General features: G+C 72.2%; 106 protein-coding genes and 2 tRNA genes (2 of these 108 running past the window's edge). 71 read left to right on the top strand and 37 right to left on the bottom strand.

Translation table 11 applies throughout. The annotated features are described in order from the left end of the window. The 5 genes in view from hrpA to KY498_RS16590 are tightly spaced (at most 21 nt apart) and all read right to left on the bottom strand, a layout consistent with a single transcriptional unit that may run on beyond the window. Positions 1-679, bottom strand: partial view of an ATP-dependent RNA helicase HrpA gene (gene hrpA / locus KY498_RS05580; protein ID WP_191008308.1) — the 5' end (the start) only. 3,389 nt of this gene lie to the left of the window's left edge; 679 of the gene's 4,068 nt are visible here — the first part of the coding sequence; its start codon is at positions 677-679; the stop codon falls past the left edge of the window. 21 nt (positions 680-700) lie between these two features. Beyond that, entirely contained in the window at positions 701-1,363 is a 663-nt protein-coding gene (locus KY498_RS05575; RefSeq protein ID WP_060959317.1) for a hypothetical protein, read from the bottom strand. Beyond that, positions 1,360-1,827, bottom strand: a complete 468-nt coding sequence (locus KY498_RS05570; protein ID WP_191008309.1) for a hypothetical protein — start codon at positions 1,825-1,827, stop codon at positions 1,360-1,362. Before KY498_RS05570 ends, KY498_RS05575 begins: the two co-directional genes overlap by 4 nt. Next, positions 1,827-3,440 (bottom strand): EI24 domain-containing protein, encoded by a 1,614-nt coding sequence (locus tag KY498_RS05565; protein ID WP_191008310.1) that lies wholly within the window; start codon positions 3,438-3,440, stop codon positions 1,827-1,829. Before KY498_RS05565 ends, KY498_RS05570 begins: the two co-directional genes overlap by 1 nt. Next, positions 3,440-3,859, bottom strand: coding sequence for a hypothetical protein (locus tag KY498_RS16590; RefSeq protein ID WP_191008311.1), 420 nt, complete (start codon positions 3,857-3,859; stop codon positions 3,440-3,442). The genes KY498_RS05565 and KY498_RS16590 overlap by 1 nt, the downstream gene beginning before the upstream one ends. A 124-nt stretch (positions 3,860-3,983) precedes the next feature. On the opposite strand from KY498_RS16590, the gene KY498_RS05555 reads away from it, so the two are divergent. Continuing rightward, positions 3,984-4,811, top strand: a complete 828-nt coding sequence (locus tag KY498_RS05555) for an aldo/keto reductase (RefSeq protein ID WP_101305985.1) — start codon at positions 3,984-3,986, stop codon at positions 4,809-4,811. Positions 4,812-4,866: 55 nt separating this feature from the next. On the opposite strand, the gene KY498_RS05550 is transcribed toward KY498_RS05555, so the two are convergent. Beyond that, on the bottom strand, positions 4,867-6,465 hold the full coding sequence (locus tag KY498_RS05550) for a dolichyl-phosphate-mannose--protein mannosyltransferase (RefSeq protein ID WP_191008312.1): 1,599 nt from the start codon (positions 6,463-6,465) through the stop codon (positions 4,867-4,869). Between the two features lie 23 nt (positions 6,466-6,488). Here KY498_RS05550 and rsmI point away from each other — a divergent pair, with 23 nt between their 5' ends. Next, positions 6,489-7,304 (top strand): 16S rRNA (cytidine(1402)-2'-O)-methyltransferase, encoded by an 816-nt coding sequence (gene rsmI, locus KY498_RS05545; protein ID WP_191008313.1) that lies wholly within the window; start codon positions 6,489-6,491, stop codon positions 7,302-7,304. Between the two features lie 13 nt (positions 7,305-7,317). Here the strand turns inward: rsmI and KY498_RS05540 are convergent, their stop codons facing one another. From KY498_RS05540 to KY498_RS05525, 4 genes are all read right to left on the bottom strand, one after another. Continuing rightward, entirely contained in the window at positions 7,318-9,267 is a 1,950-nt protein-coding gene (locus tag KY498_RS05540; protein ID WP_191008314.1) for a glycoside hydrolase family 13 protein, read from the bottom strand. 132 nt (positions 9,268-9,399) lie between these two features. Further along, complete coding sequence (locus tag KY498_RS05535) at positions 9,400-10,332, bottom strand: sugar ABC transporter permease (RefSeq protein WP_060959322.1); 933 nt, start codon at positions 10,330-10,332, stop codon at positions 9,400-9,402. Between the two features lies 1 nt (position 10,333). Next, positions 10,334-11,965 carry an ABC transporter permease subunit gene (locus KY498_RS05530; protein ID WP_191008315.1) on the bottom strand — a complete coding sequence of 544 codons (1,632 nt, stop codon included), beginning with the start codon at positions 11,963-11,965 and terminating at the stop codon, positions 10,334-10,336. 73 nt (positions 11,966-12,038) lie between these two features. Further along, positions 12,039-13,292: an extracellular solute-binding protein gene (locus KY498_RS05525; RefSeq protein WP_191008316.1), complete on the bottom strand. Its 1,254-nt coding sequence runs from the start codon at positions 13,290-13,292 to the stop codon at positions 12,039-12,041. A 233-nt stretch (positions 13,293-13,525) separates the two neighbouring features. On the opposite strand from KY498_RS05525, the gene KY498_RS05520 reads away from it, so the two are divergent. From KY498_RS05520 to KY498_RS05505, 4 genes are all read left to right on the top strand, one after another. Continuing rightward, complete coding sequence (locus KY498_RS05520) at positions 13,526-14,539, top strand: LacI family DNA-binding transcriptional regulator (RefSeq protein ID WP_060959325.1); 1,014 nt, start codon at positions 13,526-13,528, stop codon at positions 14,537-14,539. 69 nt (positions 14,540-14,608) lie between these two features. Next, the gene (metG, locus tag KY498_RS05515; RefSeq protein ID WP_191008317.1) at positions 14,609-16,171 is read left to right on the top strand and encodes a methionine--tRNA ligase; all 1,563 of its coding nucleotides are present in this window, start codon (positions 14,609-14,611) and stop codon (positions 16,169-16,171) included. 134 nt (positions 16,172-16,305) lie between these two features. Next, positions 16,306-17,199 (top strand): TatD family hydrolase, encoded by an 894-nt coding sequence (locus tag KY498_RS05510; protein ID WP_191008318.1) that lies wholly within the window; start codon positions 16,306-16,308, stop codon positions 17,197-17,199. A gap of 67 nt (positions 17,200-17,266) precedes the next feature. Further along, on the top strand, positions 17,267-17,965 hold the full coding sequence (locus KY498_RS05505) for a hypothetical protein (protein ID WP_191008319.1): 699 nt from the start codon (positions 17,267-17,269) through the stop codon (positions 17,963-17,965). 29 nt (positions 17,966-17,994) lie between these two features. Here KY498_RS05505 and KY498_RS05500 read toward each other — a convergent pair whose 3' ends face one another. The 3 genes from KY498_RS05500 to KY498_RS05490 all read right to left on the bottom strand — a co-directional run bounded on the left by KY498_RS05500 (position 17,995) and on the right by KY498_RS05490 (position 21,702). After that, complete coding sequence (locus KY498_RS05500; protein ID WP_191008320.1) at positions 17,995-19,281, bottom strand: MFS transporter; 1,287 nt, start codon at positions 19,279-19,281, stop codon at positions 17,995-17,997. A gap of 160 nt (positions 19,282-19,441) precedes the next feature. Next, positions 19,442-20,398, bottom strand: coding sequence for a LacI family DNA-binding transcriptional regulator (locus KY498_RS05495; protein WP_101305995.1), 957 nt, complete (start codon positions 20,396-20,398; stop codon positions 19,442-19,444). Continuing rightward, entirely contained in the window at positions 20,395-21,702 is a 1,308-nt protein-coding gene (locus KY498_RS05490) for a glutamyl-tRNA reductase (RefSeq protein ID WP_223848892.1), read from the bottom strand. Before KY498_RS05490 ends, KY498_RS05495 begins: the two co-directional genes overlap by 4 nt. 151 nt (positions 21,703-21,853) lie before the next feature. On the opposite strand from KY498_RS05490, the gene hemE reads away from it, so the two are divergent. From hemE to KY498_RS05435, 11 genes are all read left to right on the top strand, one after another. Further along, on the top strand, positions 21,854-22,930 hold the full coding sequence (gene hemE, locus KY498_RS05485) for a uroporphyrinogen decarboxylase (protein ID WP_223849024.1): 1,077 nt from the start codon (positions 21,854-21,856) through the stop codon (positions 22,928-22,930). Continuing rightward, positions 22,927-24,438 (top strand): NAD(P)/FAD-dependent oxidoreductase, encoded by a 1,512-nt coding sequence (locus tag KY498_RS05480; protein ID WP_223849519.1) that lies wholly within the window; start codon positions 22,927-22,929, stop codon positions 24,436-24,438. Before hemE ends, KY498_RS05480 begins: the two co-directional genes overlap by 4 nt. Before the next feature lie 9 nt (positions 24,439-24,447). Then, positions 24,448-25,137, top strand: coding sequence for a hydrogen peroxide-dependent heme synthase (gene hemQ, locus KY498_RS05475; protein WP_191008321.1), 690 nt, complete (start codon positions 24,448-24,450; stop codon positions 25,135-25,137). Then, the gene (locus tag KY498_RS05470) at positions 25,137-26,378 is read left to right on the top strand and encodes a ferrochelatase (RefSeq protein WP_219879549.1); all 1,242 of its coding nucleotides are present in this window, start codon (positions 25,137-25,139) and stop codon (positions 26,376-26,378) included. Before hemQ ends, KY498_RS05470 begins: the two co-directional genes overlap by 1 nt. Then, on the top strand, positions 26,375-27,553 hold the full coding sequence (hemC, locus tag KY498_RS05465; protein WP_223848893.1) for a hydroxymethylbilane synthase: 1,179 nt from the start codon (positions 26,375-26,377) through the stop codon (positions 27,551-27,553). The genes KY498_RS05470 and hemC overlap by 4 nt, the downstream gene beginning before the upstream one ends. Continuing rightward, a complete protein-coding gene (locus KY498_RS05460; protein WP_191008323.1) occupies positions 27,550-28,332 on the top strand; it encodes a uroporphyrinogen-III synthase in 783 nt (260 codons plus the stop codon). Before hemC ends, KY498_RS05460 begins: the two co-directional genes overlap by 4 nt. Then, positions 28,329-29,324: a porphobilinogen synthase gene (gene hemB / locus KY498_RS05455; RefSeq protein WP_061782172.1), complete on the top strand. Its 996-nt coding sequence runs from the start codon at positions 28,329-28,331 to the stop codon at positions 29,322-29,324. The genes KY498_RS05460 and hemB overlap by 4 nt, the downstream gene beginning before the upstream one ends. Then, positions 29,321-30,631, top strand: coding sequence for a glutamate-1-semialdehyde 2,1-aminomutase (gene hemL / locus KY498_RS05450; protein WP_191008324.1), 1,311 nt, complete (start codon positions 29,321-29,323; stop codon positions 30,629-30,631). The genes hemB and hemL overlap by 4 nt, the downstream gene beginning before the upstream one ends. A gap of 20 nt (positions 30,632-30,651) precedes the next feature. Beyond that, on the top strand, positions 30,652-31,368 hold the full coding sequence (locus KY498_RS05445) for a hypothetical protein (protein WP_223848894.1): 717 nt from the start codon (positions 30,652-30,654) through the stop codon (positions 31,366-31,368). 55 nt (positions 31,369-31,423) lie between these two features. Continuing rightward, positions 31,424-32,269, top strand: coding sequence for a 16S rRNA (adenine(1518)-N(6)/adenine(1519)-N(6))-dimethyltransferase RsmA (gene rsmA, locus KY498_RS05440; RefSeq protein ID WP_101307195.1), 846 nt, complete (start codon positions 31,424-31,426; stop codon positions 32,267-32,269). Positions 32,270-32,347: 78 nt separating this feature from the next. Then, positions 32,348-33,271 (top strand): phosphodiesterase, encoded by a 924-nt coding sequence (locus KY498_RS05435; RefSeq protein WP_060959851.1) that lies wholly within the window; start codon positions 32,348-32,350, stop codon positions 33,269-33,271. Here the strand turns inward: KY498_RS05435 and KY498_RS05430 are convergent. Next, positions 33,207-34,805, bottom strand: a complete 1,599-nt coding sequence (locus tag KY498_RS05430) for a stealth conserved region 3 domain-containing protein (RefSeq protein ID WP_191008325.1) — start codon at positions 34,803-34,805, stop codon at positions 33,207-33,209. The two genes, KY498_RS05435 and KY498_RS05430, sit on opposite strands and share 65 nt — an antisense overlap. A 108-nt stretch (positions 34,806-34,913) precedes the next feature. Between KY498_RS05430 and KY498_RS05425 the strand changes: the two genes are divergently transcribed. From KY498_RS05425 to KY498_RS05410, 4 genes are read left to right on the top strand one after another with little or no spacing between them, the layout of a single operon-like run. Next, a complete protein-coding gene (locus KY498_RS05425) occupies positions 34,914-35,978 on the top strand; it encodes an aldo/keto reductase (RefSeq protein WP_060959839.1) in 1,065 nt (354 codons plus the stop codon). Next, entirely contained in the window at positions 35,975-36,916 is a 942-nt protein-coding gene (locus tag KY498_RS05420; RefSeq protein WP_191008326.1) for a 4-(cytidine 5'-diphospho)-2-C-methyl-D-erythritol kinase, read from the top strand. Before KY498_RS05425 ends, KY498_RS05420 begins: the two co-directional genes overlap by 4 nt. Positions 36,917-36,954: 38 nt before the next feature. Continuing rightward, positions 36,955-38,268 (top strand): GNAT family N-acetyltransferase, encoded by a 1,314-nt coding sequence (locus KY498_RS05415; protein ID WP_191008327.1) that lies wholly within the window; start codon positions 36,955-36,957, stop codon positions 38,266-38,268. A 33-nt stretch (positions 38,269-38,301) separates the two neighbouring features. Then, the gene (locus KY498_RS05410; protein WP_191008328.1) at positions 38,302-40,098 is read left to right on the top strand and encodes an ABC-F family ATP-binding cassette domain-containing protein; all 1,797 of its coding nucleotides are present in this window, start codon (positions 38,302-38,304) and stop codon (positions 40,096-40,098) included. A gap of 95 nt (positions 40,099-40,193) precedes the next feature. On the opposite strand, the gene KY498_RS05405 is transcribed toward KY498_RS05410, so the two are convergent. Continuing rightward, entirely contained in the window at positions 40,194-40,691 is a 498-nt protein-coding gene (locus KY498_RS05405) for a MarR family winged helix-turn-helix transcriptional regulator (protein WP_060959835.1), read from the bottom strand. Positions 40,692-40,786: 95 nt separating this feature from the next. Here KY498_RS05405 and KY498_RS05400 point away from each other — a divergent pair, with 95 nt between their 5' ends. The 10 genes from KY498_RS05400 to KY498_RS05355 all read left to right on the top strand — a co-directional run bounded on the left by KY498_RS05400 (position 40,787) and on the right by KY498_RS05355 (position 51,461). Then, on the top strand, positions 40,787-42,472 hold the full coding sequence (locus KY498_RS05400) for an FAD-dependent oxidoreductase (protein WP_191008329.1): 1,686 nt from the start codon (positions 40,787-40,789) through the stop codon (positions 42,470-42,472). A 40-nt stretch (positions 42,473-42,512) separates the two neighbouring features. Then, entirely contained in the window at positions 42,513-42,674 is a 162-nt protein-coding gene (locus KY498_RS05395) for a hypothetical protein (protein WP_167626524.1), read from the top strand. After that, positions 42,674-42,955 carry a metal-sensitive transcriptional regulator gene (locus KY498_RS05390; protein WP_191008330.1) on the top strand — a complete coding sequence of 94 codons (282 nt, stop codon included), beginning with the start codon at positions 42,674-42,676 and terminating at the stop codon, positions 42,953-42,955. Before KY498_RS05395 ends, KY498_RS05390 begins: the two co-directional genes overlap by 1 nt. 75 nt (positions 42,956-43,030) lie before the next feature. Further along, positions 43,031-43,102: transfer RNA gene (locus tag KY498_RS05385), tRNA-Gln, on the top strand. 1 nt (position 43,103) lies between these two features. Further along, positions 43,104-44,576: a bifunctional UDP-N-acetylglucosamine diphosphorylase/glucosamine-1-phosphate N-acetyltransferase GlmU gene (glmU, locus tag KY498_RS05380; protein WP_191008331.1), complete on the top strand. Its 1,473-nt coding sequence runs from the start codon at positions 43,104-43,106 to the stop codon at positions 44,574-44,576. Continuing rightward, the gene (locus KY498_RS05375) at positions 44,551-45,585 is read left to right on the top strand and encodes a ribose-phosphate diphosphokinase (protein WP_060959831.1); all 1,035 of its coding nucleotides are present in this window, start codon (positions 44,551-44,553) and stop codon (positions 45,583-45,585) included. Before glmU ends, KY498_RS05375 begins: the two co-directional genes overlap by 26 nt. A gap of 70 nt (positions 45,586-45,655) precedes the next feature. Then, positions 45,656-48,376, top strand: a complete 2,721-nt coding sequence (locus tag KY498_RS05370; RefSeq protein WP_191008332.1) for an HAD-IC family P-type ATPase — start codon at positions 45,656-45,658, stop codon at positions 48,374-48,376. Positions 48,377-48,511: 135 nt separating this feature from the next. Next, the gene (locus tag KY498_RS05365; protein ID WP_060959829.1) at positions 48,512-49,012 is read left to right on the top strand and encodes a hypothetical protein; all 501 of its coding nucleotides are present in this window, start codon (positions 48,512-48,514) and stop codon (positions 49,010-49,012) included. Between the two features lie 26 nt (positions 49,013-49,038). Next, positions 49,039-49,911 (top strand): FAD:protein FMN transferase, encoded by an 873-nt coding sequence (locus tag KY498_RS05360; protein WP_191008333.1) that lies wholly within the window; start codon positions 49,039-49,041, stop codon positions 49,909-49,911. Beyond that, positions 49,911-51,461 (top strand): FAD-dependent oxidoreductase, encoded by a 1,551-nt coding sequence (locus KY498_RS05355; protein WP_060959828.1) that lies wholly within the window; start codon positions 49,911-49,913, stop codon positions 51,459-51,461. The genes KY498_RS05360 and KY498_RS05355 overlap by 1 nt, the downstream gene beginning before the upstream one ends. A 60-nt stretch (positions 51,462-51,521) precedes the next feature. Here the strand turns inward: KY498_RS05355 and KY498_RS05350 are convergent, their stop codons facing one another. From KY498_RS05350 to KY498_RS05340, 3 genes are all read right to left on the bottom strand, one after another. Then, positions 51,522-51,980: a GNAT family N-acetyltransferase gene (locus KY498_RS05350; protein WP_191008334.1), complete on the bottom strand. Its 459-nt coding sequence runs from the start codon at positions 51,978-51,980 to the stop codon at positions 51,522-51,524. 71 nt (positions 51,981-52,051) lie between these two features. Continuing rightward, entirely contained in the window at positions 52,052-53,530 is a 1,479-nt protein-coding gene (locus KY498_RS05345) for a cell wall metabolism sensor histidine kinase WalK (RefSeq protein ID WP_191009669.1), read from the bottom strand. Between the two features lie 83 nt (positions 53,531-53,613). After that, positions 53,614-54,348, bottom strand: a complete 735-nt coding sequence (locus KY498_RS05340; RefSeq protein ID WP_060959825.1) for a response regulator transcription factor — start codon at positions 54,346-54,348, stop codon at positions 53,614-53,616. Positions 54,349-54,531: 183 nt separating this feature from the next. Here KY498_RS05340 and KY498_RS05335 point away from each other — a divergent pair, with 183 nt between their 5' ends. The 3 genes from KY498_RS05335 to KY498_RS05325 are packed head-to-tail and all read left to right on the top strand — an operon-like array spanning position 54,532 to position 57,864. Further along, complete coding sequence (locus tag KY498_RS05335) at positions 54,532-56,037, top strand: ABC transporter permease (RefSeq protein WP_191008335.1); 1,506 nt, start codon at positions 54,532-54,534, stop codon at positions 56,035-56,037. A gap of 50 nt (positions 56,038-56,087) precedes the next feature. After that, complete coding sequence (locus tag KY498_RS05330) at positions 56,088-56,813, top strand: ABC transporter ATP-binding protein (RefSeq protein ID WP_191008336.1); 726 nt, start codon at positions 56,088-56,090, stop codon at positions 56,811-56,813. Positions 56,814-56,850: 37 nt separating this feature from the next. After that, on the top strand, positions 56,851-57,864 hold the full coding sequence (locus KY498_RS05325; RefSeq protein ID WP_101306010.1) for a magnesium and cobalt transport protein CorA: 1,014 nt from the start codon (positions 56,851-56,853) through the stop codon (positions 57,862-57,864). Positions 57,865-57,972: 108 nt separating this feature from the next. On the opposite strand, the gene gndA is transcribed toward KY498_RS05325, so the two are convergent. Beyond that, a complete protein-coding gene (gene gndA / locus KY498_RS05320; RefSeq protein WP_060959848.1) occupies positions 57,973-59,466 on the bottom strand; it encodes an NADP-dependent phosphogluconate dehydrogenase in 1,494 nt (497 codons plus the stop codon). 29 nt (positions 59,467-59,495) lie between these two features. Next, positions 59,496-60,425, bottom strand: a complete 930-nt coding sequence (locus KY498_RS05315) for an NAD(P)-dependent oxidoreductase (RefSeq protein ID WP_191008337.1) — start codon at positions 60,423-60,425, stop codon at positions 59,496-59,498. 99 nt (positions 60,426-60,524) lie between these two features. Here KY498_RS05315 and KY498_RS05310 point away from each other — a divergent pair, with 99 nt between their 5' ends. From KY498_RS05310 to KY498_RS05295, 4 genes are all read left to right on the top strand, one after another. Beyond that, complete coding sequence (locus tag KY498_RS05310) at positions 60,525-61,628, top strand: D-2-hydroxyacid dehydrogenase (RefSeq protein ID WP_375140951.1); 1,104 nt, start codon at positions 60,525-60,527, stop codon at positions 61,626-61,628. Positions 61,629-61,667: 39 nt separating this feature from the next. Next, entirely contained in the window at positions 61,668-62,465 is a 798-nt protein-coding gene (locus tag KY498_RS05305) for an IclR family transcriptional regulator (RefSeq protein ID WP_061782180.1), read from the top strand. A gap of 121 nt (positions 62,466-62,586) precedes the next feature. Then, a complete protein-coding gene (locus KY498_RS05300; protein WP_191008338.1) occupies positions 62,587-64,008 on the top strand; it encodes an MFS transporter in 1,422 nt (473 codons plus the stop codon). Positions 64,009-64,072: 64 nt separating this feature from the next. After that, on the top strand, positions 64,073-64,807 hold the full coding sequence (locus tag KY498_RS05295; RefSeq protein ID WP_101306012.1) for a fumarylacetoacetate hydrolase family protein: 735 nt from the start codon (positions 64,073-64,075) through the stop codon (positions 64,805-64,807). A gap of 14 nt (positions 64,808-64,821) precedes the next feature. On the opposite strand, the gene KY498_RS05290 is transcribed toward KY498_RS05295, so the two are convergent. Next, complete coding sequence (locus KY498_RS05290) at positions 64,822-65,526, bottom strand: FadR/GntR family transcriptional regulator (protein WP_060959818.1); 705 nt, start codon at positions 65,524-65,526, stop codon at positions 64,822-64,824. Between the two features lie 167 nt (positions 65,527-65,693). Between KY498_RS05290 and KY498_RS05285 the strand changes: the two genes are divergently transcribed. From KY498_RS05285 to KY498_RS05265, 5 genes are all read left to right on the top strand, one after another. Beyond that, positions 65,694-67,079 carry a GntP family permease gene (locus KY498_RS05285; RefSeq protein ID WP_060959817.1) on the top strand — a complete coding sequence of 462 codons (1,386 nt, stop codon included), beginning with the start codon at positions 65,694-65,696 and terminating at the stop codon, positions 67,077-67,079. Further along, a complete protein-coding gene (locus KY498_RS05280) occupies positions 67,072-67,839 on the top strand; it encodes an SDR family oxidoreductase (RefSeq protein WP_191008339.1) in 768 nt (255 codons plus the stop codon). The genes KY498_RS05285 and KY498_RS05280 overlap by 8 nt, the downstream gene beginning before the upstream one ends. 16 nt (positions 67,840-67,855) lie before the next feature. Continuing rightward, the gene (locus KY498_RS05275) at positions 67,856-68,884 is read left to right on the top strand and encodes a zinc-binding dehydrogenase (protein ID WP_191008340.1); all 1,029 of its coding nucleotides are present in this window, start codon (positions 67,856-67,858) and stop codon (positions 68,882-68,884) included. A gap of 2 nt (positions 68,885-68,886) precedes the next feature. After that, on the top strand, positions 68,887-69,393 hold the full coding sequence (locus tag KY498_RS05270; protein ID WP_101306014.1) for a gluconokinase: 507 nt from the start codon (positions 68,887-68,889) through the stop codon (positions 69,391-69,393). Between the two features lie 115 nt (positions 69,394-69,508). Further along, positions 69,509-69,925 (top strand): shikimate kinase, encoded by a 417-nt coding sequence (locus KY498_RS05265; RefSeq protein WP_191008341.1) that lies wholly within the window; start codon positions 69,509-69,511, stop codon positions 69,923-69,925. A gap of 42 nt (positions 69,926-69,967) precedes the next feature. Here the strand turns inward: KY498_RS05265 and KY498_RS16505 are convergent, their stop codons facing one another. Next, entirely contained in the window at positions 69,968-70,090 is a 123-nt protein-coding gene (locus tag KY498_RS16505; protein WP_255266077.1) for a hypothetical protein, read from the bottom strand. 276 nt (positions 70,091-70,366) lie between these two features. Here KY498_RS16505 and KY498_RS05260 point away from each other — a divergent pair, with 276 nt between their 5' ends. Then, on the top strand, positions 70,367-70,990 hold the full coding sequence (locus KY498_RS05260; protein WP_060959812.1) for a 50S ribosomal protein L25/general stress protein Ctc: 624 nt from the start codon (positions 70,367-70,369) through the stop codon (positions 70,988-70,990). 82 nt (positions 70,991-71,072) lie between these two features. Next, positions 71,073-71,657 carry an aminoacyl-tRNA hydrolase gene (gene pth, locus KY498_RS05255; protein WP_060959811.1) on the top strand — a complete coding sequence of 195 codons (585 nt, stop codon included), beginning with the start codon at positions 71,073-71,075 and terminating at the stop codon, positions 71,655-71,657. 43 nt (positions 71,658-71,700) lie between these two features. Here pth and KY498_RS05250 read toward each other — a convergent pair whose 3' ends face one another. Beyond that, entirely contained in the window at positions 71,701-72,426 is a 726-nt protein-coding gene (locus KY498_RS05250; RefSeq protein WP_191008342.1) for a hypothetical protein, read from the bottom strand. Between the two features lie 102 nt (positions 72,427-72,528). Here KY498_RS05250 and mfd point away from each other — a divergent pair, with 102 nt between their 5' ends. Further along, on the top strand, positions 72,529-76,155 hold the full coding sequence (gene mfd, locus KY498_RS05245; protein WP_191008343.1) for a transcription-repair coupling factor: 3,627 nt from the start codon (positions 72,529-72,531) through the stop codon (positions 76,153-76,155). An 11-nt stretch (positions 76,156-76,166) separates the two neighbouring features. On the opposite strand, the gene KY498_RS05240 is transcribed toward mfd, so the two are convergent. Further along, complete coding sequence (locus tag KY498_RS05240; RefSeq protein ID WP_258186451.1) at positions 76,167-77,522, bottom strand: basic amino acid/polyamine antiporter; 1,356 nt, start codon at positions 77,520-77,522, stop codon at positions 76,167-76,169. A gap of 80 nt (positions 77,523-77,602) precedes the next feature. Continuing rightward, on the bottom strand, positions 77,603-78,961 hold the full coding sequence (gene gdhA, locus KY498_RS05235) for an NADP-specific glutamate dehydrogenase (RefSeq protein ID WP_060959809.1): 1,359 nt from the start codon (positions 78,959-78,961) through the stop codon (positions 77,603-77,605). Positions 78,962-79,077: 116 nt separating this feature from the next. Between gdhA and KY498_RS05230 the strand changes: the two genes are divergently transcribed. Then, a complete protein-coding gene (locus KY498_RS05230; protein WP_191008345.1) occupies positions 79,078-79,677 on the top strand; it encodes a gamma carbonic anhydrase family protein in 600 nt (199 codons plus the stop codon). A gap of 30 nt (positions 79,678-79,707) precedes the next feature. On the opposite strand, the gene KY498_RS05225 is transcribed toward KY498_RS05230, so the two are convergent. Next, the gene (locus KY498_RS05225; protein WP_061782183.1) at positions 79,708-82,380 is read right to left on the bottom strand and encodes a phosphoenolpyruvate carboxylase; all 2,673 of its coding nucleotides are present in this window, start codon (positions 82,378-82,380) and stop codon (positions 79,708-79,710) included. A gap of 163 nt (positions 82,381-82,543) precedes the next feature. Here KY498_RS05225 and KY498_RS05220 point away from each other — a divergent pair, with 163 nt between their 5' ends. The 13 genes from KY498_RS05220 to KY498_RS05160 all read left to right on the top strand — a co-directional run bounded on the left by KY498_RS05220 (position 82,544) and on the right by KY498_RS05160 (position 94,262). After that, positions 82,544-83,695: a Na+/H+ antiporter NhaA gene (locus KY498_RS05220; RefSeq protein ID WP_191008346.1), complete on the top strand. Its 1,152-nt coding sequence runs from the start codon at positions 82,544-82,546 to the stop codon at positions 83,693-83,695. After that, a complete protein-coding gene (locus KY498_RS05215; protein WP_191008347.1) occupies positions 83,659-84,402 on the top strand; it encodes a MazG family protein in 744 nt (247 codons plus the stop codon). Before KY498_RS05220 ends, KY498_RS05215 begins: the two co-directional genes overlap by 37 nt. Before the next feature lie 31 nt (positions 84,403-84,433). After that, a complete protein-coding gene (gene hisS / locus KY498_RS05210) occupies positions 84,434-85,705 on the top strand; it encodes a histidine--tRNA ligase (RefSeq protein ID WP_219879610.1) in 1,272 nt (423 codons plus the stop codon). A 101-nt stretch (positions 85,706-85,806) separates the two neighbouring features. Beyond that, positions 85,807-86,592, top strand: a complete 786-nt coding sequence (locus KY498_RS05205; protein WP_191009671.1) for an SGNH/GDSL hydrolase family protein — start codon at positions 85,807-85,809, stop codon at positions 86,590-86,592. Positions 86,593-86,659: 67 nt separating this feature from the next. Further along, positions 86,660-87,025 (top strand): GntR family transcriptional regulator, encoded by a 366-nt coding sequence (locus tag KY498_RS05200; RefSeq protein ID WP_061782185.1) that lies wholly within the window; start codon positions 86,660-86,662, stop codon positions 87,023-87,025. Continuing rightward, positions 87,022-88,026 (top strand): DUF1648 domain-containing protein, encoded by a 1,005-nt coding sequence (locus KY498_RS05195; RefSeq protein ID WP_191008349.1) that lies wholly within the window; start codon positions 87,022-87,024, stop codon positions 88,024-88,026. Before KY498_RS05200 ends, KY498_RS05195 begins: the two co-directional genes overlap by 4 nt. A gap of 31 nt (positions 88,027-88,057) precedes the next feature. Next, positions 88,058-88,726: an O-methyltransferase gene (locus KY498_RS05190; protein ID WP_191008350.1), complete on the top strand. Its 669-nt coding sequence runs from the start codon at positions 88,058-88,060 to the stop codon at positions 88,724-88,726. A gap of 109 nt (positions 88,727-88,835) precedes the next feature. Further along, complete coding sequence (gene eno, locus KY498_RS05185) at positions 88,836-90,116, top strand: phosphopyruvate hydratase (protein WP_060959801.1); 1,281 nt, start codon at positions 88,836-88,838, stop codon at positions 90,114-90,116. A gap of 64 nt (positions 90,117-90,180) precedes the next feature. Next, positions 90,181-90,714: a septum formation initiator family protein gene (locus KY498_RS05180; RefSeq protein ID WP_060959800.1), complete on the top strand. Its 534-nt coding sequence runs from the start codon at positions 90,181-90,183 to the stop codon at positions 90,712-90,714. An 85-nt stretch (positions 90,715-90,799) separates the two neighbouring features. Then, positions 90,800-91,270 carry a DUF501 domain-containing protein gene (locus KY498_RS05175; protein WP_082734169.1) on the top strand — a complete coding sequence of 157 codons (471 nt, stop codon included), beginning with the start codon at positions 90,800-90,802 and terminating at the stop codon, positions 91,268-91,270. Beyond that, entirely contained in the window at positions 91,267-92,604 is a 1,338-nt protein-coding gene (locus KY498_RS05170; protein ID WP_191008351.1) for a S8 family serine peptidase, read from the top strand. Before KY498_RS05175 ends, KY498_RS05170 begins: the two co-directional genes overlap by 4 nt. A 19-nt stretch (positions 92,605-92,623) precedes the next feature. Beyond that, positions 92,624-94,105 (top strand): NAD(P)/FAD-dependent oxidoreductase, encoded by a 1,482-nt coding sequence (locus tag KY498_RS05165; protein ID WP_101306025.1) that lies wholly within the window; start codon positions 92,624-92,626, stop codon positions 94,103-94,105. Positions 94,106-94,189: 84 nt separating this feature from the next. Beyond that, positions 94,190-94,262, top strand: a tRNA-Leu gene (locus tag KY498_RS05160). 14 nt (positions 94,263-94,276) lie between these two features. On the opposite strand, the gene KY498_RS05155 is transcribed toward KY498_RS05160, so the two are convergent. Next, positions 94,277-95,185, bottom strand: coding sequence for an alpha/beta hydrolase (locus KY498_RS05155; protein ID WP_191008352.1), 909 nt, complete (start codon positions 95,183-95,185; stop codon positions 94,277-94,279). A gap of 88 nt (positions 95,186-95,273) precedes the next feature. Here KY498_RS05155 and KY498_RS05150 point away from each other — a divergent pair, with 88 nt between their 5' ends. The 7 genes from KY498_RS05150 (at position 95,274) to KY498_RS05120 (ending at position 102,872) form a co-directional block, all read left to right on the top strand. Then, positions 95,274-96,506 carry an alanine racemase gene (locus KY498_RS05150; protein ID WP_191008353.1) on the top strand — a complete coding sequence of 411 codons (1,233 nt, stop codon included), beginning with the start codon at positions 95,274-95,276 and terminating at the stop codon, positions 96,504-96,506. Further along, positions 96,503-97,816 carry a D-arabinono-1,4-lactone oxidase gene (locus KY498_RS05145; RefSeq protein WP_101306028.1) on the top strand — a complete coding sequence of 438 codons (1,314 nt, stop codon included), beginning with the start codon at positions 96,503-96,505 and terminating at the stop codon, positions 97,814-97,816. The genes KY498_RS05150 and KY498_RS05145 overlap by 4 nt, the downstream gene beginning before the upstream one ends. Positions 97,817-97,936: 120 nt before the next feature. Next, a complete protein-coding gene (locus tag KY498_RS05140; RefSeq protein WP_005052555.1) occupies positions 97,937-98,503 on the top strand; it encodes a LemA family protein in 567 nt (188 codons plus the stop codon). Between the two features lie 13 nt (positions 98,504-98,516). Beyond that, a complete protein-coding gene (locus KY498_RS05135; protein WP_060959793.1) occupies positions 98,517-99,404 on the top strand; it encodes a M48 family metalloprotease in 888 nt (295 codons plus the stop codon). 16 nt (positions 99,405-99,420) lie between these two features. Next, positions 99,421-100,620: an AI-2E family transporter gene (locus KY498_RS05130; protein ID WP_191008354.1), complete on the top strand. Its 1,200-nt coding sequence runs from the start codon at positions 99,421-99,423 to the stop codon at positions 100,618-100,620. Continuing rightward, the gene (gene ilvA, locus KY498_RS05125) at positions 100,617-101,843 is read left to right on the top strand and encodes a threonine ammonia-lyase (protein ID WP_191008355.1); all 1,227 of its coding nucleotides are present in this window, start codon (positions 100,617-100,619) and stop codon (positions 101,841-101,843) included. Before KY498_RS05130 ends, ilvA begins: the two co-directional genes overlap by 4 nt. 147 nt (positions 101,844-101,990) lie before the next feature. Then, entirely contained in the window at positions 101,991-102,872 is an 882-nt protein-coding gene (locus tag KY498_RS05120) for a hypothetical protein (protein ID WP_191008356.1), read from the top strand. Between the two features lie 90 nt (positions 102,873-102,962). Here the strand turns inward: KY498_RS05120 and greA are convergent, their stop codons facing one another. Together greA and KY498_RS05110 are read right to left on the bottom strand one after the other, a co-directional pair. Next, positions 102,963-103,487 (bottom strand): transcription elongation factor GreA, encoded by a 525-nt coding sequence (gene greA / locus KY498_RS05115; RefSeq protein ID WP_191008357.1) that lies wholly within the window; start codon positions 103,485-103,487, stop codon positions 102,963-102,965. Positions 103,488-103,594: 107 nt separating this feature from the next. Continuing rightward, on the bottom strand, positions 103,595-103,999 hold the full coding sequence (locus KY498_RS05110) for a DUF4307 domain-containing protein (protein ID WP_082734118.1): 405 nt from the start codon (positions 103,997-103,999) through the stop codon (positions 103,595-103,597). A 63-nt stretch (positions 104,000-104,062) separates the two neighbouring features. Here KY498_RS05110 and KY498_RS05105 point away from each other — a divergent pair, with 63 nt between their 5' ends. Continuing rightward, positions 104,063-104,377, top strand: a complete 315-nt coding sequence (locus KY498_RS05105) for a hypothetical protein (RefSeq protein WP_061782553.1) — start codon at positions 104,063-104,065, stop codon at positions 104,375-104,377. Positions 104,378-104,402: 25 nt separating this feature from the next. Here KY498_RS05105 and KY498_RS05100 read toward each other — a convergent pair whose 3' ends face one another. After that, entirely contained in the window at positions 104,403-105,107 is a 705-nt protein-coding gene (locus tag KY498_RS05100) for a hemolysin III family protein (protein WP_060959231.1), read from the bottom strand. Between the two features lie 121 nt (positions 105,108-105,228). Here KY498_RS05100 and KY498_RS05095 point away from each other — a divergent pair, with 121 nt between their 5' ends. The 3 genes from KY498_RS05095 (at position 105,229) to KY498_RS05085 (ending at position 108,786) form a co-directional block, all read left to right on the top strand. Next, a complete protein-coding gene (locus tag KY498_RS05095; RefSeq protein ID WP_060959232.1) occupies positions 105,229-106,014 on the top strand; it encodes an isoprenyl transferase in 786 nt (261 codons plus the stop codon). 31 nt (positions 106,015-106,045) lie between these two features. Continuing rightward, positions 106,046-107,266, top strand: a complete 1,221-nt coding sequence (locus tag KY498_RS05090) for an aminotransferase class V-fold PLP-dependent enzyme (protein ID WP_191008358.1) — start codon at positions 106,046-106,048, stop codon at positions 107,264-107,266. Positions 107,267-107,430: 164 nt separating this feature from the next. Next, positions 107,431-108,786 (top strand): PhoH family protein, encoded by a 1,356-nt coding sequence (locus KY498_RS05085; RefSeq protein ID WP_061782551.1) that lies wholly within the window; start codon positions 107,431-107,433, stop codon positions 108,784-108,786. Between the two features lie 21 nt (positions 108,787-108,807). Here the strand turns inward: KY498_RS05085 and KY498_RS05080 are convergent, their stop codons facing one another. The 7 genes from KY498_RS05080 to xseA all read right to left on the bottom strand — a co-directional run. Then, positions 108,808-109,464, bottom strand: coding sequence for a response regulator transcription factor (locus KY498_RS05080; RefSeq protein ID WP_060959235.1), 657 nt, complete (start codon positions 109,462-109,464; stop codon positions 108,808-108,810). Further along, positions 109,461-110,465 (bottom strand): cell wall metabolism sensor histidine kinase WalK, encoded by a 1,005-nt coding sequence (locus tag KY498_RS05075; protein WP_223848897.1) that lies wholly within the window; start codon positions 110,463-110,465, stop codon positions 109,461-109,463. The genes KY498_RS05080 and KY498_RS05075 overlap by 4 nt, the downstream gene beginning before the upstream one ends. Positions 110,466-110,501: 36 nt before the next feature. Beyond that, positions 110,502-111,899 (bottom strand): aspartate ammonia-lyase, encoded by a 1,398-nt coding sequence (locus KY498_RS05070; protein WP_191008359.1) that lies wholly within the window; start codon positions 111,897-111,899, stop codon positions 110,502-110,504. Between the two features lie 70 nt (positions 111,900-111,969). Beyond that, positions 111,970-112,620, bottom strand: a complete 651-nt coding sequence (locus KY498_RS05065) for a carbonic anhydrase (RefSeq protein WP_101306035.1) — start codon at positions 112,618-112,620, stop codon at positions 111,970-111,972. After that, positions 112,617-113,243 (bottom strand): DUF4245 family protein, encoded by a 627-nt coding sequence (locus tag KY498_RS05060; protein ID WP_060959239.1) that lies wholly within the window; start codon positions 113,241-113,243, stop codon positions 112,617-112,619. The genes KY498_RS05065 and KY498_RS05060 overlap by 4 nt, the downstream gene beginning before the upstream one ends. Beyond that, complete coding sequence (locus KY498_RS05055; protein ID WP_082734119.1) at positions 113,243-113,473, bottom strand: exodeoxyribonuclease VII small subunit; 231 nt, start codon at positions 113,471-113,473, stop codon at positions 113,243-113,245. Before KY498_RS05055 ends, KY498_RS05060 begins: the two co-directional genes overlap by 1 nt. Position 113,474: 1 nt before the next feature. After that, positions 113,475-113,785, bottom strand: partial view of an exodeoxyribonuclease VII large subunit gene (xseA, locus tag KY498_RS05050; protein ID WP_191008360.1) — the final stretch only. 973 nt of this gene lie beyond the right edge of the window; only the last 311 of its 1,284 coding nucleotides appear in the window; the start codon falls outside the window, past its right edge; it ends in the stop codon at positions 113,475-113,477.

Raw genomic sequence — 113,785 nt, 5'->3', positions numbered from 1 at the left:
GGGTGGCGTTCGGGCCTCGCTCAACGGCCGGGGTGGCGCGGGGGCCGCGGTCGGCGACCGGGGCCTCGGGGACGTGCGGACGGTAGCGGATCTCGACCGGGTACGTGCGGCCGGAGACCTCGACGATCGGCGCGGGGGTGCCCTCGGCATCCGCGAAGTGCCGTGCGAAGCTCTCCGGGTCGATCGTCGCCGACGTGATCACGACCTTGAGGTCGGGACGCTCCGGGAGGATCCGGGCGAGGTAGCCCAGGAGGAAGTCGATGTTCAACGACCGCTCGTGCGCCTCGTCGATGATGATCGTGTCGTAGCGGCGCAGCAACCGGTCGCGGTGGATCTCGTTGAGCAGGATGCCGTCGGTGACCAGAGCGACCTGCGTCTCATCGGAGACGTGATCGGTGAAGCGCACCTTGTAGCCGACGGCGCCGCCGAGGGGCACCTGCAGCTCGTGCGCGATGCGTTCCGCGATCGTGCGTGCGGCGATGCGGCGCGGCTGGGTGTGGGCGATGCGGGTGCGGCCGAGCTCCAGGCAGATCTTCGGCAGCTGCGTCGTCTTGCCCGAGCCGGTCGCGCCGGCGACGATGACCACCTGATGCGTCGCGATGGCGCGCGAGATCTCCTCCCGCGCGGCGCTGACGGGCAGCTCCGGGGGGTAGGAGATCACGGGGACGACGGGAGGCATAGCCCTCCATCGTATTGCGCGTCAGCGCGCCACGGTGCCCGCGTGGTCCACGACGGGCGCGGATGCCGGGCGAAACCCCGAGACCTCGACGATCGCGTCGAAGTAGGCGAGGAGCGCGTTCGGGATGTCGCCGAGCGGGGTCGACAGCACGACGAGGCTCAGCTTCTTCGAGTCCGGCACGGGATACCAGTACTGGGCGACGAGCCGCCGCTGGGTGAACGGGGCACCGTCCTCGAACTCGACCGACTCGTCCACGCGATGCGCGCGCACGACCTCTCCGTCGGAGAACGGGCGTCGCACGGCGGTCGCGGCCATGTCGGGCGCGATGGTGGGCAGGGCCTCTTCGAGCACCGCCAGCACGTGCTGCGGGTTCGTGCCGATCGACGGGCTCATGCGGAGGCGATCGTCGTCGAACAGCGTCAGCATGGCCGACATCGGCTCGCCGGGACCGAGCTCCGTCTGCAGCAGCAGCAGTCGTCCGTGCGCCTCGCGCGCGGCCCGCGCCGCCTCCACGAGGTCGTCGCGCATCCGACGGCGGGCCGTCGCGTGCTGATCGGCGGTGCCGAGCGTGCCACGGGCGACGTCGGTCGCCGAGGCGCGCGCCTCCTCGTCGCTGTCCAGCGCCACGGGCCACCAGGTGCCGACGAGGCGGAACACGAGCTCCGGGACGGCGTCGTCGCTCACAGCTTCTCGAGGTCGACGCGACTGAGCGTGACGCCGCCGTCGTGCAGCGCCGTCACATCGTCGGGGAGTCCCGCGACCGCCGCGGACAGATCGACGATCTTCTCCTCGTCCGCGGCATCGCGGGCGATCACGGTGACCGTCTCGATGCTCGCGGGCGTGGTGTCGCGGATCGCGACGAAGATCGCCACGAGGCGCTCGGCGGTGACCGGCTCGTCGGCGGGCACCAGCACGCTCACCGACAGGGTCTTCGCCATGCCGGAGGTGCTCACGGTGCCCAGCGGATCCTCGACCCCCGGATCGGCCGCCGAGACGGCGGCGTAGACGCTCTGCAGATCCACGTCGGTTCCTTCCTGTGCTGCGCTGGACGCGGCGGGCGCGCCGCCTCCGCCGGTGCATGCGGTGAGCGCCGCCACCGCGAGGACCGCGGCGGCCGCGGCGACGGCGAGTCGAGTCGTTCCGGGCATCATTTCTCCTGCCAGGAGTAGTAGGTCGTGTCATAACCGTACGTGCTGCCGTCGCCGATGAAGTACGCGTTGAGGTCGTCCTGCGTGGCGGGCGGCACCCGATCGATCTGGCTCTGCAGCGTCGAGTTGTAGGCGGAGGCGTTGTGGATGCCGCCGACGCCCTGAGCCGCCAGAGGCGACGGCGTGTTGATCGTCGTCCAGTTCGGCCGCTGCTGGGCGTATCCGCCGGTGCCGAGGGAGATCACCGAGTCGAGGCGCGGCACCGGGTCGCCGTCGTGCTGCACCGAGACCACGGTCGTCGAGGACGGGATGGGCATGCTGTCGATCGGTGCGCCGGCGACCACGACCGCATCCCAGTTGTAGTCGGAGTTGTAGGCCGCGAGGTGGCCCGCCATGATCCCGCCCTGGCTGAAGCCGACGAGCATCACCGGGTCGTCCGGCCCGACCCCGGCCTGCTGCATCGCCTGCAGGACCGCGCGCTCGTACTGCGAGCGCAGGGAGGGCGTGAGCATGAGGGCGAGGTTGCTGTCGAGGTCGTTGACCGCGCCCTGGTCGCCGTTGAACCGCGAGAGCCACTCCTGCGTGCTCGGCAGTGCGACACGCCACCGCACGACCCCGTCGGCGTCGACCACCTTCGTGACCTTGATGACGGTCTCGTCGGCGCTGTCGGCGGTGTAGTGGCCGAGGGAGTCGACGTAACCGGCATCCTTGATGGCGTGCGCGAGATCGGTGGGCTCGCCCTGCGAATCGCGCTTCTCCCGCCGGGTGCGGTCGTACTCGCTCACCTGCGGGGTGGGCTTGAGGACGTCCGAGAGGATGCTCGAGAGGAGGAACCCCGCGAGCAGTCCGACCACCAGGGCCGCGATGAGCGGACCGATCACGGGGATGAGCGAGAGCAGCGCATAGACCAGCGCGAGGATCAGGACGGTCCCCACCAGGGCGAGCACGGTCGAGACGAGTCGCTGGAGCTCGTCCCACAGATCCTGAAGGAAGTCGCCGACCCACTTCGCCAGATCGGCGAAGAACGAGCCGAGACCCTCGAAGAAGTTGCCGACGCGATCGAGCCACCCCTCGTTGGTCGCGTCGATGGCGCTGTCGATCAGCGCCATCGCGCGCTGCGCTGCCTCCTCCATGTCGCGTCGCGCCTGTTCGTGGGCCTCGCGGGCCGCCGAGGCGGCGTCGTCGTACCGTCGGGCCGCGGCGCGCGCGTCGGCGAGCTGACGCTCCGCGGTCTCGATGTTCGCGGCGGGCGCGGCCGACTGCTCCAGGCTGCGCACGTGCCGGTCGAGCGCGGAGACCTGCGTGCCCGCGCTGCCGGCGTGGCGCTCGGCGTACGCCTCGCTCGCGTCGGCCTCGTCGGCTTTGCGGTGGGCGTCGCGAAGCGCCGCCGCATACTCGACCAGCGCATGCGCCGTGCCCGCGTAACGGCCGTGGGCGGCGCTCAGGTCTCCGGCCACCTGGCCGCTGCGCTCGCGGATCGCGTCCAGCGAGCGGGCGGTGCTCGCATACGCGAGCGCCCGGAGGTCGTCGGCGGCGCGTTCGATGCGGCTGGCGGACGAGACGTAGGTCGCCGCGCGCTCGGCCAGCGCGTCGGGGTTGCCGGGAAGGGTCATCAGCGGTCTCCGTCCGTCGGGGGCGTCGGTGCCGGGCCCGGTGTCGGCGTCGGGACGGGGGCGGGCGCGGGCGCGGGCGTGGGGGTCGCGGAGGCCGCGTCGCGCACGTCGGCGGCGGCCGCGGCGTCGCCCGACCGGCTCTGCTGCACCGCGGCGGCCAGGTCGGTGTCGAGGTCCTCGAAGGTGTCGACGACCGCGCGCAGGTAGTCCGCGATGAACGTGAGGTTGTCCTCCAGCTTCCCGCGCGCGATGTCCCACTTGCCGCCGAAGTCGCGGACCTTGCCGGCCAGCCCGTCGTGACCCGTGTAGCCCGCCGTCTCGTCGGCGATGCGCTCGGCCGTCGAGAAGTCGCCCGCGATCCTCTCGGCGCGCGACGCGCTCGACAGGACCTCGCTCACATCGATCTTCAGATCGCTCATCTGTCCGCCTCCCTCCTGACAACCTAGGGGAGCCCTCGACGCGTCGCGATGGGGAGAACAACCCATGCCCCGGATGCCGCGGCATCCGCCCGCAGGGCGATCGGGCGCACCTACGCTGGAGGACATGACGATTCCCCTCCTGACACTCAACGACGGTCACACCATCCCCCAGCTCGGCTTCGGCGTCTTCAAGGTCGACCCGGCGCAGACCGAGAGGATCGTCTCCGACGCGCTCGAGGCGGGCTACCGCCACATCGACACGGCCGCCATCTACGGCAACGAGGAGGGCGTGGGCCGTGCCATCGCCGCGAGCGGTCTGTCGCGGGACGAACTGTTCGTGACCACCAAGCTGTGGAACGACCGCCAGCGGGGCGACGAGCCGCTCGCCGCGATCGACGAGAGCCTCGAGAAGCTCGGCCTCGAGGCCGTCGACCTGTACCTCGTGCACTGGCCGGCGCCGGCCAACGGCGCCTACGTCAACGCGTGGGAGAAGATGGTGCAGATCCGCGACGCCGGCAAGGCGCGCAGCATCGGCGTCTCGAACCACCTGCCCGCGCACCTGTCCGAGATCATCGCGGCGACGGGCGTCACCCCCGCCGTCGACCAGATCGAGCTGCACCCGGCCTACCAGCAGCGCGATGTCACGTCGTTCGCGAAGGAGCACGGCATCCTCATCGAGGCGTGGGGCCCGCTCGGTCAGGGCAAGTACCCGCTGTTCGACGAGGAGCCCGTCGCCGCCGCGGCCGCGGCCCACGGCAAGACGCCCGCCCAGGTCGTGCTGCGCTGGCACATCGAGCAGGGCCACATCATCTTCCCGAAGTCGAACAACCCCGAGCGCATCCGCGAGAACCTCGACCTGTTCGATTTCGCGCTGACCGCGGACGAGGCGGCGGCCATCACGGCGCTCGAGCGCGGCGGTCGCGTCTCGGCCCACCCGGACGAGGTCAACTGACGCCCGGCTTCGCCGGGGCGGCATCCCGTCGCCCCGGTGGAGCTCGCGCGCGGGGTCAGACCCAGCCCTGCATCCAGTTGTGCAGCCGGTAGAAGTCGTACGGCACCTGCATCGCCGACCAGAGCGGATACCAGAACGCCGACAGGACGACGGCGACGACGAGGAACACGATCACCACGCGCTGTCCGGCCGTGCGGCGCGCGGGTTCGGCATGGGCCGCACCGGCGATCTCGCGGAGCGCGAACGCGAGCGCCAGCAGCAGGAACGGCCAGATCGCGATCGTGTAGAACTGGAACACGGTCCGCTCGGGGTACAGCAGCCACGGCACCCACGTGGCCGCGATGCCCACGAGCACGACCGCGTGGCGCCAGTTGCGATCGACCGCGAAACGGTAGACGAGGTAGAGGGCCGCGATCACCGAGGCGTACCACAGCAGCGGGTTCGGCATGCTGTAGAGGATCTGCAGACAGCCGTTGTCGCCGGTGCACCCGTTCTGCCCGTCGGCGCTGGAGAAGGCGTACATCGAGGTGGGCCGCCACAGGAACGGCCACGCCCAGGCGGCGCTGGAATAGCTGTGGGGAGATGTCATCCCGACCATCGATCCGTAGATCGTCTGGTGATAGGTCCACAGGCTCTGGATGGGCAGCGGCACCCAGGAGAACAGTCCCGTGGCGGGGCTGATCTCGGCGGCGTTGCGGTCGTAACCGCCGTCGCTGAGCAGCCATCCGCTCCATGAGCCCAGGTAGACGACGGCCGCGGCGGGCACCAGCAGCACGAACGAGACGAGCCCCTGCCGCACGGCATCCATCGGCCAGAAGGTCACCCCGAGCCGGCGGCGTTCGAGGGCGTCGGTGACGACGAGGTAGATCCCGATCCCGGCGAGCACCCACACGCCCGACCATTTGACGGCCGTCGCCGCTCCCGCCGCGGCGCCGGCCGCGATGATCCACGGGCGGTTCCACAGCACGGCGCCCCACGCCGGCGGGGCGTCGTCGGACCGGAGCGCGACCGTCGCGGCGGCGAGGCGATCGAGATGGCGGCGGCGGTCGAGGAGCGCGAACCAGAAGGCGAGGAGCACGAAGAACGCGAGGAACACGTCGAGCAGGGCCACCCGGCTCATCACGATCCCCAGACCGTCGATCGCCAGCAGGAACGACGTCACGGTTGCGAACACGGTCGAGCCGGTGAGGGTCTTGGCGACCAGGAACAGCAGCAGCACCAACGCCGTGCCGAACAGAGCGGTCATGAACCGCCACCCGAACGAGCTGTCCGGGCCGAACAGCCACATCCCGATGCCGATGAGGTACTTGCCCAGCGGCGGGTGCACGACGAAGCTCGGATCCGTCGTGAAGATGCCGGTCTCGCCCGCCGCGAAGCGTGCGTCGGCGCCGTCCGGCCAGGTCGCGGCGTAGCCCAGGTTCCACTGACTCCACGCGTCTTTCACGTAGTACGTCTCGTCGAAGACGAGGGCGTGCGGATGCCCCAGGTTCCCGAAGCGCAGGATGCCGGCGAGCAGCGTGACCAGCAGCGGCGCCAGCCAGGCGTACAGCCGCTGGAGGCGGGGCTCGGCGGCGACGCGCTCGCGCCAGCGGTCGTAGGCGGACGTGCGCGCGGGCGGCAGCAGCGGCGGAAGCGACTCGGCGGTGGTCGACACGGCCACAAGCCTAAGCTGAAGCGGTGATCATCCTCGGCGCGACTCCCATCGGCAACCTGGGCGACGCCTCGCCGCGGCTGGTCGCGGCCCTGGAGCAGGCGACGGTGATCGCGGCGGAGGACACCCGCACGACGGTGCGGCTGCTGCAGGCGCTCGGCATCGCCAATCGGCCCCGCCTCGTGGCGCTCCACGACCACAACGAGAAGCAGCGCGCGGCCGAGCTCGTCGCCCGTGCCCGCGACGAGGACCTGCTCGTCCTCAGCGACGCCGGCATGCCCACCGTCAGCGACCCCGGATTCGGCCTGGTCGCGGAGGCGGTCGCGCAAGGCGTGACCGTGACCGCGCTGCCCGGTCCGAGCGCGGTGGTGACCGCGCTCGCCGTGGCAGGGCTGCCGACCGACCGGTTCACCTTCGAGGGTTTCCTTCCGCGCAAGGCGGGGGAGCGGGCGCGTGCACTGGGTCTGCTCGCCGCGGAGCCGCGCACGATGGTCTTCTTCGAGGCGCCCTCACGGGTCGCGGAGACGCTGGAGGCCATGGCCGCCGCGTTCGGCGCCGAACGCCCCGCGGCGCTGTGCCGTGAGCTCACGAAGCTCCACGAGGAGGTCGTGCGCGACGGCGTCGGGGCGCTGGCGGCGTGGGCGTCCGGCGGCGTCCGCGGCGAGATCGTCCTCGTGGTGGGCGGCGCGCCCGCCCGGGAGGTGTCCGCCGCGGACGCCGTCGCACACGTGCAGGCGCTCGTGGCCGACGGTGTGCGGCTGAAGGATGCGGCGGCCGAGGTCGCGGCCGCGACGGGGCTGTCGAGCCGCGACCTCTACCAGGCGGTGCTCGCCGCCCGATGACCGGGGAACCCGGTCAGAGCTCCGGTCCGCCGAGCTGGGCGAACGCCTCCGGCGTGGATTCGGCGGACGTCGCGCGGGCGGCGGGCGCGTCGACGCCGGGAAGCGCCCACGCGGCGAACGACGCGCCCGTGCCGCGCAGCCGCACCGCGCCGCTCGGGTCGGCGTCGAGGCGGACCGCGCCGTACAGCGGCCGTGCCGCGTCGGCGCCGATGAGCGCGCCGCTGGGCAGGATCACGTCGAGGTCGGTGGAGGCGGCGACCACGAGCACCGCCTCTTCGGCGCTCTCGCGCACGAAGGCGACGGAGCCGGCGTCGGCGTGCAGCCAGCGCAGGCCGCCGGTCGAGAGTGCGCGGTGGCCTCGGCGCAGCCCGATGAGCTCGCGGTAGAGCGCGATGCGGGCGGCGATCGCGGGCTCGTCGGCCCGGTCCCAGGGGATCGGCGTCCGGCTCATCTCGCCGTCGACCGCCTCGAGGCCGAACTCGTCGCCCGCGTAGACGACCGGAATGCCGGGGAGGGTCATCGACAGCCCCACCGCCGGCACGATCGACTCCTCCGTCGCGTACGTCGCGAAACGGGCCGTGTCGTGGGTGTCGAGCGCGTTCATGGTGCCCAGCTGCACGCGCCACGGGATCTGGCTCGTGAAGCGCTGCAGCTGTCGGACGAACTGCTCCGCGGTGTAGTGCGGCATCCCCGTCGGCAGACCGAAGAACCACATCTCGTCGGTGACGCGTCCGTCGAACCCGCGGTGCGGGAGGGAGCGCGGTTCGGCCAGCCAGGCCCAGACGCCCCGCGTGAACGCCGGATACGTCATCCCGCCGTGCCAGGCGTCGCCCTGCAGGTCGCTGGCCGCGTCGTTGGTGGACTCCGCGAGCAGCAGGGTGTCGTGCGCGACCTCGACCATGGTGCGTCGCAGTGTCTGGCGTACCTGCGCGTTGCGGTCCTCGGCGCCGAGACGGCCCGTCATGTTGGCGACATCGATGCGCCACCCGTCGATGCCGTAGGGGGCCGTCAGCCAGCGGGCGACGACCGACTCGGGGCCTTCGATGAAGCGGCGGCGCAGCTCCGCCGAGCTCCAGTCGAACTTGGGCAGCGTCGCGGCATCCAGCCAGGTCTCGTAGACGGTGTGGGCCTCGTCGCGGAAGTAGTAGAACGCGGCTTCGGGGGCCTCCGGAGACCCGTAGGCGGCGCGGAACCACTCGTGCGCCACTCCGGAGTGGTTGGTCGTCAGGTCGCCGATCACGCGGATGCCGCGGCCGTGCGCGGCCGTGATGAGCCGGCGATACGCGTCGTCGCCGCCGAGCAGCGGATCGACGAGGTCGAAACGGGATGCGTCGTAGCGGTGGTTGGACTCGGCCGGGAAGACGGGCGTGTGGTAGAGCGCCGTGACGCCGAGGTCGACGAGGTGGTCGAGCTTCTCGACGGCACCGTCCAGGTCGCCGCCGTAGAGCTGGCGGCTGCGACCGGGGTGGGTCGGATCCAGCGGTTCGTCCCACGCCGCCGGCAGCGCCCACGGCGGGGCGGGGCGATCGTCCGCCGCGGCGGAGCGCGCGAAGCGGTCCGGGAAGATCTGGTACAGCACGGTGTCGGTCATCCAGGTGGGCGGCGGGTTCCCGGCGACGAGGGCGAAGTCCTGCGCATCGAGGGCGTCGATGTCGGACAGTCCCGTCTGGCTGAGCACCTCGACCCGGCCGTCCGCCGCGACGAGGTGGAAGCGGTAGCCGTGGCGGGGGTTGGCGACCACGATGCGCGCCGACCACCACTCCCATCCCTCGGCGGTCCCGTCGTGCACGGCCTCGACCCAGGCCGGCTCGTGGTCCGGGTTGCTGCGCACGACGACGCGGACGACCGGTCCGTAGTGCGCGGGGACGCGCAGGCGGACGGTGACCTCGTCGCCCAGCGCGGGGTCGGCGTGCGAGACGTGCAACGGCGAGCCGTCGTGGTGCGGGCGTGCGGGATCGATCATGAGAACCTCCGGAAGGATGCCGACGCGCACGTCGGCGATGGATGCGACGTGGTTGCACGGAGGTCCGTGACAGAGCCCTCTGATTGTGTACTGGTGGCGTGTGGTCTGGTGGCGCCGCCGAGCGGCGGAGCCCTACTTCACCGAGCCGGCCGTGAGGCCGCCGACGATGAAGCGCTGCAGCGACAGGAAGAGCGCCATCGGCAGGATGGCGGCGAGCACGGCACCGGCGGCGAAGACGCTCCAGTTGCGCGCGGTCTCCTGCGACACGAACTGATACAGCCCCACGGCCAGCGTCTGCTTGTCGGGATCGACGAGGATGACCGAGGCGATCAGGAAGTCGTTCATCGTGCCGATGAACGAGAGCAGCCCGATCACGGCGAGCACCGGCGCCACCAGGCGCAGGATGATCGTGAAGAAGATGCGGGCGTGCCCCGCCCCGTCGATCTTCGCGGCCTCGTCGATCGAGGCCGGGACGGTGTTGAAGAACCCGTACATCAGGAACGTGTTCACCCCGAGCGCCCCGCCCAGGTAGACCATGATCAGTCCGATCTGGGAGTTGAGTCCCAGCGCCGGGAAGATGTCGCCGATCGCGCTCATCAGCAGGAAGATCGCGACGACGGCGAGCAGCTGCGGGAACATCTGCACCAGCAGGAGCGTGAGCAGGCCGAACCGGCGCCCCGAGAACCGCAGCCGCGAGAACGCATACGCGGCGAGCGCGCACAGCACGACCGTGAAGAAGGAGGTCGTGAGCCCGATGAACACGGAGTTCACGAACCAGTTGCCGTAGGGCCGCAGCGGATCCTGGAAGAGGGCGATGTAGCTGCCGATGTCGACCTTGGCGAACAGGCTGTTGGCCGTCAGCAGCGTTCCGCCGGGGTTCAGCGACGCCGACAGCACGTAGACGAGCGGGAACGCCGCGAACACGAGCATGACGATGCCGACGAGGTGGCGCCAGCCGGTCTCGCGGAACCAGCGGCCGAAGGGGCGCCGCGGGTGCGTCGCGGCCGTCGCGGCCGGTGCCGCGGGTGCCGCGGCGGTGCGGGGGAGGGTGTCCGGGACGGTCATGTCAGTTCAGCTCCTCGAGAACCTTGGTCTGGCGGAAGCTGAGGTAGGAGATGACCGCCACCAGCACGAAGATGATGATCGAGAACGCGCTGGCCAGTCCGTAGTCGCGCTCCGCGCCGACGAAGGCCACCTTGTAGACCATCGAGATGAGGATGTCGCTCGCGCCCACGTTGATGGAGGCGTCCGCGAACCGCGGCCCGCCGCCGGTCAGCATGTAGATCAGGTTGAAGTTGTTGAAATTGAAGGCGAACGACGAGATCAACAGCGGCGCGACCGAGACCAGCAGCAGCGGGAACTTGATGTGGCGGAAGATCTGCCACACACCCGCGCCGTCGACGCGGCCGGCCTCCTGGATGTCGTCGGGGATGGCCTGGATCGCCCCCGTGGTGACGAGGAACATGTAGGGGAAGCCGAGCCAGAGGTTCACGACCAGGATGGAGATCTTGGACAGCAGAGGGTCCTGCAGCCACGGGATCGACGCCCCGCCCAGGATCGTCTGGTTGATGAAGCCGAAGTCCTGGTTGAACATGCCCTGCCAGACCAGGGCGGACAGGAAGGCGGGGAAGGCGTAGGGCAGGATCATGATGACCCGGTAGTACTTCTTGCTCTTCATCCGCGGATCGTTGAACACGATCGCCAGGAACAGGCCGAGGGCGAACGTGGTCGCCACCGACAGGATCGCGAACACGAACGTCCAGACGAGCACCGCGAGGAACGGGCCCCGGATGGACTCGGTCGTGAACGCCCGTACGAAGTTGTCGCCGCCGACCCAGACCTGCCAGCCGGTGGCGAGGGTCTGCCCGTCGGCGGACGCGAACGAGCCGTTGCCGTTGTCGGTGTAGACGACACCGGTGTCGGTGTTCGTCATCGTGCCGGCATCCGCGTCCCACACGAGCGTCGAGACGTACTGGTAGGCCGTCGAGCCGTCGCGGGTCTGCAGAGTGCCGTCGTTCGGATCGTCCGAGAAGGGGACGGCCATCGCGGACACGGCCTGCTGGTCGGCGACGAGACGGGCGAAGTCCAGCGTCGTGTAGCCGGGCAGCGAGACGGCGCGGTCGCCGGAGAACTCGGCATCCGGCGCCGCGGCGAGAGGCCGGTCGGCGCCGCCGATCTCGGCCTGTCCGTCCGGCGTGGTGACCAGGAAGAAGAGGGCGCCGTCCTTCTCGAGTACCGACACGGGGTAGGCGGCGGAGTCCTCGACGCGCTGCTGGTTCTGGATGAGGAGCGCGTTGACCGCATCGTCCTTGCTGGACACGTGGCCCGAGCCGTAGTTGGTGAAGGCGATGTAGATGCAGTACAGGACGACGAAGATCTGGAAGACGAAGAGGAAGACGAGCCCGGGGGTCAGGTACTTCGCGGGAAGCAGGCCCGGCTTCAGGTACACGACGTTGATCGCGAGGATGCCGAGGGCGACGACGGCGGCGACGAGGAGGCTGTCCTTGGTCAGCAGCACCAGGATCGCGTAGACCGCCATCGCGTCGATGATGCCGAGGCAGACGATCTTGACCAGCCACACCTTCCAGCCGGCACCGGCGGCTTCCGCCCAGGCCTCGGCGCGTCTGCGGCGCCGAGCGGCGGCGCGGTCTTCGGGCGCACGCGTCGGGGGCGGCGCGGCGATGGTGGGGCCAGTCATCTTCGACTCCTGTCGGAAAGGGTGGGGGAGCGGTCGAGGAGGGGCGGCGGTGCGGCCGCCCCTCCTCGCGGGATCAGCCGAGCTTGCTCGTGATCGAGTCGGCCATCGTGGTCCACTCCGCCGCCGGGTCGGAGACACCCTTGATGAGGGCGGCCTCCGTCTTGCCCCAGTCGTCCCAGACCGAGCCCATCTGCGGGATCGAGGGCATCGGCACGGCGTTCGCGCCGACCTTCGCGAAGCCCTCGACGATCGGGTCGGACTGCGCGGCCTCGAAGGCGGCGGTCAGTGCCGGCGGACGTCCGCCGGCCTGGAAGAGCGCCGTCTGGACGTCGGCGGTGGCGATGTAGTTGACCAGGAACTCGTTGGCGATGAGGGCGTTGCTGCTCTTGGCGCTGAGGAAGAACGTCTGCACGCCGGCGAACGGCTGGGCGTCGCCGCCGCCCGCGGTGGGGATGGCGTCGACGGCGACGTCGATGCCGGCCTTCTGGGCATCCGCGACGTTCCACGGGCCGGTCAGGAAGTACGGCGACTTGCCGGCGTTGAAGGCCTCCTTGGCGAGGTCGCCGGAGAGGTTCAGGTTCAGCACCTTGGTGCCGGTGTCGCCCTGCGCGGCGAGCCAGGCGGCGAACTTCTGTCCGCCCTCGTCGCCGATGGTGAGCTTGCCGGCGTCGTAGGAGCCGTCGGCGTTGCGGGCGAAGACCGAGGTGCCGAACGACGTCTGGAACGGGTAGAGGTGGTACGGGTCGGACGCCTGCGGGTCGAGTCCGACGACGAACGGGTACTCCGTGCCGGCGGCGCGGCCCTTGGCGATCATCTCGTCGTAGGTGGCCGGAGTCGAGTCGGCCAGCGCGGTGTTGCGCAGCACCGCGATGTTCTCGATCGCGTAGGGCAGTCCGTAGGTCTTGCCTTCGTAGGTGACGGCTTCGACGGCGACCTTCTCGAAGTCGGCGGCCTTGTCGCCGAGCTCGACCGGGGCGACGATGCCGTCCTTGACGAACGCGCCGATCCAGTCGTGGCCGCCGATGGTGATGTCCGGGCCCTTCCCGGTCGGAACCTGCGCGGTGAACTCGTCGCGGATCTTGCCGTAGTCCTTGACGACGAGGTTGACCTTCACGCCCTTGTCCTGCTCGAACTTCTTCGCGACGTCCTCCAGGGCGCGTGCGCGGTCGGCGTCGACCCAGACGGTCAGCTGGCCGCTGGTCGCGGCCCCCGCGTCTGCGCTGCCGGTGGGCTGTGCACTCGAGCCGCCGGAGCAGCCGGCCAGTGCCAGGATGCCGGACGCGACGAGCAGTCCGAGGGCGACGGCGCCCTTCTTCTTCACCTTCATCGGTGTGCCTCTCTCTGGGATCACAGGGGGAGAGGGGCCGTAGCTCGGCTGCTCCGCCGCCCTGGGGTGATGTCGCACCGGGTGCGAACGCCCTCAATTGTGCGGTCGGAAATCGAAAGATAACGGCTTCGTTATCGAACTGTGACCGGTTACAGTCTTCCGACTGTGATCGGTTACAGTGAGGGGTGCTCTTCGAGCGGGAATCGTTGTAGACACCGGTAGAGTCGGCTCTCGTGACACCGAGTGACGTGCCGAGGAAGCCGACCATCCGCGACGTGGCCGCGGCGGCCGGCGTCTCGTACGGAACGGTGTCGCGTGTGCTCAACGGCGGACACTGGGTGTCGCCCGAGGCTCGGGCCGCCGTCGACGCCGCGATCGTCTCCACGGGCTACACCACCAACCAGGCGGCGCGGAGCCTTGCGACCGGGAAGACCGGCTCCCTCGCCTTCCTGCTGACCGAGTCGCAGCACGTCCTCCTGTCCGACCCGAACATGGCGCTGCTGCTGCGCGGCGCGACCGACGCGGTCTCCGAGCGGGGGATGACGCTCGTGCTCCTCATCGCCGACACCGAGCGCGAGCAGGCCAACGCCGAACGCTACGTCCGCGCCGGTCACGTGGACGGCGTGCTGCTCGTCTCCTCGCACGACTCCGACGATCTGCTCGGCTCGCTCGTGAACGCCGGCGTGCCGACGGTGTGCTCCGGCATCCCCCTGTGGGAGGGTCTCGCCGTGCCGCACGTCGCGATCGACGAGGTGGGCTCGGCACGCACGATGACGCGGCACCTCATGGATGCCGGACACCGCCGCATCGCCCTGATCACCGGGCCGCTGGACACCCCCAGCGGACGCTTCCGCCTCGACGGCTTCCGCGAGGAGCTCGGTGAGCGCTTCGACGAGGACCTCGTCGAGGTCGTGGCGTTCACGCGCGACGCCGGCGCCGCGGCGATGTCCCGCCTCCTGGAGCGGGCCCCCGACGTGGATGCCGTGTTCGCCGCCAGCGACCTGCTCGCCGTCGGCGCGGCGCAGACGCTCGCCGCGCAGGGGCGCCGCATCCCGCAGGACATCGCGCTCGCCGGCTTCGACGACTCGGGTCTCGCCGAGGCGCACACGCCGCCTCTGACCACGATCCGCCAGCCCTGGGCGCAGATCAGCGCGACCATGGTCGAGATGGTCATGGACGCCATCGCCGGCCGCCAGCGCGACGCCGTCGTCCTTCCCACGACGCTGATCGTCCGCGAGAGCGCCTGACGGCGCGTAAGGGCTCCGCGGCGTCGTCACACGGGGGAGGCGACGGTCGCCCCGAACTAGAATCGACGGGTGACATCTGGTCAGTCCTTCTACATCACGACGCCGATCTACTACCCGAGCGATCTGCCGCACATCGGCCACGGGTACACGACGGTCGCCGTCGACACCCTCGCGCGCTGGCATCGCCAGGCGGGAGACGACACCTGGATGCTCACCGGCACCGATGAGCACGGGCAGAAGATGCTCCGCGCGGCGGCCGCGAACGGTGTGACGCCGCAGGAGTGGGTCGACAAGCTCGTCACCGAGTCGTGGTTCCCGCTGCTGAAGACGCTCGACGTCGCCAACGACGACTTCATCCGCACGACGCAGCCGCGCCACGAGGAGCGCGTGCAGCAGTTCGTGAAGGCGCTCTACGACCGCGGCTACATCTACGCGGGCGAGTACGAGGCGCTGTACTGCGTCGGCTGCGAGGAGTTCAAGCCGGAGGCGGAGATCGTCGACGGCACCGGGGCGTTCGAGGGCCTCAAGGTCTGCGCGATCCACTCCAAGCCGTTGGAGCTGCTGCAGGAGAAGAACTACTTCTTCAAGCTGAGCGAGTTCCAGGACCGCCTGCTGGAGCTCTACAAGACCGAGCCCGACTTCGTGCGGCCCGAGTCGGCGCGCAACGAGGTGGTCTCGTTCGTGCGGTCAGGGCTCAAGGACCTGTCGATCTCCCGCTCGGCGTTCGACTGGGGCATCACCGTGCCGTGGGACCCGTCACACGTCATCTACGTGTGGGTCGACGCGCTGCTCAACTACGCGACCGCGGTCGGGTACGGCACCGATCCCGACCAGTTCGCGCGGCGCTGGCCGGCCTACCACGTGGTCGGCAAGGACATCCTCCGCTTCCACGCCGTCATCTGGCCCGCCATGCTGATGGCGGCCGGGCTCGACGTGCCCCGCGGCGTGTTCGCCCACGGGTGGCTGCTCGTCGGCGGCGAGAAGATGTCGAAGTCCAAGCTGACCGGCATCGCCCCGACCGAGATCACCGACGTGTTCGGTTCGGACGCGTACCGGTTCTACTTCCTCTCGGCGATCGCGTTCGGCCAGGATGGCTCGTTCTCGTGGGAGGACCTGTCGGCGCGCTACCAGGCCGAGCTCGCGAACGGTTTCGGCAACCTCGCCTCGCGCACGACCGCGATGATCGAGAAGTACTTCGAGGGCATCGTGCCGCCGCCGGCCGCGTACACGGAGGGCGACCTCGGCATCCAGAAGATCGTGGCGGATGCCGCGTCGGCCGCCGATGCGGCGATGGAGCGGTTCCGTCCCGACGAGGCCATCGCCGCGATCTGGACGATCGTGGATGCGCTGAACGGCTACATCACCGAGAACGCGCCGTGGGCGCTGGCGAAGGATGACGCCCAGCGCGCGCGCCTCGCAACGGTGCTGTACACGGCGGCGGAGGGTCTGCGCGCCCTCGCGGTGCTGCTCAGCCCGGTGATGCCGGTGGCGACGCAGAAGCTGTGGGTGGCGCTCGGGCATGCGGGGCGTCTGCAGGACCAGCCGCTGCGTGAGGCCGGGAACTGGGGCGTGCTCGTCCCCGGTACGAGCGTGAACGGGCTCGAGCCGCTGTTCCCGCGCATCGACCAGTAGGAATTCCCGCCCGTCTGTGTCCCACTTGCGGCGCGGCATGTCCCCAAAGATGCTCCCTGGGGGTGCGCTATCCGACAGAGAGTGGGACACGGACACGCGGCGGGGCCAGTGCGCCGGAGCGAAGCAGAGAGGGGATGCCGGTGAGTGACGCCGTTGATCCGTCGACGTACGTCCGCGTGCGTGAGAAGAGCGCGCGCGACGTCTCGTACCCGCCGGCGCCGGAACCCCTGCCCGTGCCGGTGTACGACAACCACACGCACCTGGAGATCGAGGACGGCGAGGGGCTGCCGCTCGACGAGCAGCTGCGTCGCGCGGTCGAGGTGAACGTGATCGGGGCCGTGCAGGCCGGCGGCGACATCGAATCGAGCCGGTGGTCGGCGTGGGCCGCGGCATCCCACCCCCGCGTGCTCGCGGCGGTGGCGATCCATCCCAACGAGGCACCCGCGTATGCCGAGCGGGGCATGCTCGCCGAGGCGATCGCCGTGATCGACGAGCTCGCCGCGCAGCCGCGCGTGCGCGCGATCGGCGAGACGGGGCTGGACTTCTTCCGCACCGACGAGACGGGACGTCCCGCGCAGTTCGAGAGCTTCGAGGCGCACATCGCGCTGGCGAAGAAGCACGCCATCGCGATGCAGATCCACGACCGCGACGCGCACGAGGCCGTGCTGGAGACGCTGGAGCGGGTCGGTGCCCCCGAGCGGACGGTGTTCCACTGCTTCTCCGGCGACGCCGACATGGCGCGCATCGCCGCCGACCGCGGCTACTGGCTGAGCTTCGCGGGCAACATCACCTTCAAGAACGCGCAGAGCCTGCGCGACGCGCTGGCGGTGACGCCGCGCGAGCGGATCCTCGTCGAGACCGACGCGCCGTTCCTCACGCCCACGCCGCTGCGCGGTCGGCCGAACGCGCCGTACCTGATCCCGGTGACGGTGCGCTTCATGGCCGAGGAGCTCGGGATGCCGCTCGATGAGCTGTGCGCGCAGTTGGCGGCCAACACGCTCGCGGTCTACGGCGCGTTCGAGGACTGAGCGGCGCCGATCGGCCGACTCGTCCCACTCGCTCCCGGCATCGCCCCCCGTCCGTCACACTGGGGATATGGAGTTCGGCGGGGTCCTCCCGGAAGACGCGCCCGATCCGAGAGTCGCCTCGGAGGCGCGGCTGCGCGCCGTCGCCTTCCCGGTCTTCCAGTTGCGCCCGCAACCGGGCATCACACGTCTGCCGATCACGGGCTTCACGGAGAGTTCGGGGTGGGCAGGTCACGAAGAGCTGACGGTGGAGTTCTCCTACACACTGTGGCGGTACCCCGAGGACCGCTCCGATCCGAGGAATGAGATCGAACTCGACGAGCAGACACGGCGTTCCATCGAGGAGGAACCGCCGTGGGGGCGACCAGCCTGGCTCGTCGAACAGGCCCAGTTCTTCCGATACCCGATGCTGTGGAGCGCCGTCCGTACGGCGTGGCAGGCGTCGCCCGACCCGGAGAGGCATGCGCTCGCCCCGCTGCTCGTCGACCACACCAATGACGTGCTGCGCAACGTCTACCGCGAGGAGCTGGGGCTGCCGGCGATTCCCACAGGTTTCCCGGATGACGGCGACTGGCGCGCGACGCCGACGTCGGTGGCCCCGGCCTCGCTCACCGTCGACGGCCGCGACTGCTCCGGCCTGCACATCGACACCGACCCGTTCGTCTACGCGTTCGGGTTCCGTGCAGACGACAGTGTCGTCTGCACGATCGTGCTGCCGCGGGACAGTCTGCCGTTTCTCGACCTGGGGATCACGACCCTGCCACGATGAGACGCGCACGCGCGGACGTTCGTGCCTCGTCACCGGGGCTCGTCGGCACCGCTGTCCGTCTCTGCCAGCACCGGCTTCGCCGCGGCGATCGATGAGATCGAGCGCCAGACGAGGATGAGCGTCAACGCCGATCCGCCGAACGCGAACCACCAGGGCGCCGTCAGGCCCCAGGTCTGAGCGATCACGCCGCCGAGCGCCTGACCGATCACGAGCCCGGCGAAGACGCCGACCATGTTCACCGACGCGATGCGGCCCTGGAGCGCCAACGGCACGAGGCGCTGGCGGACGGTGGTCGAGATCGTGGCCCACACGAACGCGTACACGCCGAAGCCGAACATGATCACGAACGCGATCGCCGGCACCGTCGTCAGCGCGAAGGCGAGATGCATGACCACTTCGAGCGTCAGACACACCCGCATGAGCGTCGCGAACGAGACCCGCCTCTCCAGCGCGCCGAAGATCGCGATCCCGACGAGCCCACCCAGCGCGGATGCCGTCGTCAGCGCTCCGTAGCCGACCGGCCCCATGCCGAGGTGGTCGGTGGCGTACAGGACGAGGATGCCCCAGGGAGCGGCCCAGGTGATGTTGAAGACCAGGATGATCATCACGAGCGTGCGCACCGGCGGGTTCGCGCGCAGCCAGCGAAGGCCCTCGCGGATCGGCTGGGCGGGCCGCTCGGCATCCGCCTTTTCGCGCTCGGGGATCGGCGTACGGGCGATCCGTGCGATGAGCACGATGGCCAGTGTCACGCAGACGATCTGGGTCAGGAACGGCCAGAACGATCCCATCGCGAACAGGAAGGCGCCGAGCGGCGGACCGGCGAGCTGGTTCGCGACCAGGTAGCCGGCCTGCAGCCGGGCGTTGCCGAGACCGAGATCCGCGGGGCGTACGAGCATCGGCAGCAGCGTGCTGCCGGCGGTGTCGGCGAACACCTCCGCCGTGCCGTACAGGAACGCGGCCACCAGCACGATCCACACGGTCACGGCGCCGGTCACGAGGAAGGCGACCAGGCCCGCGACGACGAGCGCGCGCAGCGCGTTCGCGACGATCACCAGGCGACGGCGGTCGTGATGGTCGGCGACCGAGCCCGCGAACAGTCCGAACAGCAGCCACGGCAGATACTGCATCATCGCGCCGGCGGCGACGAGGATCGGCGAGCTCGTCAGCGAGGCGATGAGCAACGGGGATGCCGACAGTGCGATGCCGTCGCCGAGGTTGCTCGTCCACGACGAGGCCAGCAGCCAGCGGAAGTCGCGGCCGAGGCGGCGCGGCGCGACGATCTCGCCGAGGGGGCGGCGGGTTCCGAGCGTGGGCATCCTGACATCGTAGGTGCGGCCGCCGACGTGCCGAACTCCTCCAGAATCATGACCGCCGCGCGGCGGACGCCGCGAAACCGGGGCTCCGCGGCCGCGGGCCGGCGGCGTTGGAGGAGTTCGGGACGAGTCGGCGGGCCGCAGGCCGCGCCGGCCGTCGGGCTCAGCGGGTGGTCGAGCCGCGGACGAGCTCGTACGGCAGCTCGATCGAGCGCGGCGCCTCGCCGGCGTCGAGCGCGGCGAACATGACCTCGGGGGCCTTCTCGGGGTGCAGGCACAGGTGGGTGACGCCCAGCCGGGTGTTCATCTCGCAGTCGATCGTGCACAGGACGAGCAGCTGCACGTCGCGCGGCATGACCGTGTCGATCTCCTCCAGGTGCAGGTAGATCTCCGGCCCCTCCTCGCAGTACGCGAAGACGGCGTCGACGTCGGCATCCAGGAGCTCGTGCAGCGCGGGCACGAGGCGTCGGCGCCCGGCGTCCACCCGGGCCACCAACGGTGTGCGCCCGTTGAGGGCGCTCCAGGCGAGGTAGGCGCTCTCGCCGAGCTGGTCGCGCGGGACCTCGCTCTCGTCCACGAGGAACCCGATGCGCTGCGCTCCGGCGTCGGCCAGATGCGCGAGGCCCGCGCGCACGGCCGCGGCGTAGCCGGTGCGGATCGTCAGCACTCCGCCGGGGACGGTGAGGTCGTTCGCGGCGACGGGGATGCCGGCGGCCACGGCGTCGCGCAGGATCGTGCGGTCATCGGCGGGGTCGGGGAAGTAGAGCGCGTCGATCTGCGCGCCCGACAGGAGGTCGGGGCGGCTGTCGGGCAGCACCGTCACGGTGAAGCCCCGCGTCGCCCCCGCCTCGACGAGCGCGTCGAGCTGGCGTGCGCGCTGCAGCGCCCGGCGCCCGTCCTGCAGCGAGTTGGCGGCCATGACGAAGCCGATCGACATCGTGCGGCCGCTGCGCAGCGCGCTCGCGTGCTTGTTGGGCGCGTAGCCCAGTTCGGCCGCGACGGCCTTGATGCGCTCCCGCGTCTCCGCGCTGAGGTTGCCGCGGCCGTTGAGCGCCTGGCTGATCGCCGCCGTCGACACCCCCGCCCGCGCGGCGACGTCGCGGAGCGTGACGCGTGTCATCCGCGTCCGCCGTCGCCGTCGCCGTGGTCGCGCGCGTCGCCGTCATCCGTGCGGGTGCGGGGATCGCCGGCGGCGGGGAAGACGGTGTCCACCGCGTGGGTCCAGGCCGTTCCGGAGCCCGCGGCGGCCAGCGTGTGCCCCTGGGAGATCAGCCCGTGCAGCAGCGCGCCGGAGAAGTGCCGCAGGGCGGCCTCGGTCTCCGCGCTCCCGCCGCGGGTGCGCGCCCGCTCGAGCTCGCGGTCGAGCACCGCCTGAACGTGGGTGCGCATGTGGACCACCGCCGGTGCCACCTCGTGCACGCGCCGCGCCATCGCGTGACGCTGCGCCGCGGTCTGCACGATGAGGCGGGCCTCGCCGATGGTGGCGAACTCGTCGATCGGTGCGTGCACGCGGATGGTGTCGAGGTCGAGCAGCTCGATCTCCGGAAGCGATCGGAGCCCCGGATCGACGTTGCGCGGCATCCCGAGATCGATGATCAGCTGCGGCGTGGCCAGTCCGGCGCGCGCGGCGCCGTGGTTCTCCACGTCGAGGGCGTAGGTGTCGGTCGTGGTCGTGCAGGTGACGATGACGTCGGCGCGGGCGGCCTCGGCGGCGAAGTCCTCGGCCGACACCGCCGTCAGGTGCTCCCGCTTCGCGAAGCGGTCGCGGCCGGAGCGCGAGTGCACGCGGATGTCGACGGCGCCGACGTCGCGCAGGGCCGCGAGGGATGCCGCCGCGTAGCGCCCCGTGCCGATCAGGAGCACGCGGGCCTGTTCCCAGGAGCCGAGGCGGGAGCCGGCGAGCTCGACGGCCAGTCGCACGAGCGATCGGCCCGACTCGCCGAGCCTGGTCGAGTTCTTGACGGCGCGCGAGGTCTCCGTCGCGCGCTGGAAGAGATGCTCGAGGGGCGCGGTCGTGACCCCCTCCCGCCGGGCGGCGTCGAGGGCGCGGCGCACCTGTCCGGCGATCTCGTCCTCGCCGACGGCGACCGAGTCCAGGCCCGACGCCACCGAGAAGAGATGCTGCGCGACGTGGTTGCCGTGCGCGAAGTCGACCGTCTCGCGCACGTCGCGGAAGGGGAGCGCCGACAGCTCGGCGAGGCGTTCCATCGCGGCATCCATCGCCGGCAGCGGCGAGGCCTCGTCGGGCCCGTCGGCCAGGTCGAAGTAGGCCTCGAACCGGTTGCAGGTGGCCAGCACGACCGCTCCGCGGATGCTCTCGTGCGCCGCCGTCAGGTCGGTCGCGACGGTGTCTCCGACGACCGACAGCCGCTCCAACGCCTCGAGGGGAGTGGTGCGCTGATGGGCGGAGAGGCAGACGAGCACGCGGGTCCAGTCGGATTCGGATCGGAAGGGAACGTGATTAGTATAACGATTAACGCCCACTCGAGTCCGTCCCGTCGGGAGCATCATCATCACCTCCTCCATCGCCGCCGCCGCTCACCCCCTGACCGCGCACGGCACCTCCGCCTCACGTCTGGTCCGTGCCCTCCGCGGCGAGCGTCCCGAGACGACGCCGGTCTGGTTCATGCGCCAGGCCGGGCGCTCCCTGCCCGAGTACCGGGCGCTGCGCGCCACCGGCACGATGCTCGACGCGTGCCTCACCCCCGAGCTCGCCAGCGAGATCACGATGCAGCCGGTGCGGCGGCACGGCGTGGATGCCGCGGTCTTCTTCAGCGACATCATCGTGCCGCTGCACCTCGTCGGAGTGGAGGTCGAGATCGCGGCCGGTCGCGGTCCCGTCTTCCGCCACCCGGTGCGGACGGCGGCCGAGATCTCCGACCTCGTGCGGATCGACCCCGCTCTCGTGGAGGAGCGCGGCGACGCCGTCGTGGAGGCGGTGCAGCGCACCGTGGCGATGCTCGCGGAGGAGGGCGACCGCCGCGGCGAGGCGCTTCCCCTCATCGGTTTCGCCGGAGCGCCGTTCACGCTCGCGGCCTACCTCGTCGAGGGCGGTCCGTCCAAGGATCACCTCGCCGCCCGCAGCCTCATCCACTCCGAGCCGGCTGCCTGGGCCGACCTCACCGCCTGGCTCGCCGAGGTCACCGGCCGCTTCCTCGCCCTCCAGGTGCGTGCCGGGGCGAGTGCGGCGCAGCTGTTCGACTCGTGGGCCGGCGCGCTCGCCCCGGCCGACTACCGGCGTGCCGTGCTCCCGGCATCCGCGGCCGCGCTGGAGCCCGCCCGCGCCCTGCGCGGGGAGGGCATCGACGTGCCCCTGATCCACTTCGGCGTCGGCACGGGCGAGATCCTCGCCGACATGGCCTCGATCGGCGTGGATGCGCTCGGCGTCGACTACCGCGTCGACCTCGACGACGCGGTGGCCCGGATCGGCCGCGACGTCACGGTGCAGGGAAACCTCGACCCGGCGCTGCTGTTCGCTCCGGAGGACGTGCGCCGCCGCGCCGCGCACGCCGCCCTCGGTGCCGGGCTCGCCGCGCGGGCGCACGTGTTCAACCTCGGCCACGGCGTGCCGATGAACACCGATCCCGCCGTGCTCACCGACCTCGTGCGCACCGTGCACGACTGGCGCGCCCCCGCGGAGTCCGTGCGGTGAGTGCCGTCTCCACGGCGCCGCCCGCGACGGATGCCGACGTCATCGTCGTCGGCGCCGGCATGGGCGGGCTCGTCGTCGCCCATGACCTCGCCCGCGCCGGGTACGACGTGATCGTCGTCGACGCGGCGTCCGAGGTCGGCGGGCTGCTGCGGCGGGGAACGATCGCCGGCGTGGACATCGACCTCGGCGCGGAGTCGTTCGCCACGCGCACCGACGCCGTCGCCACCCTCGTGGCCGATGCCGGGCTCGACCTGGAGCTGGTCGCGCCGCGCCCGCAGGGCGCGTGGCTCGCGGTGGCCACCGAGGACGGCGTCACCCGCGCCCGCCTGCCGCGACGGACCGTTCTCGGCATCCCCGCCGACCCCGAGGCCGACGACGTCGTCGCGATCATCGGTGCCGACGGCGCCGCGCGGGCCCGGGCCGAGCGGCGCCTGCCGGTCGAGGCGGATGCGGAGCCGTCGTTGTACGACCTCGTCGCCGATCGTCTCGGCGCTCGCGTGGCCGACCGTCTCGTCGACACGCTGTGCCGCAGCGTCTACTCGCGGCCCGCCGCCGACGCGCGGCTGTCCGCGCTGCACCCCGGCCTCTGGCGCGAGTTCGTCGCGCGGGGCTCGCTCCTCGAGGCCGCGGATGCCGTGGCGACCGGTCAACGCGCCGGCGCCGCCGTCGGCGGTGTCCGCGGGGGCATGTGGCGGCTTCCGGCGGAGCTCGCGGATGCCGCGGCGGCGCACGGCGCGAAGATCCGCACCGGCGTCGCGGTGCGTGCCGTGCGGTCGGATGCCGAGACGGTCACGGTCGACACGGCCGGCGGATCGCTGTCGGCGCGTCACGTCGTGATCGCGACGGGCCCCGCGGAGGCGGCGCGTCTGCTGGCGGGTGCGGGCGTTTCGACTCGCTCCGCTCGCTCAACGACCGGCCGCGCCCCCCGGTCGTTGAGCGAGGAGCGTGTCCGCGCCCCCCGGTCGTTGAGCGAGGAGCGCAGCGACGAGTCGAAACGCGCCCCCGCGCCGACGGCGGCGGGTGTCCGCCTCGTCGCCGCCGCCATCGCGCACCCCGGCCTCGCCGTCGAGCCGGTCGGATCGGGCGTCATCGCCGACCCGGCGCTGCCGACGGCGGCCAAGGCGCTCACCCACATCTCCGCCAAATGGGACTGGGCGCGCGCGGCGGTCCCCGACGGCATCCACCTCGTGCGGCTGTCCGCCCGCGACGCCGCCGCCGGCACCCTCGCCTCGGCCGACGACGTCGCGCGCGAGGTCTCGATCCTCACCGGCGTCGAGGTGGCCGCCGCCGACGTCGTCGACCTGGTCGTCCAGGAGTGGCCGGATGCCGTCGCCGCGGCCGCCGCTCCCGACGGGCTTCCGGCGCACGTCCATGCGGCCGGGGCCGTCGCGGCAGGGACGGGCCTGGCCTCCGTCATCCCGCACGCCCGCGCGCTCGCCGCCCGCATCGACGGTGCGCTGGCCGCATCCCCATCGCCGACCTCTCTTCCCACCCACCCGGTTTCCTAGGAGCACCGCATGACCGCACAGACCCCGCTCGGATACACCCTCTTCGCCGTCCTCGCCGGGCCCCGCCCGCGCGTCGCCGCGACGGACGCGGCGGCGATCGCCGAGCTCTCCGAGGCCGTCGCCGCGGTGACGGCCGGCGGCGTCACCGTCCGCGGCCTGTACGACGTCACCGGCATGCGCGCCGAGGCCGACCTCATGATCTGGCTGCACACCACGCCCGGCGAGGTCGACGACCCGGCCATCCTGCAGAAGGCGCTGCGCACCCTCCGGCGCACCGCGGCGCTGGAAGCGCACACGGCGGTCTGGACGGCGATGGGCGTGCACCGGGAGGCGGAGTTCAACAAGCGGCACGTGCCCGGCTACCTCCGCGGCGAGAGCGCCCGCGGCTGGCTGTGCCTGTACCCGTTCGTGCGCAGCTACGAGTGGTACCTGCTGCCCGACGAGGAGCGCGCCGCGATGCTCGCCGAGCACGGCCGCAAGGGTGCCCGCTTCACCGACGTCGTCGCGAACACCGTCTCCACGTTCGGCCTGAGCGACTACGAGTGGCTGCTGCCGCTGGAGAGCGACGACCCGATCCACCTCGTCGACATGATGCGCGACCTGCGCGCCACCGACGCGCGCCGCCACGTGCGCGAAGAGGTGCCGTTCTACACCGGCCGACGGCTCGAGCTGGACGAGCTCGCGGAGGTGCTGAGCTGATGGCCGAGAACATCGCCCCCCGCGCCGCAGCTGCGGCGCCGTTCCGCCCCAAGCCGGCGCGCGCGAGTGCCGCTCCCGTCTGCGGCGACGGATGCCGGGTGCCGGCCGCGACCGCGGCGACGTGCGCCGGCGAGCCGCACGTCAGCGTCCCGACGGCGTATGACGGCGTGCTGCTGCTGGGTTTCGGCGGCCCCGAGGGTCAGAACGACGTGATCCCGTTCCTGCGCAACGTCACGGCGGGCCGCGGCATCCCCGACGAGCGCCTGGAGGAGGTCGCGCATCATTACCGCCACTTCGGCGGCGTCTCGCCGATCAACGAGCACAATCGCGAGCTGAAGGCGGCCCTGGACGCCGAGCTCGCCGCGCGCGGGCTCGACCTGCCGGTCTACTGGGGCAACCGCAACTGGATGCCGTACGTCGCCGACGCGCTGCAGGATGCTCACGATGCCGGTCATCGGCGCCTGCTCGCGATCGCGACGAGCGCGTACAGCTCGTACTCGTCGTGCCGGCAGTATCGCGAAGACCTGGCGGATGCCGTGGAGGCGACCGGCCTGTCCGGCGAGGTCGAGATCGACAAGGTGCGCCAGTTCTTCGACCACCCGGGCTTCGTCACGCCGTTCGCCGAGGGCGTCGCCGAGGGACTCGCCGCCCTCCACGCGCAGGGCTTCGCCGACGATCAGATCGAGATCCTCTTCTCCACCCACTCGATCCCGAACAGCGACGCCGACCGCTCCGGTCCGCCCGAGCGCGGGTTCGGCGCCGGCGGGGCCTACGTCGCGCAGCACACCGCGGTCGCCGAGGCGATCATGGCGCGCCTCGCCTCGTCGTGCGCCTGGCAGCTCGTCTTCCAGAGCCGGTCGGGCCCGCCGCAGGTGCCGTGGCTCGAGCCCGACATCAACGACGCGATGGCCGAGCTCCCGGCCCGCGGGCGCCGGGCCGTGCTGATCGTGCCGCTCGGCTTCGTCAGCGACCACATGGAGGTGCTCTGGGACCTCGACACCGAGGCGATGGAGACCGCCGAGGAGCTCGGCCTGATCGCCCTGCGCACGCCCACCCCCGGCACGCATCCGGCGTACGTGTCGGGTCTCGTCGATCTGATGGTCGAGCGCCTGGACGGCACCCCGGCCGTGGACCGTCCCCACGAGACCGACCTCGGCCCCTGGTACGACGTGTGCCGTCCCGGATGCTGCGAGAACAAGCGCCTGGGCTTCCAGCCCGCGCTCGCCGGGATCGCGCCGTGACCGTGACCGACGCGTCCGGCGCCGCGCCGCTGCGCCTCGGCACCCGTGCGAGCCTGCTCGCCACCACGCAGTCGGGCCACGTCGCCGCGGCGCTCCGGGCGGCGACCGGCCGCGAGGTGGAGCTCGTGCCGATCACGACGGCGGGCGACGTGCTCACGGGGCCCCTTGCACAGCTCGGCGGCACCGGTGTCTTCGTCGCGGCGCTTCGCGAAGCCCTCCTCCGCGGGGAGTGCGACCTCGTGGTGCACTCGATGAAGGATCTGCCGACCGCCGAGGTCGACGGCCTCGCGATCGCCGCCGTGCCGCCGCGCGCACCCGTGGGCGATGTGCTGTGCGCCCGCGACGGCCTCACGCTCGACACCCTGCCGCACGGCGCGGTCGTCGGCAGCGGCTCGCCCCGCCGGGTCGCACAGCTGCTCCGGCGCCGGCCCGATCTGCAGGTCCGCGGCATCCGCGGCAACGTCGACACACGGCTGCGGAAGGTCGACGAGGGGGAGTACGACGCGATCGTGCTCGCCGAGGCCGGCCTCACCCGCATCGGCCGCACCGACCGGATCACCGACCGCTTCGCCGCGGACGGCTGGCCGACATCGGCCGGGCAGGGTGCGCTGGCGGTCGAGGTGCGATCGGACTCCGCGGTCGCCGCGCAGATCGCCGCGATCAGCGATGCGGATGCCGAGGTCACCGCGCTCTGGGAGCGCGCCGTGCTGCGGCTGCTGGAGGCCGGCTGCGCCGCGCCGGTCGGCATCTCGGCCCGGCTCGCGGAGGCCGCGGGTGCGGACGTTTCGACGCGCTCCGCTCGCTCAACGACCGGTGGCCTCCTCCCGGTCGTTGAGCGAGGGCCGCAGGCCCGAGTCGAAACGCTCGGCGCGGCGGCGGGTGCGGACGTTTCGACTCGCTCCGCTCGCTCAACGACCGGTGGCCTCCTCCCGGTCGTTGAGCGAGGGCCGCAGGCCCGAGTCGAAACGCCCGTCACGCTGGTCGCCGAGGTCTACGCCCTCGACGGCGCCCGCGCCGTCCGCGTCGCGCACACCGCCACCCGCGAGGAGCTGGCCGACGCCGCCGGGCGCGATCTCGCCGCGGCATCCGTCGTCGCGGCGCTCATGGATGCCGGCGCCGGCGATCTCGCCGACCTCGGCCCGCGCGCCACCGGCGCGGAGGGAGCCGGACGGTGACCGCCCTGGAGGGGGCGCGGGTGCTCGTGCCGCGCGGCGGCGCCTGGGGTGAGCGGGTCGCGCAGGAGCTCGCGGCGCGCGGCGCCCGGCCCGTGATCGCACCCGTGATCCGCACCGCGCCGCCCCGCGACGCCGCCGCGCGCGACGCGACGTTCACCGCGCTCGCCGACGGGCGCTACGCGTGGCTCTTCGTCACCAGCGCCGCGAGCGTCGAGCAGCTCGCCGGCTTCCTCTCCGCGCAGCGGCGGACCCTGCCGGACACCCTCGAGATCGCCGCCGTCGGTCCGTCCACGGCCCGCGCGGTGGGTGCCCTCGGTGCGCGCGTCGCGTTCGTCCCCGGAGGACGCTCGTCGGCGCAGACGATGATCGTGCAGTGGACCGCGGCGCACGACGCGGCATCCACCGGGCGCTGCCTCGTCGTCCGCTCGGACCTCGCCGCCGCGGTCGTCAGCGACGAGCTCGAGCTGCGCGGGTTCGCGGTGGACGTCTGCATCGGCTACCGCACCGTCGGCGTCGACCTCGACCCGGAGGTCGCGGGGGAGCTGCACGACGGGCGGTTCGACATCGTCCTGCTCACCTCGCTGAGCGTCGGCCGCGAGCTGCGCCGCCAGGTCGGCACCCTCCCGGCATCCACCCTCGTCGCCTCGATCGGCCCGGGCACGACGCGCGACGCCGAGCGTCTCGGCTTCACCGTCGGCCACACCGCCCGCACGCAGAGCATCGACGCCCTCATCGCCGAGCTCGACTCCTCATCCCGACGTCTGGAGGTCACCCCATGACCACGTTCCCCGTCCGCCGCCTGCGGCGCCTCCGGCAGACGCCGGCGCTGCGCCGGCTCGTGTCCGAGACCGACCTGAGCGCGCGTCGTCTCGTGCTGCCGGTGTTCGTCAAGGAGGGCATCGCCCAGGCGCAGCCCATCGCCAGCATGCCCGGCGTCCAGCAGTACCCGATCGAGCAGCTCGCCGCGCTCGTCGACGACGCCGCGGAGGCCGGCATCGGCGGCATCATGCTCTTCGGCGTTCCCGCGGTGCGCGACGCCGTCGGCAGCGGCGCGACCGACCCCGACGGCATCCTCAACCGGGCGATCGCCGTCGCGGCGCGCGCGGCGGCCGGGCGCCTCACGGTGCAGGCCGACCTCTGCCTCGACGAGTTCACCGACCACGGCCACTGCGGCGTGCTCGCCGCCGACGGGAGCGTCGACAACGACGCGACCCTCGAGGTGTACGCGCGGATGGCCGTCGCCCAGGCGGAGGCCGGCGCCGACGTCCTGGGCCTGTCCGGCATGATGGACGGCCAGGTCGCCGCGTGCCGTGCCGCCCTGGATGCGGGGGGACGCAGCGACGTCGTGATCCTCGCCTACTCCGCCAAGTACGCCTCCGCCTTCTACGGCCCCTTCCGCGACGCCGTCGAGTCGACGCTCACCGGCGACCGCCGCACCTACCAGCTCGACCCGGCCAACGGCCGCGAGGGCGTGCAGGAGGCGCTCGCCGACATCGACGAGGGCGCCGACATCGTCATGGTCAAGCCCGCCGGGCCCTACCTCGACGTGCTGGCCGAGGTCGCCGCCGTCTCGTCGGTGCCGGTCTGGGCCTACCAGGTGTCGGGCGAGTACGCGATGATCGAGCACGCCGCCGCGGCCGGGGTCATCGACCGCGAGCGTGCGATCGGGGAGACCCTCCTCGGCATCCGCCGCGCCGGCGCCGAGGCGATTCTGACGTACTGGGCGATCGAGGTCGCCGGCTGGATCCGAGAGGGACGCGCACTCGCATGACCGACACCAACGACGCCCTGTTCACCCGGGCCCGCGCCGTCATCCCGGGCGGTGTGGACTCGCCCGTGCGCGCCTACGGGTCCGTCGGCGGCACGCCGCGCTTCCTCGTCGAGGCCGCGGGTCCGTACGTGACGGATGCCGAGGGCCGCCGCTACGTCGACCTCGTCGCCAGCTGGGGTCCGGCGCTGCTCGGCCACGCCCACGCCGAGGTCGTCGCCGCCGTGCAGGAGGCCGCGGCACGCGGCCTGTCCTTCGGGGCGCCCACGCCCGCCGAGGCGGAACTGGTCGAGCTCATCGTCGAGCGGGTGCCCGCCGTGCAGAAGGCGCGGCTGGTCTCCACCGGCACCGAGGCGACCATGACGGCGATCCGTCTGGCGCGCGGCGCCACCGGCCGCGACCTGCTCGTGAAGTTCGCCGGTCACTACCACGGGCACTCCGATGGCCTGCTCGCGGCAGCAGGGTCGGGGCTCGCGACCTTCGCGCTGCCCGGGTCGGCCGGCGTGCCCGAGGCGGTCGCGGCGCAGACGCTCGTCGTGCCGTACAACGACCGGGTCGCGCTGCAGGAGGCCTTCGCCGCCCACCCCGGTCGCATCGCCGCGGTCATCACCGAGGCCGCGGCCGCGAACATGGGTGTCGTGGCCCCGGCATCCGGGTTCTCGGCCTTCCTCGCCGACCTCTGCCGGCGTGAGGGCGCCCTGCTGATCAGCGACGAGGTGCTCACGGGTTTCCGCGCCGCGCCGGGCGGCTACGCGCAGGTGCTCGCGGAGGCGGGGGAGACGGTCGTCCCCGACCTCGTCACGTTCGGCAAGGTGATCGGCGGGGGTCTGCCGGTCGCGGCCGTCGGCGGTCGCGCCGACGTCATGGATCTGCTGGCCCCGCTCGGTCCCGTGTATCAGGCGGGGACGCTGAGCGGGAACCCGGTCGCCGTGGCCGCTGGACTGGCGACCCTCCGTCTCGCCGACGACGCCGTCTACCTCCGGCTGGGACAGGCCGCCGACGCGGTCGCCGACGCGACCGCGCGCGCGCTGGCCGAGGCCGGAGTGCCCCACGTGCTGCAGCGGGCGGGAACCCTCTTCAGCGTGTTCTTCGGTGCGGACGTCGTCGGCGGGGTGCCCGACTACGGGGCGGCGCAGCGACAGGACACCGCCGCCTACGGCCGGTTCTTCCACGCGATGCTGGATGCCGGGATCTCGCTGCCGCCGTCCGCCTTCGAGGCCTGGTTCCTCACCGCCGCCCACGACGACGCGGCCGTCGCGCAGATCGTCGACGCCCTGCCCGCGGCCGCCCGCGCCGCGGCCGCCGCGTAGGTTCCCGCGGAGAGGACGGGATGCCGCGGGCCGAGCCGCGGCATCCCGTCCTCGATTTGCGACATCTCCTCGGCACCGGCCCCGGCAACGGCACCAACAACGGCACCGACCCGGCCGCGGAGGACGCCGTGTCGGAGGCTCCCTCTAGCGTGTCGACCATGGACACCGACGAGCTGTTTCTGCGTTCCGACGCCGCCCTGCGCGACGTGATCGACCGGATCGACCCGGCCGATCTCACCCGTCCGGCACCGTCCGAATGGACCTCCACGGCGGATCCCACCTTCCGCGACATCCTTCAGGCGCACACCTACGACGAGGCCTGGGTCCCCGACGTCCTGCGCGGGCGCGCATCGGCCGACGGCGACGACCTGCGGGGAGTCGACCTGCTCGGCGACGATCCGATCGGCGCGTACGACGCCCGCAACGACGCCGCGACGGCGGCGGTCCGCGCCGGCGGTTACGCCGACACCTTCCGGTTCAGCTACGGCGACTACCCGGCCGCCGAGGGTCTCGCCCACCTCGCCACCTACCGGGCGTTCCAGGCGTGGCTCATCGCGAAGCACCTCGGCATCCCGTTCCACTTCACCCCCGAGCTGATCGCCGGTCTCGAGGAGCACGTCGTCTCGTTCGCCGAGGAGTGGCGCGCGTGGGGTGTTTTCCCGCCGGCGGTCGATCCGCCCGAGGGGGCCGACGACGAGACGCGCCTGCTGTGCGCCGTCGGCTACTGGATCCCCTAGGCCGCGGATCCCGCCGGCTCGGGCGGCCGCACGCATCACGGATAGGCTGGTGCGCATGCCCGTGACCCTGCTCGGAGCCGCCGAGATCCGCGCGCTCGCCGCCGACCTCGACGTCACTCCGACCAAGAAGCTGGGGCAGAACTTCGTCGTCGACGCCAACACGGTGCGAAAGATCGTCCACGTCGCGGAGGTGACCGCCGCCGACCGCGTCGTCGAGGTCGGGCCGGGACTCGGCTCGCTCACCCTCGCCATCCTCGAGACGGGCGCGCCCGTCACCGCCGTCGAGATCGACCACCGCCTCGCGGAGCGGCTGCCGGCCACCGCCGCGGCCCACGGCGTCGCCGACGGTGCGCTGACGGTCGTGGATGCCGACGCCCTCCGTGTCACGGCGCTGCCGGGCGATCCGAACGTGCTCGTCGCGAACCTGCCCTACAACGTCAGCGTGCCGGTGCTCCTGCACTTCATGGAGACCTTTCCCGGTCTCGAGCGCGGCGTCGTGATGGTGCAGGCCGAGGTGGGGGAGCGCCTCGCGGCGCCTCCCGGATCGAAGGTCTACGGCGCCCCGAGCGTCAAGGCGGCCTGGTACGGCGCGTGGCGGCTGGCGGGCACGGTGTCGCGGCAGGTCTTCTGGCCGGTGCCGAACGTCGACAGCGTGCTGGTCGGATTCCGCCGAGATCCGCAGCCCCGCGGCGACGAGACCCTCCGCCGCGCCACCTTCCGGGTCGTGGATGCCGCCTTCCAGCAGCGCCGCAAGATGCTGCGCCAGGCGCTTGCCCCGCTCCTCGGCGGCTCATCGGCGGCGGCGACCGCGGTGCTGGAGGCGGCCGGAGTGGACCCCACGGCCCGGGGCGAGCAGCTGACGATCGACCACTTCGTGGCCGTCGCCCGCGCCTCCCGCTGACCGCGCGCCGGCGGCGACCTCGACACGACGCGCAACGTTCACCGCGCGGTCACGAAACATGTCTGTAACATGACGCGCATGCGAATGGCCGAGCATCCTGCTCCCGAGCGGATCGTGCTTCATCTCAGCGACACCCACCTTCGGGCCGGGGGCTCGCGCATCTGGGACGCCGTCTCGGGCGAGGAGCACCTCGCCCGCGCGCTCGACGGCATCGAGTCCTCGGGCGTGCGGCCCGACGCCATCGTCGTCACCGGCGACCTCGTCGACCTCGGCGAGCGTGCCGCGTACGCGACGCTGCGGGCGATGGTGGAGCCCGTCGCCGCGCGCCTGGAGGCGCCGGTGGTGTGGGTGATGGGAAACCACGACGATCGCGCCGCGTTCCGCGCCGAGCTGTGGGACGATCCGGCCGCCGATCTGCGCCCCGTCGACCGGGTGGACGAGTTCGACGGTCTGCGCATCGTCACCCTCGACACCTCGGTTCCGGGCCACCACTACGGCGAGCTCTCCGACGCCCAGCTCGCGTGGCTGTCCGCCGTGCTGGAGACGCCCGCGCCGCTCGGCACGATCCTGGCGATGCACCACCCGCCCGTTCCCAGCGTGCTCGCGTTGGCGGCGAGCGTCGAGCTGCGCGGTCAGGCGCGTCTGGCCGCCGTCGTCCGCGGCACCGACATCCGTGCCATCATCGCGGGGCACCTGCACTACTCGACGTTCGCGACGTTCGCGGGCATCCCCGTGTCGGTCGCGTCATCCACCTGCTACGCGCAGGATCTCACCGTCCCCGTCGGCGGCACCCGCCCGCAGGACGGGGCCCAGTCGTACAACCTGGTGCACGTCTACGACGACACGGTCGTCCACTCCGTGGTCCCCGTCGACGTCCCCCGCGTGATGGAGTACACCGACCCGGAGGCCGCCCGCCGGCGGCTCGCCGAGGCGGGCATCACGGGCGTCGGCGTGCAGAGGCCGAGCGCCCCGCCGACGCGGCCGTTGTCCGTGCTGCGCTGACCGGCACCTCCCACGGCGCCCGCACCGGGAACATGCGCTCGAGCGTGTCGCGCAGCAGGCGCACGCGCATCTCCTCCGGCACCTCGGTCTCACCGCCGTCGTTGAGGCAGAACATGTCCGCGTCGCGGCGCTCCTCCAGCCGGCGCATCTTGCGCAGCGCGGAGACCATGGTGGTCTGCACGTAGGTCACCCGCGGTGCGGTCGTCGCCACGGCCCGCCCGGTCATGAGGGCGTAGTAGTGGTAGAGGCTGTTGGTGACCGACACGTCGCTCGCCGAGCGGAACCGGGATGCCGCGGTGCGCGCGATGTCCTCGGCGAACTCCCGTTCGAGCTCGGCGGCGATGCTGCGCCTCATCGGCGCGGCGCAGTGCTCGAGGTCGCGCACGATCGAGCGGCCGAAGCGTTCGAGCAGGAGGGCGCGGTTCACGCGCAGGGCGTTGTCGTGCCCGGACCGCTCGCTGCGCGCCGCCCCGGCCCCGATGCGCACGTCGCACTCGACGAACGTCGTGAGCCCGCCCGCGGTGAAGAACATCTCCGGGGCGACGGGACGGCCGAAGAACATGTCGTCGTTCGAGTACAGGAAGTGCTCGGCGAGGCCGTCGATGCGATGCAGCTGCGCCTCGACGGCGTGCGAGTTGTGGGTGGGCAGAACCGACGGGTCGGCGAAGAACTCCTCGCTGCGCACGATCGTGACGCGCGGGTGCTCGGCCAGCCAGGCGGGCTTGGGCGAGTCGGTGGCGATGAAGATCCGTCGCACCCAGGGGGCGTACATGTGCACGCTGCGCAGTGCGTAGCGCAGCTCGTCGACGTGGCGGTAGCGCGCCGGCCCGTCGTCGCCCTCGCCGACCACGTACTCCTCGAGCTGCGCGGCGCGCTGGCGCTGGAACTCGCTGGCCGAGCCGTCGACCCACGAGAAGACCATGTCGATGTCGGCGGTGACCTGATGCGGGCGCGCGTCGAACATGCCCACGACCGTCCTCCAGGAGCGGCCGTGGCGCCACACCGTCGTGGGGGTGAGATCGGATGCCGGGATCACCCGCCGCGTGAGGGCGTTGGCGCGCGGCGCGTGCACGAGCCCGTCCGCTCGGCGCCACGCCTCGAGGCGCACCGACTCCGCCGTCCCGTAGCGCAGCGAGCCGTTGGCGCTGACGCGCGGGCGGTACAGACGCATCCCCCAGACGCCGTCCGGGTCGGGGAGGGGCAGATCCACCGCGAGGCGCGCGGCGGCGCCGGCGGGCTTGGCGTAGAGCGGTTCGTCCGCGCCGGCCGCGGCCAGGGCGCGGACGGCGGCCGGGCCTTCGGCGGCATCCACGACGATCACCGCGCCGCCGTGGTCGTCCTGCGCGAGCATCGGGTCGAGGCCGGCGGCCGCGAGGGCGTCGGCGACGAGGCCGATGTCGGCCGTCCGGGCCATCTCGGGGGTGAGGTCGTCGTGCACGAGGTGGAGGACACCGTCGACCCATCGGAGGTCGTCGCGGGCGAGCAGACCTGACCAGGGGTGCGGATGCGGTGAGAGTGCCTCCAGTGGTGTCACGCAGACCTTCTTTCGTCGCCGGGGAGCCTTCAGCGTACGCGCATGTCGTTTCCTCCGCGTTTCGGCCCCCGGCCGCCGCCGGCGCCCTGCGCTCGATAGCCTGGACGGGTGACCGACACCCCCGAGCGTTTCGCCGCGTCGCGCGGCGGCGACCTGCACCGTCCCTACACCGCGGCCCCCGACCGCTACACCTCCGCCGGCTACCGACAGGTGGGCGCCAGCGGCCTCTACCTCCCCGCGATCTCGCTGGGGCTGTGGTGGAACTTCGGCGACAACGTGCCGTTCGACAATCAGCGCGCGCTGCTGCGCCACGCCTTCGACCGCGGCATCACCCACTTCGACCTCGCCAACAACTACGGCCCGCCGTACGGCAGCGCGGAGACGAACTTCGGCCGCATGATGCGCGAGGACTTCCGGCCCTACCGCGACGAGCTCATCATCTCGTCGAAGGCCGGCTACGACATGTGGGACGGACCCTACGGGCAGTGGGGCTCGCGCAAGTATCTGCTGGCCAGCGCGGAGCAGTCCCTCACGCGGATGTCGCTCGACTACGTCGACATCTTCTACTCGCACCGCTTCGACCCGGTGACGCCCATCGAGGAGACGGTCGCCGCGCTCGACACCCTCGTGCGACAGGGCAAGGCGCTCTACGTCGGCATCTCGTCGTATGAGCCCGAGCAGACCGCGCGGGCCGCCGCCGTCGCGCGTGCGCTCGGCACGCCCCTGATCATCCACCAGCCCGCCTACTCGATCCTCAACCGGTGGATCGAAGACGGTCTGACCGGCGTGCTGCAGCAGGAGGGCATGGGCGCCATCGCGTTCGTCCCCCTGGCACAGGGGCTGCTGACCGATCGCTACCTCGGCGACGGCACCGCGACCCGCTCCCAGGACCGCTCGTCGCTGCCCGGGCGTCGCCTGACCGACTCCGCCCTGGAGGGCCTGCGCGCTCTCGACGTGATCGCTCGTGAGCGCGGGCAGAGCCTCGCGCAGCTGGCTCTGCAGTGGGTGCTGCGCGACGGTGTCGTGGCCTCGGCGCTCATCGGGGCCTCGCGGACCGCGCAGCTCGACGAGAACCTCGCCGCGCTGGACGGGCCCGCCTTCGACGCCGAGGAGCTCGCGCGCATCGACGTGATCGCCGCCGGCATCGGAGAGATCTGGGTGGACGCTTCGTGACCATCGCCGGGCTGGCCGGTCGCCGGGTGCACGCGCGCGCGCCCGGCAAGATCAACATCGCCTTCGACGTCGGCGACGTCCAGCCCGACGGCTACCACGACGTCGCCTCGGTGTACCAGGCCGTGTCGGTGTACGAGGACGTGTGGGCGCGGGTGGCCGACGACTTCACCATCGCCGTCACGGGCGACCTCGATGTGTCCGGCGTCCCCCTCGACGCCACGAACCTCGCCGTCCGCGCGGCGCGCCGCGCCGCCGAGCGGCTGGGCTGGCAGGGCGGCATCCACCTCGACGTCCACAAGGGCGTGCCCGTCGCCGGCGGCATGGGGGGCGGGTCGGCGGATGCCGCGGCCGCCCTCGTCGCCGTCAACGAGCTGCTGGGCGGCGGGCTGACGACGCTCGAGCTGCAGGAGCTCGGTGCGCCCCTCGGCGCGGACGTGCCGTTCGCGGTCCTCGGCGGCACGGCGATCGGAACCGGCCGCGGCGACGAGCTGGCGCCGGCGCTCGCCCGCGGGCGGTTCGACTGGGTGCTCGTGACCAGTGCGGACGGGCTGTCGACGCCGGCGGTCTACGGCGAGCTCGACCGCCTGCGCGACCTGCCCGACATCGCCCCCGATCACGGCGTGCCGTCCGCCGATCCCGTGGTGCTGCAGGCGCTGCGGGCGGGCGACCCCGCGGCGCTCGCCGTCGCCGTCCGCAACGACCTCCAGGATGCCGCGCTGTCGCTGCGGCCCGCACTCGCCGACACCCTGCGCGCCGGACGACGGGCGGGCGCCCTGGCCGGTATCGTCTCGGGGTCGGGGCCCACGGTCGCCTTCCTCGCGGCCGACGAGCGCGCCGCCGTCGAGCTCGCCGCCGACCTCTCGGCCGTCGCGCCGGCCCGTTCGCGTGTGCTGCACGCGCACGGTCCCGTGCCCGGCGCCCGCGTCGTCACGGCCTGAGCGCCGCCATCTCGCACACCCCTCGAACGGAGAGCACCATGACCGATCGTCACCGCCCGCACCACGACGCCTCGCTCGACAGCACCCTGGTCGATGAGCTCGCCGCGCGCGACCTCGTCGTGCGGCGGGTCGACGACGCGCTGCGCACCGAGACCGACCCGTGGCTGGAGGCCGTCTCGCGCGGGTTCCTCGACGGCGAACGCACCGAGACGCAGCGCGAGGCGTTCTTCGCCGGCTCGGCGTACCGTCGCAAGCTCGGCGTCTTCGACGAGACGGCGCCGCAGCCCGAGGTGCCGGTCGCGACCTTCGCGTCGTGGGCCGCAGAGCTCAGTCTCCCCGGCGGGGCGGTGCCCGCCTGCGCGATCAGCTCCGTGACCGTCGCCCCGACCCATCGCCGCCGCGGCATCCTGCGCTCGGTGATGGCGGGCGAGCTGCGCACCGCCGTCGAGCGGGGCCTTCCGGTGGCGATCCTCACCGTCAGCGAGTCGACCATCTACGGCCGCTTCGGCTTCGCCCCCGCGGCGCTGGCCGCGCAGTGGCGGATCGACGCGCGCCGTGCACGGTGGATCGGACCCGACGCCCCCGGACGCATCGACTTCGTCACGCGTGCGCAGGGACGGGAGATCGCCGCGGAGCTGCACGAGCGGGTCCGCGTGCACGCGCCCGGTGAGATCGACATGCCCGGCGGACACTGGGATCGCTTCTTCGGCACGAGAGCGGACGTCGAGAAGGCCGAGCAGCTGCGGGCGGTGCAGTACCGCTCGCCGTCCGGCGACGTCGAGGGCGTCGCCGTGTACCGCGTCACCGAGAACGAGCACGACTTCGCGGCATCCACCGTCGAGATCGGCCTGCTGCTCGCCGCCGGCGACGAGGCGTACGCCGCCCTCTGGCGCTTCTTCCTCACGATGGACCTCATCGGCACGGTGGAGGCCAGCGAGCTGTCGGTCGACGAGCCGCTGTGGTGGATGATCGCCGACCAGCGCGCCGTGACGGTGACGCTGCGCGACCACCACTACACGCGCATCCTGGACGTGCCGGCGGCGCTGTCGGCGCGGGCCTACGACGTCGTCGACACGGTCGTGCTCGACGTCGCCGATCCGCTGGGCATCGCCTCCGGGGTGTTCCTGCTGACGACGGATGCCGACGGCACCGCCGCGGTGGAGCTCGTCGACGAGCCGCCGGTCGGCGTGCCGACGGTCACGCTCGGGGTGGCCGAGCTGTCTGCGCTGCTGCTGGGCGGCGTCTCGCCCGTGACGCTGGCGCGCGCGGGCCGTCTGGTCGCCGACGACGCCCCCGCGCTCGCACGGCTGTTCGCCTCCACGGTGCCGCCGCGGCTGAGCTTCTGGTACTGACCGCCGGGACCTCTCGCGTAGCCTGGAGCGGATATGGCGCATCTGCTCGGGGCTGAGGGCCTCCACCTGGAATTCCCCACGAAGGTCGTCTTCGACGGCGTCTCTCTCGGCGTCGACGAGGGGGATCGCATCGGCATCGTCGGCCGCAACGGCGACGGCAAGTCCAGTCTGATGGCGATGCTCGCGGGGCGTCTGGAGCCGGATGCCGGTCGCGTCACCGTGCGCGGCGGGGTGCGCGTGGGCGTGCTCGATCAGGGCGACACGCTCGACGACGCCCTCACGATCGCCCAGAGCGTCGTCGGCGACCGCGCCGAGCACGACTGGGCGGGCGATGCCGGCGTCCGCGACGTGGTCTCCGGCCTGGTCGGCGACCTCGACTGGGACGGCCCGGTGGTCGGTCTCTCGGGCGGGCAGCGCCGGCGCGTGGCGCTCGCGCGACTGCTCGTCGGCGACTGGGACGTCCTCGCCCTCGACGAGCCCACGAACCACCTCGACGTCGAGGCGGTCGCCTGGCTCGCCGCGCACCTCAAGCGCCGCTGGTCCGCCTCGACGGGGGCGCTGCTGGTCGTCACCCACGACCGGTGGTTCCTCGACGAGGTCTGCACCCGCACGTGGGAGGTGCACGACCGCATCGTCGAGCCGTTCGAGGGCGGCTACGCCGCGTACGTGCTGCAGCGCGTCGAGCGCGACCGCCAGTCGGCGGTCATCGAGCAGCGGCGGCAGAACCTCGCCCGCAAGGAGCTCGCGTGGCTGCGCCGCGGCGCGCCCGCGCGCACGAGCAAGCCCCGCTTCCGCATCGACGCGGCCAACGCCTTGATCGCCGACGTCCCCGAGATCCGCGACGCCGTCCAGCTGCAGTCCCTCGCCGTCTCCCGCCTGGGCAAGGACGTCGTCGACCTGCTGGATGCCGGCGTCGCGTACGACGGGCATCCGGTGCTCACCGACGTCGAGTGGCGCATCGCGCCGGGCGAGCGCACCGGCATCCTCGGCGTCAACGGCGCCGGCAAGTCGACGCTCCTCGGCCTGGTGGCCGGGACGGTCGAGCCCACGAGCGGCCGGGTCAAGCGCGGCAAGACCGTGAAGGTCGCAACGCTCACGCAGCGGATGGACGAGCTGGACCAGTACCGGGACGACCCGGTGCGGGTCGTGATCTCGGGCCTGCGCACGAGCTACACGATCGGCACGGGCTCGAAGGCCGCCGAGCTGACGCCCGGGCAGCTGCTGGAGCGGATGGGTTTCAGCTCCGCCCAACTGTCGACGCCGGTCAAGGATCTCTCCGGCGGGCAGCAGCGTCGGCTGCAGCTGCTGCTGATCCTGCTCGACCAGCCGAACGTGCTCATCCTCGACGAGCCGACGAACGACCTCGACACCGACATGCTCGCCGCCATCGAGGATCTCCTGGACTCGTGGGCGGGGACCCTGCTGGTCGTCAGCCACGATCGCTACTTCCTCGAGCGCGTCACGGACCAGCAGTACGCCGTGCTGGACGGGCGCCTCCGGCACCTGCCCGGCGGCATCGACGAGTACCTGCGCCTGCGCGCCGCGCAGCTGTCCGCACCGGCCGCCGCTCCCGCGGCATCCGGCGCCGCCGCGTCCGGTCCCGCCCTCGCCGGCGCCGACCTGCGCGCAGCCCAGAAAGAGGTGGCCGCCGCGGAGCGGCGCATCCAGAAGCTCACGTCCCAGGTCGATGCCGCGCGCGCGGCACTCGCCGACCACGACCAGGCGGACTACGTCGGCCTGGGGGAGCGGATGCGGGCGATCGGCGAGCTGGAGGCGGAGATCGCCGCGCTGGAGGAGCGCTGGTTCGAGCTGTCCGAGCTTCTCGGCTGACGCCCCGCGACGGCGGAGTTTCGGTCGCTCGTGGCGTCCGAAACTCGCTGGGGCGCCGTTTCGGGCGCTCGAGGCGACCGAAACGCGAGCCTGGGTCAGGCGTCGAAGCCGAGGGAGAGCTTGCGCAGCAGGGCCGCGAGGCGTTCCCGGTCGCCGCGGGAGAGCACGCCGAGCAGCAGGGCCTCCGCGTCGACGAGACGCGTGATGGCGGCATCCACGCGGGTCTTCCCGTCGTCGGTGATCGTGACGAGCACGCTGCGGCCGTCGGCCGGGTCGGCTTCGCGGCGCACGAGACGGCGGCCCACGAGCCGATCGATGCGGTTGGTCATCGTCCCGCTGGAGACGAGGGTCTGCTGCAGCAGCTGCTTCGGGCTCAGCTGATAGGGCTCGCCCGCGCGGCGCAGGGCAGACAGCACGTCCCACTCCCACGGCTCGAGGTCGCTGCGGCGGAACGCCTCACGCCGCGCCCGGTCGAGGTGGCGCGACAGACGGTCGACGCGGGAGAGCACCTCGAGGGGCGAGAAGTCGAGGTCGGGACGCTGGGCACCCCACGCGCCGACGATCCGGTCGACTTCGTCGTGTTCGGTGGCCATGGCTCCATTATCGCGGGAGGCGATCCGCCCGATTTGGCGCGCAATACCCCCGGGGGTATATTCGGGCGAGAACTGAACCTGAAGGGGGAGCACGGATGCGCATCGTGATCGTCGGAGGCGTGGCGGGAGGGATGAGCTGCGCCGCACGCGCGCGCAGGCTCGACGAGTCCGCCGAGATCGTCGTCCTCGAGCGCGGGGAGCACGTCTCCTTCGCCAACTGCGGTCTGCCCTACCTCGTGGGCGGCGAGATCGCCGACCCGTCTGCACTGCTCGTGCAGACGCCCGCGTCGCTGAAGGCCGCGCTGGCCCTGGACGTACGCACCGGACACGACGTGACCCACCTGGATGCCGCGGCCAAGACCGTGACGGTCGTCACCGCGGACGGGGTCGACACGCTCGCCTACGACGCCCTCGTGCTCGCACCGGGCGCGCAGTCGGCGCGCCCGCCGATCGCCGGACTCGACTCCCCTCGCGTGCGGACGCTGCGCACCGTGGAGGATGCCGTGGCGCTGCGCGACCGCGTCGCCGCCGGTGCGCGCCGGGCGGTCGTGCTCGGTGCCGGCTTCATCGGCGTCGAGGCCGCGGAGGCGCTCGCCCAGCGCGGCCTGCACACCACGGTCGTGGAGCTCGCGCCCCACGTCCTCCCTCCGCTGGAGGAGGAGCTCGCGACCCTCGTGAGCGCCGAGCTGCACGCGCTCGGCATCGAGGTGCGCGCCGGTGCGGCCGCGACGGCGATCGAGTCGGGCGTCGACGCCGACGTCGTCGTCCTCGACGACGGATCGCGGCTCGACGCCGATCTGGTGGTGCTCTCGGTCGGGGTCCGGCCCGACACCGCCGTGTTCGAAGAGGCTGGCGTCGCCTGCGGCCGCGGGGCGATGATCGTCGACGACCACGGCCGCACCTCGCTGCCCGACGTCTATGCGGTCGGCGATGCGACCGCGGTGGCCGACGCCGTGACGGGAGCCGTGCGCCCCGTCGCCCTCGCCGGCCCCGCCAACCGGGCGGGCCGCCTCGTGGCCGATGCGATCCTCCGCCCGCACACGGCCCGCGCGATCCCACGACCGGTCGGCACCGCCATCGTGCGCGTCGGCGCGCAGACGGTCGCGCTGACGGGCGCCAACCGTGCCGCACTGGCGGCCGCGGACGTCGAGGTCGACACCGTGCACCTGCACCCGGGCCAGCACGCGGGCTATTTCCCCGGTGCCTCGCAGATCCACCTCGTCGCGCACGTCCGGCGCGACGACGGTCGTCTGATGGGTGCGCAGGCCGTCGGCGCCGACGGCGTCGACAAGCGGATCGACGTGCTCGCCACCGCCATCCGTGCCGGGTGGAGCGTCGAGGACCTCATCGATCTCGATCTGGCCTATGCGCCGCCGTACGGTTCGGCGAAGGATCCCGTGAACCTGCTGGGCATGGTGGGGGAGAACGTGCGCTCCGGCACGCTCCGCCTCTGGTACGCGCAGGAGCTCGAGGAGGTGCTCTCGTCGGCGCTCGTCCTCGACGTCCGGACGCCCGCGGAGCTCGCCGCCGGCCGGCTGCCGGACGTCCTGGCGATCCCGCACACGCAGCTGCGGGCCCGCCTCGACGAGGTCCGCGACGCCGCCGCCGGCCGCCCCGTGCGCGTGATGTGCCAGTCGGGCGTGCGCTCCGCGATCGCGCATCGGGTGCTCGCGCAGGCCGGGTTCGACTCGGCATCCCTCTCCGGCGGCATGCTGACGCTCCGCGCCGTCCTCGGCGACCGCGCGGGCACCCTGCTCGTGACCGATCGCACCGCCGTCTGAACCCCCCCCACACCGACACCGAAAGACGAGGAGACCTCACATGTGCTCTGCCGTGACGTGCACCACCTGCGGAAAGACGACCTGGGCCGGCTGCGGCCAGCACGTGGACCAGGTGATGCGCAACGTCCCCGCCGCGCAGCGCTGCGCCGGACACGAGACCGACAGCGGATCGGGCTTCTTCTCCCGACTGTTCTCGCGCTGATGGCGACCTCGACGCACGACCCCGCCGCCCAGCGCAAGATCGCCAACCGGCTGCGCCGCGCCCGCGGGCAGCTGGACGCCGTGATCGCGGCCGTGGAGGAGGGGCGGCCGTGTCGCGACGTCGTCATGCAGCTGGCGGCCGTCTCCCACGCCCTGGACCGCGCGGGCTTCGCGATCGTGTCGACCGCGCTGCGCGAATGCCTCGCCGATCCGGCCGCCGCCGAGATCGAGGACGGCCTCACGACGGAGGAGCTGGAGAAGCTCTTCCTCATGCTCGCCTGACGGCCGATCGATGCGGTCTTCGGCGCCGGAGACTGGCAGACTGGACCGGCATACCCGCCGACTCGCGGGGTGCGGTCCGCCGTGGTGTAACGGCAGCACGACAGCCTTTGGAGCTGTGAGGTTCAGGTTCGAATCCTGGCGGCGGAGCATGACAGAGAACACGTGGGATGCGTCCCTGGCCGTCGTGATCCTCGCCGCCGGGCAGGGGACGCGCATGCGATCCGCGCTTCCGAAGGTGCTGCATCGCATCGGCGGGCGCCCGCTCGTGGGCCATGTCCTCGACACGGCGCGCGACCTCTCCGCCGCGCACGTGCTGGTCGTCGTCCGGCACGAGCGCGACCTGGTCGCCGACGCCGTCACCGGCATCTCACCCGAGGTCGTCGTCGTCGATCAGGACGACGTCCCCGGGACGGGCCGCGCGGTCGAGGTCGCGCTGGCCGCGGTGCCGGCCTTCGACGGCGACGTCCTGGTGCTCTCGGGCGACGTCCCGCTGCTGGACGCGCCGACTCTCAGCGCCCTCGTCCGCGATCACCGCGACTCGGGGGCCAGCGCGACGCTGCTGTCGGCGGTGCTCGACGACGCGACCGGCTACGGCCGCGTCATCCGCGCGACCGACGGCACCGTCGAGCGCATCGTCGAGCAGAAGGACGCGACGGCGGCCGAGGCGGCCGTGACCGAGATCAACGCCGGCGTCTACGTCTTCCGCTCCGCCGCCCTCCGCAGGCATCTGGCGCGCGTGGGCACCGACAACGCGCAGGGCGAGAAGTACCTCACCGACGTCATCGGGCTCGCCCGTGCCGCCGGGGAGCCGGTGGTCGCCTCGATCGTGGCGGACGTCGCCCTCACGCTCGGCGTCAACGATCGCGCCCAGCTCGCCGAGGCGGGGCGGCTGCTCAACGCCCGCACCGTGCGCCGCTGGCAGCTCGAGGGGGCGACCATCCAGGACCCGGCGACGACGTGGATCGACGTGACGGCGACCCTCGCACCCGACGTCACCGTGCTGCCGAACACCCACATCCTGCGGGCGACGGCGGTGGCCGCGGGCGCCACGATCGGCCCGGACACGACGCTGGAGGACTGCGAGGTCGGCGAGAACGCGGTCGTGCGCCGCGCCGACGCGACGCTCGCCGTGATCGGCGCGGGCGCCACGGTCGGCCCCTTCGCCTACCTCCGACCCGGCACCGTGCTGGCCGCCGGCGGTAAGATCGGCACCTTCGTCGAGACCAAGAACTCCATCATCGGCGAGGGCAGCAAGGTGCCGCACCTGTCCTACATCGGCGACACGACCATCGGTCGCGGGGTGAACCTCGGCGCCGGCGCGATCACGGCCAACTACGACGACATCGCCAAGCACCGCACCGAGATCGGTGACGAGGTGCACTCCGGCTCGCACAACGTGTTCGTCGCGCCCGTTAGGATCGGAGACGGCGCCAAGACCGGAGCCGGCGCGGTGATCCGCAAGGATGTCCCGCCCGGAGCCCTCGCCTTGAGCGTTGCCCCTCAGCGCAACGTCGAGGGGTGGGTTGAGAACCACCGACCGGGAACGGCCGCGGCGGCAGCTGCCGCGCAGTCCCGGTCTGCACAGGAAGCGGACGATGGCGCGCAAGAAGCACACGGTTGATCTGGACGTCGAGCGCGGGATCGCCCCGGGACTCGTCGCCAAGACCAAGAAGCGTCTGGTCGTCGCGAGCGGAAGCTCCCACCCGACCCTGTCCCACGACGTCGCCGCGGCCCTCGGCACCGAGCTCGTCCCGACCGAGCACCGCACGTTCGCGTCGGGGGAGATCCTGACGCGGTTCGAGGTGTCGATCCGCGGATGCGACGCGTTCATCATCCAGTCCTTCGGGCCTCCCGTGAACGAGTGGCTCATGGAGCTGCTGATCATGCTGGATGCCGCCAAGCGGGCATCCGCCAAGCGCATCACGGTCGTCGCGCCCTACTACCCGTACTCGCGCCAGGACAAGAAGGGACGCGGCCGCGAGCCGATCAGCGCCCGTCTCGTCGCCGACCTGCTGAAGACGGCGGGCGCCGACCGGGTCATGAGCGTCGACCTGCACGCCGCGCAGATCCAGGGGTTCTTCGACGGCCCCGTCGACCACCTGTTCGCCAAGCCCGTGCTGCTCGACTACTTCCAGAAGAGCCTGTCGCCGGAGGACCGCGAGAAGCTGACCGTCGTCTCGCCCGACACCGGACGTGTGCGCGTCGCCGACCAGTGGTCGGACTCGCTGGGGGCGCCGCTGGCGATCATCCACAAGCGGCGCGATCCGAACGTGGCCAACCAGGTGACGGTCAACGAGATCGTCGGACATGTCGAGGGTCGCGTCTGCCTGCTGGTGGACGACATGATCGACACCGGCGGGACGATCGTGAAGGCCGCCCAGGCGCTCAAGGCGAACGGCGCCGAGCGCGTCATCGTCGCCGCCACGCACGCCGTGTTCAGCGACCCCGCCACGCAGCGCCTGCAGGATGCCGCCATCGACGAGGTCGTCGTCACCGACACGATCCCGCTGCCCCCCGAGAAGCGTTTCCCGGGACTGACGATCCTGCCGATCGCCCCGCTGCTCGCGCGCGCGATCAAGGAGGTCTTCGAGGACGGCTCCGTCACGAGCATGTTCGACGGCGCCGCCTGAGTCGGCATCCGCCGTGTTTTCCCCCGCCGCGCGGACGGCGAGTCGGGCGCGCACCTTCTAGGATCGCGCTATGACCCTTCCCACCGTCGACGCCGAGTTCACCGTCGCAGGCCCGCACGCACGTGAGGTCGACGAGGTGCGGCGCGCGCTGCGCGTCGACGACGCCGGCCTGACCACGTCCGAAGCGACGTCGCGACTCGACGTCGTCGGGCCGAACCTCCTGCCCGAGCCCCAGCGGACCCCCGCGTGGCTCCGTTTCCTGTCGCATTTCAACGACACGCTCATCTACATCCTGCTCGCCGCCGCCGCCATCAAGGCGGTGATGGGCGACTGGCTGGACTTCTGGGTGATCATGGCGGTCGCGATCATCAACGCCGTCATCGGCTACGTGCAGGAGGGGCGCGCCGAGAAGGCCTTGGCGGGCATCCGCGGCATGCTCTCGTCCGATGCGACCGTGCGTCGCGACGGCCGGTGGGCGACGGTGCCGGCGGCCGATCTCGTGCCGGGCGATCTCGTGCGACTCATGCCGGGCGACAAGGTCCCCGCCGACGTGCGGCTGGCGGAGGCGACCCAGCTGCGGATCGACGAGGCGGCGCTGACCGGGGAGTCGGTGTCGTCGTCGAAGGACCGCGCCCCCGTCGCCGGCGACGCCGGCGTGGGCGACCGCTCGTCGATGGCCTTCTCCGGGACCATCGTGACGGCCGGACAGGGCCTCGGCATCGTGACGGGCACGGGCTCGTCCACCGAGATCGGCAAGATCCAGGCGCTCGTCGGCGACGCCGGATCGCTCGACACGCCGCTCACCACCCAGCTGAACGCCTTCGGCCGCAAGCTCACGCTGGTGATCCTCGGCATGGCGCTGACGATGATGGTCATCGGCCGCTACCTCCACCAGATGCCGCTGCCCGAGCTGGTGTCGGCGACCATCGGCTTCGCCGTCGCCGCGATCCCCGAGGGCCTGCCCGCCCTCGTCACCATCACGCTGGCGATCGGCGTGCAGCAGATGGCGCGGCGCCACGCGATCACGCGCAAGCTCCCCGCGGTGGAGGCCCTCGGGTCGGTGACCACCGTGTGCTCCGACAAGACCGGCACGCTCACCAAGAACGAGATGACCGTCCGCACGATCGTCACGCCCGTCGCACGTTACGAGGTGTCCGGCCTCGGCTACGACCCCGCCGGCGACATCGCGCCGGCCGGCGGCGCCGATCTCGCGGCCCTCCTCGCCGTCGCCGACCTGTGCAACGACGCGTCCCTCGAGCGCGTCTCCGCGGGAGCGGATGCCGAGCGGGCCGGCGCCGCCGGCTGGGCGCTGGTCGGAGAGCCCACCGAGGGCGCGCTGAAGGTCGTCGCGATGAAGGGGGGAGCGGACACCGCCGGCACGCGCCGTATCGGCGTCGTGCCCTTCGACTCGGCCCACAAGTTCATGGCGACCCTCAACGAGAGCGCCGACGGCTCGCGCGCGATCCTGGTCAAGGGCGCGCCCGACCGCCTCCTGGACCGCGCGCTGACCCAGCGCGGGGCCGACGGCTCGGAGCCGCTCGACCGCGGCTTCTGGGAGCGGGCGGTCGACGAGCTCAGCGGGCAGGGCCTGCGCGTGCTCGCCGCCGCACGCAAGCCCACCCGCGCCACCACCCTCGAGGTCGACGACCTCCAGGACCTGGAGCTCCTCGGGTTGTGGGGCATCGTCGACCCGCCGCGTCCCGAGGCCATCGCCGCCATCGCCGACTGCCATGCCGCCGGCATCCGCGTGAAGATGATCACCGGTGACCACGCCGGCACCGCCCGTGCGATCAGCCGCGAGATGGGTCTGGTCGCCGACGAGGACGCCCCGGTGCTGACCGGCGCCGAGCTGGAGGCGCTCAGCCAGGAGCAGCTGAAGGCCGTCGTGCGCGGGGTCGACGTGTTCGCCCGCACGAGTCCCGAGCACAAGATCCGTATCGTCCGCGCCCTGCAGTCGCACGGCGAGGTCGTCGCGATGACCGGCGACGGCGTCAACGACGCTCCCGCGCTCACCCGTGCCGACGTCGGCATCGCGATGGGCATCAAGGGCACCGAGGCGACGAAGGAGGCCGCCGAGATCGTCCTGGCCGACGACAACTTCGCGACGATCCGCAGCGCCATCGCCGAGGGACGGCGCATCTACGACAACCTCCGCAAGTCGGTCGTCTTCCTGCTGCCGACCAACGGCGCGCAGTCGCTGGTGATCCTCGTCGCCGTGCTGTTCGGCCTGACCCTCCCGCTGACACCCGTCCAGGTGCTGTGGGTGAACATGGTGACCGCCGTCACCCTGTCGCTCGCGCTCGCCTACGAGCCGGCCGAGCGCGGGATCATGACCCGTCCGCCGCGCGCCACGGGCGGATCCATCGTGTCGGCCCGAGAGCTCGGTTTCGTGCTCTCGGTGTCGCTGCTGATCGGCGGCGCGACGCTCGCGGTCTTCGCCCTCTCGCTCGCGCGCGGCTCGGACGTCGACGTCGCGCGCACGGAGGCCGTCGCGATGCTCGCGTTCGGTCAGCTGGCGTTCCTGCTCAACTGCCGCTTCCTCGGGCGATCGAGCCTCACGGTGGACGTCCTGCGCGGCAACCCGGTCATCTGGTGGTCGGCGCTCGCTCTCATCGTGCTCCAGGTGCTGTACACCTACCTGCCGTTCCTCAATGGGCTGTTCGGCTCCGAACCCCTGGATGCGGTGGGCTGGATCCTCCCGGTCGGCATGTCGGTCGCGGTGTTCTTCGCGGTGGAAGGGCTCAAGGCGCTGCGGCGTCGGTCGGGCCCGGGCGTCGCGGCGGTGCGCTGAGTGCGCGCGTCTTTCAATGCGAATGCATAGGCAACGCCTGGCAGACGCCAACCCGGCCCCCGCTACCGTGGAACTGCCACCGCGATGCGCCCCCGTGCATCTGAAGCGGCAGGGCACGACAGAAGGAGGACCATCATGATCCGCACCACCGCCGTACCCCGTTCCGTCCGCGCCGGCGCCGCCGCCGCGTCCGTCCTCGGCATGGTCGCCCTCGCGGGCTGCTCGGCCACGACGACGGCCGACGCGACGGCCAGCTCCACGCCGGAGAAGACGACCGCCGCCACGGCATCCGCGACGCCCTCGTCGACCGCCGCGGCGGAGTCGACCGCGTCCACCAGCGTCTACAAGGACGGCACGTACACCGCGGACGGCTCCTACTCGACCCCCGAGTCCGTCGAGACCATCTCGGTCACCGTCACCCTGGCCGACGACGTCATCACGAGCGTCGAGGTGTCGGGCAACCCCACCAAGCGCGAGTCGGAGCAGTACCAGAGCCAGTTCATCGGCGGGATCAGCAGCGAGGTCGTCGGCAAGAACATCGACGAGATCTCGGTGTCGCGCGTCGCGGGATCGTCGCTCACGAGCGGCGGGTTCAACACGGCCATCGCGGAGATCAAGTCCGAAGCGAAGGCGTGACGGCGACGCCGCCGCGCGGAGGCGACATGCTCGAGCGGGCCCGGTGGGAGTTCGAGGCGATCGGCACGCGGTGGCGGATCGACACGTCGGCGCCGCTCGCACCGGCTCTCCGCACCGCGGTGAGCGCGCTCGTCGACGACTTCGACCGGACCTGGTCCCGGTTCCGTCCGGATGCGCGGATCGCGCCCCTCGCATCGGAGCCCGGCGCGATCCCGGCTCCCGCCGACGCCGCCGCGATGCTCGAGCTGTACGGCGCGCTCAGCGAGTCCACCGAAGGGGCGGTCAACCCCCTCGTGGGCGACGCGCTCGCGCGCCGCGGCTACGACGCCCGCTACGGCCTCGTCGATCGCGGCGCGCAGTCGGCGCCGGCACGCTGGCGGGAACTGCTGACGTGGACCGACGGGACCCTGACGCTGCGGGAGGCCGCCACGATCGACGTCGGGGCGCTCGGGAAGGGACGCCTGGTCGATCTGGTGCTCGCGACCCTCGCCCCCCGCACCGACGGAGACGTCACGGTCGACGCGGGCGGCGACATCGCCCTCCGCGGCAGCGAGACCATCGCCCTGGAGCATCCCTTCGACGCGGCGCGTGCGATCGGCGTGTGGCAGGTGACGGATGCGGCCCTGTGCGCGTCGGCGACGCAGCGCCGCGCGTGGCCGGGCGCGGACGGCGGCGGCCTGCACCACGTCCTGGACGCCCGCACGGGGGAGCCGGTGCGGACGATCGCCGCCACGTGGGCGGTGGCGCCCGACGCGATGACCGCGGATGCCGCGGCGACCGCGCTCTTCTTCGACGGCGGACCGCGTTTCGCCCATGCCCACGGCGTCGCGTGGGTCCGCATGACCACCGACGGCCGCGTGGAGTGGTCGCCCGACAGTAAGGCAGAGTTGTTCCTGTGATGACCTCGCTGACCGCCGCCTGGAACCGCACCCTCGCGGTGCTCGGCCGCGTCTCCATGTACCGACTGGTCGTGCTCGCCCTCGCGGTGCTCGCGGCGATCTCGTTCGTGCTGTCGTTGTTCGGCGCGGTGGGGCCGTCGCCGTGGGAGCTGCTCGCTACCGTCGCCGTCCTCGCGCTGGCGTGTGCGGGCACGGATGCCGTCGCGCACCGCTTCCTCGGCAAGGACTGGCGCTGGGAGTCCTCCCTCATCACCGCGCTCATCCTGCTGTTCGTGCTCCGGCCCACGGTCGAGCCGCTGGGACTCGTGGGCGTCGTCGTGGCGGGCGTGGTGGCCTCGGCATCCAAGTACCTGCTGGTGTGGCAGGGGCGACACATCTTCAACCCGGCCGCCGTCGGCGCCACCGTCCTCACGATCCTCAGCGTCTGGCTTCCGGACCTCGGCGCCTCGGCCTGGTGGGTGGGATCCCCGTTCCTCGCCGGCCCGGTGATCCTGCTCGGGCTGGTGGTGCTCGTGCGCACCGAGAAGGTGCGCATCATCACGCTGTTCCTGCTGATCGCGGTCGCGGTCGCGTTCGTGCGCACATCGGTGCAGTATCAGCAGGCGGGACTCGCCCTCGACACCGGCACCGTCTTCTGGAACATCCTGTGGTCGTCGCCGTTCCTGTTCCTCGGCGCCTTCATGCTGTCCGAGCCGCTCACCCTCCCGCCCCGTCGCTGGCAGCAGTTCGCCGTGGCGGCGCTCGTGGGCGTGCTGGCCGGCTGGCCCATCGACATCGGCGACGTCAGCCTCGGCCAGGAGCGCGCGCTGCTCATCGGCAACCTCCTCGCGTTCGCCTTCGCCGCCCGCACGGCCGTCCGCCTCACGTTCCAGGACCGCGTGGCGCTGACCCCGACGGTGCGCGAGCTCTCGTTCCGTGCCGAGCGGCGCTTCCGCTTCGTGTCGGGGCAGTACCTCGAGCTCGAGGTGCCGCACCCGCGCCCCGACGCGCGCGGCACCCGGCGGGAGTTCAGCATCGTCTCCGCCCCCGAAGAGCTCCCGGAGGTGCGCATCGCACTGCGGGAGGGATCGCAGTCCAGCTACAAGAAGGCGCTCGCCCTCGTCGAGCCCGGCCAGAGGCTCGCCGTCACCGGCGTCTGGGGCGATTTCGTCCTGCCGGCGCGGCCGTCCGCCCCCGTCCTGATGGTCGCCGCGGGCATCGGCGTGACGCCGTTCGTGTCCCAGCTGCGTCACCTGCGCCTGTCCGGCGAGGACCGCGACGTCGTCTTCGTCTACGTCGCCTCGGATGCCGAGGAGCTCGCGTTCCGCAGCGACCTGGAGGATGCCGGCATCCCCGTGATCGTCTTCACGCGCAACGAGCCCTCCACCCTGCCGCCGCACTGGCGCTGGGCACGCGGCGTCCGACTCGACGCCGACGGCCTGCTCGAGGTGGTTCCCGACCTCGCTGCGCGCCATGCCTACATCTCGGGGCCGCCGCGTCTCATCGCCGATCTCGCGCCCGCGCTCGAGAAGGCGCGCTCCCTGACGACGGACGCCTTCTCCGGCTACTGAGCCCCGGCCGCGACCCGGCCGCCCCGTCTCGGGCGGGTACGTGAGCCGCCCGCGCGCGGGTCAGCCCGCGGCGAGCGGGCGCGACCAGGCGACCTCTCGGCTCAGCCGTCCGGTCTGCTGGAACATACGCACCTGATGGGTGTCCGCAAACGTCGCGACGAGCTCGTCGCGGTCGGCCGGCTCGAAGCCCAGGCTCTGCCAGAACGGGCCCGACCGGCGGCTGAAGAGCCACGCCCTCCGGGCGCCCTCCGCGACGGCACGCTCGAGCGCGAAGCGCGCCAGCGCGGTGCCGCGACCACGGGAACGCCGCGTCGGGCCGACGGCGACGCTGCGGATCAGCGCATGACGGCCGTCGCCGCTGATCTCGTAGCCGACGCTGCCGACGATCGCACCCGTCCCGTCGCGTTCGAGCCACAATCGCACGCTCGGTGCGTCCAGTCCGCTCAGCGTGAGGTCCACCGCTGTGAGGAAGGCCGTCAGCGCCTCGACATCAGCCGCGCGGCACCGCTCGAGATCCACGCACTAAGTCAACCAGTCGTGACCGTGAGGAGGCGAACCGGGATGCCGGCCGCCGCTCGCGGATGTCGCCGTCAGGCGGCGTCGACGGCGGTCGAGGCGCCCTCCGCCCCGGGGGTGGCGGGCCGCGCCGGCAGGCGCACCTCGAACACCGTCCGGCCCGGCACGCTGTCGACCGTGATCGTGCCGTGATGGGCCGTCACGATCGCCTGCGCGATCGAGAGTCCCAGCCCCGTCCCGCCCGTCTGCCGGGCGCGTGAGGTGTCGGCGCGCGAGAACCTCTCGAACAGCTCTCCCGCGATCTCCGGGGCGATGCCGGGGCCGTCGTCGGCGACCTGCACGACGGCCTCGCCGTCGACGAGCGCGATGGATGCGGTGACGGTGGTGCCGGCGGGGGTGTGGACGCGCGCGTTGGTCAGGAGGTTCGCGATCACCTGGTGCAGGCGCATGGCGTCGCCGGCGACGACCACGGGTTCCTCCGTGGCATCGAGCTGCCACTGGTGCTCGGGACCGGCCACCTGCGCGTCGGCGACGCCGTCCAGCACGACACGTGTCAGATCGACCGCGCCGTAGACGAGCTCCTTGCCCTCGTCCAGGCGCGCGAGCAGCAGGAGATCCTCGACCAGGGCCGTCATCCGCAGAGACGCCGACTGGATGCGCTCCAGGCTGTGCTCCGACTGTTCGGCGCTGACGGCGACCTGCGTCGCGGTCGCGGCGTCGCCGGCCGCCTGGACCGTCCGCAGGGAGCGCAGCGACAGCTCGGAGTACCCGCGGATGGCGGCGAGCGGGGTGCGCAGCTCATGGCTCGCGTCGGCGACGAAGGCGCGCATGCGCTCCTCGTTGCGCTGGCGCGCGGTCAGCGAGACGTCGACGTGATCGAGCAGCGAGTTCAACGCCGCGCCGACCCGACCGATCTCGTCGCTCGCATCGGCCTCGGTCGCCGGGACGCGCTCGGTGATGGTCACGTCGCCCGAGTCCAGTCGCTGGGCCGCCACCCGGGTGGCGGTCGCCGCGACGGCGCGCAGCGGTCGCAGCGAGTGTCGGATCACGATCGCGATGACCGCCGCCAGCAGGAGCAGGCCGCCCGTCGTGACCAGGGCGACGGTCGTGAGGATCTGGGCGATCGTCGAGCTGATGGACGACAGCGGCAGCCCGACGGCGATGACGTAGTTGTTGCCGGCGCGGGTCGTGAACAGCCGGTAGGCGCCGAGGTCGTCGACGGTGGCGGTCGTCGCGGGAGAGGTGTCGAAGGCGGTCACGATCTGCTGCACCTGGGCGTCGGTGAGCTGGTTGACGGTGTTGCCGTCGAGGTAGGCCCCGTCGAGGGCAGTGGGGGAGCGCACGACCAGCAGGACGCCGGGGGTGCGCACGCGGGCGTCCTGGAGGACGCTCAGCGCCGTCTCGACCGAGCCGTAGTCGGAGTGCGGGCCGACCAGCTGCGCACTCACGCTGCCGGCGGCGTCGCGCACCTGGGTGTCGAGCTGACCGGACAGGATGTTGCCGAGCAGCGCGCTCGTGGCCAGGCCGATCATCGCGAGGATGAGGGTCACCATGCCGACGACGGCCGTGATCAGGCGGGTCTGCAGGCTCCAGCGCCGGCGCACGTGACGCCCGGGGGATGAGGGGGTCGTGGCGCTCACTGAGGGGCTTTGATCATGTAGCCGACGCCGCGGACCGTGTGGATGAGCGGCTCGCGTCCGGCGTCGATCTTCTTGCGGAGGTAGGAGATGTAGAGCTCGACGACCGACGAGCGACCGCCGAAGTCGTAGTTCCAGACGCGGTCGAGGATCTGCGCCTTCGACACGACGCGACGCTGGTTGCGCATGAGGAAGCGCAGGAGCTCGAACTCCGTGGCGGTCAGCTCGATCTCCGCGTCGCCGCGCATGACCTCGTGCGAGTCCTCGTTGAGCGTCAGCTCGCCCACCCGGAGGATCGGGTCGGCCGTGCCGGCGGTCGCCGTGCCGGCCCGCCGCATGAGGCCGCGCAGACGTGCGACCACCTCTTCGAGGCTGAAGGGCTTGGTCACGTAGTCGTCGCCGCCCGCGGTGAGGCCCGCGACGCGGTCCGCCACGGCATCCTTCGCGGTGAGGAAGAGCACGGGCACGTCGTTGCCCGCGTGCCGCAGCCGCTGCAGCACCGACATGCCGTCCAGGTCGGGCATCATGATGTCGAGCACCATCGCGTCGGGGTCGAACTCGCGTGCCTGGGAGAGCGCGTCGTAGCCGGAACCGGCGGTACGGACGTCCCAGCCCTCCATCCGCAGCGCCATCGACAGCAGGTCGGTGAGCATCTGCTCGTCGTCGACGACGAGCACGCGGAGGGCCGAACCGTCGGGACGGTGGAGGGTGGGAGCGGCGGCGAGAGCGGTCATGGGTTTATTCTCGTGCCCCTCCTGTGAGGAACCTATGCCGAGCACTATGAGCCTGCTGTGTATCGCCGGCCCGCACTCATAGCTCCTGCCTAACCCGGACCGAGACGGCACATCGACGCCCCTCTTACCGTCGAGGCGTCGGCGTGGCCGCGCACACCGCAGCGGGCGCCAGAAGGGGACTCGATGTATTGGACATATCTGCGCCGCGAGCTGTCCGGCCGGAAGAAGCAGACGACGATCGTGGCCATCGGTCTCGCCGTCGCCGTCGCACTGGTGATCATGGTCAACGCGCTGTCGGCCGGGATCCGGGACGCGCAGGCCGAGGCGCTGCAGTCGGTGTACGGCGTCGGCACCGACCTCACCGTCACGGGCGCCCAGGCCGAGCCGGGCTCGGGCGGCCCCGGCAGCGGCGGCCGCTTCGACTTCGGCGAGGGCGGCGGTCAGACCGGGACCGACGGCACGACGACCCTCAGCCAGTCGCGACTGGTCACCGACTTCGGACGCAGCACGCTGGACGCCTCGGTGCTGGAGACGGTGGCGGATGTCGACGGGGTGTCGGCCGCCACGGGTGCGCTCAGCCTGACGAACATGACCTTCAGCGGCGAGCTGCCGCAGGCGCCCTCCGACGCCGGCACCGGTGACGGCACCGGGACGATGCCCGAGCAGGGGCAGGGCGGCCAGGGCGGCCAGGGTGGCCAGGGCGGCGGCGGCTTCGGCGGCGGGTCGTTCGGCGTCGATTCCTTCACGGTGCTCGGCATCGACCCGTCCTCGACGGCGGTCGGACCGCTCTCGGCGGTCTCGCTGAGCGACGGGCGTGCCCTCGACTCCAGCGACGCCGGCTCCGACGTCGCGGTGCTGGATGCCACCTACGCCGCGACCGCGGACGTCGCCGTCGGCGGCACGATCGACATCGGCGGCACGAGCTTCGAGGTCGTCGGCATCGTGGCGTCCGCCTCCTCGTCGGCCGACACGGCGGCGAACGTCTACATCCCCCTCGACGTGGCCCAGACGCTGTCCGGCGCGGGCGACGTGGTGTCGACGGTGTACGTCCAGGCGACCTCCAGCGATCGCATCGCCGACGTGCAGACGGCGCTGGCCGCCGTGCTGCCGGACGCGACCGTGAGCTCGCAGTCCGAGCTCGCCTCGACCGTCTCCGGCTCCCTCTCGAGCGCGAGCTCGCTCATCACGAGCCTCGGGACGTGGCTGTCGATCATCGTGCTCGCCGTCGCCGTCGCCCTGGCCGTGCTGTTCACGATCTCCGGCATCTCGCGTCGTACGCGTGAGCTGGGAACGCTCAAGGCGATCGGCTGGTCCAACTCGCGCGTCGTCGGCCAGGTCGCGGGGGAGTCGATGGTGCAGGCGCTGATCGGCGGTATCGCCGGTGTCGTGCTCGGCTTGATCGGCGTGGTCATCATCAACGTCATCGCGCCCACGATCTCCTCCACGCCCGCGACGACGACGGGCGGGCGAGGCCCCGGCGGCATGGGACAGGCCCCGGGAGGAGGCCAGGGCGGGTTCGGTCAGCTCGCACAGACCGCCACCGACATCGTCCTGCACGCGCCCCTCTCGGTCTGGATCATCGCGCTCGCACTCGGCCTCGCCGTGGCCGGCGGCCTCGTCGCCGGTGCCTTCGGCGGATGGCGCGCGGCCCGCCTGAGCCCCGCCGAGGCACTGCGAGCCGTCTCGTGAACGCCACCGCCTCCCACCCCACCGACCCCCCTAACGAAGAGAGCTCCGACATGACCCTCATCGACCCGACCGTCGGGAGCGCCGCCGACCCCGCCGGCGCGCCCGCCTACCGGCTGACCGCCGTCACGAAGACCTTCCGACAGAAGGGGCGCGAGGTCCAGGCGCTCCGGGGCGTCGACCTCGAGATCCCCACCGGCGAGTTCGTGACCATCCAGGGCCCGACCGGGGGCGGGAAGTCGACGCTCCTGCAGCTGCTGGGGGCGCTCGACACGCCGACCACCGGGAGCGTCGTCATCGGCGAGACCGACCTGGCCTCGGCATCCGGCGCGGACCTCGAGCGCCTGCGCGCGCACGAGATCGGCTTCGTGTTCCAGGCGTTCAACCTCATCCCGACGCTGACCGCGGCGGAAAACGTCGCGATGGGCCTCGAACCGCTCGGACTCGACCGGGCCGAGCGCGACGTGCGGGTCGCCGAGGCGCTCGATCACGTGGGGCTGTCCGACCGCGGCGCCCACCGCCCGGGTGAGCTGTCCGGCGGTCAGCAGCAGCGCGTTGCGATCGCGCGCGCCATCGCGAAGCGCCCCCGCGTGCTGCTCGCGGACGAGCCCACGGGCAATCTCGACGAGCACATGCGCGACGAGATCCTCGTGGTGCTCGAGCAGCTCAATGCGGAGGGGCTGACGCTGGTCATGGTGACGCACGACTCCGCGGTCGCGAAGCGCGCACGCCGTCGGCTGCGCCTGGAGAAGGGGACCGTCCGCGACATCAGCCGCTGACGCGCGACGCACCGGGGCGGGGCCTAGGGTGGCTCTCATGGCCCAGCCCCAGTGCGTCGTCTACGACGGCGGCATCGCCCACCCGATCGATGCCTCCCCGGCCGAGGCGCTCGCCGAGGCGCGCCGGCGCGGCGGGATGCTGTGGATCGGGCTGACCGCGCCGACCGACGACGACGTGCACGAGCTCGCCGAGGTGCTCCACCTGGAGCGCCTCGGCGTCGCCACGGCCCTCCGCACGCATCAGCGGTCGAAGCTGGAGCGCTTCGGCGACCACCTGTACGTCGTCGTCCAGCCCTCCCAGTACGACGACACCACCGAGACGGTGCAGTGCCGAGAGGTGGACCTCTTCGTGGGCGCCGACTTCTTCGTCGTGATCTCCGGCGACGGCGCGGTCGACGTCGACCGGCTGCGCGCGCTACTCGACGAGCATCCCGACATCGCCGCGCGCGGACCGCTGGGCGTGCTCTGGGGGACCTTCGAGTACGTCACCCGGGGCTACCGCGACGTGATGGACGGCATCGAGCACGACATCGACGAGATCGAGGAGGAGCTGTTCGGCGAGGACGAGGGCGTGTCCCGGCGCATCTTCGCCCTGCAGCGCGAGGTGATCGACCTGCGACACGCGACGGCGCCGCTGCCGGCCATCATGGACCGACTCGAGCACTACGTCGCCCTTCGGACGCCGAACGGCGAGGCACCCGGCTACCGCGAGCTCGCCGACCGGGCCCGGTACATCGACGCGAGGGTCGCGGCGTTCCGCGAGACCCTCGACAACGCGCTGACGATCCACGCGACGCTCGTCGACCAGCGTCGCAACGATCAGATGAGCGAGATGACGCGCCGGAGCATCGAGCAGAACGACCAGGTCAAGAAGATCTCGTCGTGGGCGGCGATCGGCTTCGCGCCGACGCTCGTCGCCGGCATCTACGGCATGAACTTCCAGCACATGCCGGAGCTGGCGTGGCCCTGGGGGTATCCGTTCGCCCTCGGGCTGATGGCGGCCGTGAGCGCGGGGCTCTACGTGGTCTTCAAGAAGAAGGACTGGCTCTAGGCGTTTCGGCTCACGGCTGCGCCGCGCGCTCAACGACCGGTGGTTGCCGTCCCGGTCGTTGAGCGCGCGCAGCGGGTCGAAACGCCCCGCTCAGCCGCGTCGCCCGCCTCAGTGGGTGTCTTCGGCCTCGACCTCGGTGCGGTCGCCGGACCACAGCGTGTGGAAGGTGCCGGGCTTGTCGATGCGCTTGTAGGTGTGCGCTCCGAAGAAGTCGCGCTGGCCCTGGATGAGCGCCGCCGGCAGACGCTGTGCGCGCAGGCCGTCGTAGTACGCGAGCGACGACGAGAACGCCGGCGCCGGGATGCCGGCGGCGGCGGCCCGCGCCACGATGGTGCGCCAGGCATCCTGGGCGCGGGTGAGCGCGTCGACGAAGTACGGCGCCGTCAGGAGCACCGCGAGGTCGGGCTCGGCGGCGTAGGCGTCGGCGATGCGGTTGAGGAACTGGGCGCGGATGATGCAGCCGGCGCGCCAGATCTTGCTGACCGCGCCGAGGTCGATCGACCAGTCGTAGTGCGCGGCGCCGGCGCGGATCTCGTCGAAGCCCTGCGAGTAGGCGACGATCTTCGAGGCGTAGAGGGCCAGGCGCACCTGCTCGATGAACGCGTCGGCCTCCGCGCCGCTCAGGGGCGCGGCGCCGTCGTCGTCCGGTCCCGGAAGGCCTCCGGAGATCGAGCGCTGCTCGGGGTGGCTCGACAGCGACCGGGCGAACACCGCCTCGGCGATGCCCGAGACGGGTACACCGAGGTCGATCGCCGTCTGCACGGTCCAGCCGCCGGTGCCCTTGGCGCCGGCCTGGTCGAGGATGACATCCACCAGCGGCGCACCGGTCTCGGCATCCACCTGGCGCAGCACCTCGGCCGTGATCTCGATGAGGTAGCTCTCGAGCTCGCCGGTGTTCCACTGCGCGAACACGTCGGCGATCTCGGCGGGGGTCTTGCCGGTCGCGCGACGGATGAGGTCGTAGGCCTCGGCGATGAGCTGCATGTCGGCGTACTCGATGCCGTTGTGCACCATCTTCACGAAGTGGCCGGCGCCGTCGTGACCGATGTGGGTGACGCACGGCTCGCCCTCGGCGACCGCCGCGATGGAGCGGAGGATGGGGCCGAGCGTGACCCACGCCTCGTCGGGACCGCCGGGCATGAGCGACGGGCCGAGGAGGGCGCCCTCCTCACCGCCCGAGACGCCCATGCCGACGAAGTTGAACCCGCGCTCGCGCACGGCCTTCTCGCGACGGATGGTGTCGGTGAACAGGGCGTTGCCGCCGTCGATGATGATGTCGCCGGGCTCGAAGACGTTCATCAGCTCGTCGATGACGGCATCGGTCGGGCCGCCGGCCTTGACCATGATCAGCGCGGTGCGCGGCTTCTGCAGGCTGGCGGCGAACTCCTCGTAGGAGAAGGCGGGCACGAAGCCGGCTTCGGGGTGCTCGGCGACGAGCTCATCGGTCTTGGAACGCGACCGGTTGAAGACGGCGACGGTGTTGCCCTCGCGTGAGGCGAGGTTGCGGGCGAGGTTCGAGCCCATCACCGCGAGCCCGACGACTCCGATGTTGGCCGTGGGCGACACGGGCGTGGTGGTCTCGGCAGCGGTCTGTTCGGGCACGTCGAACTCCTCAGGGATCAGTCGGGGATTCACAAGTCAGCGTAGTCCGCCGCGGGGGTCGTCGGCGCAGCATGACGACGGGCGGTGAGCCGACGCGTCACCGAGATGTCCCGGTCGCCGAGTCCCTCCGCGACGATCTCGTCGAAGATGTCGCGCAGGGCGGGGAGCAGAGCGGGGTGGATGCCGGTGGCCCCGGCCACGTCGGCGGCGAAGCCGAGATCCTTCACCATGTATTTGGCGGCGCCGGAGGGGGAGTCGTCGCCGGAGACCAGTCGGTGCCGCCGGCTGGTGAGGAGGTTCGAGCCCGCGTAGCCGCCGGACAGGAGCGCCCACAGGGCGTCCAGATCCAGCCCCGACCGCGCGGCGAGCTCGGTCGCCTCGCCGAGCGCCGTGATGGTCGCCGCGACGACGAGCTGGTTGCACGCCTTGGCGACCTCGCCGGCGCCCAGCGGTCCGAGATGTACGGCGCGCCCGCACGGAGCCAGGAGCGCCGCCGCGCGGGCCGCGTCGTCGCCGGCGCCGCCGATCATGATGGACAGGGTGCCGTCTTCCGCGCCGTCCGCCCCGCCGGAGACGGGACAGTCCACGACCCGGATCGCCCCGCCGCTGGTCCGATGGAGACGCTCGGCGAGCGCGCGCACGCCGGTCGGCGACGAGGTCGAGCCGATCATCAGCAGCAGGGTGTCCGCGCCGGCGAGCAGCCCGTCCTCGCCGTCCAGGACGGCTTCCAGCTCGGGGAGGTCGGGGAGCATCACGAGGATCGCGTCGCTGCGGGCCGCGAGCTCGCGCGGTGTCGCGACGAGCGTGGCACCGCCGGCCTCGAGGTCGGGGCGCGGGGATCGCGTGAACACGCTCAGGGATCCGCGGGCGTGCAGCAGGCGACGCGCCATCGGCGCTCCCATCGCGCCCACACCGATCACGCCGAGGCGGACGTTCTCGTCATCGAGAGGAAGGGTCATGGAGGCCACGATAGCGGCTGTCCAACAGGATGGACAATGTTCAACAAAGTGGACGTGCGATAGAGTGATGATCACGCCCACCCGATGAAGGGATCACGCATGTCGGACACGTCGATGGAGATCACCCCGTCCCCCGATGCGGGGTCCCCGACGGCCCCGTCGCTGCGCGCCGTCGCCGCCGTGCCGCTGCGGGAGGAGCTCTGCCGCCTCATCGAAGCGCTCGAGCCGCGCGTGCAGCTGGTGCGCGCTCACGAGCTGGTCCCCCCGATGCGCGGTCCGGCCGACTGGTCGGGCGATCCGGCCTTCCGGCGCACGCCGGCCCAGCAGGAGCGCTTCGAGCGCATGGTGGACTCGGCCGACGCGCTGTTCGGCATCCCCGACGTCGAGCCGGCGGCCCTGGCGCGCACCGTCGCCGCCAATCCGCGTCTGCGCTGGGTGATGACCACCGCCGCCGGCGGCGGTGCGCAGGTGCGCGCGGCGCAGCTGGCCCCCGAGGCGCTGGAGCGGATCGTCTTCAGCACCACCGCGGGCGTCCACGGTGCGGCGCTGGCCGAGTTCGCCGTCTTCGGCATCCTCGCCGGGGCGAAGGACCTGCCGCGGCTGCAGCGCGACCAGGCCGCGCGGGAATGGCCGTCGGCGCGCTGGGAGATGCGCCACCTGGACGAGCTCACCGTGCTCGTCGTCGGGCTGGGGGGCATCGGCTCCGCCTGCGCGGAGCGCTTCCACGCGCTCGGTGCGCGTGTCTGGGGGACGACGCGCTCGGGAGAGCCCGTCGCCGGCGTCGATCGGCTCGTACCGCTCGACGAGCTCGCCGACGCGGTGGCGCAGGCGGATGCCGTCGTCGTCACCCTTCCCGGAACGGAGCAGACGCACCACCTCATCGACGCGCGCATCTTCGCCGCCGCGCGCCCCGGACTCCTCCTGGCCAGCGTCGGGCGCGGCAGCGTCATCGACGAGCGTGCGCTGCTCGCAGCGCTCGACGACGGTACGGTCGCCTTCGCGGCTCTCGACGTGTTCGAGGTCGAGCCCCTTCCGCGCGAGTCCCCGCTCTGGTCGCACCCGCGCGTGCTGGTGAGCCCCCACACGGCGGCACTGAGCAGTCGCGAGGAGGAGCGCATCGCGCGGCGGTTCGCGTCGGATGCGACGCGGCTGCTCGATGGCGCGCCGATGCACGCGGTTGTCGATACGGTCGAGTTCTACTGACGTCCGCGCGTGCCGGCGGACTCCGCGCGAAGGAGGACCATGAGCGACGACCTCGATGACCGCGCCGGACGCGACCCTGCGCCCGCCGTGACCCGCAGCATCCGCCTGCTGGAGCTTCTGGCCGAGGCGCGCCGACCGCTCAACCTCACCGAGATCGCCGGGGGGCTGGGGCTGGCGAAATCGTCGACGGCGAACCTCTGCCTCGCGCTGGAGGCGGCGCGCATGATCGAGCGCGGTGCCCAGGGGTATCGCCTCGGACTGCGCACCGCCGAGCTGGGCGGTGCCTTCGCCGCACAGTTCAACCAGGTGCGGGAGTTCTACGACATCTGCGACGCCTCGCCGGTGCTCGCCGGCGAGCTCGTGCAGATCGCGATCCTCGACGGTGCCGACGCCCTGTACATCGCCCGGCACGAGGGGTCGCGCTCGCTGCGCATCGGGACCCCGTTGGGCTCGCGGCTGCCCGCGGCCCTCAGCGCGACGGGGCGGGCGATGCTCTCCACGCTGACGGATGCCGAGGTGACGGCCCTCGTCGGTCGGGACGCGGTCTTCCCCCCGGTGACGCAGAACTCGACGCGCGATCTGGCGGGGCTGCTGAGCCGGCTCGTCGAGGCGCGCGAGCGCGGGTGGGCACTCGACGCCGAGGAGTCGTTCCCGGGCATCGTGGGCGTGGCCGTCCCGCTCGAGGGGTGGGCACCGGGCGACCCGCAGCTCGCGATCGGTGTCGGCATCCCCGTCGCCGAGGCGACGCCGGAGCACGTCGACGCCGTCGCCGCGGCTCTCCGTGACGTCGCGCGCCAGCTGACGAACCCGTTCAGCGCGGCCGCACGTCGCGGCTGACGACCTCGCGCCGGCCCGGGAAGCGATCTTCTGCGCGCCGACTGCGTTCAACATATTGAACTATGTCCACTGGGTTGATACTCTGATCGCACACGCGGCCCAGCCGTGCCGATCAAAGGAGATGGCAGTGACAGAGCTTCGACCCCCCGTCACCGCGAGTGCGGCCGACGACCCCGAGTACGCGGCGAACCTTCGCCGGGCCACGCTGGCCTCCAGCATCGGCAGCGCGCTCGAGTACTTCGACTTCGCCCTCTACGGGCTGTCGACCGCGCTGATCTTCAACGTGCTCTTCTTCTCGCAGGACGACCCGGCGATGGCGACGGTGGCGGCGTTCGCGACCTTCGGCGTCGGCTTCGTCGCCCGCCCGTTCGGCGGCCTGTTCTTCGGCGTGCTCGGCGACCGCCTCGGGCGCAAGTGGGTCCTCGTCATCACGATCCTCCTGATGGGCGGAGCCTCCACCGCCATCGGCCTGCTGCCCACCTATGCGCAGATCGGCCTGTGGGCCCCGGCCCTCCTCGTGCTCATGCGCCTTCTGCAGGGCTTCGGCGCCGGCGCCGAGCAGGCGGGCGCGACCGTGCTCATGGCGGAGTACGCCCCGGTGCGCCGACGCGGCTTCTTCTCGGCGCTGCCGTTCATCGGCATCCAGGCCGGCACGCTGCTGGCCGCCGTGGTCTTCAGCCTGATCACCCTCCTGCCCGATGACCAGCTGCTCACGTGGGGGTGGCGCGTCCCGTTCCTGTGCTCGTTCGCCCTCATCCTCGTCGCCCTCTTCATCCGCATGCGCCTTCGCGAGACGCCGACGTTCGTCGAGCTGGAGAAGCATGAGCAGATCAACGACCGTCCGGTGCGGGAGATCTTCGGCCACGGCCTGCCCGGCGTGATCGTCGGCATCGGTCTGCGGATGGCCGAGAACGGCGGCTCGTACATGTTCAACACCCTCGCGCTCACCTTCTTCGTCGCCGTCGCCGGGCACAACGCCGACAAGAGCCTGCTGACCTGGGGCGTCACGCTGGGCTCGCTCATCGGCATCTTCACCGTCCCGCTGTCGGGCGCCCTGTCGGATCGGATGGGACGGCGCACCGTCTACCGGATGGGCTCGCTGTTCCTGCTCGCGTACGCCTTCCCCGCCTGGTGGCTGCTCACCCTCGGCAACCACGCGGTCGCCATCGCGGTGATCGCCGTCGGCATCGGCTTCGGGGTGAACGTCATGCTCGGACCGCAGTGCGCGATGCTCCCCGAGCTGTTCGGCAACCGCCACCGCTACCTCGGCGTCGCGATGGCGCGCGAGCTGTCCGCGGTGCTCGCGGGCGGCCTGGCCGGCGTGCTGGGTGCCTACCTGATCGCCGTCAGCGGCGGCAACTGGGTGCTCCTCGGCATCTACATGGCCACACTGGCCCTCATCACCACGGCCTCCACCTTCCTCGTCCCCGAGACGCTGCGGCGAGACCTCACGCGCCTGGACGACGCCGTGAAGGTGTCGCGCGACGAGTCGGGGGAGGGCGTGTCCTCCACGACCGTGACGATCCGGACGGTCCGCTGGTGACGCGGTCCGCGCGCCCGGGGGAGGTCGCGGGGGAGGTCGCGGGGGAGTTCGCGGGGGAGCTCCCGTGCTGATCGGTCGCGCCCGCATCGGAGGGGAGATCGTCGATGTGCGGTGGAGTCCCGACGGTCCGGTCCCGATCGGCTCGCCGTTCGCGGCCTTCGCGTCGGGGACGCTCCCGGTCGACACCGGCGCGCCGCGAGGGGACGCCGTGCTGCTGGCCCCGGCCGACCCGGGGGTGCTCGTCGGCATCGCGCAGAACGGTCCCGATCACGTCGCGCCCGTCCAGGCGTGGCTGAAGAGCCCCCGCACGGTGGTCGCCTCCGGCGTCGCGGTCCGCCTGCGCCGCGACGCGGGCCGTACGGTCGCGGAAGGCGAGATCGCGGTCGTGATCGGCCGCGACACCGCCGGTCTCACCGCGCAGACGGCGGAGCGCTATGTGCTGGGCGTGACGGCCGTGAACGATCTGTCCAGTCCCGATCGTGCGACGGTGGACGTGCGCAACTTCGAGTCCAAGTCGGGCATCGGGTACACGCCGCTCGGCCCGTGGATCGACACCGCGGCCGACATCGACCGCGTCGCGCTGCGTCTCGAGATCGACGGCGCGGCGGTCGCCGAGACGGATGCCGCGGCCCTGCCGGTCCCGATCCGCGACTGCCTGGCCTACGTGGCGTCGTGGACGCCGCTCGGCCCCGGCGACGTCGTGATGATGGGGGCGCCGTTCAGTGCCGGTGAGGTGAGGCCGGGTGAGCGGATGGATGTCGTGGTGGGCGCGGTGCGCCTCACGACGCCGACCGCGTGAGGGCGGCGTCCCGGTCAGAGGTGAGCGACCTCGCGGGAGACGAGCGTGAGGTGCTCGCGCGCCGAGGCCTCGGCCGTCGCCCCGTCGCGGAGGGTGATCGCCCGGGCCGTCGCCACGTGCGCTTCCAGCGTCCCCACGCGCGGCATTCCGGGGGTGAGGCCGCGCACGGCGCGTCCGCGCAGGATCTCGGCGATCGGCGCGCTGAGCTTGCCGAACAGCGGATTGCCGCCCGCCTGCAGCAGCAGCGAGTGGTAGGCGATGTCGACCTCGAGGTACTCGTCGGAGTCTCCGAGTCCCTCGGCGCCGAGCTCGCTCAATCGCACGGCCAGCTCCAGGAGCCGCGCGCGGTCGGCATCGCTGCCGCGCTCCGCCGCCACCCGGGCGGCGATCGGCTCCACGGCGATGCGCAGCTCGGTCAGCTCGACCAGCACGTCGCGGCGGCGCGGGCCGTCGAGGCTCCACTCGATGACGTTCGCATCGAGACTGTCCCATTCCTCCCGCGGGCGCACGACCAGGCCGACCCGGCGTCGGGAGCGCAGGAACCCGTGGGCCTCGAGCACGCGCACCGCTTCCCGCACGACGGTGCGGGAGGCCGCGAACTCCTGCTCCAGCGCTGCGACGGTCATGCCCGTGCCGGGGCTGAGCTCGCCGCCGGCGATACGGCGGCCGAGGGTCTCGACGATGTGCGCGTGCGACGCGGTCGGGGTCGTGGGGGGCATCGGTGTCCTTCTGTCCCGGCCCACGCTACCGGTGCCGGTGCGCCTCGGAGGAGGGGGCGCCGGGAAAAAGTATGATCAATGGGTTGCAATAAGTACTACTTTTGTGTCAGCGTGGTGACGCCGCCGGGAACGACCCCGGCGCATGGACGATTCATCGGAGAAGCCCCATGCAAGACTGGACACAGACCCTGGGCGCCGTGCCCCTGCTGCTCATCGCGGCCGGTGCGATCGCACTGATCCTCGTCCTCATCATCGGAGCGAGGATGCACGCCTTCCTCGTGCTCGTGCTCGTCTCGCTGCTCACGGCGCTCGTCACCGGCATCCCGATCGACAGCGTGGGCAAGGTCCTCATCGACAGCTTCAGCGGGACCGTCGGCGCCGTGGCGCTGCTCGTGGGTCTCGGCGCCATGCTGGGCGCGCTCGTGGAGACGTCGGGCGGTGCGCGCGTGCTGGCCGAGAAGATGGTGTCCGTCTTCGGTGAGAAACGGGCCGCGTTCGCCCTCGGCGTGGCCTCGCTCATCATGGGATTCCCGATGTTCTTCGACGCGGGACTCATCGTGATGCTCCCGGTGATCTTCGCCGTCGGACGACGCATCGGCGGCAAGCACATGCTGCTCTACGGCATCAGTGCCGCCGCCGCGTTCTCGGTCATGCACGTCTTCGTGCCGCCGCACCCGGGGCCCATCACGGCCAGTGAGACGTACGGAGCGAATCTCGGGCTCGTCCTCCTCATCGGTCTCGTCGTCGCGCTGCCGACGTGGTACCTCACCGGCTACCTGTGGGCGAAGTTCACCGACAAGCGCATCCCGCTGGCGATCGTCGACCTCTTCGGCGGCCGCGACGTCGAGCCGACCAACCCGCCCAAGGCCGGCACCGTCATCGGGGTGCTCGCGATCCCGCTCGTGCTGATCCTGCTCAACACGGGCATGTCGGCGCTCGTGTCCGCCGGGGTCGTGGACGGCACGCTCGTCTGGGTGCAGGCGCTGCGCCTGATCGGCACCAGCCAGATCGCCCTGCTCATCTCCGTGCTCGTCGCCCTGTTCGTGCTCGGCACCCGCCGGGGTGTGCACGGGACGGCGCTCGAGAAGATCGTCGACTCCGCCCTCGGGCCCATCTGCTCCGTCGTGCTCATCACCGGCGCCGGCGGCATGTTCGGCGGCGTGCTGCGGGCCTCCGGCATCGGCACCGCGCTGTCCGACTCGCTCGCCTCGATCGGCATCCCGGTCATCTTCGCCGCCTACCTCATCGCGGTCGTCCTGCGCGTCGCCCAGGGCTCGGCGACGGTGGCCCTGGTCACGGCCGCGGGCCTGGTCTCGCCCGCGGTCCTCGCCGCCGGCTTCAGCCCCCTGCAGGTCGCCTGCGTCGTCCTGGCGACGGCCGCCGGGTCGGTCTTCGCCGGCCACGTCAACGACTCGGGCTTCTGGCTCGTCGGGAGGCTGATGGGCATGGACGTGAAGACGACGCTGAAGACCTGGACCGTGCAGCAGGCGCTGGAATCGGTCGTCGGCTTCGCCTTCGTCCTCGTGATCTTCGGGGCGGTGTCCCTTGTCTGAGCTCTTCGACCTCACCGGCCGGCTCGCCCTCGTCACCGGGTCGTCGCGCGGCCTCGGACAGAGTCTCGCCGCAGGCCTGGCCGATGCCGGGGCGCGGGTCGTGGTGCACGGCCGCGATCGCGCGACGGTCGACGCCAGCGCCGACCTGCTGGCCGAGCGGACCGGCGCGCGCGCGGAGACGGTCGTCTTCGACGTGACGGATGCCGCGGCCGTCGAAGCGGCGATCGCCGAGCTGACGGCGCGCGTCGGCGTCCCCGACATCCTGGTCAACAACGCCGGCATCCAGCGCCGCGCCCCGTTCGCCGAGTTCTCGGTGTCGGACTGGGACGACGTGATCGCCACGAACCTCTCGAGCGCGTTCTACGTCTCGCGTTTCGTGGCTCCCGGCATGATCGAGCGCGGCTCGGGCAAGATCATCAACATCGCCTCCGTGCAGTCGGCCCTGGCCCGGCGGACGATCGCCCCGTACTCGGCCAGCAAGGGCGGGATCGCCCAGCTCACCCGGGGCATGGCCGCCGACCTCGCCGGCCACGGCATCCAGGTCAACACGCTGTCGCCGGGCTACTTCGCGACCGAGATGAACGCGGCGCTCGTGGCCGACGCCGAGTTCACGGCCTGGGTGTCCCAGCGCACGCCGGCGGGGCGCTGGGGTCGGGTGTCGGAGCTGCGGGGTCCGCTCGTGTTCCTGGCCTCCGCGGCGAGCGACTTCGTGAGCGGGCAGAACCTGTTCGTCGACGGCGGCATGACCGCGGTCGTGTGATCGAGAGAAGAGAACGATGGATGCTGTTGTCATCAGCGCGCGCGAGGCGCTGACGGTCGAGGACCGGCCGCTGCCTGCCTGCGCGCCCGGACAGGTGCTGCTGCGCGTGGGGTACGTCGGGATCTGCGGCTCGGACCTGCACTACTACTTCGACGGCGCGAACGGCGCGTTCGTCGTGACCGAGCCGCTCGTTCCCGGGCACGAGGTGTCGGGCTGGGTCGCCCACGACCCGTCGGGGGCGCTGGCCGAGGGGGCGCCGGTGACGGTGCATCCCGCGCGCTTCGGGCAGCGCACTCCGGCGCTCGCGGAGGCGCCGCATCTCTGGCCCGGCGGCTCGTACCTGGGCAGCGCCTCGACGACGCCGCACACCCAGGGGGCGATGGCCGCGTACGTCACTGTCGAGGCGTCGATGGTGCGCCCGCTCCCGGATACGCTTCCCGTGCGTCGCGCGGTCCTGGCCGAACCGTTGGCCGTGGCGCTCCACGGGGCCTCCCGGGCGGGGGAGATGACCGGCGCGCGCGTGCTGGTGTGCGGCGCGGGGCCGATCGGCCTGCTGGCGGCGGTGGCGGCCCGCGCCCGCGGGGCCGCGAGCGTCGAGGTGTCGGATCTCCTCCCCGAGGCGCTGGAGCGCGCGAGCGCGGTCGGTGCGGATCGCGTCTGGCGGGTCGGCGTCGATGCGATCCCCGATGACGCCTACGACGTGGTCCTGGAGTGCTCCGGGGCCGCCGCCGCGGTGAGCACGGCGATCGCGGCGGTGCGCCGGCGCGGCACGGTCGTGCAGATCGGGATGCTGCCGAACGAGCCCCGCCCCGTGAACCTCGCCCCGCTCGTGGCGAAGGAGGCGACGCTGCGCGGGGCGTTCCGCTTCCTGGACGAGATGGAGGAGGCGATCGGGCTGCTGGACGCGCAGCCCGCGGTCGAGAGTGTGATCACGCACGAGTTCTCGCCGCGCGAGGCGGTCGCCGCGTTCGAGACCGCCCGCCGATCGGCTGTGAGCGCGAAGGTCGTCGTCGCCTTCACGGGCGCCGGGGCGACGGAGGGATGACGATGGTGCACCGCGCGGCGCGCATCGTGGTCATGGGGCCGAGCGGGTCGGGCAAGACCGCCGTCGGCGCCGCCCTGGCCGTCGATTTCGGCGTCGATTTCGTGGACGCCGACGATCTGCACCCGCCGGCGAACGTCGCCAAGATGGAGTCGGGCGTGCCCCTCGACGACGACGACCGGATGCCGTGGCTCGATGTCGTGGGCGCGCGGCTGGCCGCGTCGCCGGGACTTGTGATCGCCTGCTCCGCTCTGGCCCGTCGCTACCGCGACCGCATCCGCGCCGCCGCGCCCGACGTCCGTTTCGTGGAGCTGCGGGTGTCGCGGGCGGAGCTGGATCGGCGCATGCGGTCGCGTCAGCACTTCATGCCGGTGGCGCTGCTGGAGTCGCAGCTCGCGACCCTCGAGCATCTGGAGGCCGACGAGGACGGCGTCGCCGTCGACAACGTCGGGGGCATCATCGAGGTCGCCGGCCGCGCCCGCGGGCTGCTGGACGCGGCGCCGCACCCGTAGCCGGCCGACGCGCCCCGGCGGGGGAGCGTGCACCGGCCGTCGCCCCGATACGCTCGAATCGAGGCGCGTCGGGGGCACGGGGCGGCGGGCCGCGGGATGCCGAACGGAGGTCGAGATGGCGCGGATCGTACTGATGGGGTCGACGGATGCCGCGGTCGAACTCACCGGAGCAGCGCTCGCCGCGCGCCTGCGTGCCCGCTACATCGACGGCGACGAGTTACGGCCGCCCGCGCGCCGGCGGCGTCGCCGCGGGGAACCGACGCCGGCGGTGTCGGATGCCGAGATCTGGCTGGATGCGCTTCGCCTTGTCCTCGTGGAGGCGTCTGCGGTCGTGGTGACGACGGGCCCCCTCACCCGCGTCGCCCGAGACGCCGTGCGCGCGCGTGTGCGCGACGTCGTCTTCGTCGAACTGGTCGGCCGCCAGAGCGTCGGCGAGCCCCTCACCCAGGACGAGGCGGGCTTCCGCCTGGCGGCGGGCACCGATCTGCAGGCCGTGGTCGATCGGGTCGCCGATCTGCTCACGGCGCCGTGAGGTGAGCCGCCCCGGGCGGAGGTGCGGCGCGGCGGTACCGGATCAGTCCTTGCGGTAGCCGGAGCGGCCGAGTGTGAAGAGGGCCCCGATGACGGCGACCGTCGCCCCCACCGACATCAGGCCGATGATCCACAGGAGTGCGTGCGACATCCAGCCGTAGTCCATGGGTTCCTCCGGAGTGAGAGACGGGTGAGCGGGGCCGCGGCCGCGCGAGCGCGCCCGATCCGGGCACCGTCTCCATGCTAGCGGGGTCGCTGATAGACTGATGTCCTCCCTCGGCGAGGGATGCCGCGCGTACTCGCACCGGCATCCGTGATCGACGCGGTGTTGCGGGCCCACGCGACTCGGACGACAGTCCGGGCGGGCTCTCCTCACGTGCACACGTTCGAGTCGAGACCCAGACCCAGACCAGGGCGCCACAGCCCGCAAGGAGAATCCATCATGTCGACCGAGACCGACACCAAGGTCATCGCCGAGCTTCGCGAGAACTTCGGCAAGGGCTTCGCCCGCCGCCTGCGCGCCGCCGGCCAGATCCCCGCCGTCATCTACGGCCACGGCACCGACCCGGTGCACGTCGCCCTGCCCGGCCACCAGGTCGCGCTGCTCATCCGCCGCGCCAACGCGGTGCTCGAGCTCGACGTGAACGGCACGCAGCAGCTCACGCTGGTCAAGGACGTCCAGAAGGACCCCGTGCACCAGATCATCGAGCACATCGACCTGCTCGTCGTGAAGAAGGGCGAGAAGGTCCAGGTCGACGTTCCCGTCGTCGTGCTGGGCGAGCCCTTCGCGGGCACGATCGTCAACCTCGACAACGCGACGGTGTCGCTCGAGGTCGAGGCCACCCACATCCCCGAGAACGTCGAGGTCGACGTCGAGGGACTCGAGGACGGCACCCACATCACCGCCGCCGACCTGAAGCTGCCCGCGGGTGCGTCGCTGGTGACCGAGCCGGAGACGCTCATCGTCGCCATCTCGGTGCCGGCTGCGACCAACGCCGAGGCCGACGAGATCGAGGCGGCCGACGAGGCCGTCGCCGAGGAGCAGTCGGAAGAGGCCGCCGAGTAATCGACGCGTCATGACCGGAGCCCGCCGCCACCGATACTGGTGGGGCGGGCTTCGTCGTCCCGCGATCAGTGGAGGAGAGGACATGCCCGAGACCTGGCTCGTGGTCGGCCTGGGAAACCCCGGCGCACGGTACGAGAGCACCCGGCACAACGTCGGGCAGATGGTGATCGCGGAGCTCGCCGCCCGCCGGTCCGAGACGCTGCGCGCGCACAAGGCCCAGGCCCGGGTCGCGGAGACCTGGCTGCGCCCCGGCGGCGCGAAGCTCGTGCTCGCGGCGCCGAACTCCTTCATGAACGTCTCCGGCGGTCCCGTCTCCCAGCTGGCACGGTTCTACGACATCCCGGCGGAGCGGATCGTCCTCGTCCACGACGAGCTCGACATCCCCTTCGACACCGTGAAGCTGAAGACGGGGGGCGGTCACGGCGGTCACAACGGCATCCGCGACGTCGCGAAGGCTCTCGGCACGCCGGACTTCCCGCGGGTGCGGGTGGGGATCGGTCGCCCGCCCGGCAGACAGGATCCCGCGGACTGGGTGCTCGACCCGTTCTCGAGCGCGGAGCGCGCCGCGCTGCCGGTGCTCGTCTCCGACGCCGCCGACGCGGTGGAGCTGCTCGTCGAGGACGGCCTCCTCGCGGCGCAGCAGAAGCACCACGCACCGCGCTCCTGAGCTCGCGGGCGAGGCCGGGCGTCCGTTCTCGGACCGGGGCGGCTCAGTAGTACACGGGCGTCGCGGCGACGATACCGACGATGACCGCGGCCGTGACGGCGACGCCGTAGAGGATCGGGCCGGCCGCGGCCACGATGACGGCGGCGATGCCCTGCCCGCGCCCGCGCCGCGTCGTGATCGCGACGATGCCCTGCACGAGGGCCCACAGGCCCAGGACGGTCCCCGCCCAGAAGCCGATCTCGGCCCAGAGCACGAGGCCGCGCACGGGGCTGAGCAGTGCCAGCACCTGGTCGTCGGAGAGGTTCTCCAGCGCCGCGGTCGAAGACACCCCCGCGTGTGCGACCGCCCCGCTGGCGGCGGCGAACGCGGTGACGGTGCTCAGCACCGTCGCGAGGACGACGGCGACGATCGCGACGATGAGCGCGATCGTGCCGAGGGCGCGTGACGGCGACGCGGCGGGTGCCGCCGCGCCCGGATACCCGGGGGCGGTGCCAGAGGTCGGGGCGGTGCCATAGGTCGGGGCAGCGCCGTAGGTCGGGGCGGCGCCGTACGTCGGCGCGGGTGCCGGCGCGGGCGCCGGCGCGGGTGCGCTCGGAGCGGCGACGGGAGAGGGGGCGGCCTGAGGGGGCGCCGCGGGGTGGGGGACGGCCGCCGGCGGGACGTAGACGGGAGGCGCCCCGGGAGCGGGCTGGACGTAGCCGCCGCTCGTGGAGGGGGCCGCCGGCGCGGTGGGCTCGAGGGGCGCAGCGGGCTGCGGGTTGTCGCTCACGTGCTCATCCTAGGCAGAGCCGCCGCTCGGCGCGCGTCGGAGCGGCGTCGCGGCGAGCGGCGCGCAGCGTCCGGTGTCGGCGGTGCGCCGTAGACTCTTCCGGTGACAGTTTCCGGGATCGTTCGCGCCCTCATCCAGGCGGACACGGTCCGCGAAGCCGTCGAGTCCGCGCTCGCCGACACCGACTTCTCGCTCGTCGCGGGACTCGACGCGCCCGTCCTCGCGGCACTCGTCGAGCGCCGCCGCCGCGCCGGACACCCGGCGGCCCTGCTCGCCGTGGCGCCGACCGGCCGGCGGGCCGAAGCGCTCGGCGCGGCGCTGTCGAGCGTCCTGCCGGATGCCGAGGTGCTGCACTTCCCCGCCTGGGAGACCCTGCCGCACGAACGGCTGAGCCCGTCGCCGGAGACCGTCGGGCGGCGTCTCGCCGTGCTGCGCGCCGTCGACCACTGGGACGGCTCCCACCCCCTCATCGTGACCGCGTCGGTGCGCAGCGCGCTACAGCCGATCGCGGCGGGGCTGACCGACGCCGGCGTGATCGAGCTGTCGGCAGGGGGTCGCGGCTACGACCTCGACGGCGTGACGCGCCGGCTCGTCGACCTCGCGTACCACCGGGTCGACATGGTGTCGCGGCGCGGCGAGTTCGCCGTGCGCGGCGGCATCCTCGACGTGTTCCCGCCCGCCGCCGATCACCCGTACCGCGTCGAGTTCTTCGGCGACGAGGTCGACCAGATCCGCGCGTTCTCGGTCGCCGATCAGCGCTCGTTGCCCGGCGAGGTGGCGGCCGTCACCCTGCTGCCCAGCCGTGAGCTGCTGCTGACGCCGGCCGTGCGCGAGCGGGCAGCGGGTCTTCGCGACCGGTTCCCGGGCCTGCGCGGCATGCTCGAGAAGATGAGCGAAGGCATCCCGGTCGAAGGGATGGAATCGCTCCTTCCGGCCCTCGCGGACGCCGTCGTGCCGCTCGTGGACTATCTCCCCGCCGCGACGGCGGTGGCCCTGGTCGATCCCGAGCGCGCGGTGGGTCGGGCGATGACGCTGGGGGAGACCAACCGCGAGTTCCTCGAGGCGGCCTGGAGCGCCGCCGTCGCCGGCGCCGACACCCCGATCGATCTCGGCTCGGGTGACTTCCTCGCCCTGCCTGAGCTGCGCGCGGCGACCTCGGCGCGCGGCGGTGTGTGGTGGACGCTGAGCGGGTTCGACTCGGGCGACGCCGACGCGGCGGCCGACCTCGCGGGCATGGACGGCGGGCACCGGGCCGATGTCGTGCGCGTCCCCGCCTCCGCGGTGCCGTCGTTCCAGGGCAACGTCGACGGCGCCACGGCGCACGTGGGCGACCTGCTCGCCGACGGCTGGCGCGTCGTGATCGCGGCCTCCGGCGCCGGGCTCGTCGACCGTGCGCGCGACGTGCTGGCCGAGCGCGGCATCGCGGCGCGCACGGTCGACGCGCTGGCCGAAGCCCCCGAGCCGGGCGTGGCCGTCGCCGTGCTCGGGGCGCTGGAGAGCGGATTCGAGCAGCCCGACGCCCGACTGGCGGTGCTCACCGAGGCGGAGTTCTACGGGCGCACCATCGGTGCCGACAGCCGCGTCGTCAAGAAGCTCGCATCGCGGCGCCGCAACGTCGTCGACCCGCTGCAGCTGAAGGCGGGCGACATCGTCGTGCACGCCACCCACGGCATCGGCCGCTTCGTCGAGCTCGTGCAGCGCGAGGTGTCCAGCGGCGGCCGCAACGCCGTGAAGACGACGCGCGAGTACCTCGTGCTCGAGTACGCGCCCTCCAAGCGCGGTCATCCCGGCGACAAGCTCTTCGTCCCCACCGACCAGCTCGACCTGCTCAGCAAGTACGTCGGCGGCGAGGCGCCCACGCTGTCGAAGATGGGCGGCAGCGACTGGGCTGCCGCGAAGGGCAAGGCGCGCAAGGCCGTCCGCGACATCGCCGTGGAGCTCGTCAAGCTGTACTCCGCCCGGATGGCGGCCAAGGGCTACGCGTTCGGTCCCGACACGCCCTGGCAGCGCGAGCTGGAGGAGGCGTTCCCCTTCGCCGAGACCCCCGATCAGCTGCAGACGATCGAGGAGATCAAGGCCGACATGGAGCGGCCGATCCCGATGGACCGCCTGCTGTCCGGCGATGTCGGCTTCGGCAAGACCGAGGTCGCGGTCCGCGCGGCGTTCAAGGCCATCCAGGACGGCAAGCAGGTCGCGATGCTCGTGCCGACGACGCTGCTGGTGAAGCAGCACCTCGACACGTTCACCGAGCGGTTCGCGGGCTTCCCCGTGAAGGTGCGGGCGCTGTCGCGCTTCCAGACCGACAAGGAGGCGCGCGAGATCCACGCAGGGCTCACCGAGGGCAGCATCGACATGGTCATCGGCACCCACCGCATCCTCACCGAGAAGGTCGTCTTCAAAGACCTCGGCCTCATGATCATCGACGAGGAGCAGCGCTTCGGCGTCGAGCACAAGGATGCGCTGAAGAAGCTCAAGACCAACGTCGACATCCTGGCGATGAGCGCGACGCCGATTCCGCGGACGCTCGAGATGGCGGTGACCGGCATCCGCGAGATGTCGACGCTGCAGACCCCGCCGGAGGACCGGCATCCGATCCTGTCCTACGTCGGTCCGCGCAGCGACAAGCAGATCGCCGCCGCGATCCGTCGCGAGCTCCTGCGCGAAGGCCAGGTCTTCTACGTGCACAACCGCGTGCAGTCGATCCAGCGGGTCGCCGCCCACCTCGCCGAGCTCGTGCCGGAGGCGCGCATCGCGGTCGCCCACGGGCAGATGGGTGAGCACGCCCTGGAGGAGGTCGTCGACGGCTTCTGGGAGCGCCGGTTCGACGTGCTCGTGTCGACGACCATCATCGAGACCGGTCTGGACATCTCCAACGCGAACACGATCGTCATCGACCGCGCCGACAAGTACGGCCTCAGTCAGCTGCATCAGCTGCGCGGACGCGTCGGTCGCGGACGCGAGCGCGCCTACGCCTACTTCCTCTACGACGAGATGAAGCCTCTCTCGGAGACCGCGGCCGATCGGCTCGAGACCATCGCGGTGAACAACGATCTCGGCAGCGGCATGCAGGTCGCCCTCAAGGACCTGGAGCTGCGCGGCGCGGGCAATCTCCTCGGCGCCGAGCAGGCCGGCCACATCGCCGGCGTCGGCTTCGACCTGTACCTGCGCATGATCGGCGAGGCCGTCGCGACGTTCCGCGGCGACGACGTGGAGGGGCCGACCGAGCTGCGCCTGGAGCTTCCCATCGACGCCCGACTGCCGGAGAGCTACATCGACAGCGAGCGTCTGCGCCTGGAGGCCTACCAGAAGCTCTCGGCCGCCGCCTCGCCCGACGCCCGTACGCGCGGCGGGGATGCCGGAGCCTCCAGCGACCCCATCGATCTCGTGATCGAGGAGCTCACCGACCGCTACGGCACGCCGCCGCGCGAGGTCGACGGTCTCGTCGCGATCGCCCGGCTGCGCCGCCGTGCCGCCGTCGCGGGCCTCAGCGACGTCGTCGCGATGGGGCCGAACCTGCGGGTCGTGCCGGCGCCGGCATCCGACTCGCTGCGGGTGCGGCTGCAGCGCCTCTACCCGAAGTCGAAGGTCCTCGCCGGCGGCGAGGCGATGGTCGTGCCGCTGCCGACGGCGGCGGGGGAGCCGCTGGCCGACGGTGATCTGATCGCCTGGGTCGGCCAGCTCATCGATCAGCTCTACCCGCTGCCGGTCGCCGAGGCCGTCGAGGCCTGAGCCCGGGGCGCTCAGATCTCGATCGCCCCCACGGCCAGCAGGACGGCCGCCGCGAGAGCCGCGGCGACGGCGACGGCGAAGACGACCCACTCGCCGCGCTGGAAGACGCGGTCGCCGCGACGGCGCCGCGCGAGGGCGAACAGCAGCGTGCCGGGCACGAGGACCAGCATCGCGAGCAGCAGGTACTGGCCTCCGGCGGCGGCGAGCAGGAACAGGGTGTAGGCGGTGGCGCAGGCGGCCACGAGGAGGGCGCCGGCCACCGCGCGCGAGCCGTCGGAGCGGGCATCGGCGAGAGCCACACGCAGCCCGTACCCCGCCGTGAGGACGTAGGGGATGAGCGCGAACGCGCTGGTCAGGCTGAGCGCGACGTCGAACGCGTTCGTGGAGAAGAGCACCACGATCAGCAGTGCCTGCACGAGCAGCGTCGACATCGTGAGGGCTCCGACGGGCACGTCACGGGCGTTGGTGCGGGCGAACACCGGGGGCAGGTCGCCGTCGCGCGCCGCGACCAGCAGCACCTCCGCCGCCATCAGCGTCCACGACAGGTACGCCCCGAGCACCGCCACGATGAGCGCCACGCCGACGAAGCCCGCACCCCACGGTCCGACGACCTCGGCGAGCACCCCGGCCATCGACGGCTGGGCCAGCTGCGCGATGCGCTCGCGCGGGAGGATGCCGAAGGACACGATCGTCACCGACAGGAAGATCGCGAGCACGCTGAGGAATCCGAGCACGGTCGCGCGCCCGATGTCGCGGCGGCGGCGTGCGTGCCGCGAGTACGCGCTCGCGCCCTCGACGCCGATGAAGGCGAACACCGTGACGAGCAGGGTGCCGCGCACCTGATCGTAGAGCGGGACGTCGCCGGGGCCGGACAGGTTCGCGGCGAACACCGCCGGATCGAACGCGAACAGACACAGGAACACGAACACCACGATCGGCAGCACCTTCGCGACGCTGACGATGCGGTTGACCGCGGCCGCCTCACGCGTACCGCGACGCACGAGCAGGAAGAAGGTCCACAATCCCGCGGACGACACCGCGACGGCCACGGGCGTGTCGCCCCCGGCGACGGCGGGCAGCACCGCGCCCACCGTCGACATGATGAACACCCAGTAGAAGACGTTTCCCGCGCAGGCGCTCGCCCAGTAGCCGAACGCGGACAGGAAGCCGAGGTAGCGGCCGAACCCGGCCCGCGCGTACGAGTACACGCCGGCATCCAACTCCGGCCGGCGCGCGGCCAGCCGCTGGAAGACGAGCGCCAGCATGAGCATGCCGGTGCCCGCCACCGCCCACGCGACGAGGGAGCCCACCACCCCCGTCTGCGCCGCGAAGGTGCCCGGCAGCGAGAAGACCCCGGCGCCGACCATCGAGCCGACGACGAACGTCGACAGGGTCAGCGTCGAGACGGTGGCGGGGGCGGGGGCGCCGGCTCCGGAGGACACGGCCGTCAGATCACTCCCTGCGCCAGCATCGCCTGGGCGACGCGTTCGAACCCGGCGATGTTGGCGCCCGCGACGTAGTCCCCGTCGCGCCCGTGCCGCTCGGCGGCGTCGAACGCGGCGCGGTGGATGTCGCGGACGATGGCGCGGAGCTTCCGCTCACTGTCCTCGAAGCTCCAGCGCTGTCGTGCGGCGTTCTGGCTCATCTCGAGCGCCGAGGTCGCGACACCCCCGGCGTTGGCCGCCTTGCCCGGGCCGAAGAGCACACCGGCCGACTGGAAGGCGGCGACGGCCGCGGGGGTGCAGGGCATGTTCGCGCCCTCCGACACGGCGCCGACGCCGTTTCCCAGCAGCGCCCGCGCGTCCGTCTCGTCGAGCTCGTTCTGCGTCGCGGCGGGGATCGCGATGTCGACGGCGACCTCCCACGGGCGGGCGCCCTCGACGAAGCGCGCGGAGGCGCGGCGGTCGGCGTACGTCGAGATCCGTGCCCGCTCGACCTCCTTCACCTGACGGAGCAGGCCCACGTCGATGCCCTCGTCGTCGACGACATACCCCGACGAGTCGGACGCCGTCACCGGAATCGCCCCGAGCTGATGCGCCTTCTCGATCGCATAGATCGCGACGTTGCCCGAGCCGGAGACACCGACCCGGCGACCCGACATCGACCGTCCGCGCACCGCGAGCATCTCCTCCGCGAAGAAGACGGCGCCGTAGCCGGTGGCCTCCGTGCGCACCTCCGCCCCGCCCCACTGCACGCCCTTGCCGGTGAACATGCCCGACTCGTGACGGTTGGTGATCTTGCGGTACTGCCCGAACAGGTAGCCGATCTCGCGGCCCCCGACGCCGATGTCGCCGGCGGGGACGTCGGTGTGCTCGCCGAGATGCCGGTACAACTCGTTCATGAAGGCCTGGCAGAACCGCATGATCTCGGCATCCGAGCGCCCGCGGGGATCGAAGTCGCTGCCGCCCTTGGCGCCGCCGATGCCCTGACCGGTGAGCGCGTTCTTGAAGATCTGCTCGAAGCCGAGGAACTTGACGATCGACAGGTTCACGCTCGGGTGGAACCGCAGGCCGCCCTTGTAGGGGCCCAGCACCGAGGAGAACTGCACGCGGAAGCCGCGATTCACGCGGACTCGCCCCTGGTCGTCGACCCAGGGCACACGGAACATGATCTGTCGCTCCGGCTCGACCATGCGCTCGAGGACTCCGGCCGCGGCGAACTCCGGGCGGCTCTCGATGACCGGCGCGATCGAGTTCACGACCTCGTGCACGGCCTGCTGGAACTCGGGCTCGTTCGGGTTGCGGTCGACCACGGCGTCGAAGACGGCGGCGACGGAAGAGGGCAGGGAGGTGAGGGTTTCTGTCACGGTGGAGCTTTCCGGCCGCAGTCCCGGGTGGTTCGGCCTGTCCCACCCTAATGGGGCTCCGACAGAGCCTCGACGGCTCGGCGGCGGCGCCCTAGGGTGAGGTCGGGAGGTCGATCATGCAGTTCGAACACCTCGGGGCCCGGCCCCGCATCCACCCCGACGCCGTGGTCGCCCCGACGGCGGTGATCTCGGGGGACGTGGAGATCGGCGCGGGATGCCAGATCCTCCACGGCGCCGTGCTGACCGCCGAGGGCGGCCCGATCACGCTCGGCACGCACGTGATCGTCATGGAGAACGCGCTGATCCGCGCCAGCGCAGTGCACCCCGTCCACATCGGCTCCCACGTCCTGGTCGGGCCGACCGCCAGCATCTCGGGGGCGACCGTGGGCGACGAGGTGTTCCTCGCCACCGGCACGCGCGTGTTCAACGGCGCGCGCATCGGCGACCGGTCGGAGGTGCGCATCGGCGCCATCGTGCACGTGCGCACCGCGCTGCCCCCGGAGTCGGTCGTGCCGATCGGGTGGGTGGCGGTGGGCGATCCCGCACGGGTGCTGTCGCCCGACCGTCACGAGGAGATCTGGGCCCTGCAGAAGGAGCTGGACTTCCCCGGCTTCGTCTTCGGCCTGGACCGCGACACGCCCGATCTGATGATCCAGCTCACCGAGCGCTACGGCGCAGCGCTCGCGCGCCACGCCGACGACCGCCGCGCGGACTGAGCCCGCGCGGCGTCGCGGGCGCGGGGCGGCTCACCCCGTGTTCTGCAGTCCGGCCGAGACGCCGGAGACGCTGAGCAGCAGCAGTCGCTGCCACTGCGGCAGATCCGCCTCGTCGTGCTCGCCGGTGCGCAGCGTGCGCAGGGCGCGCAACTGCAGCAGCGAGAGCGCGTCGACGTACGGGCTGCGCATCTTGACGGCCCGCTGCAGCACCGGCTTGTTGGCGAGCAGCTCGTCCCCGCCGACGATGCGGACCACCCAGTCGCCGGTCAGCTGCAGCTCGTCGACGACGAGGGCGGCGAGGTCGGGACGGTCGCCCAGGTCGAGGTAGCGGCGGGCGATGCGCCCGTCGGCCTTCGCGAGGCTCATGCCGACGTTGTCGATGACGGTGCGCAGCAGCGGCCACTCCGCGTAGGCGCGGCGCAGGAGCTCGACGTCGCCGACGGCTTCGAGCGCGGAGCCCAGGCCGAACCACCCGGCGAGGTTGATGCGCGCCTGCGACCAGGCGAACACCCACGGGATCGCGCGGAGGTCTTCGAGCGACTCGACGGACAGGCCGCGCCGGGCGGGGCGGGAGCCCAGTGCGAGCAGCCCGATCTCCTCCATCGGCGTCACCGTCGCGAACCAGGAGGCGAAGCCGTCGGCCTTCACCAGCGAGAAGAACCGCTCGCGCGATGCGGCATCCATCGTCGCCGCGACCTCGGCGTAGCGCTCGGCGGCGGCGCTGTTGCGCTTCTCGATCGACGGCGCCGAGGCGAGGAGCACGGCGGCCGCGACCTGATCGATGTGGCGCATCGCGATGTTCGTGTCGCCGTAGCGGGCGAAGATCACCTCGCCCTGCTCGGTGAGCTTGAACCGGCCGTCGACCGAGTGCGGGGGCTGGGCGAGGATCGCCGAGTTCGCCGGTCCGCCGCCGCGTCCGAGCGCGCCGCCGCGCCCGTGGAAGAGCGTGAGGTGGATGCCGGTCTGCTTCGCCCACGCGGCGATCTTGGCCTGGGCCTCGTACAGGGCGAGGTTGGCCGCGACCGGGCCGACGTCCTTGGACGAGTCGGAGTAGCCGAGCATGACCTCCAGGCGGCGGCCGGTCGCCTCCAGCCGCGCCGCGAACTGCGGGTGCTCCACGATCTCGGCCATGATGCCGGGGGCGGCCTGCAGGTCGGCGAACGTCTCGAAGAGGGGGATCACGTCCAGCACCGGCGGCGTGCCCCCCGGGCCGACCGCGAGGCGGGCCAGCTCGTGGACGGCGGCGAGGTCGCCGGCGGACTGCGTGAACGACACGATGTAGCGCCCCGCGGCGCGCGGCCCGTACCGGTGCTGGATCTGCGCGATCGTGCGGAACACCTCGAGCACCTCTTCGGCCTGGGTGCTCAGCGGCTCGCCGCCGGCGGCCTCGGCGAGCACCTTGGCGTGGACGGCGGAGTGCTGGCGCACCTCGAGCTCGGCCAGGTGGAATCCGAACGTCTCCACCTGCCACAGCAGCTGCTGCAGGTGGCCGTAGGCCTGCCGGGGTGCGCCGGCCTCGACGAGGGACTGCTGCACGATCCGCAGGTCGCGCAGGAGCACCTCGGGGTCGCGGTAGGCGAGATCGGCGTCGCGCCCGCGGGTCGCCGTGATCCGGCGGGCGATGAGCAGCATCGCACGCTTGTGCGGCTCGACGGCGGCGCGCTTGGCGGCATCCGCGGCGCCGTCCTCGTCGGCGTCGGCGAGGCGCTGCAGGAGTGCGAGGAGCTCGTCGCTGGGCGGTGTCGTGTCGGCGGAGAGGGTGAGGGTCTTCGCGATGCGATCGGCCGAGCGCTCCAGGCCGAGCAGGATGTGCTCGGCGCCGATCGCGGCCGCCTTCTTCGTCACCGCCGCGGTGACGAAGGGGTTGCCGTCGCGGTCGCCGCCGACCCAGGTGCCCAGGCGCACGAAGGGACGCACGACCGGCGCGCGTCCGCCGGCGGCGGGCCCCTGCAGCGCGTCGTCGACGCGGCGGTAGACGTGCGGGACGGCGGTGTAGAGCGTCTCGTCGAAGACGGCCATGATGGCGCGGACCTCGTCGACGGGCGTCGGCTTCTCGGCGCGCAGCGGCGCGGTGCGCCAGAGCGTGTCGATCTCCTCGAGCATGCGGCGTTCGGCCCGACGCTCGTCGGCGCCGCCGTTCAGCGAGGCGTCGTGCTCGGTCAGCAGCGTGACGAGACGGCGGATGCTGGTGGACACGGCGCGCCGACGCGCCTCCGTGGGGTGCGCCGTGAACACGGGGTGGAAGCGCATGTCCTGCAGGCGCTGCAGCGCGGTGTCGTCGCCGACCTCGGCGGCGAGGCGCACGAAGGCGGCGGCGACGGAGTCGGCGGCATCCTCCTTCTCCGGACGGCCGTCGCGTTCGCGCAGCACGCGCACCCGCTGGTGCTCCTCCGCGAGGTTGACGAGGTGGAAGTAGACCGTGAAGGCGCGCGCGACCTCGTCGGCGCGCTCGACGGAGAAGGACTCCGCGATCGTCGCGGCCCGCTCGAACGCCTCCGGCGACTCGTCGGTGTAGGCGGCGATGGTCGCGAGCCGCAGGCGCTCGACGTCGTCGTACAGGCCGGGGGAGCCGCTCTCGCGCAGGACGCGACCGAGCAGCGCACCGAGCATGCGCACGTCGGCGCGCAGGCGCTCGGGCAGTTCGTTCTCGGCCTCGTCGCGGCCGACGAGGTCGATCGCTTCGGTTCGGGTGAGTTCGCGCATGACACCACGCTAATGGCACGGTGTTTCACCTTTGTCACGGGGTATGATTCAGCCTGGTGTGAAACCGTGCAGAGTCCTGGGCTGAGACCCGTTCGGAGTCCGCATTCCGGTGTGCCGGGAAGTCTGGTCGGCGATTCCCGTCCGTCGACCCCTCGGAGTGCCCATGTCCCTGCTGCGATCCGCGCGTTTCCCCGCCGTTCTGCTGCTCCTCGCCGCCGCCGCCGGCCTCGTGCTGGCCAACTCGCCGCTGCGCGATGCCGCGTTCGCCGTGGCCGATGCGCACCTGGGCATCCCCGGCGTCGTGGACCTCTCGGTGCGTCACTGGATCTCGGACGGTCTGCTCGCCGTGTTCTTCTTCGTCGCGGCGGTGGAGCTGCAGTTCGAGCTCACGAGCGGGCAGCTCGCCTCCGCGCGGCGCGCCGTGCTGCCGGCGATCGCCGCGGCCGGCGGCGTGCTGGTGCCGGTCGCGCTCTACCTGGCGATCGCCGGGACGCCGGCGACATCGGCCGGGTGGCCCATCCCGACGGCCACCGACATCGCGTTCGCGCTGGGTGTGCTCGCCGTCTTCGGCCGCGGCCTTCCGCCCGCGGTACGGGTCTTCCTCCTGGCGCTGGCGATCCTCGACGACATCGTCGGCATCGTGTTCATCGCCGTGCTGTTCACCTCCGACGTCGACACCGCCATGCTGCTGCTCGCGGTCGTGCTCGTCGTCGTGTTCGCCGTCTGCAGCCGACTCCTCGACACCCGGGCGCGGCCGATCGCGATCGCGGGTCTCGCCGTGTCGGCGCTCGGCACGTGGTACGCCGTGCACGAGTCCGGCGTCCACGCCACGATCGCCGGCGTCGTGCTGGGACTCGTGATGGCGCAGCAGCCGGCGATGCGCACGCGCCACGCGATCGAGCCGTGGGTCAACGGCCTGATCCTCCCGCTGTTCGCCCTGTGCGCCGCGCTCGTGACCATCCCCGCAGTGTCGGCGGGGGAGCTCTCGCCGGCGTTCTGGGGCGTGCTCGTCGCGCTGCCCCTCGGCAAGATCATCGGCATCGGCCTCGCCGGCGGCCTCGCGCAGCGGATCCTGCGCGTCGCTCCCTCGGAGCGGCTGGCCGCGGGAGACCTGCTCGCCGCGGGCGCGCTGGGCGGCATCGGGTTCACCGTGTCGCTGCTGCTGAGCGAGCTGGCGTTCGCCGGTGACCCCGGCATCCGCGATCAGGCGACCCTCGGCGTGCTGGCGGGCTCCGCGATCTCGCTCGTCGCGGCCGGGATCCTCGTATCGTGGCGGGCATGGCATCACCGACGCCGGGTCCCGGCGACTTCCTGACACCTTCGGCATCGCCGGCGTCGTCCCCGGCGTCGTCCACTCCGTCGGGCGATGCGCTCCGCCGCGCCGCCGACGTGATGCGCGCCGTCCGCGAGCGGTGCGTGTGGTCGCGGCAGATCACCCACGACGACCTCGTGCCCTACCTCGTCGAGGAGTCGGCCGAGCTGATCGACGCGGTCGAGGCCGGCACGCGCGCCGACCTGCGCGAGGAGCTCGGCGATCTGCTCTGGCAGGTGCTGTTCCACGCCGCCGTCGCCGCCGAAGACCCGGACGATCCGTTCGACATCGACGACGTCGCCGACGCCCTCGCGGAGAAGATGGTGCGCCGCCACCCCCACGTCTTCGGGGATGCCGTGGCCACCACGCCCGAGGAGGTGCTCGTGCACTGGAACGCCGCGAAGGCCGCCGAGAAGCGCGACCGGCGGTCGGTGCTCGACGGCGTCTCGGCGCACATGCCCTCCCTCGCGCTGGCCCAGAAGGTCCTCGGTCGCGCCGCTGCGCTCCCCGGTGCGCCGGCCGCACCGCTCGCGGACGGGGTGGCGCCCAGCAGCGAGGAGGAGCTCGGGGCGACGCTGCTGGGGCTCGTCGCGCTCGCGCGGGAACGGGGCTGGGACGCCGAGCGAGCGTTGCGCGGCGCCGTCCGCACGTTGGAGGGCGGCATCCGACAGGTCGAGGCGCGGGGCGCCGGAGCCGACCTGGAAGAATGATCCCGTGGCATCCGTGAACCCGCCGCGCGGCATGCGCGACTTCCTCCCCGCCGACAAGGCCCGTCGCGAGCGCGTGCTCGCCGTCATCCGCGAGCGCTACCGTGCGCACGGGTTCGACGAGATCGAGACCCCCGTCATGGAGGACTACGACCGCCTGCACGCGGGCATCGGCGGCGACAACGAGAAGCTCGCCTTCAACGTCCTCAAGCGGGGGCTGGATGCCGACGCCGTCCGCGCCGGCGCCGACGACGCGGCCGCCCTCAGCGACCTGGGCCTGCGCTACGACCTGACGGTGCCCCTCGCGCGCTTCTATGCGACCCATCGCGCGGAGCTGCCGGCGGTCTTCCGCTCGATCCAGATGGCACCGGTGTGGCGCGCCGAGCGTCCCCAGAAGGGGCGCTACCGCCAGTTCGTGCAGTGCGACATCGACATCATCGGCGACGCGACCGGGCGCGCCGAGGCCGAGCTGCTGGTCGCGAGCCTCGACACCCTCGACGCTCTCGGGCTGGTCGGCGGCAGCATCCGCATCAACGACCGCCGCGTCCTCGACTGGATGCTCGGCAGCTTCGGCTTCGCCGACGCCGAGCGTGCCGGCGTGCTGATCACGATCGACAAGCTCGACAAGATCGGCCCCGACGGTGTCGCCGCCGAGCTGCGCGGACGGGGCGTGACCGCAGCGGCCGTCGATGCGTTCGAGGCCTTCCTGCGCCGGCCGCAGACGCGCGAGTTCCGGCCGTACGGGGAGGGGCAGATCCGCGGGGCCCTTCCGGACGGGGCACCGGACGACGTGGTCGCCGATCTCGTGGCGATCGGCTCCGCGGTGTCGGCCGCACGGGGGCTCGCCGGCGAGGGCGGGGCGGACGCCCCACTGGTGTTCGACCCGTTCCTCGTGCGCGGCATGGGGTACTACACCGGCACGATCTTCGAGCTCGCCCACCCGAGCGTCGACTACTCCCTGGGCGGCGGCGGTCGCTACGACGGGATGATCGGGCGATTCCTCGGCCAGCAGGTGCCCGCGGTCGGCTTCTCCATCGGCTTCGAACGCATCGTCGATCTGTTGGAGGCGTCCGACGAGGGCGGCGCGACCGCGGTCGTCCTCGTGCACGACCGCGACGTGCCGGTGGAGGAGCTGGTCGCACTCAAGTCCGCACTCGTGGCGGAGGGGGCGCGGGTGCGTCTCGAGCAGCGCACGAAGAACCTCAAGGCGCTGCTGGAGCGGGCCGCCGCCGACGGCTACACCTCCTTCGCGACCGTCGCGGCGGGGCAGAAGGCCGCGGCGCTCGAGGTCAAGCCGCTGAGCTGATCGCGCGCCGCGCCGACACCGACCGTTCACCTGGCCGGGGTGGAATCGGCGACGTGAACACCCGACCGGGCCGGAGCGGCGCGCCGCGACGCCGTGTGGCGATGCGCGCCGCCGCGGTCGCCGTGGTCGTCTCGGCAGCGGCGGCGACCCTGATCACGCGGAGCGTGCTGACCCGGCAGGCGGCCATCGCGCGCCGCCGCATCGGCAAGCCGCTCGGCGAGATCGCTCTGGATGCCGATCGGCTCTGGCGCTCGAAGTTGCCGGGGGAGCCGATCGAGCTGGTGGTCGTCGGCGACTCGATGGCTGCCGGGCTCGGGGCCGACCGCGCCAAAGACGTGCTCGGCGCGCGGCTGGCCAAAGGCATCGCCGCGTTCCTCCGACGCCCTGTGCAGCTGCGCACGGTCGCGACGGTCGGCGCGCAGTCGCAGGACCTCGCGCGCCAGCTCGACCGTCTCCCGGGCGGCTACCGGCCGGATGCCGCGGTCATCATCGTCGGGGGCAACGACGTGACCCACCGCACGCCGGTGTCGGGGGCGGCCGCCGATCTCGAGGAGGCGGTGCGGCGCCTGCGGGCGACGGGCGCCGCCGTCGTCGTCGGCACCTGTCCCGACCTGGGGGCGCTGCGTCCGGTGCCTCAGCCGCTGCGCGCTCTGGGGGCGCAGGCCTCGCGTCAGCTCGCCCACGCGCAGGCGGCCGCGGCCCGCCGCGCCGGCGCCCGCGTCGTCTCGTTGCGCCGCACCGTGGGCCCGATGTTCGTCGAGCACCCGGACGACATGTTCAGCCTGGACCGCTTCCACCCGAGCGCCCTGGGCTATCGGCGCACGGCGGACGCGCTCGTGCCCGAGATCGTCGCCGCGCTCGCCGAGGGGGCGTTGGCTCGGGGGTGAGACCGCGGCGGTCGCCGCGCGGACCTCCCAACTGTTCTAGTTGTCATAGAATGGATGCGGAGGCTGCATGCTGATCCGCACCGATCCGACGAGCGATGTGCCGCTGTTCGCGCAGATCGCGGCATCCGTCCGCGCGGACGCCCTCGCCCGCCGTCTCCGCCCGGGGGACCGCCTGCCCTCGGCGCGCGAGGTCGCCGCCGCGCTCGACGTGAACCTGCACACCGTGCTGCACGCCTATCAGCAGCTGCGCGACGAGGGTCTCGTCTCGATGCACCGCGGTCGCGGCGCCGTCGTCACGGCCGCGGCGGATCGCCTGGCCGAGCTCCAGCCCGACATCACCGACCTCGTCGCGCGCGCCCGCTCCCGCGGACTGTCGCCGCAGGCGCTGGCCGCGCTCATCCACCACACATCCGATCCGGAGGAGTCTCCATGACCACCCCGCGGCCGCGCGCCGTCTCCCGCTTCCTCGTCGTCGCCGTCGCGATCCCCGTCGTCGCCACCCTCGTCGCCGTGCTGCTGCAGCTGGGGGCCCGCGCCTCCCTGCCCGACCCGATCGCCATCCACTGGGGCGTCGACGGAGGGCCGGACGGCTACGGCCCCCTCGCGGTGGCGGTGCTGTCCACCGCGGCGATCGGGCTCGGGGTGCCCCTGCTGATCGCGGCCTCCGCGCTCAACGGGCTGCGCCGCGGCGACCGCGGCCCCGCCTACCGGATGATGGGCGCCCTCGCCGGGGCGACGTCCGTGTTCACCGCGGTCCTGACCACGTCGTCGGTGCTGATGCAGCGGGGCGTCGCGGAGGCCGCGGCCGGGCCGTCCGTCCTCCCCTGGCTGCTGGTCGCGGCCGTCGTCGCCGTCCCGGTCGGCGTCCTCGCCTGGTTCCTCCAGCCCGACGAGCGCGTCGTGTCGACTCCGACGACCGCGGCGATCTCCCCGCCCCTGTCGAGCGGGGAGCGCGCCGTCTGGCTGCGCAGCGTCCGTCTCGCGCGGGGCGGTCTCATCGTGCTCGGTGCGGCCCTGGGGCTGCTGGTCGTCGTCACGATCCTCACCGTGGCCGTCAGCGGCAGCGCGGTGGCCGCGACGATCCTCATCGTGCTGATCGCTCTGATGGCCGCGGTCATCGCCGCGACCGCGGTCTTCCACGTGCGCGTCGATGCGACGGGCTTGACCGTCAACTCCGCGACCGGCTTCCCGCGGATCCACCTCCCGCTCGCCGAGATCGACCGCGTGGAGGTGGTCGAGGTCAGCCCCATGGGGGAGTTCGGCGGCTGGGGGCTGCGCTGGGCCCCGGGCGGCGGCTTCGGCGTCGTGCTGCGCACCGGACCCGGAATACGCGTCACGCGCCGCGACCGGCGGGTGTTCACGGTCACCGTCGACGACGCCGGCACCGGCGCGGCGCTGCTCGCCGCCGAGGCGGAGCGCGCCGCGGGGCGTTGACCCGGCCGCGCCGAGGCGGTTGGGTGGAGCCATGACCGAGCTCTCCCTCGCGGCCGCGCATGAGGTCGACCGCTACCTCGTCGACACGCTCGTCGACGCCGACGACAGCCTCGACGCGGCCGTGCAGGCCCAGCGCGCCGCCGACATGCCGGCGATCGAAGTGGCGCCCACGGGCGGCAAGCTGCTGTGGCTGCTCGCACGCCTCAGCGGAGCGCGCCGTGTGCTCGAGATCGGGACGCTCGGCGGGTACTCGACCATCTGGCTGGCGCGCGGCATCCCCGACGACGGCCGGGTCGTGACGATCGAGGCCGAACCCCGCCACGCCGAGGTCGCACGGCGCAGCATCGATCGCGCCGGGGTGGGGGAGCGCGTCGACATCCGCGTCGGTCGCGGAGCCGACGTGCTGCCGACGCTGGAGGATCAGGCTCCCTTCGACCTCGTCTTCATCGACGCCGACAAGGAGTCCAACACCGTCTACCTCGACTGGGCCGCGCGCCTGGGCCGGCCGGGGACGCTCATCGTGGTCGACAACGTGGTGCGGGCGGGACGGGTGGCGGATGCCGAGGATCCCAGCCCTCAGGTGCGGGGCGTCCGGGCGGGGCTGCAGATGCTCCGCGACGACCCGCGCTTCACGGCCACGGCCCTGCAGACGCTGGACGCGAAGGGCTGGGACGGGATCGCGCTCGCGCTGGTCGTTTGATCCGGTGCCGCGCATGTGGCCCCGCCATCCAGGTCACTAGACTCAAGGACGGAGCCGAGACACACCCGTGACGCTCCAAGGTTCACCCTCCACAAGCAAGGAGTCCCCTGTGGCACTGATCGAGGCTGTAGGCGCACGCGAGATCCTGGATTCGCGTGGCAACCCGACCGTCGAGGTGGAGGTGCTGCTCGACGACGGCATCGTCCAGCGCGCGGCCGTCCCGTCGGGCGCATCCACCGGCGCCTTCGAGGCGTACGAGCTGCGCGACGGCGACAAGAGCCGCTACGGCGGAAAGGGCGTGCTGAAGGCCGTCAACGCCGTCATCGACGAGCTCGGCCCCGCGATCGAGGGCGTGGAGGCGAGCGAGCAGCGCGTCATCGACGAGATCCTCATCGCCACCGACGGCACCGAGAACAAGTCGCGCTGCGGCGCGAACGCCATCCTCGGCGTGTCGCTGGCCGTCGCGAAGGCGGCCGCCGACGCGGCCGACCTGCCGCTGTTCCGTTACCTGGGCGGCCCGAACGCGCACGTGCTGCCCGTTCCGCTGTTCAACGTCATCAACGGTGGCGAGCACGCCGACAACGGCATCGACTTCCAGGAGTACTTCCTCGCCCCCATCGGTGCGGAGACCTACGGCGAGTCCCTGCGCTGGGGCACGGAGGTCTACCACGTCCTCAAGGGCGAGCTGAAGGCCGCCGGCTACAACACCGGTCTCGGCGACGAGGGCGGCTTCGCCCCCGACCTGCCCAGCAACCGCGAGGGCCTCGACTTCCTCATCAAGGCGATCGAGAAGGCCGGCTTCACCCCCGGCAAGGACGTCGCCGTGGGTCTGGACGTCGCCGCGACCGAGTTCTACAAGGACGGCGTGTACACCGTCGAGGGCAAGGCGTGGTCGGCCGAGAAGCTGACCGACTACTTCGCCGACCTCGTCGCGAACTACCCCGTCGTCACGATCGAGGACGCCCTCGCCGAGGACGACTGGGACGCCTGGAAGCACCTCACCGACGCGATCGGCTCGAAGGTCCAGCTCGTCGGCGACGACCTGTTCGTCACCAACCCGGTGCGCCTGCAGAAGGGCATCGACCTCGGCGTCGCGAACGCCCTGCTCGTCAAGGTGAACCAGATCGGGACGCTCTCGGAGACGCTCGACGCGATCTCGCTGGCCACCCAGAACGGGTACCGCTCGATGCTGTCGCACCGCTCCGGCGAGACCGAGGACACGACCATCGCCGACCTCGCCGTCGCGGTGAACGCGGGTCAGATCAAGACCGGTGCGCCCGCCCGCAGCGAGCGCGTCGCGAAGTACAACCAGCTGCTGCGCATCGAGGAGGAGCTCGGCGACGCCGCGGTCTTCGCCGGCCGCGCGGCGTTTCCCCGCTTCAAGGGCTGAGGATTCGCTGAACCGATCGGGGCGGCGTACGGCGGGCGCGTGAGCGCCACGTAGGCTGGACCCCATGACGAGAGAGGGAGCCGTGCGCGACGCGCCGGCTCCCTCTTCCCGTCCCGGACGGCGCCCCGCGACGCCCGACGGGACGCGGGGGCGCGTCGACGTGCGGGCCTGGGCCGGCGGCATCCGTTTCTCGGCCTTCACGGTCATCATGCTGGGACTCGTCGTCCTCGCGGTGTTCACGCTCGTGCCCACGGTCGGCACCTATCTGGGCCAGCGCCAGCAGATCGCCGCGCTCACGCACTCCGTCCAGGTCACGGAGGCCGACGTCGCGGCGCTGCAGCAGCAGAAGGACCGCTGGAACGACCCCGCCTACGTCACGTCGCAGGCGCGCGAGCGGCTGTACTACGTGCGCCCCGGCGAGGTGGTCTACCTCGTCGACAACGACCTGCCCGCCACGGCGATCCCGCAGGAGCAGTCCGCGGTGAGCGCGCAGGTGCAGGAGACGCGCACCGACTGGATGGCGCAGCTCGTGCGCTCGATCGCGGGCGCCGGACTCGCCCAGACGGCGACCGTGACGCCGACCGATCCCGCCGGCTGATCAGCGGTCGGTCAGCGCGCCCCGGTACCCTGGACGGGTGTCGCACCCCGCCCTGACTCCTGCCTCCGACGCCGACCTCGAGGTCATGCGCGCCCAGCTGGGGCGGCCGATGCGCGGTGTCGTCGGCATCGCCGCGCGGTGCGTGTGCGGCAATCCCACCGTCGTCGCCACCGAGCCGCGCCTTCCCGACGGCACACCGTTCCCCACGTTCTACTACCTGACGCACCCGGGCGCGACGGCGGCCATGTCGGCGCTCGAGGCGACCCAGGTCATGCCGGAGCTGGCCGCCGTGCTCGAGACCGACCCCGACGTCGCCGCCGCCTACGCGGCCGCCCACGCCGCATATCTCGCCGACCGCGCCGTCTACGGCGAGGTCCCCGAGATCGCGGGCATCTCGGCGGGCGGGATGCCGACACGCGTGAAGTGCCTGCACGCCCTGGCGGGTCATGCGCTGGCCGCGGGGCCGGGCGTCAACCCGATCGGCGACCTCGCCCTCGCCCGCGGTGACTGGTCGCCCACGCGGTGCACGTGCGTCGTGCCGCGGAGCGCCCCGTGACGCGCGGCGCACATCGGGCGCTGGGCGTGGCCGCGGCGTTCGCACTCGTCGTGCTGATCGACGGGGCCGCCGCCGGTGCGGCGACCCCGGCCACGGCCGCCGCCGTGGTCGGGACCCCGGCGGCCGCCTCGGTGTCGACACCGGCCGTCACCGACCCGGCACGCGCCGCGGAGTACTGGCTGGACGAGTACGGCATCCGCTCCGCCTGGCAGACCACCCGCGGCAAGGGCACGACGATCGCCGTGATCGACACCGGCATCGGGCGGTCGCCCGTCGAGTTCTCCGGCGCCGTGGTCGGCGGCGCGGACTTCTCGGGAGCGGGTTCCTCGGACGGTCGCACCCCCGTCGGCGCCGTCGATGCGAACCACGGCAGCTGGGTGGCCTCGCTCGCCGCGGCGCGGGGGACCGGCGCCGACACCGGCATGATCGGCGTGGCTCCCGAGGCGGACCTGCTGTCCCTGTCGATCGGGTTCGGTGCGGCATCCTCCGTGCCGTTCGTCCAGCAGGTGGCCGACGCGATGGTGTGGGCCGTCGACCACGGGGCCGACATCATCAACCTGTCGTTCACGACGAACACGCTCACCTGGGACACCTCCTGGGACGACGCCTTCCAGTACGCCTTCGACCACGACGTCGTCGTCGTGGTCGCGGCGGGCAACAAGGGCAGCGGCACGGAGGAGGTCGGGGCCCCCGCCACCATCCCCGGAGTGCTGACCGTCGGCGGCGTCAACCGCGCCGGCGTCGCGAGCGAGCGCGCCTCGACCCAGGGGATCACGATCGGCATCTCGGCGCCGAGCGAGCAGCTCCTCGGCGTCTCCGCCGACGGGCAGCTGGTCGTCTGGGACGGCACGAGCGGTGCCGCGCCCATCGTGGCGGGGATCGCCGCGCTCGTCCGCTCGGCGCACCCCGAGCTGAACGCCGACAACGTCATCAACCGCATCATCAAGACCGCACGTCCCGCGGCCGGGTCGACCAAGGTCCCCGACGAGAAGTACGGCTACGGACTCATCGACGCCAACGCGGCCGTCGGTGCGTCGGTCGCCGAGGTCGACGCCAACCCCATGGGGAGCCTCGCGGAGTGGGTGCGGCTCTACCGCCGCGCCGACGCCGGGCCCCAGCCCACCCCCACCTCGACGCCGGTCGTCATCGAACCGCTCCCGCAGGCGGAGACGCTCGAGCGTCGCTCGCCGCTGCTGCCCAGCGCCGACACCCTGCGCTACGGGACGGTGCCGCTCGTCGGGGTCACCCTGACGGCTATACTGGTCGCGCTCGGTGTCACTGCTGCTGCCCGGCGCATCAGATCGGAGCGCGCACCTCGTACTCCGAGCCGTTGATTCAAGGAGTACTTCCCCTGTGACCCACGCAGAGACCAGCACGGCCGCCACGTCCTCACACGGGGCCGTTCCCAAGATCCTCATCGTCGGCGGCGGCTACGCCGGCTTCTACACCGCCTGGAAGCTCGAGAAGCACCTGCGCAAGGGCGAGGCGGAGGTCACGGTCGTCGACCCGCTGCCGTACATGACGTACCAGCCGTTCCTCCCCGAGGTGGCCGCCGGTGAGATCGAGGCCCGTCACGTCATCGTGGGGCTGCGCCGTCACCTGAAGAAGACGCGCATCGTCACCGCGAAGGTCACCGGCATCGACCACGCCACCCGCACGGCGACCATCACGCCCGCCGAGGGCGAGCCGTGGCAGGAGAGCTACGACCAGATCGTCGTGACCGCGGGTGCCGTCTCGCGCACCTTCCCGATCCCCGGCATCGCCGAGAACGCGATCGGCCTGAAGACGATCGAGGAGGCCGTCGCCGTCCGCGACCGCATCCTCACCAACTTCGACCGCGCCGCGAACCTGCCCGCGGGCCCCGAGCGCGACCGCCTGCTGACCGTCGTCGTCGTCGGCGGCGGCTTCGCCGGCATCGAGGTGTTCGCCGAGACCCGTGCGCTGGCGTCCTCGCTGCTCAAGGACTACCCGCAGCTGCGCTTCGAGGACACCCACTTCCACCTCATCGAGGCGATGGGTCGCATCATGCCCGAGGTGTCGCTCAAGACGAGCGAGTGGGTGCTCAAGGACCTCGCCAAGCGCGGTGCGAACGTCCACCTCGACACGCAGGTGACCGGCGCCGTCGACGGCAACGTCGAGCTCTCCACAGGTGAGACCATCCCGACGGACCTGATCATTTGGACGGCCGGCGTCATGGCGAACCCCACGGTGGTGCGCGGCAGCGACCTGCCGGTGGAGGAGCGCGGCCGCATCCGCACGCGCGCCGACCTGCGCGTGGGCACCCCGGAAGAGATCGTCGAGGGCGCGTGGGCCGCCGGAGACGTGTCGGCCGTCCCCGACCTGACCGGCAAGGGCGTCGGCGGCTACTGCGTGCCGAACGCCCAGCACGCCGTGCGTCAGGCGAAGTTGCTCGCGAAGAACCTCGTCGCCGTCCTGCGCGACGAGGTGCCGCGCGAGTACATCCACCACAACCTGGGCGCCGTCGCCGGCCTCGGCCTCTACAACGGCGTGTTCCAGTCGGGCAACCTCGCCCTCAAGGGCTTCATCGCCTGGTGCGCCCACCGCGGCTACCACGGTCTCGCGATGCCGTCGTGGGAGCGCAAGTGGCGTGTGATCGGCGACTGGTGGCACAACTTCTGGCTGCGTCGCGACAACGTCTCGCTGCAGACCGTGCAGAACCCGCGCTACGTCTTCGAGGAGTTCGCCTCCCGGCCGCGGCCGGCCGCGCCGGCCGCTGCTCCCGCCGCACCCGCGATCGACCCCAAGTCGGTCGCCGCGGAGAAGAGTGCCGCCGCGGAGCCCAAGGTCGAGGAGAAGGCTTCCGCCGCCAGCTGAGGCATCCGTTTCGCACGCACCGGACCCCCACCCGCCCCGCGGTGTGGGGGTCCGGTGCGTGCGGCGTCGCTACGCTGGGAGCGGGCCCCCGTAGCCCAACGGCAGAGGCAGGCGACTTAAAATCGCTTCAGTGTGGGTTCGAGTCCCACCGGGGGTACGGGACGGAGACGATCAGCCGGCGACGCCGCGCGGATCGTTCACGAAACGGCCGATGAGCTCGTACGCCTCGCGCGCCTCGCGGGTCCAGTGCGCCCCCGGATAGACGTGGAAGCCGTCGTCGGCCACGACGATGCGCGCGGGCGACCCCGCAGACCGCGCCTTCGCGACGAACGCGACGGCATCGTCGTGGAACACGTCGTTGGCGCCCTGGAAGACGATCGTCGGGGCCAGCCCCGCAAGGGTGTCGTCGATCGGGCTGATCGAGGGATCCCGGAGGTCGCGCCTGCCGGCCCACGCTCCGGCCGCAGCGCGCAGACCGGTGCAGCGCAGAGTGGGGTCGCGCCGTTCCCGCTGCCAGGCTGCGGCCGTGCGCATGGTCGGGTCGACCCACGGCGCCAACAGGATCAGTCCGTCGAGCGGATGCCGGCGGGTGTCGCGGACGCGCAGAGCCAACGTCGTCGCGACGTTGCCCCCGGCGGAGTCGCCCGCCACGAAGATCGCCCTGGTGGTGGGGCGGTGCGCCACCTCGTCGTAGACCGCGTCGATGAACGCCTCCGCCTCGTCGACGGTGTGCTCCGGCGTGAGCGGATACGGAGCGATCGTGAGGGCGGCGCGCGTGGCCGTCATGATGCGCTGGACGATCCACCAGTGCTCGCGGACCATCGGGCTCACGAACCCGCCGCCGGGCAGGTAGATCAGTTCGCGTCCGACGACGTGATCGTGCGGCTGCCAGCGCAGCACCGTCGAACCCGCGACCGTGCTCTCCGTCAGACGCCCGAACGCGCCGGCATCCCGCGGCGGAGGGGCAAAGGTGCGCTGCGGATCGACCCGGGACAGATACTCTGCACCGGAGAGGTCACGACGCGTCCGCCCGGACGTGAGCCACAGCGCGCCGACGGTGAGCTTCATGAGCAGGGTCACGCGTCGAGACTAACGTCCGGGTTCCGCTGTAGATGACACCGCGTGTCATCTAGGCTGGTGCCCTCACGCGCGAAGGAGCCCCGATCAGATGAGCCTCGACCTCCTGAGCCTGCGCCCGCAGTCCGACGATGCGCGGCGCGATCCGTCGGCCTCCTGGGCGGCACGCTCCGCGGCGATCGCGGAGCTGTCCGGGCCCGTGGCGACGATCGACCTCGACGCGTTGCGCTTCAACGCGATGGACCTCGTCGTGCGCTCCGGAGGGGTTCCCATCCGCGTGGCGAGCAAGTCGATCCGCGTGCGCGAGGTGCTCGACGCGACGCTCGCGATCGCGGGCTTCCGCGGCATCCTCGCGTTCACCCTGCCGGAAGCGCTCTGGCTCGCCCGCGACCACGACGACGTGGTGCTCGGGTACCCGACCGTCGACCGGGCCGCGCTGGCCGCGCTCGTGCACGACGAGGAGGCGGCCGCCCGCATCACGCTGATGGTCGACGACCTCGCGCAACTCGACGTGGTGGATGCCGTGGCCTCGCCCGCCTCCCGCGCGACGCTCCGCGTCGCGATCGACGCGGACGCCTCCTGGCGGTCTCCGATGCTCGGACACATCGGTGTGCGACGCTCGCCCGTGCACGAGCCCGCCGAGGTCACCCGTCTCGCACGCGCGATCACGCGCCGACCCGGCTTCCGCCTCGTCGGGCTGATGATGTACGAGGCCCAGATCGCCGGACAGCCCGACGCGACCGGCTCGGGCGACGCCGTCATCAGATGGATGCAGGGCCGATCGCGCAGCGAGCTCGTCGACCGTCGCGGGGCCATCGTCGCCGCACTGCGGGAGATCGCACCGCTCGAGTTCGTCAACGGCGGCGGCACGGGCTCGCTCGAGTCGACCTCGGCCGACCTCGCGGTCACCGAGACGACGGCCGGCAGCGGCCTGCTCGCCGGGCACCTCTTCGACGGATACCGCGCGTTCGACCCGGCGCCCGCGGCGGCGTTCGCCCTCGAGGTGGTCCGAAAGCCCACCGCGGACATCGCCGTCGTGCTCGGCGGCGGGTGGATCGCGTCGGGACCGCCCGTGGCCTCGCGTCAGCCCCTCCCGGTGTGGCCGCCGGGCCTCAAGACCCTCGCGCGCGAGGGCGCCGGGGAGGTGCAGACCCCGTTGCAGGGCGATGCCGCCCGCGGCCTGGCGGTGGGGGATCGCGTGTGGTTCCGACACGCCAAGAGCGGCGAGCTCGCCGAGCGCGTCGACCGCTATCACTTCACCCTCGGAGATCGCCTCGTGGGCGAAGCGCCGACGTACCGCGGCGAAGGGAAGAGCTTCCTGTGACACGACCGGGCGGCACATGGCAGAACTGGGCGCGCACCGAACGGGTCCGTCCGCAGCTGGTCGAGTACCCGACGACCGTGGAGGCCGTCCGACGCTCGGTACGCTCGGCCGCCGCCCGCGGACGAGCCGTGAAGGCGGTGGGCGCGGGACACAGCTTCACCGGCATCGCCGTCGCGCCGGGAACCCTGCTGGAGCTCACGGAGCTCTCGGGCCTGGTCTCCGTCGACCGCGACCGGGGGAGGGCCCGGCTCCTCGCCGGCACACGGCTGCACCGGATCCCCGCCCTTCTCGCGCCCTACGGACTCGCGATGGCCAACCTGGGCGACATCGACCGGCAGTCCATCGCGGGAGCCGTCTCGACCGGCACCCACGGGACGGGTCTGGGCTTCGGCGGGCTCGCGACCCAGGTGGTGGCCGCGACGCTCGTCACCGCCGACGGCGAGCTGCTCACCGTCGACGAGGACCACGAGCCCGAGCTGCTGCCCGCCGTCGCCCTCGGTCTGGGTGCCCTCGGCATCCTCGTCGACGTCACACTGCAGTGCGTGCCCGCCTTCGGCCTGCACGCCGAGGAGCGCCCCGAGGACCTCGACGCGGTGCTCGGCGCGCTGGATGCGCGGATGCGCGACGCCGACCATTTCGAGTTCTACTGGTTCCCGCACACCGACGTCGCCCTCACCAAGACGAACACCCGGCTCGCCGCCGATGCTCCCACCGCGCCGCTGTCGATCGTGTCGCGGGTGATCGACGACGTGGTCGTCGGCAACGGCGTGCACCAGCTGGCCTGCTCCGTCGGTCGGACGGTCCCGGCCCTCGTCCCCGGCATCAATCGGCTGTCGGCACGGGTGTGGGGAGACCGCGAGTTCTCCGACGCCTCGCACCGCGTGTTCGCGACGAGCCGCGGGGTGCGCTTCCGCGAGATGGAGTACGCGGTGCCGATCGAGCACCTGGGCTCGGCCGTCCGCGCCGTACGCGCGCTCGTCGACGCGCGCGGGTGGCGGGTGGAGTTCCCGATCGAGGTGCGGGTCGCCGCCGGCGACGACCGCTGGCTGTCGACGGCCCACGGCCGCGACAGCGGGTACATCGCGGTCCATCGATACTGGCGGGCCGATCATCGCGCCTACTTCGAGGCGGTCGAGCAGATCATGCTCGATCACGACGGACGTCCGCACTGGGGGAAGCTCCACACCCTGGATGCGGCGACCCTACGGAGCCGCTACCCCCGCTTCGACGACTTCGTCGCCCTGCGCGAGCGACTCGATCCCGGGCGCATGTTCCGCAACCCCTACCTGGACCGGATCCTCGGCGCCTGATCGCGTCCACCCGCGCGCGCCGCGCGGGTGCGCGAGGTGGGGAACGCCTGGGAGTGGGGGTCGGGGCCGACGCGGGACGCCGCGACGCCGATAGGATGAGCCTCAGTCGATGGGAGTCGTATGGAATGGCTGATCCCGGTCCTGATCGTCGTCGCTCTGGTGGTGATCGCCGGAATCTATCTGTGGGCGACGTACAACTCGCTGGTGGCGCTCGGCGTGCGCGTCGACGAGGCCTGGAGCGACATCACCGTGCAGCTCAAGCGTCGCGCCGACCTGCTCCCGAACCTCATCGAGACGGTCAAGGGCTACGCCGCGCATGAGAAGGCGGTCTTCGAGAACGTCACCCGCGCCCGCGCCGAGACCCTCACCGCGGGCTCGCCCGCGGAGGCCGGCGTCGCCGAGGGGCACATGCAGCAGGCGCTGAAGTCGCTGTTCGCCGTGGCGGAGGCCTACCCGCAGCTGCAGGCGAGCCAGAACTTCCTCCAGCTCCAGCAGTCGATCGTCGACACCGAGGACAAGATCCAGGCGTCGCGCCGGTTCTACAACGGTGGTGTGCGCGAGCTCAACACCAAGATCAAGGTGTTCCCGAACAACATGTTCGCCCGGAACCTCGGCTTCCACGAGCGGGAGTTCTTCGAGGTCGTCGACGGCGCCGCCATCGCCGAGCCGCCGCGCATCCAGTTCTGAACGCGCGCGCGGCATGTACTCCGCGATCGCACGCAACAAGCGCAACACCTGGCTGATCCTGGCCGGCTTCGTCGTCGTGCTCGGACTCATCGGTCTCGCCGCCGGCTGGCTGGCGGGCAACAACTGGTGGATCACCGCCTTCGTGCTGCTCGGCTCCGCGGGCTACGCCACGGTGCAGTATTTCGTCGCCGATCGGGAGGCGCTCGCGCTGTCGGGGGCCCAGCCGGTGACGAAGGAGGAGGCCCCCCGCTACCATCGCCTCGTCGAGAACCTCTGCATCTCCACCGGCACCCCCATGCCGGCGCTGTACGTCGTGGAGGATCCCGCCCCCAACGCGTTCGCCACCGGACGCACGCCCGATCGGGCCGCGATCACGGTCACCACCGGGCTGTTCGAGCTCATGACCGACCGTGAGCTGGAGGGCGTGCTCGGCCACGAGCTCGGCCACATCCGCAACTACGACATCCGGGTGTCGCTCGTCGTCTTCGGCCTCGTCGTCGCCGTCGGCCTCGTCGCCGACATCCTGCTGCGCATCGCCTTCTTCGGGGGCGGCCGTCGCGGCGGCAACAACCAGTCGCAGCTGGTCTTCCTGATCTTCGGCGTCGTGGCCGCCATCGTCGCGCCGCTGCTGGCCGCCCTCGTGCAGGCGGCGATCTCCCGCCAGCGCGAGTACCTGGCCGACGCGACGAGCGCGCTGACCACCCGCGACCCCGACGCGCTCGCGTCCGCGCTCGCCAAGCTCGGTGAGTACGGGCGGCCGCTCGCCAAGGCGAACACCTCGATGGCGCACCTGTGGATCAGCGACCCGCTGCGCCCCGGAGCGGTGCAGCGCATGTTCGCGACGCATCCGCCGATCCCCGATCGCATCGCCCGTCTGGAGGAGATGGGCGGACGGTTCTGAGTCTTAGACTGGCGGGATGAGCGGTTCCGACGACACACCCGGCTCCGCACCGCGCGGGTCGTTCCTCGACGCCCTGCGCGAGCGGACGGTCGCCTCGGACATCGACCGCGGACTGCCGCGCGGACTGCGCGTCGCGACCGCCTACGCCTGGCGGTTCGTCGTGATCGCGGCCGCCGCCGGCATCCTCATCTGGCTCGTCATCCAGCTGAAGCTCCTCGTCATCCCGCTGCTCGTCTCCATCCTGATCACGGCGCTGCTCTGGCCCGTGTTCACGTGGATGCTGCGCCGGGGCGTGCCGCGATGGCTCGCGATCGTGATCGCCGTCATCGGCACGATCGGCGTGATCGGGGGGCTCCTGTGGCTCGCCGTCTGGCAGATCACCCGCGAGTGGGCGAGCGTGCAGACGCGCACGACGGAGGCGATCGGCCAGTTCCGCGACTACCTGATCGACGGCCCCCTGCACCTGACCGCCCAGCAGATCGACGACCTCCTCGCGCAGGCGTGGACCTTCCTGCAGCAGCAGGCGGAGCTGCTGTGGTCGGGCGCCCTCGTCGTGGGCTCCACGGTCGGACACGTGGTCACCGGCGCCGTGCTCGCGCTGTTCATCCTGCTGTGCACGCTGGCGGACGGCGCCGGCATCTGGCGGTGGGTCGTGCGGCTCTTCCCGCGCCGCGCGCGCAGCGAGGTCGACGGCGCGGGTCGCGCGGGATGGCGGACGGTCGTCACCTACGCCCGCACCCAGCTGCTGGTCGCGACCATCGACGCGACCGGCATCGCGCTCGGCGCCTTCCTGCTGGGCGTTCCGCTGGCGATCCCGATCGGCGTCCTCGTCTTCCTGGGCGCCTTCGTCCCCTTCGTCGGCGCGATCGTCACCGGAGCGCTGGCCGTCTTCCTCGCCCTCGTCTACAACGGACCGTGGATCGCGCTGTGGATGCTGGTGGTGGTGCTCGCCGTCCAGCAGCTGGAGGGACACGTCCTGCAGCCGCTGCTGATGGGGTCCGCCGTCAAGGTGCACCCGCTGGCCGTGGTCCTCGTCGTCACCGGGGGAGCCATGATCGCCGGCATCCCGGGCGCCCTCTTCGCGGTGCCCCTCGCCGCCTTCGTCAACGTCGTCGCCGTCTATCTGGGGCGTCGAACCGAGAACGGGGCGCTGCCACCCGACAGCGCCGACCTCATCTGGAGCACCGTTCCCCGCAGCAGGAAGAAGACCGCGTGACCCTCCCGACCCTGGCGGAACTCGAGGACGCCGCCGCCGTCCTCCGCGACGTCATCGTGAAGACCCCCTTCGACGTCTCCGAGCACCTCACGGAGGTGCTGGGTGCGCCGGTGTACCTCAAGCTCGAGAACCTCCAGCGCACCGGATCGTTCAAGATCCGCGGCGCGACCTACCGTCTGTCGCGGCTGAGCGCGGAGGAGCGTGCGCGCGGCGTCGTCGCCGCCTCGGCGGGAAACCACGCCCAGGGCGTCGCACTGGCCGCCCAGAAGCTCGGCATCCCGGCGACGATCTTCATGCCACTCGGCGTCCCGGTGCCCAAGCTGCTCGCCACCCGCGGCTACGGCGCCGAGGTGGTGCTGGAGGGGGCGACGGTCGAGACGCCGCTGCGCCTCGCCGCAGAGTTCGCCGAGCGCACCGGCGCCGTGATGATCCACCCCTACGACCACCGCGATGTCATCGTCGGTCAGGGGACACTGGGCCTGGAGGTCTGGGATGCCGTGCCCGACCTCGACACCGTCGTGGTCGGCATCGGCGGGGGAGGCCTGATCGCGGGCGTCGCCGCCGCGGTGAAGGCCCGCGCCGCGCTCGAGGGCCGCACGGTCCGGGTGATCGGCGTGCAGGCGGAGAACTCCGCCGCCTATCCGTCCTCTCTCGCCGCGGGGGTGCCCCTCACGGTCGACACGACCCCGACGATCGCGGACGGCATCGCCGTCGCGCGCCCCGGAGACGTGCCCTTCGAGGTGATCAGCGAGCTGGTCGACGAGGTCGTGACGGTCAGCGACGACGACATCGCGCGGGCCCTGCTGGTGCTGCTCGAACGCGCGAAGCAGGTCGTCGAGCCCGCCGGAGCCGTCGGCGTGGCCGCGATCCTGGCCGGGAAGATCATCGCGAGCGGGCCGACCGCCGTGATCCTGTCGGGCGGCAACATCGACCCGCTGCTGCTGCAGCGTGTCGTGGCGCACGGACTCGCGGCATCCGGTCGGTACATGACGCTGCAGGTGCCGCTGCCGGATCGTCCGGGCCAGCTCGCGCGGGTGTCGGAGCTGCTGGCGATCGCCGGCGCGAACGTGATCGAGGCGCTGCACACGCGTCACGGCCAGGGGCTGCAGATCAGCGAGGTGATCCTCCAGCTCAGCGTCGAGACGCGCGGTCAGGAGCACCGCGCCCACGTCATCAGCGTGCTCGAGGAAGCGGGCTTCCGCCCCCGCGTCGCGCAGGACTGAGCCTCTCCGTGAGTTTCGGTCGCCTCACACGCCCGAAACGCGCGTGGATGCCGTTTCGGGCGCTCGAAGCGACCGAAACGCGGGCCGCGGGGCGGCTCCTGTGGACGGGGAGAGATGGGGCGGGGGATGCTGCGGCATCCTCGAGTCATGTCCGAGCTGCCGCGCGCGTTCACCGTCGCTCACGCGCGCGCCCAGGGGACCGCGCCGTCGGCGCTGCGCTCGCGTGCGCGGTGGGCGCGTCCGTTCCGCGGCCTGCGCGCCGCGGTCGACGCGACGTGGGTCGACGTGACCCGGGCCCGCGTCGCGGCGGCGGGGGAGGGCGTCTTCGTGTTCGGCCCCAGCGCCCTGCGGCTATGGGGGCTCGACCTCCCCGCGCCTTACGCCGACGACGGACTTCTGCACCTGGCGGTGCCGCGTCCAGGACGGGCTCCGCGCGGCGAGGGTGTGGTGGGGGTCGGCGTCGGCATCGATCCGGTGCTCTGCACCTGGCGGCTCGGCATCCGGGTCACGACGCCCGCACGGACGTGGGTCGATCTCGCGCGGATGCTGTCCGTTCCGGCGCTCGTCGCCGTCGCCGACCGGCTGTGTCTGCCCGAGCTCGACGCGTGCACCATCCGCGAGCTGCGGGTCGCGCTCGACCTGTCGCCGCGGGTGCGCGGCGCCGCGCGCCTGCGTGCCGCGTGGCCGCTCGTGGTGCCCGGGGCGGAGTCGTACCCGGAGTCGCAGATCCGGGTCTCGCTGGAGACCGCGGGTCTGCCGCGACCGCTCGTGAACGCCGAGATCCGCGACGGCCGAGACCTGGTGGCGCGCGTCGACCTGCTCTTCGCGCCCTGGGGCGTGGTCGTGGAGTACGAAGGGGCCCATCATGCCGATGACCGGCGCCAGTGGCGCCGCGACCTCACCCGGATCGGGGAGCTGCAGCGCCTGGGCTACATCGTCGAGCGCGCGCACGCCGACGACCTGCGCGATCCGGCGCGGCTGATCGCGCGCGTCCGCACGCACCTCGAGCGCCGCGGCTGGCGCGGCTAGCGGCCCGTGCCGACGAGTTTCGGTCGCCTCACGCGCCCGAAACGCGCGCGGATGCCGTTTCGGACGCTCGAAGCGCCCGAAACGTCGGCGTCACTGACCGTTGTAGGTCTCGACCTTGACGATCTCGACGGCGATCTCGCGGCCGTTGGGGGCCGTGTACGAGGTCTTCTCGCCCTCGGACAGGCCCAGGATGGCCGCGCCGAGGGGCGACGCCTCGCTGTAGACGTCGAGCTCCGAACCGGCCGCGATCTCGCGGCTGCCGAGCAGGAACACCTCTTCGCCGCCGGCGACGATCGCGGTGACGACGGTGCCGCCCTTGACGGTGCCGTCAGACTCCGGCGCCTCGCCGACGACGGCATCCTTCAGGAGGGCCTGGAGGGTGCGGATGCGCGCCTCCTGCTTGCCCTGCTCGTCCTTGGCGGCGTGATAGCCGCCGTTCTCCTTGAGGTCGCCCTCTTCGCGGGCGGCCTCGATGCGCTTGGCGATCTCTTCGCGACCCGTCGTCGACAGGTGCTCGAGCTCGGCGGCGAGCCGGTCGTAGGCGTCCTGGGTGAGGAAGGTCTCCGTGTTCTCGGGCACGTCGTCTCCTTGTCGATGAGCGTGGTCGTTGACCATTGTCGGAGCGGCCGCTCGGCGGGACGGCGGCTTCGAGGAGAAGCGCCGTCGGTGCGGGCCTAAGCCAAACGCCCCGGCAGCTGCCAGGGCGCGTGTGTCGGATCAGCCTACGGGATCCAGCACGACGGGACCAAACCGGTCGTCGCCTCGGCCGTCGTCGCGACGGTCTCCGAGAAGCTCCGGCTGTGCGCGTCGTCGGCGGGGTAGGAGACGACCTTCCACCCGACGATACCGTGCTCGGTGTCCTGCGCCTCGATCACGCAGTCGACCGCGGCACCGCGCGGCAGGGTGAGCTGGAAGTCGACCGTCACGCTGTGCGCGTCGTCGAGGTGGAACGCGGTCACATCGATGTCCACGGACTGCGCAGCCTGCGCGTAGGTGCTCCACCCGAAGTAGCCGACCACGGCGATCGCGAGCGCTCCGACGCCGATCCAGGCCCACCGGCGCCCGCGGATGCCGCGTCCGCGTCCGTAGCGGTCGTCGAGCTCCTGCTGCGTGCGCATCGCGGTCATGACACTTCCCGAGGTTCTAGGCTGGACTTCCAGGCTAAGCGCTCCGCGCGGAACAGAGGAACGATGCACGCACTGACGGTCGCACTCGCGAGCGTCGCCGCCGAGGCGACGCCCACCCCGACGATGACGGTCGATCCGGATGTCGTCACGCCGGGATTCGCGGGCTTCGTCGCCATCGCCCTGTTGTCGGTCGTCGTCATCTTCCTCATCGTCGACATGCTCCGCCGCATCCGCCGGGCGGGATACCGCTCCGAGATCGCCGAGGAGCTCGACGCCCACGAGCGCGACGCCGCGGCCGCGGCCTCCGACGCGCAGGCCCGGGCCGCCGTCGAGGCGAGCGACACCGACGACCAGGACATCGACCCGCCGTCGCGCTGACCGCGTCCGTCGCGCGCGGCGGCGCTCAGCCGGCCGCGCCGAGCGAGGGGGCGAGCGGATCGAGAGCGATCAGCAGGCACGCCGTCCAGTGGCACAGGAACGCCAGCACCGTGCACACGTGGAAGATCTCGTGGAAGCCGAAGTGGCCGGGCCACGGGTTCGGCTTCTTGAGCGCGTAGACGACGGCGCCGGCGGTGTACAGGAGCCCTCCGACGATGACGAGGATCATCATCGCCAGGTTCGCCGCCATCAGGTCGCCGAGGTACATCACGGCCGCCCAGCCCAGCAGCAGGTAGAGCGCGACGTACAGCCAGCGGGGCGCGTGGATCCAGAAGACGCGGAACAGGATGCCGAGAAGGGCACCGGACCATACGAGCACGAGCAGCAGCGCGCCCTTGCCGGGGGGCAGTGCGAGCACCGCGATCGGCGTGTAGGTGCCGGCGATCAGCAGGAGGATGTTCGCGTGGTCGATGCGCTTGAGGACGGCCTTCGTCGTCGGGCCCCAGTTGAAGCGGTGGTACAGCGCCGAGTTCCCGAACAGGAGCAGCGAGGTCGCCATGAACACCGCGGCGGCCCACTTCGCCGGAGCACCCTGCGCGAGGACGATGAGCACGACACCCGCGGCGATCGCCACGGGGAAGGTGCCCGCGTGGATCCAGCCGCGCCACGACGGCTTCAGCTCCACCTGAGCGCCGACGGATGCCGCTTCGATGAGGGGAAGCTGAGGCATGTCCGCGCCGTCGGAGGCTGCGTGTCGGGTCACGGTGCTGAGCCTACGCGCCCGCGTATGCCGGCTCGTGCACATAGCGCCTGCGCGAGACGACGGCGGTGCGCGCGGTAGCGTAGTCGCCGTGACACCCACCGGTTCGGGCGAGGGGCGCGGGTTCCTCTATCGCCTCTACAGTTCGCGCCTGCGACGTGAGTTGACCCCCGACACCGTTCCGCACCACGTGGCGATGATGATCGACGGCAACCGCCGCTGGGCACGCCAGGCGGGTTTCACCACGGTCGCCCACGGTCACCGCGCCGGGGCCGCGAAGATGCACGAGTTCCTGCGCTGGTGCGATGACCTCGGCATCCGCGTCGTCTCGCTCTACCTGCTGTCCACGGACAACCTCACCAAGCGCGACTCGCAGGAGCTCGCCGACCTCATCGAGATCATCGCCGAACTGGCCGATGAGCTGTCGCACGAACCCGGCTGGCGGGTGCAGCACGTCGGGCGCGCCGAGGTCCTCCCGGCCGATCTCGCCCGGGTGCTGCGGACGGCGGAGGAGCGGACCGCCGGCAACACCGGGCTGCACGTCAATCTCGCCGTCGGCTACGGCGGGCGCGGGGAGATCGTGGATGCGGTGCGCAGCATCATCGCGCAGCATCACGAGCGCGGCGGCTCGCTCGAAGAGCTGGCGGCCAGCCTCACGCCGGAGCAGATCGGCGAGCACCTCTACACGGGTGGCCAGGCCGACCCGGACCTCGTCATCCGCACCTCCGGCGAGCAGCGGCTGAGCGATTTCCTCCTCTGGCAGTCGGCCCACTCGGAGTTCTACTTCGTGGAGGCGCTGGGACCGGACCTGCGCGAGGTCGACTTCCTCCGCGCCATCCGCGACTACGCCACCCGCGACCGCCGTTACGGCGGCTGAGCACCCGGCCCCGCGCACGGCGCGTGGGACAATGGCAGACGTGAACGACCTGGAGCCCTACCTCGAGACCTTCGACAGCGCGACGGGATACCTCGACTGGGCGGCCTTCGGTCCGCTGTCCCCGGCGGTGCGGGCGGAGATGCTCGCCGACGCCGAGCTGCTCGGCAGCGGACGGCGCTCGAGCATCGATCTCGTGACCGCGCGCGTGACCGAGGCGCGCGGTCTGGTGGCGGGCGTCCTCGGATGCGCGCCCGAGGAGGTCGTGCTGCAGCCGTCGACGACCCACGGCCTGTTCCATACGATGCAGGGCCTCACCGGCACGGTGGTCGTCTCCGCGCAGGACTTCCCGTCGCTCCGGGTCACCGCTCGGCGCGCCCAGGACGCGCGCGGCCTGCTCAGCGTGCGGGAGATCGACCCGATCGACGGCATCGTGACGGTGGATGCCGTCGCGGCGGCGCTCGACGACGACGTGACGGCCGTGGGCGTGAGCCTCGTCGACTTCCGGACGGGCGCCCTCGCCGACCTCGCGGCGCTGCGCGAGCTCATCGGTGACCGTCTGCTCATCGTCGACGCGATTCAGGGATTCGGGGTCACCGAGGCGGACTGGGCCGCTGCCGACGTCGTCTGCGCGAACGGCTACAAGTGGCTGCGCGCGGGCCGGGGCACGGGCTTCGCGCGCTTCTCGGACCGCGCCCGGGAGCGCATCGAACCCGTCCTGTCGGGGATCTCCGGGATGCAGGGGGATGCCACGACTCCGGGCGTGCCCGCGCCCCTCGTGACCGCGGCGGCGTACCAGGTCGCTCCCACCGACCCCCTCGCGGCCGGCCGCCTCGCGGCGGCGCTGCGCGAGATGACGGATGCCGGCATCCCCGCGATCGCCCAGGAGCTGCGCGCGCGTGCACGCGACGTGATGGATCTCGCCGACCGTTACGCGGTACCGGTGCTGACCCCCCGCGACCGGCACGCCGGCATCGTCACCCTCCAGCCCGCCGCGCACGACGCCGCCGCGCTCGCGGCCGCCCTCGCGAACCACGGTGTGACGGTGACCGCGCGCGGCGCCACCATCCGCGTGTCGCCGCACGTGGGCACCGGTGCCGACAGCCTGCGTCTGCTCGGCGACGCCCTCGCCGAGGTGGCCGCCACGCGTGTCGTCATCGACGCCGCGCCGGGAGCGCTCGCGCTCTCCGAGGCGGACATCGTCCCGGCGCCGCCGGCGCTGGCCGACGCCGTCGGCTCCGACACCGCGAATTAACACGCCGGACACCGCAGCGCGGCGTGTCGTGGATGACGTCGGCGCGTCGCCCGCCGTACGGTCATCACATCGGGCAAGGCGCCCGGTCGAGTCGGCCTCATCACGACTCGTGGCCACGGTCGACTCGAGACTGCCGGGTGCTCCACCCGGGGCGGGAGTGAGTTGTGACCACACGGGCTTCACTGCAGCAACGCCGGATCGATGACGTCGCCGAGGAGGTCGCGGACACGGATCTGCGCACCTACGTCCTCGACACCTCGGTCCTGCTGAGCGATCCGCGGGCTTTCTTCCGCTTCGCCGAACATTCGGTCGTCGTGCCGGTCGTCGTCGTCACCGAGCTCGAAGGCAAGCGCCACGACCCGGAGATCGGCTACTTCGCGCGGCAGGCACTCCGTCACCTCGACGAGCTGCGGGTCGAGCACGGCAGACTCGACTTCCCCGTGCCCGTCGGCGAGGGCGGCACCCTGCGCGTCGAGCTCACCAACACCGACCCCTCCGTGCTGCCCGCGGGCATGCGCCTGGGCGACAACGACACCCGCATCCTCGCCGTGGCGATGCACCTGGCCCAGGAGGGTCAGGAGGTGACCGTCGTCTCGAAGGACCTGCCCATGCGGGTGAAGGCGGCGTCCCTCGGCATCCCGGCGGAGGAGTACCTCGCCGAACAGGCGGTCGACAGCGGGTGGACCGGCATCGCGGACATCGCCGTATCGGGCGACGACATCAGCGACCTCTACGAGAGCGAGGTCGCCACGAGCGAAGAGGTGCGCGGGTTCCCGGTCAACACGGGGCTCGTCATCCACTCCGAGCGCGGCTCCGCCCTCGGGCGCGTCACCGGCGACGGGGCGTTCCGCCTGGTGCGCGGCGACCGCGACGTCTTCGGCCTGCACGGGCGCAGCGCCGAGCAGCGCATCGCCATCGACCTGCTTCTCGACCCCGAGGTGGGCATCGTCTCGCTCGGCGGTCGCGCCGGCACCGGCAAGTCGGCCCTCGCGCTCTGCGCGGGACTGGAGGCCGTGCTGGAACGGCAGCAGCAGAAGAAGATCATCGTCTTCCGCCCGCTGTTCGCCGTCGGCGGTCAGGAGCTGGGCTACCTGCCGGGCGATCAGGCCGAGAAGATGAACCCGTGGGGGCAGGCCGTGTTCGACACGCTCGGCTCCGTCGTGTCGGGCAACGTCCTCGAGGAGGTCGTCGCGCGCGGGATGCTGGAGGTGCTTCCCCTCACGCACATCCGCGGACGCTCGCTGCACGACGCGTTCGTGATCGTCGACGAGGCGCAGTCCCTCGAGCGCAACGTGCTGCTGACGGTCCTCAGCCGCATCGGGCAGAACTCCCGCGTGGTGCTCACCCACGACGTCGGGCAGCGCGACAACCTGCGGGTGGGCCGCCACGACGGCATCGCCTCGGTCATCGAGACGCTCAAGGGCCACGGCCTCTTCGGCCACGTGACCCTCGTCCGCTCGGAGCGCTCGGCGATCGCCGCGCTCGTCACCGACCTGCTGGAGCAGGGCGAGCTGAGCTGAACCCCGCGGGCGCGGCGGGGGCTACTCCCAGCGGTAGCCCTCGCCGCGCACCGTCACGATGTGCTCGGCGCCGAGCTTCGCCCGCAGATACCGGACGTACACGTCGACCACGTTCGAGCCGGGGTCGAAGTCCAGACCCCAGATGCGGCTGAGCAGCGTCTCGCGGGTGAGCACCTCGCCCGGATGCCGCAGGAACTGCTCCGCCAGCGCGAACTCCCGAGCCGAGAGGTCGACCTCGCGCCCCGCCACGGTCGTGCGTCGCGCGAGCAGGTCCAGACTGACGTCGCCCTGCGTCAGCACCATGACGATCGTGCCGGTGCGCTCCCGCAGACGCGAGCGTACCCGTGCCATGAGCTCCGCCAGCGAGAACGGCTTCGGCACGTAGTCGCTGGCCCCGGCATCCAACCCGTCGACGGCGTCGCGTGCCGAGCTGCGGGCGGTGAGCATGATCACCGGCACGGTCGCGCCGTCCGCGCGCAGATGCCGCAGCACCTCGAACCCGTCCATCGTGGGAAGGCCCACGTCGAGGATCACGAGATCGATGTCGCCGCGCAGCGCCCGTTCCAGGCCGGCCGGACCGTCGTCGCACGCGACGCTCTCATGACCCTCGGCCGCCAGGGCGCGCGACACCATGGACACGATGTGCGGTTCGTCGTCGACGATGAGGATGCGGGTCATCCGGAGGCCTCCCGTTGTTGGACGACATCCCCCGCGCGCACGGGCGTCGGGAGGGTCGCCTGCGTGCCGATGGGGATCTCGATGGTGAACGTCGCGCCGCCTCCCGGCGTGTCGGCGACGGTGCAGTGACCGGCGTGGGCGCGCGCGATCGTGTCGACGATCGCCAGCCCCAGCCCCGATCCGCCCACCGCGCGCTTGCCGGTGCCCCGATCGAAGCGGCGGAAGATGCGATGCCGCAATGACGGCGGGATGCCGGGGCCGTGGTCGCGCACCCACAGCTGCGCGCCGGACGGGTGCACGGCACTGCCGATCTCGATGGGGGAGTCGGACGGCGTGTACTTGGCTGCGTTGTCCGCCAGTTGCAGCCACGCTTGCAGAAGACGGTCGTGGTCGCCGTGGATGATGCCCGCCGCGCGCTGTTCGACGCTCCAGCCGTGGCCGCCGATCACCGTGACGAGCTCGGCGACGCGCTGGGTGAGCGCCGCCAGATCGACGTCGCCCATCGTGAAGCTGTCGCTCTCCACCGCCGCCAGCAGATCGATGTCGCCGATCAGCCGCGTCATGCGATCCAGCTCGGCGATGCCGAGGGTCCGGGTGGACGCCACGTCGGCGGGGTCCGCGGCATCCATCAACTCGAGGTGTCCCCGCACGATCGTGATCGGCGTCTTCAGCTCGTGGCGCACGTCGTCGAGCAGTCGGCGCTGCGCGTCGAAGAGCGCGTCGGGGGTGTCGAGACCCTCGGGGAGTTCGGGGAGATCGGGAGGGCGACGCGGATCCGCGTCGACGAGGAACCAGCCGACGACCGCCGTCGCGGCCAGGGTGAGGACCGCGGCGGTAGCGAAGACGCCGACGTCCGCCCAGGTCGTCTCGGTGCCCGTGGCCGCGTGCAGCAGGAGCAGGGCCAGCGCGGTGAACGCGAATCCGCCGGTCACGACGGCGAGCAGCACCGCCAGCGTGCGCGCGCGACGTCCCGTACGGGCGGTGCTGGCGGCGCGGTTCACCCTCTGATTATCGACCCGGGATCGAGGCGGCCGCGATCAGCCCGGGTGCGTCATCGAGAGCAGGTCGAGCTTGGCGTCGAGCTGCTCCTCCGTCAGCTCGCCGCGCTCGACGTAGCCGAGGTCGATGACGGCCTCGCGCACCGTGATGCCCTTGGCGACGGCGTGCTTGGCGATCTTCGCCGCGGCCTCGTACCCGATCAGCTTGTTCAGCGGCGTCACGATCGACGGCGACATCCCCGCGAAGGCGGCGGCGCGGTCGAGGTTCGCCTGCAGGCCGTCGATCGTCTTGTCGGCCAGCACGCGCATCGCGTTGGACAGCAGCCGGATCGACTCCAGCAGGGCGGTGCCCATGACGGGGATCGCGACGTTGAGCTCGAACGAGCCCGACGCCCCGGCCCAGGCGACCGTGGCGTCGTTGCCGATCACCCGGGCACACACCATGAGCGTGGCCTCGGGTACGACGGGGTTGACCTTTCCGGGCATGATCGACGAGCCCGGCTGCAGGTCGGGGATGTGCAGCTCCCCGAGTCCCGTGTTGGGGCCGGAGCCCATCCACCGCAGGTCGTTGTTGATCTTCGTGAGCGACACCGCGATCGTGCGCAGCGCGCCGGAGGCCTCGACGAGCCCGTCGCGGTTGGCCTGGGCCTCGAAGTGGTCCTTCGCCTCCGTGATCGGCAGCTCGGTCTCCTCGGCCAGCAGCGCGATGACCTTCTGCGGGAAGCCGAGCGGGGTGTTGATGCCGGTACCCACGGCGGTGCCGCCCAGCGGGACCTCGCCCACGCGGGGGAGCACCGCGCGCACCCGCTCGATGCCGAGGCGGATCTGGCGGGCGTAGCCGCCGAACTCCTGGCCGAGGGTCACCGGCGTCGCATCCATCAGGTGCGTGCGGCCGGACTTCACGGCGTCCTTCCACAGCTCCGCCTTCGCCTCGAGCGCGACCGCCAGGTGGTCCAGCGCCGGGATGAGGTCGTCGATGAGGGCCTGCGTGACCGCGATGTGCACCGATGTCGGGAAGACGTCGTTGGACGACTGCGACGCGTTGACGTGGTCGTTCGGGTGCACCGGGGCACCGAGCTTCTGCGTCGCGAGGGAGGCCAGCACCTCGTTCATGTTCATGTTCGAGGAGGTGCCCGAGCCGGTCTGGTAGGTGTCGACCGGGAAGTGCGCGTCGTAGCGGCCCGTGATGACGTCATCGGCGGCGGCGGCGATCGCATCGGCGATCGCGCCGTCCATGGTGCCGAGCTCCTTGTTCGCGAGGGCGGCCGCCTTCTTGATGCGGGCGAGCGCGGCGATCTGGGTCGACTCGAGTCCCGTCCCCGAGATCGGGAAGTTCTCCACGGCGCGCTGCGTCTGCGCGGCGTACAGCGCGTCCTTGGGGACGCGCACCTCACCCATCGTGTCGTGCTCGATGCGGTACTCGGTGGTCTCGGTCATTGCGGTCACGTCCTCGTTTCCTGTGCGTGTTCTGTTGTGGTGATGTCGGGCGGGGCGCGGGCGGGACCGGTCAGGCCTCGTCGAGTCCGACCGTGACGTGCGGCACGGCGGTGCCCTCGCTCAGCCGGTAGTTGGCCCCGACGATGCCCAGTCGTCCCTCGGCCACGGCCTCGGCGATCAGCCGCGAGGAGGCGAGGAGGTCGTCGACCGTGTTCTTGAGGTGTTCGCGGCCGACCTCCTCGGCATCCAGCGTGCGCGGGTCGACGTCGCCGCCGGCGTCGCGCAGCACGGTTCGCGCCGCCGGCACGATGCGGGCGATCAGGCGCCAGATGTGCGAGGGCAGCTCGGGCGAGCCGAGGGCCGTCGAGTCGATGGCGGCGCGCACCGCCCCGCACGCGTCGTGGGCGAGCACGATGATCAACGACACATCGAGCGCCGCGACGGCATACTCCAGGCTGGCGATCGCCGAATCGGAGGCCACCTGTCCGGCGTTGCGGACCACGAACAGATCGCCGAGGCCCTGGTCGAAGATGATCTCGGCCGCCAGGCGCGAGTCCGCGCATCCGAACAGCGCGGCGCGCGGGGTCTGCGCGGCCGCGAGCTCGTTGCGGCGCTCGACGTCCTGACGGGGGTGGCGGGGCTCTCCCGCCACGAAGCGCTCATTGCCTTCGCGCATCTCGGCCCAGACGGTCGCGGGCGTCGGGCGGGTCGTCGTGCTCATCGCGTCTCCTCGCGCAGGGTGCGGATCTGGTCGGTCACGCCGGTGGCGGCGACCGCGGCGGTGGGGGCGTCGGTGGCCCCGTAGATGAGGACCGTGTCGGTGCCGGCCGCCGTCGAGAGGGCGTAGGAGACCGTGTCGGTGCGTGCCGACGCCGGGATCGTGTACTCGTCCCAGACGATGCCGTCGATCGTGACGCTCCCCGTCGGGGCGAAGCCCCCGAGCACCTTCGATGCCCACGTCGGGTCGGCGTCGATGCCCTGCGCGATGCGGATGTAGCCGGTCGGCGGCGCGTAGACGATGCGCCACATCGAGCCCTCGAGACGCGCGGAGTTGGCGCGCCAGTCCTGCGGCACCGTGGGAACGAGCAGGGTGTGCTCCAGCGATGCCGATGCGCTCTGCGCGGATGCCGCCACGTCGGCCTCTTCGGGGTCGGGCAGCGACCCGCGGGGCACGCCGAAGTACACGACGGCGACGACCGCCATCGTCACGAGCAGTGCGGCGACGAGGTTGCGGAACGTCTTGCTCTGCCGATAGGCGCGGGATGCCGCAGCCTTGCGGTCGGCGGTCTCGTCGGGCGTCTCGGGGCGACCGAGCTCGGCGACGATGCGGGGACCGGCGGCCATCACGACTCCGCGTCCGCCGGACGAGCGGCATCGAGCAGGCGCTTGGCGCCCAGGAGCCACTCCTCGCAGCGGGCTGCGAGCGCCTCTCCCCGCGTCCAGAGCGCGAGGGAGTGCTCGAGGGTCGGGGCGCCCTGCTCGAGTTCGGCGACGACGCGGACGAGCTCGTCGCGTGCCTGCTCGAACGAGAGATCGGCGACGTCGGCGGCCGTGTCGCTGGTCATGGCGTCCATTCTAGGACGCCGCCCCGACGTCTTCGGCGACGGGTCCCTCCGATCGCGCAGCGAACGATCCCTCCGCGACGGTGACCGTGACCGACGCCCCCGCCGGGGCCTGAGCGGCGTCCCGGACGATGACGCCGCCGTCCAGGTGCGCGATCGCATATCCGCGCGACAGCGTCGCCCCGGGCGACAGCGCGCGCAGCGAGGCCCGCAGCTGTGCGGTCGTCCGGTCGGCGGCATCCAGGCGCCGCGTCACGACGTCGCGACCGCGCGACACGAGCGTCCACAGCTCGTGCGAGCGCGGCGTGAGCAGCGACTCGGGGG

Source organism: Microbacterium sp. PAMC21962 (assembly GCF_019443465.1).
GTDB lineage: Bacteria > Actinomycetota > Actinomycetes > Actinomycetales > Microbacteriaceae > Microbacterium > Microbacterium hominis.
The sequence above is the reverse complement of the archived record's forward strand: the minus strand, read 5'-3'. Positions and strand labels throughout refer to the sequence as shown.

What these genes read in the sequence shown, in the direction of transcription:
- KY498_RS05535 (WP_060959322.1), bottom strand. Translation starts at nt 10,332, where the DNA reads ATGACCGTCCCGGACACCCTCCCCCGCACCGCCGCGGCACCCGCGGCA.
- KY498_RS05540 (WP_191008314.1), bottom strand. Translation starts at nt 9,267, where the DNA reads ATGATCGATCCCGCACGCCCGCACCACGACGGCTCGCCGTTGCACGTC.
- KY498_RS05345 (WP_191009669.1), bottom strand. Translation starts at nt 53,530, where the DNA reads ATGGTGACCCTCATCCTCGCGATGATCGGCCTGGCCACGAGCGCGCTG.
- KY498_RS16590 (WP_191008311.1), bottom strand. Translation starts at nt 3,859, where the DNA reads ATGAGCGATCTGAAGATCGATGTGAGCGAGGTCCTGTCGAGCGCGTCG.
- KY498_RS05055 (WP_082734119.1), bottom strand. Translation starts at nt 113,473, where the DNA reads ATGGACGCCATGACCAGCGACACGGCCGCCGACGTCGCCGATCTCTCG.
- KY498_RS05390 (WP_191008330.1), top strand. Translation starts at nt 42,674, where the DNA reads ATGGCGACCTCGACGCACGACCCCGCCGCCCAGCGCAAGATCGCCAAC.
- KY498_RS05060 (WP_060959239.1), bottom strand. Translation starts at nt 113,243, where the DNA reads ATGGCCGCCGGTCCCCGCATCGTCGCCGAGCTCGGTCGCCCCGAGACG.
- KY498_RS05215 (WP_191008347.1), top strand. Translation starts at nt 83,659, where the DNA reads ATGGCATCACCGACGCCGGGTCCCGGCGACTTCCTGACACCTTCGGCA.
- KY498_RS05195 (WP_191008349.1), top strand. Translation starts at nt 87,022, where the DNA reads ATGACCACCCCGCGGCCGCGCGCCGTCTCCCGCTTCCTCGTCGTCGCC.
- hisS (WP_219879610.1), top strand. Translation starts at nt 84,434, where the DNA reads ATGCGCGACTTCCTCCCCGCCGACAAGGCCCGTCGCGAGCGCGTGCTC.
- KY498_RS05500 (WP_191008320.1), bottom strand. Translation starts at nt 19,281, where the DNA reads ATGCCCACGCTCGGAACCCGCCGCCCCCTCGGCGAGATCGTCGCGCCG.
- KY498_RS05180 (WP_060959800.1), top strand. Translation starts at nt 90,181, where the DNA reads ATGACGAGAGAGGGAGCCGTGCGCGACGCGCCGGCTCCCTCTTCCCGT.
- KY498_RS05220 (WP_191008346.1), top strand. Translation starts at nt 82,544, where the DNA reads ATGTCCCTGCTGCGATCCGCGCGTTTCCCCGCCGTTCTGCTGCTCCTC.
- KY498_RS05340 (WP_060959825.1), bottom strand. Translation starts at nt 54,348, where the DNA reads ATGACCGCTCTCGCCGCCGCTCCCACCCTCCACCGTCCCGACGGTTCG.
- KY498_RS05355 (WP_060959828.1), top strand. Translation starts at nt 49,911, where the DNA reads ATGACCTCGCTGACCGCCGCCTGGAACCGCACCCTCGCGGTGCTCGGC.
- KY498_RS05395 (WP_167626524.1), top strand. Translation starts at nt 42,513, where the DNA reads ATGTGCTCTGCCGTGACGTGCACCACCTGCGGAAAGACGACCTGGGCC.
- KY498_RS05410 (WP_191008328.1), top strand. Translation starts at nt 38,302, where the DNA reads ATGGCGCATCTGCTCGGGGCTGAGGGCCTCCACCTGGAATTCCCCACG.
- KY498_RS05100 (WP_060959231.1), bottom strand. Translation starts at nt 105,107, where the DNA reads ATGCCTCAGCTTCCCCTCATCGAAGCGGCATCCGTCGGCGCTCAGGTG.
- KY498_RS05110 (WP_082734118.1), bottom strand. Translation starts at nt 103,999, where the DNA reads ATGACCGCGATGCGCACGCAGCAGGAGCTCGACGACCGCTACGGACGC.
- hemL (WP_191008324.1), top strand. Translation starts at nt 29,321, where the DNA reads ATGACCGACACCAACGACGCCCTGTTCACCCGGGCCCGCGCCGTCATC.
- KY498_RS05505 (WP_191008319.1), top strand. Translation starts at nt 17,267, where the DNA reads ATGGAGTTCGGCGGGGTCCTCCCGGAAGACGCGCCCGATCCGAGAGTC.
- KY498_RS05325 (WP_101306010.1), top strand. Translation starts at nt 56,851, where the DNA reads ATGGCCCAGCCCCAGTGCGTCGTCTACGACGGCGGCATCGCCCACCCG.
- KY498_RS05370 (WP_191008332.1), top strand. Translation starts at nt 45,656, where the DNA reads ATGACCCTTCCCACCGTCGACGCCGAGTTCACCGTCGCAGGCCCGCAC.
- KY498_RS05365 (WP_060959829.1), top strand. Translation starts at nt 48,512, where the DNA reads ATGATCCGCACCACCGCCGTACCCCGTTCCGTCCGCGCCGGCGCCGCC.
- greA (WP_191008357.1), bottom strand. Translation starts at nt 103,487, where the DNA reads ATGGTCAACGACCACGCTCATCGACAAGGAGACGACGTGCCCGAGAAC.
- KY498_RS05175 (WP_082734169.1), top strand. Translation starts at nt 90,800, where the DNA reads ATGCGCGCCCAGCTGGGGCGGCCGATGCGCGGTGTCGTCGGCATCGCC.
- KY498_RS05135 (WP_060959793.1), top strand. Translation starts at nt 98,517, where the DNA reads ATGTACTCCGCGATCGCACGCAACAAGCGCAACACCTGGCTGATCCTG.
- pth (WP_060959811.1), top strand. Translation starts at nt 71,073, where the DNA reads ATGCCCGAGACCTGGCTCGTGGTCGGCCTGGGAAACCCCGGCGCACGG.
- KY498_RS05230 (WP_191008345.1), top strand. Translation starts at nt 79,078, where the DNA reads ATGCAGTTCGAACACCTCGGGGCCCGGCCCCGCATCCACCCCGACGCC.
- KY498_RS05105 (WP_061782553.1), top strand. Translation starts at nt 104,063, where the DNA reads ATGCACGCACTGACGGTCGCACTCGCGAGCGTCGCCGCCGAGGCGACG.
- KY498_RS05150 (WP_191008353.1), top strand. Translation starts at nt 95,274, where the DNA reads ATGAGCCTCGACCTCCTGAGCCTGCGCCCGCAGTCCGACGATGCGCGG.
- KY498_RS05190 (WP_191008350.1), top strand. Translation starts at nt 88,058, where the DNA reads ATGACCGAGCTCTCCCTCGCGGCCGCGCATGAGGTCGACCGCTACCTC.
- glmU (WP_191008331.1), top strand. Translation starts at nt 43,104, where the DNA reads ATGACAGAGAACACGTGGGATGCGTCCCTGGCCGTCGTGATCCTCGCC.
- KY498_RS05335 (WP_191008335.1), top strand. Translation starts at nt 54,532, where the DNA reads ATGTATTGGACATATCTGCGCCGCGAGCTGTCCGGCCGGAAGAAGCAG.
- KY498_RS05555 (WP_101305985.1), top strand. Translation starts at nt 3,984, where the DNA reads ATGACGATTCCCCTCCTGACACTCAACGACGGTCACACCATCCCCCAG.
- KY498_RS05080 (WP_060959235.1), bottom strand. Translation starts at nt 109,464, where the DNA reads ATGACCCGCATCCTCATCGTCGACGACGAACCGCACATCGTGTCCATG.
- KY498_RS05275 (WP_191008340.1), top strand. Translation starts at nt 67,856, where the DNA reads ATGGATGCTGTTGTCATCAGCGCGCGCGAGGCGCTGACGGTCGAGGAC.
- KY498_RS05530 (WP_191008315.1), bottom strand. Translation starts at nt 11,965, where the DNA reads ATGACTGGCCCCACCATCGCCGCGCCGCCCCCGACGCGTGCGCCCGAA.
- KY498_RS05360 (WP_191008333.1), top strand. Translation starts at nt 49,039, where the DNA reads ATGCTCGAGCGGGCCCGGTGGGAGTTCGAGGCGATCGGCACGCGGTGG.
- KY498_RS05200 (WP_061782185.1), top strand. Translation starts at nt 86,660, where the DNA reads ATGCTGATCCGCACCGATCCGACGAGCGATGTGCCGCTGTTCGCGCAG.
- KY498_RS05470 (WP_219879549.1), top strand. Translation starts at nt 25,137, where the DNA reads ATGGCCGAGAACATCGCCCCCCGCGCCGCAGCTGCGGCGCCGTTCCGC.
- KY498_RS05240 (WP_258186451.1), bottom strand. Translation starts at nt 77,522, where the DNA reads ATGGTCGGCGCCGGGGTCTTCTCGCTGCCGGGCACCTTCGCGGCGCAG.
- hemB (WP_061782172.1), top strand. Translation starts at nt 28,329, where the DNA reads ATGACCACGTTCCCCGTCCGCCGCCTGCGGCGCCTCCGGCAGACGCCG.
- KY498_RS05140 (WP_005052555.1), top strand. Translation starts at nt 97,937, where the DNA reads ATGGAATGGCTGATCCCGGTCCTGATCGTCGTCGCTCTGGTGGTGATC.
- KY498_RS05260 (WP_060959812.1), top strand. Translation starts at nt 70,367, where the DNA reads ATGTCGACCGAGACCGACACCAAGGTCATCGCCGAGCTTCGCGAGAAC.
- KY498_RS05130 (WP_191008354.1), top strand. Translation starts at nt 99,421, where the DNA reads ATGAGCGGTTCCGACGACACACCCGGCTCCGCACCGCGCGGGTCGTTC.
- KY498_RS05265 (WP_191008341.1), top strand. Translation starts at nt 69,509, where the DNA reads ATGGCGCGGATCGTACTGATGGGGTCGACGGATGCCGCGGTCGAACTC.
- KY498_RS05565 (WP_191008310.1), bottom strand. Translation starts at nt 3,440, where the DNA reads ATGACCCTTCCCGGCAACCCCGACGCGCTGGCCGAGCGCGCGGCGACC.
- hemQ (WP_191008321.1), top strand. Translation starts at nt 24,448, where the DNA reads ATGACCGCACAGACCCCGCTCGGATACACCCTCTTCGCCGTCCTCGCC.
- KY498_RS05070 (WP_191008359.1), bottom strand. Translation starts at nt 111,899, where the DNA reads ATGACCGAGACCACCGAGTACCGCATCGAGCACGACACGATGGGTGAG.
- KY498_RS05310 (WP_375140951.1), top strand. Translation starts at nt 60,525, where the DNA reads ATGTCGGACACGTCGATGGAGATCACCCCGTCCCCCGATGCGGGGTCC.
- KY498_RS05300 (WP_191008338.1), top strand. Translation starts at nt 62,587, where the DNA reads ATGGCAGTGACAGAGCTTCGACCCCCCGTCACCGCGAGTGCGGCCGAC.
- KY498_RS05400 (WP_191008329.1), top strand. Translation starts at nt 40,787, where the DNA reads ATGCGCATCGTGATCGTCGGAGGCGTGGCGGGAGGGATGAGCTGCGCC.
- KY498_RS05285 (WP_060959817.1), top strand. Translation starts at nt 65,694, where the DNA reads ATGCAAGACTGGACACAGACCCTGGGCGCCGTGCCCCTGCTGCTCATC.
- KY498_RS05090 (WP_191008358.1), top strand. Translation starts at nt 106,046, where the DNA reads ATGGCAGACGTGAACGACCTGGAGCCCTACCTCGAGACCTTCGACAGC.
- KY498_RS05330 (WP_191008336.1), top strand. Translation starts at nt 56,088, where the DNA reads ATGACCCTCATCGACCCGACCGTCGGGAGCGCCGCCGACCCCGCCGGC.
- KY498_RS05205 (WP_191009671.1), top strand. Translation starts at nt 85,807, where the DNA reads ATGCGCGCCGCCGCGGTCGCCGTGGTCGTCTCGGCAGCGGCGGCGACC.
- KY498_RS05065 (WP_101306035.1), bottom strand. Translation starts at nt 112,620, where the DNA reads ATGAGCACGACGACCCGCCCGACGCCCGCGACCGTCTGGGCCGAGATG.
- KY498_RS05120 (WP_191008356.1), top strand. Translation starts at nt 101,991, where the DNA reads ATGTCCGAGCTGCCGCGCGCGTTCACCGTCGCTCACGCGCGCGCCCAG.
- KY498_RS05495 (WP_101305995.1), bottom strand. Translation starts at nt 20,398, where the DNA reads ATGACACGCGTCACGCTCCGCGACGTCGCCGCGCGGGCGGGGGTGTCG.
- KY498_RS05415 (WP_191008327.1), top strand. Translation starts at nt 36,955, where the DNA reads ATGACCGATCGTCACCGCCCGCACCACGACGCCTCGCTCGACAGCACC.
- KY498_RS05510 (WP_191008318.1), top strand. Translation starts at nt 16,306, where the DNA reads ATGCCGGTGAGTGACGCCGTTGATCCGTCGACGTACGTCCGCGTGCGT.
- KY498_RS16505 (WP_255266077.1), bottom strand. Translation starts at nt 70,090, where the DNA reads ATGGACTACGGCTGGATGTCGCACGCACTCCTGTGGATCATCGGCCTG.
- KY498_RS05290 (WP_060959818.1), bottom strand. Translation starts at nt 65,526, where the DNA reads ATGCCCCCCACGACCCCGACCGCGTCGCACGCGCACATCGTCGAGACC.
- KY498_RS05405 (WP_060959835.1), bottom strand. Translation starts at nt 40,691, where the DNA reads ATGGCCACCGAACACGACGAAGTCGACCGGATCGTCGGCGCGTGGGGT.
- KY498_RS05570 (WP_191008309.1), bottom strand. Translation starts at nt 1,827, where the DNA reads ATGCCCGGAACGACTCGACTCGCCGTCGCCGCGGCCGCCGCGGTCCTC.
- KY498_RS05225 (WP_061782183.1), bottom strand. Translation starts at nt 82,380, where the DNA reads ATGCGCGAACTCACCCGAACCGAAGCGATCGACCTCGTCGGCCGCGAC.
- KY498_RS05435 (WP_060959851.1), top strand. Translation starts at nt 32,348, where the DNA reads ATGCGAATGGCCGAGCATCCTGCTCCCGAGCGGATCGTGCTTCATCTC.
- KY498_RS05305 (WP_061782180.1), top strand. Translation starts at nt 61,668, where the DNA reads ATGAGCGACGACCTCGATGACCGCGCCGGACGCGACCCTGCGCCCGCC.
- KY498_RS05270 (WP_101306014.1), top strand. Translation starts at nt 68,887, where the DNA reads ATGGTGCACCGCGCGGCGCGCATCGTGGTCATGGGGCCGAGCGGGTCG.
- KY498_RS05525 (WP_191008316.1), bottom strand. Translation starts at nt 13,292, where the DNA reads ATGAAGGTGAAGAAGAAGGGCGCCGTCGCCCTCGGACTGCTCGTCGCG.
- KY498_RS05375 (WP_060959831.1), top strand. Translation starts at nt 44,551, where the DNA reads ATGGCGCGCAAGAAGCACACGGTTGATCTGGACGTCGAGCGCGGGATC.
- rsmA (WP_101307195.1), top strand. Translation starts at nt 31,424, where the DNA reads ATGCCCGTGACCCTGCTCGGAGCCGCCGAGATCCGCGCGCTCGCCGCC.
- KY498_RS05445 (WP_223848894.1), top strand. Translation starts at nt 30,652, where the DNA reads ATGCCGCGGGCCGAGCCGCGGCATCCCGTCCTCGATTTGCGACATCTC.
- KY498_RS05315 (WP_191008337.1), bottom strand. Translation starts at nt 60,425, where the DNA reads ATGACCCTTCCTCTCGATGACGAGAACGTCCGCCTCGGCGTGATCGGT.